The 115343-nt window shown below is 54.9% G+C and carries 97 protein-coding genes and 4 pseudogenes (1 of these 101 cut by a window edge); 71 read left to right on the plus strand and 30 right to left on the minus strand.

Features of this window, described 5'->3' with window-relative positions; all coding sequences use genetic code 11:
• The 11 genes from atpB to glmS all read left to right on the plus strand — a co-directional run.
• On the plus strand, positions 1 to 275 hold the 3' end of the coding sequence (gene atpB, locus RGW60_RS18890) for a F0F1 ATP synthase subunit A (protein ID WP_322206003.1). It extends 598 nt beyond the left edge of the window; only the last 275 of its 873 coding nucleotides appear in the window; its start codon lies beyond the left edge, outside the window; it ends in the stop codon at positions 273 to 275.
• A gap of 132 nt (positions 276 to 407) precedes the next feature.
• On the plus strand, positions 408 to 665 hold the full coding sequence (gene atpE / locus RGW60_RS18895; protein WP_002555987.1) for a F0F1 ATP synthase subunit C: 258 nt from the start codon (positions 408 to 410) through the stop codon (positions 663 to 665).
• Between the two features lie 57 nt (positions 666 to 722).
• Positions 723 to 1193, plus strand: coding sequence for a F0F1 ATP synthase subunit B (locus RGW60_RS18900; RefSeq protein WP_322206004.1), 471 nt, complete (start codon positions 723 to 725; stop codon positions 1191 to 1193).
• Between the two features lie 12 nt (positions 1194 to 1205).
• Entirely contained in the window at positions 1206 to 1742 is a 537-nt protein-coding gene (locus RGW60_RS18905) for a F0F1 ATP synthase subunit delta (protein ID WP_322206005.1), read from the plus strand.
• 21 nt (positions 1743 to 1763) lie between these two features.
• Positions 1764 to 3308 carry a F0F1 ATP synthase subunit alpha gene (atpA, locus tag RGW60_RS18910; RefSeq protein ID WP_322206006.1) on the plus strand — a complete coding sequence of 515 codons (1545 nt, stop codon included), beginning with the start codon at positions 1764 to 1766 and terminating at the stop codon, positions 3306 to 3308.
• 50 nt (positions 3309 to 3358) lie between these two features.
• Positions 3359 to 4219 carry a F0F1 ATP synthase subunit gamma gene (gene atpG, locus RGW60_RS18915; RefSeq protein ID WP_322206007.1) on the plus strand — a complete coding sequence of 287 codons (861 nt, stop codon included), beginning with the start codon at positions 3359 to 3361 and terminating at the stop codon, positions 4217 to 4219.
• Between the two features lie 28 nt (positions 4220 to 4247).
• Entirely contained in the window at positions 4248 to 5627 is a 1380-nt protein-coding gene (atpD, locus tag RGW60_RS18920) for a F0F1 ATP synthase subunit beta (RefSeq protein WP_322206008.1), read from the plus strand.
• Between the two features lie 46 nt (positions 5628 to 5673).
• Positions 5674 to 6099, plus strand: coding sequence for a F0F1 ATP synthase subunit epsilon (locus RGW60_RS18925; RefSeq protein WP_322166813.1), 426 nt, complete (start codon positions 5674 to 5676; stop codon positions 6097 to 6099).
• Between the two features lie 113 nt (positions 6100 to 6212).
• The gene (glmU, locus tag RGW60_RS18930; RefSeq protein WP_322206009.1) at positions 6213 to 7580 is read left to right on the plus strand and encodes a bifunctional UDP-N-acetylglucosamine diphosphorylase/glucosamine-1-phosphate N-acetyltransferase GlmU; all 1368 of its coding nucleotides are present in this window, start codon (positions 6213 to 6215) and stop codon (positions 7578 to 7580) included.
• A gap of 132 nt (positions 7581 to 7712) precedes the next feature.
• Positions 7713 to 8480 carry a DeoR family transcriptional regulator gene (locus tag RGW60_RS18935; RefSeq protein ID WP_322206010.1) on the plus strand — a complete coding sequence of 256 codons (768 nt, stop codon included), beginning with the start codon at positions 7713 to 7715 and terminating at the stop codon, positions 8478 to 8480.
• A gap of 9 nt (positions 8481 to 8489) precedes the next feature.
• Entirely contained in the window at positions 8490 to 10325 is a 1836-nt protein-coding gene (gene glmS, locus RGW60_RS18940) for a glutamine--fructose-6-phosphate transaminase (isomerizing) (RefSeq protein WP_322206011.1), read from the plus strand.
• Between the two features lie 1170 nt (positions 10326 to 11495).
• Here glmS and RGW60_RS18945 read toward each other — a convergent pair.
• Positions 11496 to 12230 carry an SDR family NAD(P)-dependent oxidoreductase gene (locus tag RGW60_RS18945; RefSeq protein WP_322206012.1) on the minus strand — a complete coding sequence of 245 codons (735 nt, stop codon included), beginning with the start codon at positions 12228 to 12230 and terminating at the stop codon, positions 11496 to 11498.
• Between the two features lie 531 nt (positions 12231 to 12761).
• Here RGW60_RS18945 and RGW60_RS18950 point away from each other — a divergent pair.
• The 3 genes from RGW60_RS18950 to RGW60_RS18960 all read left to right on the plus strand — a co-directional run bounded on the left by RGW60_RS18950 (position 12762) and on the right by RGW60_RS18960 (position 14983).
• Entirely contained in the window at positions 12762 to 13517 is a 756-nt protein-coding gene (locus tag RGW60_RS18950) for an SDR family oxidoreductase (protein WP_322206013.1), read from the plus strand.
• An 86-nt stretch (positions 13518 to 13603) separates the two neighbouring features.
• On the plus strand, positions 13604 to 14206 hold the full coding sequence (locus tag RGW60_RS18955; RefSeq protein ID WP_322206014.1) for an NADPH-dependent F420 reductase: 603 nt from the start codon (positions 13604 to 13606) through the stop codon (positions 14204 to 14206).
• Between the two features lie 36 nt (positions 14207 to 14242).
• Positions 14243 to 14983, plus strand: a complete 741-nt coding sequence (locus RGW60_RS18960) for an SDR family NAD(P)-dependent oxidoreductase (RefSeq protein WP_407074116.1) — start codon at positions 14243 to 14245, stop codon at positions 14981 to 14983.
• A 171-nt stretch (positions 14984 to 15154) separates the two neighbouring features.
• On the opposite strand, the pseudogene RGW60_RS18965 reads toward RGW60_RS18960, so the two are convergent.
• Positions 15155 to 16223: pseudogene (locus tag RGW60_RS18965) on the minus strand (catalase); the annotation flags it as partial.
• A gap of 309 nt (positions 16224 to 16532) precedes the next feature.
• On the opposite strand from RGW60_RS18965, the gene RGW60_RS18970 reads away from it, so the two are divergent.
• Complete coding sequence (locus RGW60_RS18970) at positions 16533 to 16811, plus strand: helix-turn-helix domain-containing protein (protein ID WP_322206016.1); 279 nt, start codon at positions 16533 to 16535, stop codon at positions 16809 to 16811.
• A gap of 57 nt (positions 16812 to 16868) precedes the next feature.
• A pseudogene (locus tag RGW60_RS18975) lies at positions 16869 to 17227 on the plus strand (TetR-like C-terminal domain-containing protein).
• 365 nt (positions 17228 to 17592) lie between these two features.
• On the opposite strand, the gene RGW60_RS18980 reads toward RGW60_RS18975, so the two are convergent.
• The gene (locus tag RGW60_RS18980) at positions 17593 to 18681 is read right to left on the minus strand and encodes an SDR family oxidoreductase (RefSeq protein ID WP_322206018.1); all 1089 of its coding nucleotides are present in this window, start codon (positions 18679 to 18681) and stop codon (positions 17593 to 17595) included.
• A 232-nt stretch (positions 18682 to 18913) separates the two neighbouring features.
• On the opposite strand from RGW60_RS18980, the gene RGW60_RS18985 reads away from it, so the two are divergent.
• Both RGW60_RS18985 and RGW60_RS23865 read left to right on the plus strand, forming a co-directional pair.
• Positions 18914 to 19108 (plus strand): hypothetical protein, encoded by a 195-nt coding sequence (locus tag RGW60_RS18985; RefSeq protein WP_322206019.1) that lies wholly within the window; start codon positions 18914 to 18916, stop codon positions 19106 to 19108.
• 38 nt (positions 19109 to 19146) lie between these two features.
• A complete protein-coding gene (locus RGW60_RS23865) occupies positions 19147 to 19410 on the plus strand; it encodes an SDR family NAD(P)-dependent oxidoreductase (RefSeq protein ID WP_369124722.1) in 264 nt (87 codons plus the stop codon).
• Here the strand turns inward: RGW60_RS23865 and RGW60_RS18990 are convergent.
• Positions 19407 to 20321 (minus strand): LysR family transcriptional regulator, encoded by a 915-nt coding sequence (locus RGW60_RS18990; protein WP_322206020.1) that lies wholly within the window; start codon positions 20319 to 20321, stop codon positions 19407 to 19409. The genes RGW60_RS23865 and RGW60_RS18990 overlap by 4 nt on opposite strands.
• Before the next feature lie 94 nt (positions 20322 to 20415).
• Between RGW60_RS18990 and RGW60_RS18995 the strand changes: the two genes are divergently transcribed.
• The 5 genes from RGW60_RS18995 to RGW60_RS19015 all read left to right on the plus strand — a co-directional run bounded on the left by RGW60_RS18995 (position 20416) and on the right by RGW60_RS19015 (position 23991).
• Complete coding sequence (locus RGW60_RS18995) at positions 20416 to 21078, plus strand: peroxiredoxin-like family protein (RefSeq protein WP_322206021.1); 663 nt, start codon at positions 20416 to 20418, stop codon at positions 21076 to 21078.
• A gap of 43 nt (positions 21079 to 21121) precedes the next feature.
• The gene (locus tag RGW60_RS19000) at positions 21122 to 21472 is read left to right on the plus strand and encodes a hypothetical protein (protein WP_322206022.1); all 351 of its coding nucleotides are present in this window, start codon (positions 21122 to 21124) and stop codon (positions 21470 to 21472) included.
• 53 nt (positions 21473 to 21525) lie between these two features.
• Positions 21526 to 22629: an NADH:flavin oxidoreductase/NADH oxidase gene (locus tag RGW60_RS19005; RefSeq protein WP_322206023.1), complete on the plus strand. Its 1104-nt coding sequence runs from the start codon at positions 21526 to 21528 to the stop codon at positions 22627 to 22629.
• Positions 22630 to 22701: 72 nt separating this feature from the next.
• A complete protein-coding gene (locus RGW60_RS19010; RefSeq protein WP_322206024.1) occupies positions 22702 to 23205 on the plus strand; it encodes a DUF1993 domain-containing protein in 504 nt (167 codons plus the stop codon).
• Positions 23206 to 23241: 36 nt separating this feature from the next.
• Positions 23242 to 23991, plus strand: coding sequence for an SDR family NAD(P)-dependent oxidoreductase (locus RGW60_RS19015; RefSeq protein WP_322206025.1), 750 nt, complete (start codon positions 23242 to 23244; stop codon positions 23989 to 23991).
• A gap of 86 nt (positions 23992 to 24077) precedes the next feature.
• Here RGW60_RS19015 and RGW60_RS19020 read toward each other — a convergent pair whose 3' ends face one another.
• Positions 24078 to 24341 (minus strand): DUF2798 domain-containing protein, encoded by a 264-nt coding sequence (locus RGW60_RS19020; RefSeq protein WP_322206026.1) that lies wholly within the window; start codon positions 24339 to 24341, stop codon positions 24078 to 24080.
• 58 nt (positions 24342 to 24399) lie between these two features.
• Positions 24400 to 25119, minus strand: a complete 720-nt coding sequence (locus RGW60_RS19025) for a cysteine hydrolase (protein ID WP_322206027.1) — start codon at positions 25117 to 25119, stop codon at positions 24400 to 24402.
• Positions 25120 to 25269: 150 nt separating this feature from the next.
• Between RGW60_RS19025 and RGW60_RS19030 the strand changes: the two genes are divergently transcribed.
• From RGW60_RS19030 to RGW60_RS19060, 6 genes are all read left to right on the plus strand, one after another.
• Positions 25270 to 26130, plus strand: coding sequence for an AraC family transcriptional regulator (locus RGW60_RS19030; RefSeq protein ID WP_322206028.1), 861 nt, complete (start codon positions 25270 to 25272; stop codon positions 26128 to 26130).
• Positions 26131 to 27279: 1149 nt separating this feature from the next.
• Positions 27280 to 27621 (plus strand): hypothetical protein, encoded by a 342-nt coding sequence (locus RGW60_RS19040; protein ID WP_322206029.1) that lies wholly within the window; start codon positions 27280 to 27282, stop codon positions 27619 to 27621.
• Between the two features lie 98 nt (positions 27622 to 27719).
• Positions 27720 to 28976: a TolC family protein gene (locus RGW60_RS19045; RefSeq protein WP_322206030.1), complete on the plus strand. Its 1257-nt coding sequence runs from the start codon at positions 27720 to 27722 to the stop codon at positions 28974 to 28976.
• Positions 28973 to 30457, plus strand: a complete 1485-nt coding sequence (locus RGW60_RS19050; RefSeq protein ID WP_322206031.1) for an efflux RND transporter periplasmic adaptor subunit — start codon at positions 28973 to 28975, stop codon at positions 30455 to 30457. The genes RGW60_RS19045 and RGW60_RS19050 overlap by 4 nt, the downstream gene beginning before the upstream one ends.
• Entirely contained in the window at positions 30454 to 33612 is a 3159-nt protein-coding gene (locus tag RGW60_RS19055; protein ID WP_322206032.1) for an efflux RND transporter permease subunit, read from the plus strand. Before RGW60_RS19050 ends, RGW60_RS19055 begins: the two co-directional genes overlap by 4 nt.
• Positions 33609 to 33743 (plus strand): hypothetical protein, encoded by a 135-nt coding sequence (locus RGW60_RS19060; RefSeq protein WP_322206033.1) that lies wholly within the window; start codon positions 33609 to 33611, stop codon positions 33741 to 33743. The genes RGW60_RS19055 and RGW60_RS19060 overlap by 4 nt, the downstream gene beginning before the upstream one ends.
• A gap of 74 nt (positions 33744 to 33817) precedes the next feature.
• On the opposite strand, the gene RGW60_RS19065 is transcribed toward RGW60_RS19060, so the two are convergent.
• Both RGW60_RS19065 and RGW60_RS19070 read right to left on the minus strand, forming a co-directional pair.
• The gene (locus RGW60_RS19065) at positions 33818 to 34480 is read right to left on the minus strand and encodes a DUF2931 family protein (protein ID WP_322206034.1); all 663 of its coding nucleotides are present in this window, start codon (positions 34478 to 34480) and stop codon (positions 33818 to 33820) included.
• A pseudogene (locus RGW60_RS19070) lies at positions 34477 to 35819 on the minus strand (phospholipase effector Tle1 domain-containing protein). The gene RGW60_RS19065 and the pseudogene RGW60_RS19070 overlap by 4 nt, the downstream one beginning before the upstream one ends.
• A gap of 579 nt (positions 35820 to 36398) precedes the next feature.
• Here RGW60_RS19070 and tssA point away from each other — a divergent pair.
• The 21 genes and pseudogenes from tssA to RGW60_RS19180 all read left to right on the plus strand — a co-directional run bounded on the left by tssA (position 36399) and on the right by RGW60_RS19180 (position 63950).
• On the plus strand, positions 36399 to 37949 hold the full coding sequence (tssA, locus tag RGW60_RS19080; protein ID WP_322206037.1) for a type VI secretion system protein TssA: 1551 nt from the start codon (positions 36399 to 36401) through the stop codon (positions 37947 to 37949).
• A gap of 33 nt (positions 37950 to 37982) precedes the next feature.
• On the plus strand, positions 37983 to 38489 hold the full coding sequence (gene tssB / locus RGW60_RS19085; RefSeq protein ID WP_322206038.1) for a type VI secretion system contractile sheath small subunit: 507 nt from the start codon (positions 37983 to 37985) through the stop codon (positions 38487 to 38489).
• 28 nt (positions 38490 to 38517) lie between these two features.
• On the plus strand, positions 38518 to 39993 hold the full coding sequence (tssC, locus tag RGW60_RS19090) for a type VI secretion system contractile sheath large subunit (protein ID WP_322206039.1): 1476 nt from the start codon (positions 38518 to 38520) through the stop codon (positions 39991 to 39993).
• A gap of 11 nt (positions 39994 to 40004) precedes the next feature.
• The gene (gene tssE / locus RGW60_RS19095) at positions 40005 to 40409 is read left to right on the plus strand and encodes a type VI secretion system baseplate subunit TssE (RefSeq protein WP_322206040.1); all 405 of its coding nucleotides are present in this window, start codon (positions 40005 to 40007) and stop codon (positions 40407 to 40409) included.
• Positions 40410 to 40516: 107 nt separating this feature from the next.
• The gene (tssF, locus tag RGW60_RS19100) at positions 40517 to 42298 is read left to right on the plus strand and encodes a type VI secretion system baseplate subunit TssF (protein ID WP_322206041.1); all 1782 of its coding nucleotides are present in this window, start codon (positions 40517 to 40519) and stop codon (positions 42296 to 42298) included.
• On the plus strand, positions 42262 to 43269 hold the full coding sequence (gene tssG / locus RGW60_RS19105) for a type VI secretion system baseplate subunit TssG (RefSeq protein WP_322206042.1): 1008 nt from the start codon (positions 42262 to 42264) through the stop codon (positions 43267 to 43269). Before tssF ends, tssG begins: the two co-directional genes overlap by 37 nt.
• Before the next feature lie 6 nt (positions 43270 to 43275).
• Positions 43276 to 45879, plus strand: coding sequence for a type VI secretion system ATPase TssH (tssH, locus tag RGW60_RS19110; RefSeq protein WP_322206972.1), 2604 nt, complete (start codon positions 43276 to 43278; stop codon positions 45877 to 45879).
• 10 nt (positions 45880 to 45889) lie between these two features.
• Positions 45890 to 47407, plus strand: coding sequence for a sigma 54-interacting transcriptional regulator (locus RGW60_RS19115; protein ID WP_322206043.1), 1518 nt, complete (start codon positions 45890 to 45892; stop codon positions 47405 to 47407).
• 67 nt (positions 47408 to 47474) lie between these two features.
• Positions 47475 to 47615 (plus strand): type VI secretion protein, encoded by a 141-nt coding sequence (locus tag RGW60_RS19120; protein WP_322206044.1) that lies wholly within the window; start codon positions 47475 to 47477, stop codon positions 47613 to 47615.
• Positions 47616 to 47633: 18 nt separating this feature from the next.
• Complete coding sequence (gene tagH / locus RGW60_RS19125; RefSeq protein WP_322206045.1) at positions 47634 to 48806, plus strand: type VI secretion system-associated FHA domain protein TagH; 1173 nt, start codon at positions 47634 to 47636, stop codon at positions 48804 to 48806.
• Positions 48807 to 48811: 5 nt separating this feature from the next.
• Positions 48812 to 49312: a type VI secretion system lipoprotein TssJ gene (gene tssJ, locus RGW60_RS19130; protein WP_322206046.1), complete on the plus strand. Its 501-nt coding sequence runs from the start codon at positions 48812 to 48814 to the stop codon at positions 49310 to 49312.
• A 2-nt stretch (positions 49313 to 49314) separates the two neighbouring features.
• Positions 49315 to 50646, plus strand: a complete 1332-nt coding sequence (gene tssK, locus RGW60_RS19135) for a type VI secretion system baseplate subunit TssK (protein ID WP_322206047.1) — start codon at positions 49315 to 49317, stop codon at positions 50644 to 50646.
• Between the two features lie 5 nt (positions 50647 to 50651).
• Positions 50652 to 51530 (plus strand): type IVB secretion system protein IcmH/DotU, encoded by an 879-nt coding sequence (icmH, locus tag RGW60_RS19140; RefSeq protein WP_407074103.1) that lies wholly within the window; start codon positions 50652 to 50654, stop codon positions 51528 to 51530.
• Positions 51530 to 55024, plus strand: a complete 3495-nt coding sequence (gene tssM, locus RGW60_RS19145) for a type VI secretion system membrane subunit TssM (RefSeq protein WP_322206049.1) — start codon at positions 51530 to 51532, stop codon at positions 55022 to 55024. The genes icmH and tssM overlap by 1 nt, the downstream gene beginning before the upstream one ends.
• Positions 55024 to 55740, plus strand: coding sequence for a PP2C family serine/threonine-protein phosphatase (locus tag RGW60_RS19150; protein WP_322206050.1), 717 nt, complete (start codon positions 55024 to 55026; stop codon positions 55738 to 55740). Before tssM ends, RGW60_RS19150 begins: the two co-directional genes overlap by 1 nt.
• A pseudogene (locus RGW60_RS19155) lies at positions 55734 to 56618 on the plus strand (serine/threonine-protein kinase); the annotation flags it as partial. The gene RGW60_RS19150 and the pseudogene RGW60_RS19155, both read left to right, overlap by 7 nt.
• Positions 56619 to 56730: 112 nt before the next feature.
• Positions 56731 to 58806, plus strand: coding sequence for a type VI secretion system tip protein TssI/VgrG (gene tssI, locus RGW60_RS19160; RefSeq protein WP_322206052.1), 2076 nt, complete (start codon positions 56731 to 56733; stop codon positions 58804 to 58806).
• The gene (locus RGW60_RS19165; protein ID WP_322206053.1) at positions 58803 to 59639 is read left to right on the plus strand and encodes a DUF4123 domain-containing protein; all 837 of its coding nucleotides are present in this window, start codon (positions 58803 to 58805) and stop codon (positions 59637 to 59639) included. Before tssI ends, RGW60_RS19165 begins: the two co-directional genes overlap by 4 nt.
• Before the next feature lie 435 nt (positions 59640 to 60074).
• Positions 60075 to 60863 carry a hypothetical protein gene (locus tag RGW60_RS19170; protein ID WP_322206054.1) on the plus strand — a complete coding sequence of 263 codons (789 nt, stop codon included), beginning with the start codon at positions 60075 to 60077 and terminating at the stop codon, positions 60861 to 60863.
• 10 nt (positions 60864 to 60873) lie between these two features.
• Positions 60874 to 61758, plus strand: a complete 885-nt coding sequence (locus RGW60_RS19175; RefSeq protein WP_322206055.1) for a hypothetical protein — start codon at positions 60874 to 60876, stop codon at positions 61756 to 61758.
• 11 nt (positions 61759 to 61769) lie between these two features.
• On the plus strand, positions 61770 to 63950 hold the full coding sequence (locus tag RGW60_RS19180; protein ID WP_322206056.1) for a lipase family protein: 2181 nt from the start codon (positions 61770 to 61772) through the stop codon (positions 63948 to 63950).
• A 794-nt stretch (positions 63951 to 64744) separates the two neighbouring features.
• On the opposite strand, the gene RGW60_RS19190 is transcribed toward RGW60_RS19180, so the two are convergent.
• From RGW60_RS19190 to RGW60_RS19215, 6 genes are all read right to left on the minus strand, one after another.
• Positions 64745 to 65053 carry a DUF6124 family protein gene (locus RGW60_RS19190; RefSeq protein WP_322206058.1) on the minus strand — a complete coding sequence of 103 codons (309 nt, stop codon included), beginning with the start codon at positions 65051 to 65053 and terminating at the stop codon, positions 64745 to 64747.
• Positions 65054 to 65490: 437 nt separating this feature from the next.
• A complete protein-coding gene (locus RGW60_RS19195) occupies positions 65491 to 67380 on the minus strand; it encodes an acyltransferase family protein (protein WP_322206059.1) in 1890 nt (629 codons plus the stop codon).
• Between the two features lie 45 nt (positions 67381 to 67425).
• Positions 67426 to 68727, minus strand: a complete 1302-nt coding sequence (locus RGW60_RS19200) for a hypothetical protein (RefSeq protein ID WP_322206060.1) — start codon at positions 68725 to 68727, stop codon at positions 67426 to 67428.
• 12 nt (positions 68728 to 68739) lie between these two features.
• A complete protein-coding gene (locus RGW60_RS19205; protein WP_322206061.1) occupies positions 68740 to 70050 on the minus strand; it encodes a hypothetical protein in 1311 nt (436 codons plus the stop codon).
• Between the two features lie 397 nt (positions 70051 to 70447).
• On the minus strand, positions 70448 to 72067 hold the full coding sequence (locus RGW60_RS19210) for a glucan biosynthesis protein D (protein WP_322206973.1): 1620 nt from the start codon (positions 72065 to 72067) through the stop codon (positions 70448 to 70450).
• A 274-nt stretch (positions 72068 to 72341) separates the two neighbouring features.
• Positions 72342 to 72731, minus strand: coding sequence for a hypothetical protein (locus RGW60_RS19215; protein ID WP_322206062.1), 390 nt, complete (start codon positions 72729 to 72731; stop codon positions 72342 to 72344).
• Between the two features lie 288 nt (positions 72732 to 73019).
• Here RGW60_RS19215 and RGW60_RS19220 point away from each other — a divergent pair, with 288 nt between their 5' ends.
• The 6 genes from RGW60_RS19220 (at position 73020) to cfaB (ending at position 81679) form a co-directional block, all read left to right on the plus strand.
• The gene (locus RGW60_RS19220) at positions 73020 to 74153 is read left to right on the plus strand and encodes an acyltransferase (protein ID WP_322206063.1); all 1134 of its coding nucleotides are present in this window, start codon (positions 73020 to 73022) and stop codon (positions 74151 to 74153) included.
• A 150-nt stretch (positions 74154 to 74303) separates the two neighbouring features.
• Positions 74304 to 76301 (plus strand): protease modulator HflK, encoded by a 1998-nt coding sequence (locus tag RGW60_RS19225; RefSeq protein ID WP_322206064.1) that lies wholly within the window; start codon positions 74304 to 74306, stop codon positions 76299 to 76301.
• Positions 76298 to 77329 carry a protease modulator HflC gene (locus RGW60_RS19230; protein WP_322206065.1) on the plus strand — a complete coding sequence of 344 codons (1032 nt, stop codon included), beginning with the start codon at positions 76298 to 76300 and terminating at the stop codon, positions 77327 to 77329. The genes RGW60_RS19225 and RGW60_RS19230 overlap by 4 nt, the downstream gene beginning before the upstream one ends.
• Entirely contained in the window at positions 77326 to 78384 is a 1059-nt protein-coding gene (locus RGW60_RS19235) for a protease modulator HflK (protein ID WP_322206066.1), read from the plus strand. Before RGW60_RS19230 ends, RGW60_RS19235 begins: the two co-directional genes overlap by 4 nt.
• Entirely contained in the window at positions 78381 to 80321 is a 1941-nt protein-coding gene (locus tag RGW60_RS19240; protein ID WP_322206067.1) for a heavy metal translocating P-type ATPase, read from the plus strand. The genes RGW60_RS19235 and RGW60_RS19240 overlap by 4 nt, the downstream gene beginning before the upstream one ends.
• Before the next feature lie 173 nt (positions 80322 to 80494).
• Entirely contained in the window at positions 80495 to 81679 is a 1185-nt protein-coding gene (gene cfaB / locus RGW60_RS19245) for a C17 cyclopropane fatty acid synthase CfaB (RefSeq protein ID WP_322206068.1), read from the plus strand.
• Positions 81680 to 81722: 43 nt separating this feature from the next.
• Here the strand turns inward: cfaB and cls are convergent, their stop codons facing one another.
• Complete coding sequence (cls, locus tag RGW60_RS19250) at positions 81723 to 83162, minus strand: cardiolipin synthase (RefSeq protein ID WP_322206069.1); 1440 nt, start codon at positions 83160 to 83162, stop codon at positions 81723 to 81725.
• 158 nt (positions 83163 to 83320) lie between these two features.
• Between cls and RGW60_RS19255 the strand changes: the two genes are divergently transcribed.
• Positions 83321 to 83842 (plus strand): DUF3617 domain-containing protein, encoded by a 522-nt coding sequence (locus RGW60_RS19255; protein ID WP_322206070.1) that lies wholly within the window; start codon positions 83321 to 83323, stop codon positions 83840 to 83842.
• Positions 83843 to 84013: 171 nt separating this feature from the next.
• Here RGW60_RS19255 and folE2 read toward each other — a convergent pair whose 3' ends face one another.
• The gene (gene folE2, locus RGW60_RS19260) at positions 84014 to 84910 is read right to left on the minus strand and encodes a GTP cyclohydrolase FolE2 (RefSeq protein ID WP_322206071.1); all 897 of its coding nucleotides are present in this window, start codon (positions 84908 to 84910) and stop codon (positions 84014 to 84016) included.
• Positions 84911 to 85012: 102 nt separating this feature from the next.
• Between folE2 and RGW60_RS19265 the strand changes: the two genes are divergently transcribed.
• Entirely contained in the window at positions 85013 to 86242 is a 1230-nt protein-coding gene (locus tag RGW60_RS19265; protein ID WP_322206072.1) for an N-acetylmuramoyl-L-alanine amidase, read from the plus strand.
• Positions 86243 to 86251: 9 nt separating this feature from the next.
• Here RGW60_RS19265 and RGW60_RS19270 read toward each other — a convergent pair whose 3' ends face one another.
• On the minus strand, positions 86252 to 86641 hold the full coding sequence (locus RGW60_RS19270; RefSeq protein ID WP_322206073.1) for a glutamine synthetase: 390 nt from the start codon (positions 86639 to 86641) through the stop codon (positions 86252 to 86254).
• A 103-nt stretch (positions 86642 to 86744) separates the two neighbouring features.
• On the opposite strand from RGW60_RS19270, the gene zigA reads away from it, so the two are divergent.
• On the plus strand, positions 86745 to 87953 hold the full coding sequence (zigA, locus tag RGW60_RS19275; protein WP_322206074.1) for a zinc metallochaperone GTPase ZigA: 1209 nt from the start codon (positions 86745 to 86747) through the stop codon (positions 87951 to 87953).
• Between the two features lie 19 nt (positions 87954 to 87972).
• Here the strand turns inward: zigA and RGW60_RS19280 are convergent, their stop codons facing one another.
• Positions 87973 to 88326, minus strand: a complete 354-nt coding sequence (locus RGW60_RS19280) for an NADH:ubiquinone oxidoreductase (protein ID WP_322206075.1) — start codon at positions 88324 to 88326, stop codon at positions 87973 to 87975.
• A gap of 39 nt (positions 88327 to 88365) precedes the next feature.
• On the opposite strand from RGW60_RS19280, the gene RGW60_RS19285 reads away from it, so the two are divergent.
• The gene (locus RGW60_RS19285; protein ID WP_322206076.1) at positions 88366 to 89328 is read left to right on the plus strand and encodes a CobW-like GTP-binding protein; all 963 of its coding nucleotides are present in this window, start codon (positions 88366 to 88368) and stop codon (positions 89326 to 89328) included.
• Between the two features lie 5 nt (positions 89329 to 89333).
• Here RGW60_RS19285 and RGW60_RS19290 read toward each other — a convergent pair whose 3' ends face one another.
• From RGW60_RS19290 to uvrD, 5 genes are all read right to left on the minus strand, one after another.
• Positions 89334 to 89726, minus strand: coding sequence for a DUF3301 domain-containing protein (locus RGW60_RS19290; RefSeq protein ID WP_322206077.1), 393 nt, complete (start codon positions 89724 to 89726; stop codon positions 89334 to 89336).
• 105 nt (positions 89727 to 89831) lie between these two features.
• Positions 89832 to 90317 (minus strand): acyl-CoA thioesterase, encoded by a 486-nt coding sequence (locus RGW60_RS19295; protein ID WP_322206078.1) that lies wholly within the window; start codon positions 90315 to 90317, stop codon positions 89832 to 89834.
• Between the two features lie 194 nt (positions 90318 to 90511).
• Positions 90512 to 90919 (minus strand): SMI1/KNR4 family protein, encoded by a 408-nt coding sequence (locus tag RGW60_RS19300; RefSeq protein WP_322206079.1) that lies wholly within the window; start codon positions 90917 to 90919, stop codon positions 90512 to 90514.
• A 159-nt stretch (positions 90920 to 91078) separates the two neighbouring features.
• Entirely contained in the window at positions 91079 to 91930 is an 852-nt protein-coding gene (locus tag RGW60_RS19305) for a Tim44 domain-containing protein (RefSeq protein WP_322206080.1), read from the minus strand.
• Between the two features lie 176 nt (positions 91931 to 92106).
• Entirely contained in the window at positions 92107 to 94290 is a 2184-nt protein-coding gene (gene uvrD, locus RGW60_RS19310) for a DNA helicase II (protein WP_322206081.1), read from the minus strand.
• A 247-nt stretch (positions 94291 to 94537) separates the two neighbouring features.
• Between uvrD and RGW60_RS19315 the strand changes: the two genes are divergently transcribed.
• The 4 genes from RGW60_RS19315 (at position 94538) to RGW60_RS23870 (ending at position 98906) form a co-directional block, all read left to right on the plus strand.
• Positions 94538 to 97075 carry a putative bifunctional diguanylate cyclase/phosphodiesterase gene (locus RGW60_RS19315; RefSeq protein ID WP_322206082.1) on the plus strand — a complete coding sequence of 846 codons (2538 nt, stop codon included), beginning with the start codon at positions 94538 to 94540 and terminating at the stop codon, positions 97073 to 97075.
• A gap of 106 nt (positions 97076 to 97181) precedes the next feature.
• Positions 97182 to 97484, plus strand: coding sequence for a DUF2845 domain-containing protein (locus RGW60_RS19320; protein WP_322206083.1), 303 nt, complete (start codon positions 97182 to 97184; stop codon positions 97482 to 97484).
• 166 nt (positions 97485 to 97650) lie between these two features.
• A complete protein-coding gene (hexR, locus tag RGW60_RS19325) occupies positions 97651 to 98517 on the plus strand; it encodes a transcriptional regulator HexR (RefSeq protein ID WP_322206084.1) in 867 nt (288 codons plus the stop codon).
• Between the two features lie 143 nt (positions 98518 to 98660).
• Positions 98661 to 98906: a PA3496 family putative envelope integrity protein gene (locus RGW60_RS23870; protein WP_369124715.1), complete on the plus strand. Its 246-nt coding sequence runs from the start codon at positions 98661 to 98663 to the stop codon at positions 98904 to 98906.
• Here the strand turns inward: RGW60_RS23870 and RGW60_RS19335 are convergent.
• Complete coding sequence (locus tag RGW60_RS19335; RefSeq protein WP_322206085.1) at positions 98845 to 99810, minus strand: LysR family transcriptional regulator; 966 nt, start codon at positions 99808 to 99810, stop codon at positions 98845 to 98847. The genes RGW60_RS23870 and RGW60_RS19335 overlap by 62 nt on opposite strands.
• A gap of 206 nt (positions 99811 to 100016) precedes the next feature.
• On the opposite strand from RGW60_RS19335, the gene RGW60_RS19340 reads away from it, so the two are divergent.
• Positions 100017 to 101432, plus strand: coding sequence for an acetyl-CoA carboxylase biotin carboxylase subunit (locus tag RGW60_RS19340; RefSeq protein ID WP_297837925.1), 1416 nt, complete (start codon positions 100017 to 100019; stop codon positions 101430 to 101432).
• Between the two features lie 102 nt (positions 101433 to 101534).
• Positions 101535 to 103343, plus strand: a complete 1809-nt coding sequence (gene oadA / locus RGW60_RS19345) for a sodium-extruding oxaloacetate decarboxylase subunit alpha (RefSeq protein WP_322206086.1) — start codon at positions 101535 to 101537, stop codon at positions 103341 to 103343.
• A 171-nt stretch (positions 103344 to 103514) separates the two neighbouring features.
• Here the strand turns inward: oadA and RGW60_RS19350 are convergent, their stop codons facing one another.
• Genes RGW60_RS19350 through RGW60_RS19360 form a run of 3 tightly spaced genes read right to left on the minus strand, consistent with a single transcriptional unit; the run spans position 103515 to position 105284 of the window.
• Entirely contained in the window at positions 103515 to 104189 is a 675-nt protein-coding gene (locus RGW60_RS19350) for a GNAT family protein (protein ID WP_322206087.1), read from the minus strand.
• A 15-nt stretch (positions 104190 to 104204) separates the two neighbouring features.
• Positions 104205 to 104651: a GNAT family N-acetyltransferase gene (locus RGW60_RS19355; protein WP_322206088.1), complete on the minus strand. Its 447-nt coding sequence runs from the start codon at positions 104649 to 104651 to the stop codon at positions 104205 to 104207.
• Positions 104652 to 104660: 9 nt separating this feature from the next.
• Positions 104661 to 105284, minus strand: a complete 624-nt coding sequence (locus tag RGW60_RS19360; RefSeq protein ID WP_322206089.1) for an FMN-binding negative transcriptional regulator — start codon at positions 105282 to 105284, stop codon at positions 104661 to 104663.
• An 88-nt stretch (positions 105285 to 105372) separates the two neighbouring features.
• Between RGW60_RS19360 and RGW60_RS19365 the strand changes: the two genes are divergently transcribed.
• Both RGW60_RS19365 and RGW60_RS19370 read left to right on the plus strand, forming a co-directional pair.
• Positions 105373 to 106899, plus strand: a complete 1527-nt coding sequence (locus RGW60_RS19365) for a PLP-dependent aminotransferase family protein (RefSeq protein ID WP_322206090.1) — start codon at positions 105373 to 105375, stop codon at positions 106897 to 106899.
• A gap of 44 nt (positions 106900 to 106943) precedes the next feature.
• A complete protein-coding gene (locus RGW60_RS19370) occupies positions 106944 to 108155 on the plus strand; it encodes a YeeE/YedE family protein (RefSeq protein ID WP_322206091.1) in 1212 nt (403 codons plus the stop codon).
• A gap of 104 nt (positions 108156 to 108259) precedes the next feature.
• Here the strand turns inward: RGW60_RS19370 and tkt are convergent, their stop codons facing one another.
• Positions 108260 to 110344: a transketolase gene (tkt, locus tag RGW60_RS19375; RefSeq protein ID WP_322206092.1), complete on the minus strand. Its 2085-nt coding sequence runs from the start codon at positions 110342 to 110344 to the stop codon at positions 108260 to 108262.
• Between tkt and RGW60_RS19380 the strand changes: the two genes are divergently transcribed.
• Together RGW60_RS19380 and RGW60_RS19385 are read left to right on the plus strand one after the other, a co-directional pair.
• On the plus strand, positions 110283 to 110420 hold the full coding sequence (locus RGW60_RS19380) for a hypothetical protein (RefSeq protein WP_322207008.1): 138 nt from the start codon (positions 110283 to 110285) through the stop codon (positions 110418 to 110420). The genes tkt and RGW60_RS19380 overlap by 62 nt on opposite strands.
• Before the next feature lie 92 nt (positions 110421 to 110512).
• The gene (locus tag RGW60_RS19385) at positions 110513 to 111400 is read left to right on the plus strand and encodes a bestrophin family protein (RefSeq protein ID WP_322206093.1); all 888 of its coding nucleotides are present in this window, start codon (positions 110513 to 110515) and stop codon (positions 111398 to 111400) included.
• A 65-nt stretch (positions 111401 to 111465) separates the two neighbouring features.
• Here RGW60_RS19385 and RGW60_RS19390 read toward each other — a convergent pair whose 3' ends face one another.
• Both RGW60_RS19390 and aspA read right to left on the minus strand, forming a co-directional pair.
• Positions 111466 to 112473 (minus strand): asparaginase, encoded by a 1008-nt coding sequence (locus RGW60_RS19390; RefSeq protein ID WP_322206094.1) that lies wholly within the window; start codon positions 112471 to 112473, stop codon positions 111466 to 111468.
• A gap of 236 nt (positions 112474 to 112709) precedes the next feature.
• Positions 112710 to 114134 carry an aspartate ammonia-lyase gene (aspA, locus tag RGW60_RS19395; protein ID WP_322206095.1) on the minus strand — a complete coding sequence of 475 codons (1425 nt, stop codon included), beginning with the start codon at positions 114132 to 114134 and terminating at the stop codon, positions 112710 to 112712.
• A 184-nt stretch (positions 114135 to 114318) separates the two neighbouring features.
• On the opposite strand from aspA, the gene RGW60_RS19400 reads away from it, so the two are divergent.
• A complete protein-coding gene (locus RGW60_RS19400) occupies positions 114319 to 115239 on the plus strand; it encodes a LysR substrate-binding domain-containing protein (protein WP_322206097.1) in 921 nt (306 codons plus the stop codon).
• Positions 115240 to 115343: the final 104 nt, after the last annotated feature.

Raw genomic sequence — 115343 nt, forward strand, 5'->3', positions numbered from 1 at the left:
TAATTCCGGTGAACTTCCTGCTTGAATTCGTGACGTTGATTGCCAAGCCTATTTCGTTGGCACTGCGTCTGTTTGGCAACATGTATGCCGGCGAGCTGGTGTTCATCCTGATCGCTGTCATGTTTGGCAGTGGCTTGCTCTGGCTGAGTGGTCTGGGCATCGTGCTGCAATGGGCGTGGGCTGTATTCCACATCCTGATCATCACCCTGCAAGCGTTCATCTTCATGATGCTTACCATTGTCTATTTGTCGATGGCTCACGAAGAAAACCATTAAGGCTCGCTAGAGCGACTTGATGACCCTCCGCTTCGGCGGCAGGGTGCCCGCAAGGGCTGATGTGAACAATTTTGTTTTACCGCTTTAAATCTAAAAAACCTAACCAATACGACGTAAAAGTCGGGAGGAAAGATGGAAACTGTAGTTGGTCTAACTGCTATCGCTGTTGCACTGTTGATCGGCCTGGGCGCACTGGGTACCGCAATTGGTTTTGGCCTGCTGGGCGGCAAGTTCCTGGAAGGCGCAGCGCGTCAGCCAGAAATGGTCCCGATGCTTCAGGTCAAAATGTTCATCGTTGCTGGTTTGCTCGATGCCGTGACCATGATCGGTGTTGGTATCGCTCTGTTCTTCACCTTTGCGAACCCCTTCGTTGGTCAACTCGCTGGCTAATCTCTCGAATTTTCGAGTGGATTGGTGTGATGGACAACGAACGAGCGAGGTGTTGGCGTGAACATTAATGCAACCCTGATTGGTCAGTCCGTTGCGTTCTTCATTTTTGTACTGTTTTGCATGAAGTTCGTGTGGCCTCCGGTCATCGCTGCTTTGCACGAACGTCAGAAGAAGATCGCGGATGGGCTGGACGCTGCTACACGAGCAACTCGCGACCTGGAGTTGGCCCAAGATAAAGTGGGTCATCAACTGCGTGAAGCGAAGGCTCAAGCAGCAGAAATCATTGAGCAAGCCAAGAAACGCGGTACTCAGATTGTCGAAGAAGCCCGTGAACAGGCTGTTATCGAAGCTGACCGTGTGAAGGCTCAGGCTCGGACCGAGATCGAACTGGAGCTGAACGGCGTCAAAGACGCGCTACGCGCCCAATTGGGTAGCCTGGCGGTCAACGGTGCTGAAAAGATCCTGGGTGCCACAATCGATCAAAACGCGCACGCGGAGCTGGTTAATAAACTGGCTGCTGAAATTTAAGCGAGGGCGATCATGGCAGAACTGACCACGTTGGCCCGACCTTACGCTAAGGCAGCCTTCGAGCATGCACAGGCCCACCAGCAACTGGCCAATTGGTCAGCCATGCTTGGCCTGGCTGCAGCTGTGTCGCAAAACGACACAATGCAGCGGATGCTCACGGCACCGCGACTGACGAGCGCAGACAAGGCCACCACTTTTATTGAAGTGTGTGGCGACAAGTTTGATGTCAAGGCACAGAATTTCATCCACGTCGTTGCTGAAAACGACCGTCTCCTGCTTCTACCGGAGATCGCCGAACTGTTTGACCTGTACAAGGCCGAGCAGGAAAAATCGGTCGATGTGGATGTCACCAGTGCTTTTGCATTGAACGAAGAACAGCAAGACAAACTCGCCAAGGTTCTCAGTGCACGGCTCGGCCGGGAAGTGCGCCTGCATGCTGCGGAGGATGCCTCTCTAATAGGTGGTGTCATCATCCGCGCCGGCGACCTGGTTATCGATGGCTCAGTTCGTGGCAAACTCGCGCAACTGGCCGAAGCATTGAAATCTTGAGTTTGAAGGGGCAGCAGAGCAATGCAGCAACTCAATCCTTCCGAAATAAGTGAAATTATCAAGGGTCGCATCGACAAGCTCGATGTAACCTCCCAAGCCCGTAACGAAGGCACAGTCGTCAGCGTATCTGACGGCATCGTGCGGATTCACGGTCTGGCCGACGTTATGTACGGCGAAATGATCGAGTTTCCGGGCGGCGTCTTTGGTATGGCGTTGAACCTTGAGCAAGACTCTGTGGGTGCCGTTGTATTGGGCGCTTACCAGATGCTGGCTGAAGGCATGAGCGCCAAGTGCACTGGCCGCATCCTCGAAGTTCCGGTTGGTCCGGAATTGCTGGGTCGTGTAGTCGATGCATTGGGTAACCCAGTTGACGGCAAAGGCCCTCTGAACAACGTCCTTACCGACGCTGTCGAGAAGGTTGCACCCGGCGTGATCTGGCGTAAGTCGGTAGACCAGCCTGTACAGACTGGCTACAAGGCTGTCGATGCCATGATCCCTGTCGGCCGTGGTCAGCGCGAGCTGATCATTGGTGACCGTCAGATCGGTAAAACCGCTCTGGCGATCGACGCGATCATCAATCAGAAAAACAGCGGCATCTTCTGCGTCTACGTAGCAATTGGTCAGAAACAATCGACCATCGCTAACGTGGTTCGCAAACTCGAAGAAAACGGCGCGTTGGCTAACACCATCGTCGTTGCTGCCAGTGCTTCCGAATCAGCTGCGTTGCAGTTCCTTGCTCCGTACTCCGGTTGCACCATGGGCGAATATTTCCGCGACCGCGGCGAAGACGCGCTGATCGTTTATGACGATCTGTCCAAGCAAGCAGTGGCTTACCGCCAGATTTCCCTGCTGCTGCGCCGTCCGCCAGGCCGTGAAGCCTACCCAGGCGATGTGTTCTATCTCCACTCCCGTCTTCTGGAGCGCGCATCGCGTGTTTCCGAAGCGTATGTAGAGAAGTTCACCAACGGTGCTGTGACTGGCAAGACCGGTTCATTGACCGCTCTGCCAATCATCGAAACTCAGGCTGGCGACGTTTCCGCGTTCGTTCCGACCAACGTGATTTCCATCACCGACGGTCAGATCTTCCTGGAATCGGCGATGTTCAACTCTGGCATCCGTCCAGCTGTGAACGCCGGTGTTTCCGTATCCCGTGTGGGTGGTGCTGCTCAGACCAAGATCGTCAAGAAGCTTTCCGGTGGTATCCGTACCGCTCTGGCTCAGTACCGTGAATTGGCGGCATTCGCCCAGTTCGCTTCTGACCTGGACGAAGCCACTCGCAAGCAGCTTGAGCATGGTCAGCGCGTTACCGAGCTGATGAAGCAAAAGCAATATGCGCCGATGTCTATCGCTGATATGTCGTTGTCCCTGTATGCCGCTGAACGTGGCTTCCTGGTGGACGTCGAGATTCCAAAAATCGGCAGCTTCGAGCAGGCTCTGATTGCTTACTTCAACCGCGATCACGCCGAATTGATGGCGAAGATCAACGTGAAGGGTGACTTCAATGACGAAATCGATGCAGGCCTTAAAGCCGGTATCGAAAAGTTCAAGGCCACCCAAACCTGGTAAGCCGCAGCGGGGGCCGAGAGGCTCCCGCTTGCTAACCTGATAGGTGTTACATGGCAGGCGCAAAAGAGATTCGCAGTAAGATTGCGAGCATCAAAAGCACGCAAAAGATCACCAGCGCCATGGAAAAAGTGGCGGTTAGCAAAATGCGCAAGGCTCAAATGCGTATGTCGGCTAGCCGTCCTTACGCGGAGCGCATCCGCCAGGTAATCGGACATCTGGCCAACGCCAACCCGGAATACCGCCACCCGTTCATGATTGATCGCGAAGTAAAGCGTGTCGGTTATGTCGTTGTGAGCAGTGACCGAGGTTTGTGCGGCGGCTTGAATACCAACCTGTTCAAGGCTTTGGTCAAGGACATGGCGGTAAACCGTGAAGACGGCGTAGAGATCGATCTGTGTGTGATCGGCAGCAAAGGCGCGACCTTTTTTCGCGTTTTTGGCGGTAATGTCGTCGCTGCGATCAGCCATCTGGGCGAAGAGCCATCGATCAATGACTTGATTGGTAGCGTCAAGGTGATGCTGGATGCCTATTTGGACGGTCGTATCGATCGTCTGTCCGTGGTGTCCAACAAGTTCATCAACACCATGACGCAGCAGCCTCAGGTGGAACAGTTGATTCCGCTGGTTGCGACCCCGGATAAAGAACTCAAGCACCACTGGGACTATCTTTACGAACCGGACGCCAAAGAGCTGCTTGACGGCTTGATGGTTCGCTACGTTGAGTCACAGGTCTACCAAGCGGTGGTCGAGAACAACGCAGCTGAACAAGCCGCGCGGATGATCGCAATGAAGAACGCTACTGATAACGCCGGTGATTTGATCAGCGATTTACAACTGATCTACAACAAGGCGCGTCAGGCTGCGATCACCCAAGAGATCTCGGAAATCGTCGGCGGCGCTGCCGCGGTTTAACGGTTCAAATATTCAGAGGATCCAGCTAATGAGTAGCGGACGTATCGTTCAAATCATCGGCGCCGTGATCGACGTGGAATTTCCACGCGAAAACGTACCGAGTATCTACAACGCGCTGTTGGTAAAAAGCGCGGCCGGGACCACCCTGGAAGTTCAGCAGCAGCTGGGCGACGGCGTGGTCCGTACTATTGCGATGGGCTCCACCGAGGGCTTGAAGCGCGGTCTGGAAGTCACGGACTCTGGCGCAGCCATCTCCGTACCGGTCGGTAAAGCGACCTTGGGCCGGATCATGGATGTTCTGGGTAACCCGATCGACGAATGTGGCCCGATCGAAACGGAAGAGCGTTGGGGCATTCATCGTCCTGCGCCTACTTTCGCTGAACAGGCAGGCGGTAACGACCTGCTAGAGACCGGCATCAAGGTTATCGACCTGGTATGCCCGTTCGCAAAAGGCGGTAAAGTCGGTCTGTTCGGTGGTGCCGGTGTAGGCAAAACCGTAAACATGATGGAACTGATCCGTAACATCGCCATCGAGCATAGCGGTTATTCCGTGTTCGCCGGTGTGGGTGAGCGTACCCGTGAGGGTAACGACTTCTACCACGAGATGAAGGACTCCAACGTTCTCGACAAAGTGGCATTGGTTTACGGTCAGATGAACGAGCCGCCGGGTAACCGTCTGCGTGTAGCACTGACTGGCCTGACCATGGCCGAGAAATTCCGTGACGAAGGTAACGACGTTCTGCTGTTCGTCGACAACATCTATCGTTACACACTGGCCGGTACTGAAGTATCCGCACTGCTGGGGCGTATGCCATCTGCAGTAGGTTACCAACCTACCCTGGCTGAAGAGATGGGTACTCTGCAAGAGCGCATCACTTCGACCAAAGCCGGTTCGATTACCTCGATTCAAGCTGTCTACGTACCTGCGGATGACTTGACCGACCCGTCGCCTGCGACCACGTTTGCCCACTTGGACGCTACCGTCGTACTGTCCCGTGACATCGCTTCGCTGGGTATCTACCCGGCGGTTGATCCGCTGGATTCGACTTCGCGCCAACTGGATCCGGATGTTGTAGGTCAGGATCACTACGACACCGCTCGCGGCGTACAGTACGTGCTGCAGCGTTATAAAGAATTGAAGGATATTATTGCGATTCTGGGTATGGACGAGCTGTCAGAAACTGACAAGCAGTTGGTATCCCGCGCACGTAAAATCCAGCGTTTCTTGTCGCAGCCGTTCTTCGTGGCTGAAGTCTTTACGGGTGCCTCGGGTAAATACGTTTCCCTGAAAGACACCATTACTGGCTTCAAAGGCATCCTCAACGGTGACTACGACCACTTGCCAGAACAAGCGTTCTACATGGTCGGCGGCATCGAAGAAGCGATCGAGAAAGCCAAAAAACTGTAATCCCGGTGCCCGGTAAAACGGGTGCTAATTAGGTTGAGGCAAGCAAATGGCTATGACAGTCCATTGCGATATCGTCAGCGCGGAAGGAGAAATTTTCTCCGGTCTGGTCGAGATGGTGATTGCGCACGGCAACCTGGGTGATATCGGTATCGCTCCAGGCCACGCGCCGCTGATCACTGATCTGAAGCCAGGTCCGATCCGCTTGATCAAGCTGGGCGGGGAAGCCGAGGTGTTTTACATCTCGGGCGGTTTCCTCGAAGTGCAGCCAAACATGGTCAAGGTTCTTGCCGACACTGTGCAACGTGCTGCCGACCTAGATGAAGCATCTGCTCAGAACGCTGTAAAAGCGGCTGAGAAGGCGCTAAATGAAAGAGGTGCAGATTTCGATTACGGCTCTGCGACCGCACGTCTGGCGGAGGCGACAGCTCAGCTGCGCACCGTTCAGCAAATTCGTAAAAAATATGGTGGTTAACCCCATCCGTTTTTTACGTGATTGAGAAAAAGGGTAGCCTCGGCTACCCTTTTTTCTTTTTTAAAATTCACCACCGGTCGCCCTCGCTGACCGCCTAGGATTGGTAGACAGCTATGTCACTTGATATCGTTATTCTCGCTGCGGGCCAAGGCACACGTATGTGTTCGGCCTTGCCCAAGGTTCTGCTTCCGGTGGCGGGTGACTCTATGCTCGGGCATGTTATCCACAGCGCGCGCCAACTTAATCCACAGCGTATCCACGTGGTGATTGGTCATGGTGCCGAACTGGTTCGCGAGCGTTTATCGGCAGATGACCTTAATTTCGTCTTGCAAGACAAGCAGCTTGGCACTGGCCACGCGGTAGCCCAAGCGCTGCCTGAGTTAACCGCTGATAACGTGCTCATTCTTTACGGCGACGTGCCGTTGATTGAGGTGGACACGCTGCGGCGCCTGTTGAAGAACGTCACCACCGAACAATTGAGTCTACTGACGGTGACGCTTGCTGACGCCACAGGTTATGGCCGGATCGTGCGAGATGAACAGCATCGAGTCGCTGCCATTGTGGAGCACAAGGATGCGACCGAGGCGCAGAAAGCGATTACCGAAGGCAACACCGGTATTCTCGCTGTGCCTGGCAAGCGGTTGGCGGACTGGCTGGGTAGGTTGTCCAACAACAACGCTCAGGGCGAGTATTACCTGACTGACGTAATCGCCTTGGCAGTGCAGGATGGGCTGGTGGTCGCCACCGAGCAGCCGCTGGATGCCATGGAGGTTCAGGGCGCCAATGACCGCAAGCAACTTGCCGAACTGGAGCGTCACTATCAGATACGTGAAGCCCGCCGTTTAATGGCGTTGGGTGTCACCCTGAGAGACCCGGCGCGTTTCGATGTACGTGGCGAAGTAAGCGCTGGCCGCGATGTACTGATTGACGTCAATGTGGTCCTTGAGGGCCGAGTGATCATCGAAGATAACGTCATCATTGGTCCCAATTGCATCATAAAAAACAGTACGTTGCGCAAGGGCTCAGTTGTTAAAGCCAACAGTCATATTGACGGTGCGGTGCTGGGCGAGGGAAGCGATGTAGGTCCTTTTGCTCGACTTCGCCCAGGCAGCGTCCTAGAGGCGCTGGCGCATGTGGGTAACTTTGTTGAATTGAAAAACGCCCACCTCGGAGAAGGCGCTAAAGTGGGCCATTTGACCTACCTGGGCGATGCAGAGGTGGGTGCGCGGACCAATATTGGGGCCGGCACCATTACCTGTAACTACGACGGGGTGAACAAACACAAAACCATCATTGGTGAAGACGTATTTATCGGTTCCAATAATTCGTTGGTGGCGCCTGTGGATATCTATTCGGGTGCCACTACGGCTGCTGGATCTACCCTCACTCAAAACGTCCCCGCCGACCATTTAGCCATTGGACGCGCCCGTCAGCGCAACATCGAAGGATGGAAGCGGCCGGCAAAAATCAAAAAAGACTGAAGTTATCCACAGACGAATCATTGCCACGATCTATTGGGGAAAAATCGACAACAGGCAGACATTAGCTTGACGAATTTTCGCTAATGGGTTTTGATTGCCTTCGTTATCTTTCGAAGCGAAATTTATCTCCCCATGTCGAAACGCAATACACCACAACGTCGCCACAATCTGCTTGCCTTGCTCAATGAGCAGGGCGACGTGAGTGTCGACGATATGGCAAAACGCTTTGATACCTCGGAAGTGACTATTCGTAAAGACCTCGCAGCGCTTGAAGGCGATGGATTGCTGCTGCGTCGCTACGGCGGCGCGATTGCGCTGCCGCACGAGTTAATGGCAGATAGCTGCCAGCCAGTCTCAAAGTACAAGCTAGCCATTGCACGAGCCGCTGTTGCAAGGATTCGAGAGCACGCACGCATTATTGTGGACAGTGGCAGCACGACCGCTACGTTGATTTCTGAGTTGGGCAGCCTGCCCGGGTTGGTGGTGATGACCAATTCGCTGCAGGTTGCCACCGCGCTGACTGAACTTGAGCGCGAGCCGGTGCTGCTGATGACTGGCGGCACATGGGATCCACATTCCGAATCGTTCCAAGGACGGGTCGCCGAAAAGGTGCTTCGCTCCTACGATTTTGATCAGTTATTCATTGGTGCTGATGGCATTGATTTGAATCGCGGCACGACAACATTCAACGAACTGCTGGGCTTAAGCCAGGTTATGGCTGAAGTTGCTCGTGAAGTCGTGGTGATGGTTGAAGCAGATAAAGCTGGTCGAAAAATTCCCAATCTGGAACTGCCGTGGAGCAGTATCCACACCCTAATTACCGATGATCGCTTGCCCACTGAGGCACGTGAACAGATTCAAGCCCGCGGCATAACCCTGATTTGTGCTGCTGTTTGCTAGGAGAGAACCATGTGTGGAATTGTCGGCGCTGTTGCTGAGCGTAATATCACAACCATTTTGCTCGAAGGCCTCAAGCGCCTGGAATACCGTGGCTACGACAGCGCTGGCGTGGCGCTTTTTACCAACGCGGGCAAGCTTGAACGCTGCCGTCGGCCGGGCAAGGTTGCTGAGCTTGAGCAAGCGCTCGCTGGCGAACCGTTGATTGGCCGTCTAGGTATTGCTCATACCCGTTGGGCAACCCATGGCGCGCCGTGCGAGCGTAATGCTCACCCGCACCTTTCTGCGGATGAACTGGCGGTCGTGCACAACGGCATCATCGAAAACCATGAAGAACTTCGGGACCGTCTCGAAGGCCTGGGATACGTCTTTACCTCGGACACCGACACCGAAGTCATCGTCCACCTCCTGCATCACAAATTTAAAGACTCAGGTGATTTGACCATTGCGTTGAAGGCCGCCGTCAAAGAGCTGCACGGCGCTTATGGTTTGGCTGTGATCAGCGCCAAGCAGCCAGATCGTTTGCTTGCTGCCCGCAGTGGCAGTCCTTTGGTCATCGGCCTGGGCCTGGGTGAAAACTTCCTCGCGTCGGACCAACTCGCGCTGCGGCAAGTTACTGACCGTTTCGTGTACCTGGAAGAAGGCGATATCGCTGAGATTCGTCGCGACAGCGTGCAGATCTGGACGGTTGCTGGTTTGCCGGTCGAGCGTGAAGTCGTCCAATACCATGAGGGCGCGGAAGCGGCCGACAAAGGTAAGTTCCGCCATTTCATGCTCAAGGAAATCCACGAACAACCGAAAGTAGTGCAGCGCACACTTGAAGGACGTTTGGGTCAACACCAAGTGTTGGTTCAAGCATTTGGACCACAGGCAGCCGAACTGTTTGCCAAGGTGCGTAACGTGCAGATCGTAGCGTGCGGTACCAGTTACCACGCAGGCATGGTGGCCCGATACTGGTTGGAAGCTTTGGCCGGGATCCCGTGTCAGGTCGAAGTTGCCAGCGAGTTCCGTTACCGCAAGGTCGTTGTGCAGCCCGACACGTTATTTGTCTCGATCTCACAATCGGGCGAGACCGCTGACACCCTCGCCGCTTTGCGCAACGCAAAAGAACTGGGTTTCCTCGCCAGCCTGGCTATCTGCAACGTCAGCATCAGCTCGCTGGTGCGTGAGTCGGACTTGACGCTCCTGACCCAGGCCGGCCCGGAAATAGGCGTCGCCTCCACCAAAGCCTTTACCACCCAGCTGGTTGCTTTGCTACTGCTGACCCTGGCCTTGGGGCAAGTAAAAGGCACGCTGGAAGAAGGCGTTGAAGCAGAATTGGTTGAAGAACTCCGTCGCCTTCCTATCCGTCTGGGCGAAGCGTTGGCCATGGACAGCACCGTCGAAAAAGTCGCCGAGCTGTTTGCCGAGAAGCATCACACCCTGTTTTTAGGGCGTGGCGCCATGTACCCGGTTGCCATGGAAGGATCGCTCAAGCTCAAAGAGATTTCCTATATCCACGCAGAAGCCTATCCAGCCGGTGAACTCAAACACGGTCCGTTGGCCTTGGTCGACAGCGACATGCCCGTCGTCACCGTGGCGCCGAACAACGAGCTGTTGGAAAAGCTCAAATCCAACTTGCAAGAAGTCCGCGCCCGCGGCGGCGAATTGATCGTCTTCGCTGACGAACATGCCGGCATGACCAACGGCGAAGGCACACACGTCATCGCCATGCCGCACATCATCGACACCCTGGCGCCTATTCTCTACACCGTCCCCCTGCAGTTGTTGTCGTATTACGTCGCGGTACTTAAGGGCACGGACGTGGACCAACCGCGTAACTTGGCGAAATCGGTGACGGTGGAGTGAGTTGTCCACATTTGGGGCTGTGTGGTCTTACGAAATAAAAACTGTCGCAACTAAATAAAAACTGTCGCTGGCGGCTTCCTTTCCTCGGGTCGGTTTGCCAGCGACAGCTCTCCTCAACGTGCCTCCTCGCTTCGGGCACGTATCAAGGTTTGAAAGCCCAATATGATCCTAGCGATTCAGCCGGAAGAATCAGTCCGTTCCTACGTGGAAAGAAATCTTTTCATTAATGGGAAACATTCTTCAGAGGATGCTTTTCGGAATTTTTCAAAAACCTGCCCCTCAACCTCCGACTCGCTGGAGATCAGTAATTTGCTGGGGGGGGGCGGGATGCCAGGGTTTCAATAGGATGCTTCACAGGCATACTGATTATCCGATGAGGGCAGTTTTCAAAAACATACAAGACATTTCCTACTCTGAGCGTGAATATCTATCGGGATCAACTTGTTTCGACTCAATCAGAATCGAATCAGGATTCTGTCCAGTTTGCGTTCAAGAAGATGTCAAAAGATTAGGGTTTTCATTCTGGCGACGAGCCCATTGTTCTGAGCTCAAAGTATGCGCTGAACACAACGTGGTGTTAGTGAAGCGTTGTCCGGCCTGTGGTCGTCGATTTTCCTATGGTGGGCATGCGCTTAATGTGCTTTGGAAGACTTGCGGAGGGACTAATATCACAGACTGCACCGCGACATTGAACACCGATCAGATTGAGCTTAAAAAATCGAAAATATATATGGAAATTCTGTCGTTTCCCCATCATATTTCCGAAGAAGCGGCCCTCAGTGTTTTAAATAAAAAGGTTCATCTAGACGACACCTATAAGTGCGAGGTCAACTACTTAGGATATCCGTTTCATGTTGGCTCCTCGCCAGGATCAGCAGCGGAAGTTAGACCGCCCTCGGTTAAGTGGTAGCTCTAGGCCAGCCAGCCAATTCAGCACCACCAGAGCGGCGGTCACAGGAAACACCCAGTTTCGGCCATATATAATTTAAGTCGCTAAACAACGATTTGTGCTTCCTAGCGCTATAGACCGGATCCATGCAGTGTTTACTATCGAAGCATTCTTTACCGCGACTTAGTGTAACGATTGCCTTTTATGACTGCCATACCCACCGCGAACGACAGGAAGCCTTGGCTAACTCTCTGCCTGAATCGCTCGCGTATAGGTTCCGCCTAGTACTGGGCAACACCGCCATCAACATCGAGTTCTATCCCGTTTACGTACAGGCTATCGTCAGAGGCGAGAAACACTGCGGCCTTACCAATATCATCAACGGTGCCAAGGCGCCCAAGCGGAATTGTTGCGATCAGGGCATTGCGTTGCTCGTCATTGACCAGTGCATCCAGCCCCGGCGTAGAGGTGTGACCAGGAGCAAGGACGTTTATCCGGATGCCCGTACCTTTCAAATCGAGGATCCAGCTACGCACGAGCGACCTAACCGCAGCCTTGGTTGACCCATAGACCGACATGCCGGGGGTGCCGACTGACCCACCGATTGATCCTGTCAAGATCACTGAACCTGCCTCCGACAAAAACGGCAGTGCCTTCTGAAGACCAAAAACTAGGCCTCGCACGTTGGTGTTGTAGAGTTTGTCGAAATGCGCTTCGGTGATTTCACCGAGCGGCATCGGCTCGAACATCCCAGCATTGAGCAACAAAACATCGATCTTGCCTGCCTGAGCTAAGACCGTAGCGTAGATCTGATCGATATCAGCCAGAACTGCCGAGTCTGCTCGTATTCCAACCGTATTTCCGCCAATTTCCGTGACTGCCAGATCGAGTGCAACCTGGTTTCGCCCAGTCACGAACACGCGCGCTCCTTCGCTAACAAAGTGTTTTGCAACTCCAAGGCCGATCCCGGAACTACCACCCGTGATGACAGCAACCTTTCCATTAAGCTTTCCCACGTTCCACCCCGCTGACCGTCCCGCCATTGCGTTGCTTGGCCTTAAAACATCATGCGGGCGAGTGCCATGATTTAGTAGCCGCAATGGATCAAACGGTATAGCCGTACGCGCGGAATACCACGCGTTGATTTGGCGTCATGTAACACGGCAGCGATTTCGCAACGCCTACATCGCCGGTATCGGACTGAATATCCTCAACTATTTCTACACACCAAAGTGCAATCTCTTGACCAGCTGCTTGCATTCGACCCGAGCAATTATTGGCATTCGGTTTGACCACCACTTTCTTCAGATTTGATCGGGATGCTTTGTTACGACGTTGGGCCCAGAGGAGCATCAAAACCGATTAAAGCATCACCGCGGACGAGAGATGGCTGGAGTGGACGCTGCTGCTAATGCATTCATACGGCGGGTGAATGACTCATAGACAGTTTTGCCCGCTACTCAGGCAATCGGCTTTGGCTGATGATCATTGCACATCGAGACCATGAGTCGCGGTCCCACTGAGCTCTGACTATCAAAGGACATATGATGAAAATCCCACAAGACGTAAAGATTGCCTTCATCACTGGCGCCAATCGCGGCATTGGCCTCGAGACTGCTAAGCAGCTCGGTAAGCTTGGCTATTACCCAGTAATCGGCGCACGCAGCGAAAGCGCAGGGAAAGACGCGGTGTCGCAGCTAAAAGCCGTGGGAATTGATGCAGGCTCTATTGTGTTCGACGTAACAGACGCGGTTTCCCGTCAGAATGCTTTCGATTACTTCACTCAGAACGCAGGGCGTCTGGATGTACTGATCAATAACGCGGGTGTTCATCTGGAAGGAGAACCCGCCGTCGAGCACCTGTTCAGCGCCTCGACAGTGCCGGAAAAAGTGCTACGCGAAACGATGGAGGCTAACTTCTTTGCTCCTGTCGCCCTCATTCAGAAGCTGCTACCGCTGCTGCGCGAATCGTCTGCCGGCCGGATCGTCAATCTGTCCAGCATCCTGGGTTCGCTAGCGTTAGCGGCGGATCCTGCATCGCCGATCTATGAAATGAAATCAGCGGCTTACGATACGTCCAAAACCGCCATCAACTCATACACCATTCAATTGGCCCATGAATTGCGCGGTAGCACCATCAAAGTCAACTCTGCGCACCCGGGTTGGGTACAGACAGCAATGGGCGGCAGCGCCGCACCCATGAGTATCGAAGAGGGAGCCAAAACCAGCGTGATGTTGGCAACACTGCCAGTCGATGGTCCAAATGGTGGCTTCTTCCACATGGGCGCTCCGCTTCCGTTCTAATGCGATCTGACTGGACGTAACCTCTTGGGGTCTACGTCCCGTCTACCGCTAAACCTACATCTACGCTTTGCGAGACAGAGGTTTCCATGAAATTTGGTTTCATTGGATCAGGCCGCGTGGCGCAAGCCGTTGCGAAATACTTGGTAGCAGCAGGCCATCAAGTACTCATGAGCAACAGTCGCGGCCCTGGCAGTTTGAGCGACATTATCCATCAACTAGGCCCTCACTCTAAAGCTGTTGAGGTTCAGGAAGCCGCGAAGTCCGACGTGGTATTTCTGGCAATCCCCTGGCTGAAAATCTCCGACACTTTAAAAACATTGCCTCATTGGGGCGGTCGCATCCTGGTTGACGCCACCAACGAATTTCTCGACTTCAACGACCTGGCCCTCAGGGCTGATCTGAAGGGGCGTGCATCGAGTGAGTATGTCGCCGATCTGGCTCCGGGCGCACTGGTGGTCAAGGCTATCAACAACCTGTTCTCCGCTCGGTTTGCCGAAGGTCCTTTGGTGGATAACGCACGCAGAATCACGTTTATTTCTGGGGATAGCGCCAAAGCGAAAGCTCAGATTGGCAGTCTTCTGGAATCGTTTGGATTCGCCGTCATCGACCTTGGGTCACTTCACGACGGGGGACGCATGCAACAAGCGAGCGGGCCTCTGGCGGGACTTGATCTACTGCAAGGCAATTAATTACTAAATGGCCATGGGAGTTCAGAATTGAAAAAGTTGTTGGCGGGAAAAGTTGCCTTAGTGACCGGCGGGTCTCGCGGTTTAGGTGCAGCCACGGCGAAGGCACTGGCTGAGCAAGGCGCAGATGTCGCTATCAGTTACGTATTCTCGGGTGAGCAGGCGCTGGAGGTCGTTGAAGCCATAGAAGCCCAAGGCGTACGCGGTGCTGCTTTTCAAGCTGATCAGGGCGACGTCACTGCTGCGCAGGAGCTTATTGATCAAGTCGTGGAGCGTTTCGGTCGAATCGACATTCTTATTAGTAACGCTTCCATTGATCAAATGGGGAAAGTAGACGATTCAAGTCGAAGCACCGAAGCCTTCGACCGGTTCTGGGCCGTAACTCTCACCGGTTTCATGGCCACCGTCCGGGCTGCATCCAGAGTGCTCAGTGACCAAGGTCGCATCATTATGATTGGCTCGAACCTAGGCACGCGGGTAGGTGTACCGGGCTTGTCGGACCTGGCTGCGGTCAAGGGCGCGATTGATGGATACTCACGAGGCGTCGCCCGAGATCTTGCGCCGAAGAACATAACTGTCAATGTCGTGCATGCGGGATTTATGGAGACTGACATCAATGCGGGCTCGCGGGATGCGTTGGCGCCGATCATTGCAACTTTGTGTTTTCCACGGTTCGGAAAACTTGAGGAGATAGTTGCCCCCATCCTGTTCCTTGCGAGTCCCGCCGCGTCATACATTACGGGCACCACGCTAGACGTGGATGGTGGGTACAACGCCTAGCCTCGTCGTAATCTAAAGTGCGGCTATTGAATCAATGGGCATGGGTAAAAGCCGGAGCTTCATTGACGATACGGTTCACCTTGGACACGGATCAGTGAAGGCCTTCGATGCAATAGTGAGAGGTGTTGTTGAAACCAGTCGGCCAGTACTCCTGGCCGACGGCATCCATCGTTAGCGCATCATACTTTCAATGGCGTGCGCAACGCCTGCGCCGTAGGCTGGATCAGCCATCGTGCAATGCGCTATATGCCTGGCGATAACCGTTTCTCTCGCGCCGTGGATAGCACGGGCCGTGTTTTCAAAAAGTACCTGCTGCTGAGCCGGACTCCGAAAGAGGTTTCCGGGTTGGGAGTAGTAGTACGCGTCGACCCGGTGATTCCAATGATCTGCGGCCCCCTCGATACTCAGAGGAGGTTCGCGATAGTCCGGCTGCTCAATCCACTCGCCCTTGGTGTTCGGTTCGTAAGGCGTAGAGCCGCCAGCATTTCCATCAACACGCATCGTTCCATCGCGATGGTAGCTATGCACTGGACACTTTGCGGCGTTGACCGGAATCTGTGCAAAGTTCACGCTCAGCCGATAACGCTGGGCATCGCCATAAGCGAACAATCGCCCCTGCAACATTTTGTCCGGGGAAAAGCTGACACCCGGAACCACATTTGCCGGATTGAAGGCTGACTGTTCGACTTCCGCGAAGTAATTTTCTACGTTTCGATTCAGTTCGAAATAACCAACTTCAATCAGGGGATAATCTTTTTTGGACCATACCTTCGTCAAGTCGAATGGATTCACATGGTAGGTGCCAGCGTCGTTCTCAGGCATGATTTGGACCAGAAGCGTCCAACGCGGAAAATCGCCGTTTTCGATACTTTCGTATAAGTCGCGGTGTGAACTTTCACGATCCTTCCCGATTAGGGTTTCGGCTTCCTGATCAGTCAGGTTCTCAATTCCCTGCTCAGTTCGAAAATGAAATTTCACCCAAAAGCGCTCGTGTGCATTATTGATGAAGCTAAAGGTTATGACTCCCGAAACCGTGCATGTGACGGAAAGTTCGTGGGATTCCTCGATCACTCATCACCACCGTCACTTGATGCAACGCTTCCGGCAATCCGGTCCAGAAATCCCAATTACTATCAGCGCTGCGCAAGCCTGTGCGCGGATCCCTTTTGATAGCATGATTTAAATCCGGAAACTTGATCGGATCACGCATGAAAAACACTGGCGTATTGCCGCTAGCCAATGGCAGCACAGAACTCGGAATTCTCGTGTACTGAGCAGTCCCGCAACGCTTCGCCTACTGCGGTTCCCAGGTAATGCGCCTAAGCATGCAACGATTGAGATTTCAGCGAATGAAGTCGATGCCGCTGGCGTCTATAAGACTCATGCCGCGACAGCCCCTGTTTTGTGGTCAAAAAAGCTGTGAACCGAGAGTGATATCAATCCGATACATTGCGTATCGTTACCTCAATGAGGACGTCAGAGTACGCCTTGTATCGTTCGTGATGTGAGACATCTAATGGATTCTTGTAATAAATAGGAGAAAGCATAAATGAGCGATCCGGTAGCCCCTGTTCCCCGCGGCGGACGCCCCCGAAGCGAGGTACTTCATCAGGCTATCCTCAAGGCCGCGCTTGATCTTGTTCTAGAGGTGGGTTTTCGCATTGTCAGCCTTGAAGCAATTGCCACTAAATCCGGCGTTGGGCGAGCGACGATTTATCGCAGATGGCCCAACAGGGCAGCCGTAGTGATGGAGGCGTTTGTCGGGCAGCTCGGTCCGGCCTCCTTCTTTCCAGAGGCGCAGAGCAATATGGAACGTTTAAGGTTGTAAATGCATGTCACAGCTACAGCATTCAGGGGACGGGTGGGGGCGTTGGTGCAGGCATTGATGGCTGAATCTCAATTCGATCCGGAGCTGGCGAAAGCATTGAGGGCAAATTGGATGCTACCGAGGCGGCGAATGGTTTTGATGTGCTGCAAGAGGCCATCAAGCAGGGGGAAGTACGTGCTGATATAGATGTAGAGGTAGCCATCGATAGTTTTTACGCGCCGATATACTACCGGTTACAACTACAGTCCGGGCCGATCTCCGATGACTTCGTTGACAAAGCCTTCTACCAGGCCACGGATGGGCACCGTCCAAGGCTCGTCATCGATCGCAAAAACATTTCTTCACTTGCGGCCAATACACCAGGGATGGAACGACCCACGGCGCGGAATTGCCCTGCCACAACCCTCAATGTCTAAACAACGCGTGGCGTTTCCGTTAGCGCTAAGCAAGGGAGGGTCATTCGTCGCATCTGCGGCGACAGTATATGGTTGTTCGCGCCGAAGCTGCTGAGCCAGCATCGGCGCGAACCTGTTCAGGTGTGATTTGAAGACAACGTAGGGTAAAGGTCCACGTTTGCCGGCTGAAGATGGTTGTATCATTGCATTGCCATGCCATGCCATGCATTCCATGCCGTCCAGAAGACGGCGTCACGGCCCACCTAGTCAATACGCAGGACAATGCTTGCGCCTGGTTAGCCATTTTCCTTGGCGTCATCAGCATTATTAATAGCTATTAAAAGTAAAGGGTCGTGGAAGGGCACCGCACGAAGTGGCGGAGCAATTCACGGCGCAATTCGAGCCTCCCGCAGCCTGGCGACCTGAAGTTTCAGGCTTTCATGCGAATCTATGCAGTCGTGAAACCCTGCCTGTCTGATCTTGATGGTACTTTGGACCATGTCGTATCTAATGTTTAACACAGCATCAAGGAACGGCCATGCGGCAACGTCAGTCCAGGGGGTGTCCTTGAGGCCATACTTTTTGATTATTTTCTGCCAAACAGGCGCCTTGTCTGCCATTTGCTCTGTTAACGACATCGGTTGTGGTTCAGCAACCGGCATGTCGAACAGCACTCCCAGCTCTGGCCACAGCTGACTCCAACGGAATTGGTCGCCGTTAATAACGTTGAAAACCTCACCGTTTGCGGTTTCCGCTGTCAGTGACCACAGGGTGGCTCGACCTAAAACGCCAGCGTCCGTGGACTGAGCCAATGCATTCCACGCTTGGTGGTTGCCAGGGAAACGCAGCGGGACGTTGAGTTCACGACAGATTGCGGCATAAACGGTTAGACCGTTAACCAGGTTCATTGGTGACCCTAAGCTTGGGCCAAAAATCCCGTCCGGCCGCAAGACCGTCCACGGTACGCTGTGCTCGAAGCCCCAGTTTTTTAAAAAATCTTCCTGGTCGTAATAAAACATCGGACCAAGGATTCTCAGATCGCTTTCTTTGGCTGGTGTTTTATAGGCCCCGAGGTGTGGGCCATAAGCTTTACCGCCGCCGAATAGCACAACATGCTGCAATTTGGCACCAATGGTCAGTAGCGCGTCTAGAGCATTTGCCAACATGTCAACGTTGGGCGCGACCGCATCCGCGTTATTACCCTTCTCGACATAAGCGCAATAAACCACATCCGTCACATCGATCAGGTCGCGAAAGGCTATCGCAATTGCAGGTTTATTCAGCAGGTCGACGCTGATGTGTGTCGGCGCAGGTCGCCCATCGATCAAATGTGTCGGCGCGGCTCGGCGACTGGCGGTAACAACGGGCCATGAAGCTGCCAATGCTGCATCCACGACGGCAGTGCCTGAGACGCCATAGCCGCCCAGCACGAGAATCTTGCGTTGATCGGTTGTAATTAGCGATGAATGACTCATTCGAATCTCCAGATAAAAGCAAACCAGGACTGAAAAGTGACTTCATTGAGTCTGATTCATCTGATGTCGGAGCACTACGCAGTGGGGATGGACAACTGTTATTCATCACAGGAATGAAATAGGCATTTTGAGGGAACCACCCAAGCAGCATTAGCCGCTGCGGGTTGACGCACCGTTACGTTGAGCGAAGGATCGTGGTGCATCATCACCTCTGTTCTCAAAAGGACTCATGATGAATTGCTTTCGAGATAAGAAGATTGCCTTTATCACCGGCGGTAACCGGGGCATTGGCCTTGAGACTGCGAAACAGCTCGGAATGCTGGGGTACTACCCAGTCATTGGAGCTTTAGATGAAATGGCCGGGCGCAGCGGCGTTGCCCAGCTGAAAGCAGACGGCATTGGAGCCTGTCATTTGCCTTTGACGTAACGGTTGCTTGCGACCGTCAAAAAGCCTATGACTTTATTCTGGACCAGGCTGGACGTGTAGCTGTACTGATTAACAACGCCGGTATCCACTTCGAAGGTGAACCTAGGATTGAACATATAAATAGCGCGTCGACGGTTCCAGAAAACGTACTGCGTAAAACCATGGAAGTTAATTTTTTCGCCCCTGTTGCACTAACTCAGAAGCTTCTGCCACAGCTGCACCAATCCAAAGCGGGTCGAATTGTTAATATGTCCAGTATTCTTGGCTCGCTTACGCTGGGGGCCCGTTCTAATGGCATCTAGGTCATGGTGTTTGTGTTAAACACGGGCCCGTCCAGTTCTTCAATAAGAAAGTCCGCGAACGCCCTGGCCGACGGCTTAGCAGCTCTACCTGCGGCAAAGACCGCATTGACGTCTATTGAACCCATGTCCCACTCAGTCAAAATCCTTACTAACGTGCCTTCTTCGATCTCTTTTATACACCCGGCGAGACTCATCGAAACGATCCCTAACCCGGCTACCGCAGCCACAGTTGAAACCTCGTTCACAGAAACTGACAACTTGCCGTCCACTCGCACAGAAAAGGCCGTTCCCTCATGCCGAAAAGCCCATACATGCCCTGTAATCGATGGACCGACAATAACGGAATGGGTGGCCAAATCGGCGGGCAGTTGAGGAATTCCGGCACGCTCCAGATAGCTCGGAGCTGCGGCTACGACGCGCGGTGTCGACCCTATGCGCTTCGCCAGAGCATTCGAATCCGGTAGAGGCCCAAAGCGCAACGCTACATCGACTCCTTCAGTCACCAAGTCCTGGCGCAGGTCATCCATCAACAACTCCACCTTCAATTCAGGATTGCGCTGAAGGAAAACGGGTAGACGCGGCACCACCGCTCGAATAGCAAAACTGGAAGACACTCCGACTCGCAGGATACCCCGTAATTCGTCCGAGCCACGTGCCGCCTGCTCGGCTTCATCCAGTGCAGCAAGAATCGGTTCAAGTCGCGCCATGAAATCTGAACCGGCCTCCGTCAGGCTGACGGCGCGGGTAGTGCGAATCAACAACGCCGCACCCACTTCCTTTTCAAGCTGGGAAATGATCCGCGAAACGGTGGGCTGGGGAATGTTCATTTCCCGCCCAGCGGCGGAAAAGCTGCCCTTGCGCGATACCCGCAGGAACAGACGAAGACCGAACAGATGATCATTCATAGCCATAGTGAATAACTGAAACTCAAATAAGACGTCTACTGGTGGGATATTGCATAGGACATAGTTGACTCATCCCAAGCCCAACGCAAGGAAATATCCCATGACTCTGCAATCGAAACTCGACGCACTGAAAGTTGAATTTGAAACCAAGATGGCACCCCCACATGTCGTCGAAGCGTTGCATCGCGCTGTGGCGGAACTGATTGCCAGCGGCGCTCCCGGCCGCGCTTTGAAAGCCGGTGATGTAGCCCCTGAATTTTCGATTCCGGATCCGGACGGCAAAATGATTTCTTCCAAGGAGCTGTTAGCAAAAGGCCCCTTGGTGCTGACGTTTTATCGCGGCGTGTGGTGCCCGTACTGCAACTTTGATTTGCAGGCCATGGAAGAAGCCCGCCAAGAGATCGAAGGCCTCGGCGCTACGCTGGTTGCCGTATCCCAACAAACTGCCGCTAACAGCCGCAAGTCACAGCGCGACAACAAACTCGGCTTCCCTATCCTTGGCGACAAGGGCGGCGAAGTGGCTGCTGCGTTCGGCGTGCGCTGGGACGTTCCGGAATATCTGCAAGCAATCCATAAAGCCGTCGGCGCCGACATCACTGTGTTCAACGGCGAAGACAGCTGGACTCTGCCGATGCCAGCCCGCTACGTGATTGGCCAGGACGGCATCATCCAGTACGCCGAAGTCAACGCCGATTACACCCAGCGCCCAGAGCCTTCGGAAGTGTTTCCGACCCTGAAACGTATGCGCACTATCGCCAGCTGATAAGCGTTGGTCCACCACCCTATTAAAGAAGGTGAAACTGATCATGAGTACCAGCAACCAGACAGGTCCGGCTTTTCTTTCCGAACTTGCGGGCAATGTAGTGCTGACAGCCTCGATTCTCGCGGCACCCTCGACCGGACCGGTCAAGGCTCGCGAGATCATCCTAAATCTTGGCTCGATGTACGCATCGCGCAATCCACCGGCCATGGCGGTCGTGGGTAACAAGACCTTTGTTCAATACGACGCCACCCTTCATACCGGTGAATCCATCAATGCCATCACCGTGCTGACGCGCGACGACAGCAACGAGGTAATGGAAATCAACATCGGCTATTCGCCCATGCTGGCGGTTCAAGCGCTGGCCCAAAATTACGCCGCAGCTTTCGGCCAGTAACCCTTTGTGGCGGCCCAGTTGTGCCGCCACGCTTCTTATTTTGGAGGTCAGACATGTCAGCCTTATTCGAATCTTTCAAGCTCAAGAGCGTGACCCTGCGCAATCGGATTGTCGTTACGCCGATGTGCCAGTACTCCTCCATCGACGGCATCGCCAATGAGTGGCATTACAGCCACTACGCATCATTGGCGCGTGGTGGCGCAGGATTGGTGGTTGTTGAAGCTACCTCAGTTTCTCCAGAAGGGCGCATTACCCCTGGCTGTGCTGGTCTCTGGAATGACGAACAGGCGCAAGCACTACTGCCGATTGTTAGTTCAATCAAGTCCGCTGGCTCCATCGCGGGCATTCAGATTGGACATGCCGGTCGCAAGGCCAGCGCGAATCGCCCATGGGAAGGCGACGATCACATTGCTGTGACTGACTCACGAGGATGGGAGACTTTATCAGCATCCGCCATTGCGCTCGGAGGCGGTCTGCCAAAAGTGCCCAAAGCTATGACCATCACTGAAATAGAGCGCGTCAAGGCGGACTTTGTCTCGGCAACGATCAGGGCACGTGATGCTGGTTTCGAATGGTTGGAGTTGCATTTCGCCCACGGCTACCTGGCGATGGGTTTCCTCTCCACGCACTCCAACCAGCGCACCGATCAATACGGCGGCAGCTTCGAGAATCGCAGCCGTTTCATCATTGAAACGTTAGCTGCGGTCCGTGAAGTCTGGCCACAAGAACTGCCATTAGTGGTGCGTCTTGGCGTCATTGAATATGACGGCCGTGATGAGGAAACGCTGCTGGAATCCATCGAGCTGGCGAAAATCTTGAAGACCATGGGCGTTGATCTGCTTGACGTCAGCATGGGCTTTTCCACAGCAACTCCTGATGTACCGTGGGGCACCCCTGCATTCCTCGCACCCATAGCGCAGCGCTTTCGCAACGAAACCGGTTTGCCCGTGACGACCTCTTGGGGCGTGGATACGCCAGAGCTGGCTGACCAAGCTGTTGCACAAAATCAACTGGATTTGGTAAGCCTTGGCCGCGCAATGCTCAGCAACCCGCACTGGCCATACCACGCAGCCCGCAAACTAGGTGTCGACAAGGCCTCATGGACTCTGCCTGCACAGTACGCACATTGGCTGGAACGCTACGCCGTAGGCGCCTGATATCCCACCTTTGAGGGCATCCCGGCTGGATGCCCTCAACACAACGACTGAGAGATACAGATGGCATTCTCTATGTACGACCTGTCTGTGCCCGTGCTGTTGCGGCATCTCAACATACTGGCTGGCTATCTAGACTTGGCGAAGTGGTATGCCGAAGAAAACGGCATAGAGGAGTCTGTTCTCGTTCAGGCCAGATTAGCCCCCAACATGATGTCGCTTGCTGGCCAGGTGCAGCGTGCAAGCGACAATGCCAAGTCTGGAATCGGTCGTCTCGCAGGAATTCAACCACCGTTCTTTCCCGATACCGAGCGCACGCTCGCAGAGCTGATGCTGCGTATTGAGCACACCGAGACTTTTTTGGACGCAATCGTACCGGAGCAACTTGCCGGGAGTGAATCACGGCCAGTCGACCTTCGATTTCGCAGTGTCAATGGCGTCTTGCGCGGTGACACGTATCTGCTGTCGGTATTGCTTCCGAATTTCTTTTTTCACGTCACTACTGCCCACAACATCCTTAGACACAACGGGATGGCCATCGGCAAGAAAGACTATTTTGGCGCGCTGGCCTATCTCTAGGTCTATCCCTGACACCTGCAATACTGGAGACCCATCATGGGAAGATTCGATGGAAAAATCGCGCTGATTACTGGTGCTAGCTCAGGCATCGGATTGGCGACAGCACAACTGCTGGTAAACGAAGGTGCTTTCGTGTTTATAACCGGCCGCCGTCAACTGGCACTCGATGAGGCGGTTCAATTGATTGGTAGCAATGCAAGGGGTATTCAAGGCGACATCGGTAACCTTGATGACCTCGAGCGACTGTTTCAAATAATTGGTGAGGATAAAGGTCGATTGGACATGGTATTTGCCAACGCTGCAGTTCAGGCCAGCGCACCACTGGGTTTGATCGAGCTAGCGCAGTACAACCACATTTTCGACACCAACGTACGCGGCACCCTTTTGACTGTCCAAGGTGCATTGCCCTTATTATCCGATGGCGCATCCATTGTATTGACCGCGTCAGTCGCGGCATCCAAAGGCAACCCTGCAAGAAGCGTCTACGGCGCATCCAAAGCCGCTATTCGCTCGTTCGCACGTTCGTGGGCCAACGATTTGAAACCCCGCGCCATCCGGGTAAATGCGCTCAGCCCTGGCCCTACCGACACGGGAGCTTTCAAGGCACCAGGAATGGATCTGGAGCAAGTCGCTCAGATCAAATCCCGCATGGCGGCTGCCATCCCTCTGGGTCGGCTTGCTAGAGTGGAAGAAATAGCAAAGGCAGCAGTCTTCCTGCTTTCAGAAGACAGCAGCTTCGTTACTGGCTCTGAGCTATTTGTAGACGGAGGTATGCTGCAAATCTAGCGTTACAACGTCCGAGGCCGCACGCTGTGATTTGCTATGCACGTCGGCCTCGACTTGACCTTAGAGAGGCTTCAGCAAGGAAGGTATCAATCAAGATCGCTCGTTAGGGAAACTGGAGAAGGTTCTTCTTGCACGAAAAATGACGTTAGCCATTTTATCAGTGGCGTCGCAAGCAGCACGAATGGAACGATGGTCAACCATGCAATCGACCAGTTTTTTGACTCGTAGGAAAGGAAATCCCCAAGTGAGAGATCCGCTGGGCTCGCTATCGTCGTAGCTATAGCGCTGGTTATTGCAGACTGGATCACCGCAGAAGTCTGCTGACGAAATCGCCCGTTGAGCTTTGGCATTTTCTATCCTCACAGTCAGCTGCGTCGCAGCATTGCGACCAGCCGACTCGTACCGACTCTATTTGGCTTGGAGAAATTCGACGGTTTGCGCTGTAGTCCAAAGACCATTGGCGATGTAGCGATAATTGATCAGCGCTGCCAAGTAACCATCACCTTCTGGAGTCGTTGGACCAGCGGTAGCATCACGAACCACGATCACTTCAAAACCAAGCTCAAGCAACTCACGCAAGTGCGACTCGACGCAGAGATTCGCGGCCATGCCGGCCAGAATAATCTGCGACACGCCATGCTTGCGCAGTTGAAGTGCCAAGTCATTTGTTTCTGGACCGTATACTTTATGTGGTGAGGCAATGATGGTTTTGCCGTCAAGAATGTACTGCTTATACTCGGGCATGAAATCAGCGCCAGAGTTTTCGAAGCCATCTAGATTCGTAGGACCCGTACGATCAAACATTCCAATACTGTGCATTACCTTTTCAAGCGGTCCGCCGAAATGCCATTCATGGTCGCACGGGTAGTAATAGTGAGGCGAGACCGCCACTGTGATCCCTGCACCCTTGGCCGCAGCGAACAGTTGACCGATGTGCTTAACGGTATCGTGCTCAACGATGCTCTTACCAAAAACGTCCCAGCTCACACCCTCAGGACTGAGAAAATCGACCTGAGGGTCAATGACAACTAGGGCGGCCCGAGAAAGGTCAAGCTTCATGCCTGTAGATGGTAGTGCAGGGTTTGCTGGATCTACATAATGTTCGAGGCGTGTTGTGTCGTTGCTCATGACAATAACTCCGATCGTAGATAAGAAGTCTGCTCTGTGCCATGGCGCCCCTGCGGGCTAATCATTACCATCGGCGAGAACTTCATCCTATCTCTACGCTTGATTCTGTTTTGTCTGCGCGTACAGAGTCTTTATCTGGTTGTCCCTATCATGGATATTCTGTCCGAGTTCTTCGAACGCACGAACCTTCAAGGCCGGCTATTTTTCTCCGGACGAGTTGATGGCACGCTGGTCCTTGATAAACCGCCTGGTATGGCATTTATCCACGTGGTCAGCCATGGCGGGATCGACATGGTGCAGCCTGGAGTGCCGAAGATATCGATCACCGAGCCTAGTATTTTGTTTTGTCCGAGCAGTTGCCAATATCAGCTACGTTCGAGTTCAGTTGGCGGCGCCGATTTGATCTGTGCCTCATTCCAGTTTGGGCGCAACACCCTCAAAACATTCCCGCTTGGCCTAAAGGAAACGCTAGTCTTCCCATTCAAGGATTTAGCTAATCTCAACCCCGTAATCAGTACGCTCCTTTACGAGTTTCACGAAGCCGCTCCAGGTAAAATTAAGGCGCTCAACCTGCTTCTCGAATATATTTTTGTTGTGATAGTTCGACGTGCCGTTAGCTCCGGAAAGATATCCAGCGGTTTGCTTTATGCGCTACAGGATGGCCGATTGGGCTCAGTATTTAACAGCGTTCATCTGGAGCCCGACGCGCTCTGGAGCGTAGAGAACCTTGCGGGGCTGGCGAACATGTCACGATCCAAGTTTTCGGCATACTTCACTAAAATCATGGGTATCTCACCAATGGGCTACGTCACGGCCTGGCGGATGAAAGTGGCCCAAGACATGCTTCGTGACGGGGTACAGATCAAGGTCATCGCTGTGTCGGTTGGTTATAGCTCGCAGGCGTCTTTTTCAAAAGGTTTTTTAAATGTGATTGGCTGCCCACCAGCAGAATGGTTGAAACGCGATGCCAACGCAGAAGAATCGTTGGTGACAGCACACGTGCATCGCTGAACCCTCTGATCAATTTCAGCGGAGCGAGGAATGCTTGATAACACCATGACGGACAAAGACAGCTCCGACCCTCCGTCACGACGTGCTGCTACAGCTGATCCTGCTTCTAACTACCAAGGTTCGCAGGCGCCCGGGCGCCACACCTTTCTGTTGCTTTGGAGTGATTTTCAGTAGGGATTGAGACGGTTTGGGCCAGCGGCAACGGGTCGTCTTCTGCCGGTCATGATCAAGAAACGTGCTGGTTGAATCCGGCCCGGGTCCGTCCGGTGAAGTCATCACCAAGCAGGTTAGATGTTCGCTTCTGGCTAGAGTTTGCCTGAGCTGACAGCTGCAACCGGCCAGGAGAGGCCGATTGTTGCTGCCAGTTCCGGGCTGTTAGAGCATCCACATTGAAACTGAAGGCTTAGCCTTATGCCAAGGGATAACATGCGTGCATCAGGCACCTGTTTAGTTGTGAGAGCTACGATTAGCATCATCAATAGCGCAACTCTCCAATTTCAATGATCAAAATGTACGTTTTCATGAGAGATCTCACAATTGCTCTGTCCATCTTGGCGCTACGGGCAAACACACCTTACTCATACCTCAAGGATCCTGAAAAACCGAAGTATACAAATGGCGCCGTGGTTGAGCTGCCGTACCCACGAACGGACGTTCGCGTCATGACCAAGGCCGCAACCGCGAGATTTATATGGTGCAACTGGCCGCCCTCTTGGCTGCGGCTCGCTAACGAACTTAACCTAAAAAGCGCCAAACCCATTTGGACAAGATTGCCGCCCTCTTGTTTTAGCTGGTAATTCGGCGGCTAGCGTCATCGATTCCTACCGCTTTGCCAGTTGATGGGAGTTTGGCAGCTCATTGATGCGCATGATGCGCAGGCCTAGGAGGTTCACGCCGTCTTATGGAGAAAATGCGACATTCAACGCGTCTTTCAAAAGAGACAGTCTTTATTAGCTAGAGTCTCGACCGCTCCTGCCATTTACCGCACCAGAGACAGTCTTTATTGTTTTTTTGGCTACGCCACAGGCTGTGATTTCTTTGGGGCGGTGGAGACAGACTTTATTGTCTAAGATCATGTGTGGTGATAGCCAATAAAGGAGTCTTAATGGTGAATTGTAACGGTCATTCGCACCGTCTACACTCCAGCCCATGAAACGCTATCTGCGGTTTTGCCTCATCTTCCTGATTAGTTTGGCGCTTCCCCTTAGTGGGATGGCGGGTGTTCAGGCATCGACTGAACCATGCCCGATGAAAACCATAGGCATGGCGATGATGGATGGTATGGGGCAGGACTGCTGCCATGACATGAAAAGTCCCACAGATTCTGGTAAACCCTGCAAGCCAGGCCAGGAATGCAAAACCGGCGGCATGCTGCAAGTGTCGATCATCAAGCCTCCTCTCACCTTGTCCAGCCCTCTCGTTGTGTCCTTCTCCAGCCATTTTCTGCTAGTACAAACCTCTTCAGGGGTATGGCGCCCGCCCCGTACTTGATTCCTGTACCTCACTGAGCCTCATTCCGCGTAAGCGGGATGGCATATCTGCGCGCATGTTTATGAAGCGCGCGGCGGATCATCACAGGAATCGTGAATATGAACTCCAAGTGCTATTGCACCGGTTGGCCCCTCGTGGCCGGCCTGGCGGCAAGCGTGCTGGCATTGCCGAGCCTCGCGGGCGCATTGACACTCGATGAAGCGTTGCGGCTGGCCGAAAACAATGCGCCGTCGTTGACCGCGCAAGACGCCAAAATTCAAGCAGCCACAAGCGCGGCCATTCCCGCCGGTGAACTGCCAGATCCCAAGCTGCTGCTGGGCGTGCAGAACTACCCCATTGGTGGTCCCGACAGATGGAGCATTGACCGAGACTTCATGACCATGCAAATGGTCGGGATCAGGCAGGAGATGCCCAGCAGAGACAAGCGCAAAGCACGTATCGAGGTTGCGGATGCGGCCGTTGATCGAGCTTCCGCTGAGCGTCGAGTGACGCGTCTGAACGTCCGCCAATCCACGGCGTTAGCCTGGATCAGTAGCTACTCGGTTGAGCGTAAAGATGCGTTGTTCCAGGACTTCTACAAAGAAAACCGTCTTCTGACCGATACCGTCAGATCTCAGATTGCAGGCGGCCGCGCCCAGCCGGCCGATGCGGTGACACCCAAACAGGAGGCCGCTCAACTGGCGGAGCAGCAGGATGATTTGGCTCTCCAACGTGCACAGGCCCGAGCTGCCCTCAAGCGCTGGATTGGTCCTGCCGCCAACGACAAACCCGTGGGCAGCTGGCCTGATTTGCCCATCGAAACCTCTGGTTACTCCCATAAGCTGCAACATCACCCCGAATTGGCGGCGTTTGTGCCAATGACCCGTGAAGCACAAGCCAAGATCCGTGAAGCTGAGGCGGAAAAGCAATCTGACTGGAGCTGGGAACTCAACTATCAGCATCGAGGCCAACAGTTTGGTGACATGGTCAGCGTCCAGTTTTCATGGGATCTCCAGCTGTTTCCGGACTCTCGACAGAACCCCAAGATTGCGGCCAAGTACGCCGAACTCAACCAGCTTGAGGCTGAGCGCGAAGCCGCGTCACGCGAGCATACCCAGCAACTGGAGGATGAGCTGGCCGACTACGAGCGCCTCAATCGTGCAGTCAGCCGTAATCAGGAAAGCTTGTTGCCGCTGGCTAAAGAAAAGGTCGAACTCACCATGGCCAGCTACCGCTCCGGCAAGGGTGATTTGAACTCGGTTATGGCCGCCCGACGCCAACTCATCGAAACCCGTTTCAAGCAGATTGACGTCGAAGAGCAACGTGCTCTGACCAAAGCTCGCCTGTATTTCTCTTATGGGGAGTCCGCTCGATGATTTTTAAAGTATGGAAAGGGCTTTCAGTCGTTGGCATCTCGATTGCCTTGGGTGTTGCCGGTGGTTACTGGTTAGCTCAACCGCGAATGAGCGGAGCAACGGGTGTCGTGCCGGATCAGGAGCCCAAAGCCTCTGCCGATCAAAAAGTTCTGTATTGGTATGACCCCATGTACCCACAACAGAAATTCGATAAGCCGGGTAAGTCACCCTTTATGGACATGCAGATGATCCCTCGATACGCAAATACCAAGGGGGACAGCGCTGCCATTCGAATTGATCCAAGTCTGACTCAGAACCTGGGTGTACGACTGGCTAGCGTCAGTCGAGGCGTGTTTGCCTCGACACTGAACGTGGTAGGTGTGCTGGCCTTCAATGAACGAGACGTTGCAGTCATTCAGGCCCGTACGGCGGGGTTTGTCGAGCGCGTGTATGCCCATGCACCTGGTGATGTGCTGAAAGCAAATGCCGTCTTGGCAGATATCTTGGTGCCGGAGTGGGCAGCTGCTCAGGAGGAATTTCTCGCCCTCAAGCGTAGTGGCGATGCTGGCTTGCTGACAGCGGCCCGCCAGCGATTGCGGCTCACCGGAATGCCACCTACGTTAATTGCTCAAGTTGAGCGCAGTGGCAAAGTTCAACCTAACCTGACTCTGACCAGCCCTATTGGTGGCGTGCTTCAAGAGCTGAGTGTGCGTGAAGGTATGACGGTGGCCGCAGGCGAGACGCTGGCTCGTGTTAATGGTTTGAGCGTTGTATGGCTGGCCGTGGCTGTACCAGAGTCGGAAGCTGGATCAATCGTCGTAGGGCAAGCAGCCGAAGCGCGTTTGTCCGCGTTCCCTGGAGTTGTGCTCAAGGGCGTGGTCAGTGCGATTCTTCCTGAAGCCAGTTCGGACAGTCGCACACTTCGCGTTCGCGTTGAGTTACCCAATCCGGATGGCCGACTCAGACCAGGTTTGACCGCAGAGGTAAGCCTCAATCGTTCGACGGAGCAAAGTGTTTTGTGGGTACCGAGCGAGGCCGTCATTCGTACCGGTCGACGTGCGTTGGTCATGCTCGCTGAAGACGCTGGCCGCTATCGTCCGGTGGAGGTGCAGTTAGGCCAGGATTACGACGGCAAGACGGCGATATTGAAAGGCTTGGAAGAGGGGCAGAAAGTGGTGACCTCTGGCCAGTTCCTGCTCGATTCGGAGGCCAGTCTCAAGGGCGTTGTCGCAAGCTCACTGGAAGTTACGCCATCTACTGTAACCGCCGTCGCTATGCATGAGGCCGATGGTCAGATCGTTGAGATCAACGACAAAGAAGTCACGCTCGCCCATGGTCCCTTCAAGACATTGGGGATGCCAGGCATGACGATGACTTTCCCTCTCGCCACTCCAGTTCTGATGAAGGGCCTAAAAACGGGCGACAAGGTTAGGATCGCTGTCAGCCAGACGGATGATGGTCTGCGCGTTGAGCGGCTGGAACGCTCTGGGAGCCAGCCATGATTGCGGGTCTTATTCGCTGGTCGGTGGCCAACCGCTTCCTGGTCCTGCTGGCCACGCTGTTCGTCACTGCCTGGGGCGTCTGGTCGGTTCAGAGCACCCCCATTGATGCACTGCCGGACCTCTCCGATGTCCAGGTAATCATCCGCACCCCCTACGCGGGGCAAGCGCCGCAAATTGTCGAGAATCAGGTGACCTATCCGCTGGCGACCACCATGCTCTCAGTACCGGGAGCCAAAACCGTACGCGGTTACTCCTTCTTCGGCGACAGCTTCGTTTACGTGCTGTTCGAAGACGGTACCGATTTGTATTGGGCTCGCTCACGCGTACTGGAGTATCTGAGCCAGGTACAAAGCCGCTTGCCAGCTACGGCCAAACCGGCCTTGGGACCAGATGCCACCGGGGTGGGCTGGATCTATCAATACGCCCTAGTAGATCGCACCGGTGGACATGATCTGGCGCAGCTGCGCGCACTTCAGGACTGGTTTCTCAAGTTCGAGCTCAAGACCCTGCCGAACGTGGCAGAAGTAGCCACTGTCGGCGGCATGGTCAAGCAATACCAGGTGCAGCTCGATCCGCTCAAGCTGGCCAGCCTGGGTATCACGCAGTCTGAGGTGACCAAGGCGATTGGCAACGCAAATCAGGAAACCGGCGGTGCTGTGCTGGAACTGGCGGAGACCGAGTTCATCGTGCGCGCTTCCGGTTACCTGAAGACACTGAATGACTTTCGGGCGATCCCGCTAAAACTCGGGGCTGGTGGCGTGCCAGTGACTCTTGGCGATGTGGCCACAATTCAACTGGGGCCGGAGATGCGTCGTGGTATTAGCGAACTCGACGGCGAAGGTGAAACGGTTGGTGGCGTGGTGATTCTGCGCAGCGGCAAGAATGCTCGTGAAACCCTTGCGGCGGTCAAGACCAAACTCGACGAGCTCAAAGGCAGTCTGCCGGCCGGGGTAGAAATCGTCACCACCTACGACCGCAGCAAGTTGATTGATCGTGCCGTGGAAAACCTCAGCCACAAGCTGATCGAGGAGTTCATTGTCGTCGCGTTGGTCTGCGGGATATTTCTGTGGCATCTGCGCTCGTCACTGGTAGCCATTATCTCGCTGCCAGTTGGGGTGCTGATTGCCTTCATCGTCATGCGTCACCAAGGAATTAACGCCAACATCATGTCCTTGGGAGGGATTGCCATTGCCATTGGTGCCATGGTCGACGCCGCGGTGGTGATGATCGAAAACGCCCATAAGCAGATCGAGGCCTGGCATGCGGCCCATCCCGACGAGGAGCTTAAGGGCGAACATCGCTGGCATGTGATTACCGAAGCTGCGGTTGAGGTAGGGCCGGCGCTGTTCTTCTGCCTGTTGATCATCACCCTGTCGTTCATTCCGGTGTTCACCTTGGAGGCGCAGGAGGGCCGCTTGTTTGGCCCCCTCGCTTTCACCAAGACCTACGCCATGGCGGCGGCGGCCGGACTGTCGGTGACTCTGGTACCGGTGTTGATGGGCTACTGGATTCGTGGACGAATTCCCAATGAGCAACAGAACCCACTAAACCGTTGGTTGATCAGGATCTATCAACCGGCCCTGGACGCGGTGCTGCGTCGGCCCAAAATCACCTTGTTGGTTGCGCTACTGGTCTTTCTCAGTACGCTTTGGCCGATCTCTCGCTTGGGTGGCGAGTTTCTCCCTGCGCTGGACGAGGGTGACCTGCTCTACATGCCTTCGGCCTTGCCGGGGTTGTCGGCGCAGAAGGCGGCGCAGCTGCTGCAACAGACCGACCGCCTGATCAAAACCGTGCCCGAAGTCGAACACGTTTTCGGTAAGGCGGGTCGCGCCGAAACCGCCACCGATCCGGCACCGCTGGAGATGTTCGAGACCACCATCCAGTTCAAGCCGCGGGAGCAGTGGCGCCCAGGGATGACCCAGGAAAAGCTCGTGGAGGAGCTGGACCGAGTGGTACGTGTCCCAGGCTTGACCAACATCTGGATACCACCGATTCGTAACCGCATCGACATGCTGGCTACCGGAATCAAAAGCCCGATTGGTGTGAAGGTCGCCGGTACCAACCTGACGGAGATCGATGCCGTCACCCAAGCCGTCGAACGTGTGGCCAAGGACGTGCCAGGTGTCAGTTCAGCGTTGGCCGAACGACTGACCGGTGGCCGTTATATTGACGTAGATATCGATCGTAAAGCTGCGGCCCGCTATGGGCTGAATATTGCCGATGTGCAGTCGATCGTGGCCGGCGCAATCGGCGGTGAAAACGTCGGGGAGACGATTGAAGGGCTGGCTCGTTTTCCGATCAACGTCCGTTACCCTCGCGAGTGGCGTGACTCGCTCGGTGCCCTGGAGCAGTTGCCGATCTACACACCTTTGGGTAGCCAGATCACCCTTGGTACCGTGGCGAAGATAAAGGTCAGCGATGGCCCGCCCATGCTTAAGAGTGAGAACGCTCGACCTTCAGGCTGGGTGTATATCGACGTGCGTGGCCGGGACATTGCCTCGGTAGTCGCCGATCTACGCCGGATGGTCAGTGAGCAAGTGAAGTTGCAACCTGGGATGAGCCTGAGTTACTCAGGACAGTTCGAGTTTCTCGAAAGGGCTAACGCACGACTCAAACTGGTGGTACCTGCCACGCTGTTGATCATCTTCGTGCTGCTCTACCTGACGTTCGCTCGCTTTGATGAAGCGTTGCTGATCATGGCCACTCTGCCATTCGCACTGACTGGAGGGGCCTGGTTCCTCTATCTATTGGGATTCAACCTGTCGGTCGCCACGGGTGTCGGCTTTATCGCCTTGGCCGGTGTTTCTGCCGAATTTGGCGTGATCATGCTGCTCTACCTGAAGAACGCCTGGGCTGAGCGTGAAAACCTTGGCGACAGCACTGAGCGCGGGCTGGTGGCTGCGATTCGTGAAGGCGCTGTGCAGCGCGTTCGGCCCAAAGCCATGACCGTGGCCGTCATCATTGCAGGCCTCTTACCTATCTTGTTGGGCAGCGGTACTGGTAGCGAAGTAATGAGCCGCATTGCAGCGCCCATGGTCGGCGGCATGGTCACGGCACCCTTACTTTCTCTGTTTGTCATCCCGGCAGCCTATCGCCTGATGCGCCGTCGGCATCTCAGTGCTAAACCCACTAATCCTCAAGGAAGCGTTGTATGAAACTGACCCTCGTTGCAGTTGCAAGTACCGTGATTGTTTTGTCTGCACCTGCGTCCGTTCGCGTAACTGTCAGCAGACCCGTATTCAACTACAGCTTCAAAGTTATTACCTTCGTTAAGCCACAGGTGTGAGGCCATTTCCATAGCGCCTTCATGTGATGCGCCTTGAGACGTAGAGTAAAGATGCTTTTGTGGGTGGGGTAGGATCACCAACTGCCATACGGAATGCCGAAGCGTTCGATGTATTGCTTCGAGTCCTTGGTTTGTTGGAAGTAGTGCCCGTTTGATTTGCCCAGATCCGGGCCTAAGGGTTCTATCCCCACTTGGGCGCGGTTGAAGGCGACTCGGCGTAAACACTCATCCCACACCCACACTTGCACGATACCGCCGGGTGCAAGCCCCAGGGTCAGGCTGGGGTGCCAGGATGCTGGGCGGTCAGGGTATTTGGCACAGCGTCGAGCGATGGAGTAGCGCATCAGTTGACGGGCTTCTTCCGGGATCTCTATCCAGCCCTGATAGGTTTGAGGCTCGACCGAGGATTGCCAGCGCACAAAGACCCGTTTCGGGAGATCGGCACCGGTGACAAAACTCCCGTTTCCACCGGTATCCGCCCATCCGTGGGCATATTCGATGCCGTCGTTCCGAAAAGCTCCGATGCCGATAGCCCCGCCGCCTCTGCGTGGAAAGAATCGGTTATTGATATCCACTACCGCGCTCATCTCGACCCAACCCGTCATATAGTACGGCGCGGAGAATCGCAGATCCCACCATGGGTGATGGGGGTCATTAACGCCGGACAACGGGTCGGCGGCCTGGCATCCTGCAATCATTGCTAGACCCAATAATATCCACAGCTTTTTGATCTTCATCGTTGGCCCTTGATTACGTGAGGGTGTTGGATGCGTATGCCGTTTTCCGTCGGTGCATTAAAGTAAAAAAGCTTTAGGCCCTCCCCATGTCGCTTAGTCACTGGGTTGTTCCAATGGGCGGAGGTATGGATATAGCGCAGCTTTAACTGAGCTTCTTCGGCAGGTGTGGTGCTGTAATCACCGGCCACAAAGCGGTCGCACAGCGATTGGAGGTCTTGAGGGAGCTTGTAGTCAGCACGCTGCTCATCGATATCGGTAAAACGTACCTTCTTTTGTTTCGCCAGGGTGTACATCACCCGCAAATACACACGCGACAACTCTCCGCGTACTGTTCGCTTGAGTTGTAGGCCCGCAAACACTCTTTTTTCCCGGGGTGCCTGTCGATCCTGCGGGTCAATCGCTAACTCCATAGAGGGCGGAGTAATAATTTCCAGCATCTCGGCGGGCCAGCCTTTAGCGATCATGTGCAGTTTGGCTTGCAGCGCGTCCTGGTAAATGGAGGTGGTTTTTACGTCACAGTTTTCCGCGACCGTCAGCGCCTGCATGGGAGTGATCAGCACGCATTCGTCCGCCTCGGCGCGATAACCTCCTCCAACGTCCGAGTGAACACCGGGCACGATAATTTCAGGATGATCGGGGCCGATTTTATTAAGGGCAAAATTGTCTCGGCACTCGTCGCGAGCCACTAATTGCACCACGTATCTGAAGTCTGACGAGGGCAATGCAATGTTCAATCCGGGAGTAACTGAACTGCTGATATTGAGTAAGTTACTCAACCCACCCGTAGCTGCCACGGTATCGAACAGGCCGATAAAACCGATGCGGATATCTTTTTTGTATTGGCCAATGAATTCCGGGCTGAATGCAATTTTTTGGTTATTGAGTGCAGCGTCTAAGGGACCGTTGCGAACTTTGGCGACTTCTGTGGCAAAGTGCCTGGCCGCTGCGGCGCCTCGACTAAAACCGAAGACATCAAACATGATGTGGGTGATTTCGTGGTTGGTATCTTGCTTAAATCATTCCCATAACTGCTGTCAGCATCCGCCATATACGGTTTGCAACTGGTCTCGAGGTCTTGCGGCTGAATCGGGTGATGCGCGCCACACATAATGCCCATCGCGGTGTTGCTGGCGTTATTGCAGGTGCCGTCGAAGAACACACCGATGGTCAAGAAGACCGGCACCTTGCTGTCCCGCTCGCGTTTTTTCTGCTCCGCCACCCTGCGGTAGAGCGCCTCTTGGCGTGCTTCCCTCTGCGCAATTGCGGCCAGGGCGGGTTTTTGCATCTCCTCCCGGGCGGCGAGTTGCTGAGGGGTTTTTTCTTTTGGTCGATTCGCCAGACATACCCGGCAGGAATTGGGGTCGTGTTTTTCCACAAACGGTACTCCTGAATAACTTCGCGAATATTAGTCGTTTTACATTGACAACTATTTGCGCACCCCTCCCTTAGAGCAAAACGAACAATGCTTTTATAGGGAGTTAATATTTATTGCTGCAGTAGCCGCAATAACAAATATGGGGCAATCGTTGTACAGATACATATGCACTAATAATTGGGTTGCAGAAAAATACGGCGGTTTGGAGCATTTAACAAGCCTCTTTTAGCTTTTCAAACTGCTCTAGCTTCCGATGTTTTTGCAGGATATCTCCTACAGACAACAGCGACTTTCATGTTCTGGAAGACTCCGTACGAAGTTTCGTCGTTTTCATCAGAGCAGGCCGACATTAGAAGGTAATAAATCCTACAGACTTATAAGTTGCACAATTTTAAGATCGGCCCAACGTCCGAGGAGCCCGACTATGACGTACGACAAATGCAATCGGTTTAAAGCAACTTTCATGAACCATCCTGATACAACCCCGCCAAGTATCGATGCACTTCAGTATGGTTATGCCTGCTCAAACGGTCGCTACCTCGGATGAGCTACTCAAGCGCACGCTCCGCCCATTACCTTGTTGTGGCTAAAACGCCAATCGCCCAAGACAACTTCTGCGGCGAGGACATTCGTTTTTCCAACGAATATGAAGCGCTGGAGCTTGAACTGAACAAAGCTCAGTCCATGGAAGAGGGCATTAAGGTCGACTGGCAGAAGGTGCTTGACCTGAGCGAAGCGATTTTGCAAACCCAGTCCAAAGACCTGCGTGTAGGGGCGTGGTTGGTGTGGGCGTTGTACCAGAAAGAATCATTTGCCGGTTTGATGGCTGGCGTTGGCATGCTCTGTCATCTCTGCCAGCACCATTGGCAAGCGGTGCATCCGCTTAAGGTGCGTACCCGCGCGGCAGCATTCAGTTGGCTGTTGCCGCGTATGGACCAAGTGTTGGTGGAGAGCGTTCCGATCAAGGAGCAATTGCCCTTGTTCCAGCTGCTGCTGGAACGCCTTCATGGGCTGGAAACATTGTTGACGCTGCATTTGGCGGGTGACGCGCCTTTGATGTTGCCGCTGTGTCGGCGCCTGAAGCTGATGATTGATCGCGCCGTGAATAATTTGCCCGGCCCCGTGGAATCGACCGTTGCGCAGATCAAACAGGCGGCCAGCCAACTCTTTGCACCGGGTTCACCAGTCGACAACGAGAAAGAAGCGCAAAAAGCCCTGCGTGGTCAGCAGGAGAATGCCCGCACATTGTGTACCTGGTGGTTGCGCCAGAAAGCCACCGACATACGCGCTTTGCGCCTCAACCGGACATTGCTATGGCTACCGATTGACACGCTTCCCGAACGTAATGCTGAGCACGTCACCGCGCTGCGCGGGCCACCGGCGGACAAATTAAAAAGCTATCAAGACCGCTTTTCTCAAGGGGCGTTTGCCGATTTGCTGGTGGACCTTGAGGCAAGCATTTCCGCTTCGCCATTCTGGTTCGATGGTCAGCGTATGGCCTGGGAGTGTCAGCAAGGACTTAACGCTGACCTCGCCATGCGAGAAGTAGAAGTGCAGTTCTCGCTGTTCTTGCAGCGCCTGCCCACAGTGGTTGAACTGAAGTTTCATGACGGCGTGCCCTTCGCCGATGCCGAGACACGCAGCTGGATCAGTGCCCACGTTTTAGTGCATTTCCAAGCTGCGAGTTCGCCGATGACTGTGCAAACCGACTATCAGCAGGCGGTCTGGGAAGAGGCATACGAAGACGCGTTGCCCATTTTGCGAAGGGATGGGCTCAAACCTGCCGTGCAACTCCTCAAGCAGGGATTGCAGGCCGCCCAAGGAGGGCGAGTACGGTTTTTCTGGCAACTGAGCCTTGCTCGCCTTTGTCATCAAGCCAAGAAATACGAATTGGCCAAAGCCCAGCTTGAAACCCTCGATCAACAATTATTGAGCTCCGGACTTGCGGCCTGGGAGCCGGACCTCGCACTGCAAGTTTTGCATCTGTTGTACCGCTGCTGCGAGTTGTTGCCGCAGAACGCCGTCGTGCGCGAGCGCAAGGACGACATCTTTCAACGGCTGTGTCACCTCGATATCGAAGTCGCACTGCCCTAGGCCTTCGGGTCATCACTGTAGAGGAGAAAAGTCATGGCCAAAGAAGGCTCCATAGCCCCTAAGGAACGCATCAACGTCACGTTCAAACCCGCGACCGGTAACTCGCAGGAACAGGTTGAGCTGCCGCTCAAGTTGATGGTGTTGGGGGATTTCACCCATCAAGCGGATGAACGAAAGGTTGAAGACCGCAAGCCGATCAGCATCGACAAGAACAGCTTCGACGATGTGCTGAGCAAACAAAAACTCAACATGACACTGAGCGTACCGAACCGTCTTCAGGAGGAGGGTGGTTCAGATGAGTTGGCGATCAAACTTGGTTTCGAATCCATGAAGGATTTCAACCCGGCCAGCCTGATTGATCAGATTCCAGAGCTGAAAAAGTTGATGGAGTTGCGCAATGCGTTGGTCGCTCTCAAAGGGCCATTAGGTAATGCGCCAGCGTTTCGCAAAGCGATTGAAAGCGTCCTTAGCGACGATGAATCACGCAGCCGAGTGCTGAGCGAACTTGAGATGAACGCAGCCGCAAAGCCCGACGCTTGAGCCTTTATCCGCATAGGAAGCCCACATTATGAGCACCAAAGCATCGCAGCAAAACACCACCGAAACAGCGGAGAGCGGCATTCTCGACCGCATTATTGCCGAGACCAAACTGACGCCTAACGACGAGGCTTACAGCATCGCCAAGCGGGGTGTGTCGGCGTTCATTGAAGAGTTGTTAAAGCCGCAAAACAATGGCGAGCCGGTCAAGAAAGCCATGGTTGATCGCATGATCGCCGAGATCGATGCCAAGCTCAGCCTTCAAATGGATGAGATTCTTCACCATGCCGAGTTCCAGGCATTAGAGGCGTCGTGGCGCGGGCTGAAACTGCTGGTGGACCGCACCGACTTCCGCGAAAACAACAAGATCGAGATCTTAAACGTCTCCAAGCAAGACCTGCTGGATGACTTCGAAGATTCGCCGGAGATCAATCAATCCGGCCTCTATAAGCATGTTTACACGGCTGAATACGGTCAGTTTGGTGGCGAGCCAGTGGGCGCAATTATTGCCAATTACTTCTTCTCGCCCAGCTCGCCAGACGTCAAGACCATGCAATATGTCGCCAGCATTGCGTGCATGGCGCATGCCCCCTTTATTGCCGCAGCCGGGCCGCAATTTTTTGGACTGGAAAGTTTCACCGGTTTACCGGACCTGAAAGACCTCAAAGACCAATTCTCAGGCCCGCACTACACCAAATGGCAAAGCTTCCGCGTGCAGGAAGACGCACGCTATGTCGCCTTGACCGTACCGCGGTTCTTGCTGCGTAACCCCTATGACCCCGAGGAAAATCCGGTCAAGAGCTTTGTCTACAAAGAGAATGTAGCCAACAGCCACGAGCATTATCTGTGGGGTAATACCGCCTACGCCTTCGCCACCAAACTCACCGACAGCTTCGCTAAATTTCGCTGGTGCCCGAACATTATTGGCCCACAAAGCGGCGGCGCCGTGGAAGATCTGCCGTTGCATCACTTCCAGAGCATGGGTGAAATCGAGACCAAAATTCCGACTGAAGTACTGGTGTCGGATCGCCGCGAATATGAGTTGGCCGAGGAAGGTTTTATCTCCCTGACCATGCGCAAGGGCAGCGATAACGCAGCGTTCTTCTCCGCCAGTTCGGTGCAAAAACCGAAGTTTTTCGGCATCAGTGAGGAAGATAAAACTTCTGAACTCAACTTCAAGTTGGGCACACAACTGCCATACATGTTCATCATCAATCGCCTGGCGCACTACATCAAAGTGCTGCAGCGCGAGCAGCTGGGCTCTTGGAAAGAACGCACGGACCTTGAGCAAGAGCTGAACAAATGGATTCGTCAGTACGTTGCTGATCAGGAAAACCCAAGCGCGGACGTTCGGGGTCGCCGCCCACTGCGCGCAGCCCAAGTCACCGTCACTGATGTTGAAGGTGAGCCTGGTTGGTACCGAGTGGGCCTGAACGTGCGCCCGCACTTTAAATACATGGGTGCTGATTTCACCCTGTCGCTGGTCGGCAAGCTGGAAAAAGAGTGAGCAGATAACTCATGACGGCATACGGCAGTCTTTTCGAACGCCTTGGTGGAACTCCTGCCTCGCGAAGCAAAAACCTCGAGGAAGCCGCCCGGGATTCGGTGACTGCCCACCTGTCCAAAATGCTCAGCACCCGTGCGGGCAGTGTACTAGCGCTGCCCGACTACGGGATGCCAGACCTGAACAATATGACGCTGAGTCTTCACGATGCGTTGACTCAGGGAGCAACAGACATCAAGCGCTTCATTGAGGCGTATGAGCCGCGTCTTACCAAGGTTGAACTCATCTCAACGCCTAATGAGAGTAACCAGCTGAACCTTGCGTTCTCCATCGAAGGCCAACTGGAAGTTGACGGTGTTAAGTCATCGGTCTTGTTGTCCGCCCGATTGAGTAACGGCGGAAAAATCACAGTTAAGTAGCGACGCTCTATTTCATATACCAGCGTGTTCCACGTGGAACTTTCCAGCGGAGCACGCCGAACGCTACATCTCATTCACACAGCATTCGTGCAGGAAGCTCATCGCCCGTGTCTTTTAACCAGTACTACCAAAGCGAATTGAACGCGCTACGCCAGTTGGGCGGTGTTTTCGCTGAGCGTAATCCGGCGTTGGCGCATTTTTTGGGGCAGGGTGGAAGCGACCCCGACGTGGAGCGTTTGCTTGAAGGCTTTGCCTTTCTGACTGGGCGCTTGAGGGAGAAGCTTGACGATGATCTGCCCGAGCTTACTCATTCCTTGATGTACCTGTTGTGGCCGAACTACATGCGTCCGCTGCCGTCGTTCAGCATGTTGCAGTTCGAAGCTCTTGCGCAAGCCGGCCCGACCGTAATCGCCGCTCGCGGTACAGACGTAAAAAGTGAGCCGGTTGAGGGGGAGATTTGCAGTTTCCGGACATGTTATGCCACAGAGGTTCAGGCGCTAAATCTGGCTGCATTGAGCTATTCCGAAAAGGGCGAAGGCGCTCTTTTAACGCTGCGTTTGGAAATTCCAGGTGACGGCCATCTGGGTGACTTGAAGCTGCGCCGCCTTCGGCTGCATTTTGCGGGTGACCGATACATTAGCCAGACGCTCTATCTGAGTTTGCTGCGCCATTTGGAAAAAGTTGAAGTGCACCTATTGGGCGCTGGCACTGAGCATGTGAACACTCTGCGCCGCAGCGACCGCTTCCTAACCCTACCCTCCAACTGCCTCCAGCCCGTGGGTTTTGCCGAAGACGAATCATTGATTCCTTACCCGCTGAACACCTTCCGTGGTTACCGCTACCTCCAGGAGTACTTCGCGTTTCAAGAGAAGTTTCTGTTCGTTGATATCTCCGGCTTAGACGCTCTACAAAGCTTTTCGGAAGATATCCTCAAGGGTGCTAAGGGTATCGAGTTGCATTTCTCTATCAGCAAAAACGGCATGGAGCGCCAGCGCCCGACGGTAGACAACGTGAAGCTGTACTGCACGCCCATCGTCAACCTGTTCAAGCACGATGCGTCTCCGATCCGTCTTGAAGGAAAAGAAGACGAGTATCTGCTTCTGCCCCATCAAGAGGGTCGAGGTCACTGCGGCGTGTTTTCCGTCGACGGGGTGGGCGGGAACGAGATGGGCGGGACATTTAAGAGCTTTGTGCCGTTCGAGTCTTTCGAGCATGACTCCAGCTTCGATGACGGCAATCACGCCCCACATTACAGCGTTCGGCAGCGGCCCTCCCACGCTCATGAAGGCGTGGACACTTACCTGAGTTTTGGCAACCAAAACATCGAGCGTTTTTCGACGGTGTCCGTGGATCTGACCTGTACCAATCAAAACCTTCCGCGCCGGCTCAAGGTTGGCGATATTTCCAGCAGCAAAGAAACCCAGGAAGCGCTGACCTTCCGCAACATCCTCGTGCCCACGTCCAGTTACGCCCCACCATTGAACCGCGACTTCCTGTGGAAGCTGATCAGCAACATGTCGCTGAATTATGTGTCGCTGGCCAACGTCAATGCGCTGAAGGTCATTCTCGAAACCTACGACTTGCCGCGCTACTACGACCAGAAGGCTCGCAACGTCAGCAAAACCCTGCTCGACGGTTTGAAGTCCATCAGCCATCAGCACGTCGATCGGTTGCATCGCGGGTTGCCCGTTCGTGGCTTACGCACTGAGCTGTTGATTGACCCAAGGAGCTATGTCGGCGAAGGCGATTTGTTCCTGTTCGCCTCGGTTCTCAACGAGTTCTTTGCGCTCTACGCCAGCCTCAATTCGTACCACGAACTACATGTGCAAAGCACACAGGGGGAGGTGTACCAATGGGCACCACGTATGGGCCTGCAACCTTTGCTGTAAGCAGGTTGAGCCGAGCTATACGCGAATTCTCGATCTTCCAGGCCGTACCTCAGGTCATGGACCAGTTACGCCTATCCAATACAGCGATGAGTGAAGAACAACTTTACGATCTGGTGGAGTTTCAGGCGAATCCGAGCTTTGGTTTCCCGAGCAGCGATATTGATTGCGTGGAGTTCTTCGACGAGGGAGGGCGTTCTCGCGCACGGCTGCGTCTGAACTTGATCAGCCTGGTTGGAGCCGGATCGCCGCTGCCGGCTTTTTACGGCGAGCAGGCGCTGGAATACGGCGGAAAGGGCGAGTCGACCCGTGATTTTCTCGACCTGTTTCATCACCGGTTACAACGCCTGCTGCTGCCCACTTGGCGCAAGTATCGCTATCACGCCCGTTTCGAGCGCGGCGCGGTGGACCCGTTTTCGGCGCACCTCTTCGCGCTGATCGGACTTGGGGACAAGGCGATACGCGAGACCAACGAGCTGAACTGGAAACGCCTATTGCCCTATTTGGGCTTGCTCAGCCTGCGAGCCCACTCGGCCGCGTTGATCGAGTCCGTACTGCGTTACTACTTCAAGCACGCCGAGTTGACCATCGAGCAATGCATCGAGCGTTCGGTACGGATTCTTGAGGAGCAACGTAACCGGCTAGGTATGGCGAACAGTCGCTTGGGCGAAGACTTGGTGCTGGGCGAATACGTGCGTGATCGCAGCAGTAAATTTCGCGTGCACATCCGGGAACTGGATTGGCAGCGCTTCCTCGATTTCCTGCCTACGGGAGTGGGTTATCAACCGCTCTGCGCGCTGGTGCGTTTTACCCTGCGCGACCCCCTCGATTACGACATTCGCCTGGTGCTTCGCCATGAAGAAATTCGTGAGCTGCGCCTCGACGAACATAACGCCTGCCGCCTCGGCTGGACCAGTTGGCTTGGACGCGAATATGCCGACGGCATCGTCACCCTCGGCAGCAAAACTCATTAAGGACGACTGATTATGATCAACGTAGACCTGCAACAACTTATTCAGGCCCTGGACGCCGAAACCCGTCGCGAACTGGAAGGCTCGGCCGAGCGTTGCGTCGCCCGGGGCGGCAGCAAGATTCTGATTGAAGACCTGCTGCTGGCCCTCTTGGAGCGGCCCCAAGGCTTATTAAGCCGAGCCTTGCTGGACGCGCAAGTCGATGCCGGTGAACTGGCTGCTGCGTTGCAGCCGCGAGATGAACAGAGCGCTTCGCGCAATCCGGTGTTCGCACCCGAACTGGTGCAATGGCTGCAAGACGCACTGCTGGTTGCCACGCTTGAGCTTGGACAAAGTCATGTGGGGCAGGCGGCGTTGATTCTGGCGTTGCTGCGCAACCCGATGCGCTATGCCGGCAGCCGCTACCAACCGATTATGGCCAAATTGAACGCCGACCGTCTGCGTGATTTCGCATTGTCTGAACAGGCAGAGCCGGCGGCGGGGAAACCCGCTGTTCCCGGTGAATCGTTGCTGGCCAGGTTCACTCACAACCTCACCCAGCAGGCCCGCGAAGGCAAGCTTGATCCGGTGCTATGCCGCGATGATGCGATCCGCCAGATGATCGATATTCTCGCCCGACGGCGTAAAAATAATCCCATCGTGGTCGGCGAGGCGGGCGTCGGCAAAACTGCCATCGTTGAAGGGTTGGCGTTGCGCATTGCCCGGGGCGAGGTGCCCCACTCCCTAAAAGGTGTTGAGCTGCTGTCTTTGGACATGGGATTGTTGCAGGCGGGCGCCAGCGTCAAGGGTGAGTTCGAACGGCGACTTAAGGGCGTGATTGACGAAGTCAAAGCCTCGCTTAAGCCCATTACGTTATTCATCGATGAGGCCCACACCCTCATTGGCGCTGGCGGTCAGGCCGGTGGTTCCGATGCCGCCAACTTATTGAAGCCAGCGCTGGCGCGTGGTGAGTTGCGCACCATTGCAGCGACGACGTGGGCTGAATATAAAAAGTACTTTGAAAAAGACCCGGCACTGGCGCGACGTTTCCAGCCAGTGCGGTTGCATGAGCCGACGGTCACCGAAGCCATCACAATATTGCGTGGATTGGCGCCTATTTATGAAAAGAGTCACGGCATCTATCTGCGTGACGATGCCGTTGTGGCGGCCGCTGAGTTATCAGCGCGTTATCTCTCGGGCCGCCTGTTGCCGGACAAGGCAGTGGACGTACTCGATACCGCCTGTGCCCGCGTGCGCATTAGCTTGGCGGCACCGCCTGAGCGCCTGGAAAAACTGCGCAGCGAGCTGGCCGAAGGTGGGCGTCAGTGCCATGCAATGCGACGGGATGCCGAGGCTGGATTAAGCATTGATCAAGATGCGTTAAGCGCATTGGAGGGCCGCCTCGAAGACGCTGAGCGAGAGCAGCACACCGTAGAGCAATCGTGGGACGAACAACGAAAACTCGCTGAACGCCTGCTTGAGCTGCGCCAGCAATTGGCCCTCGCTCGCGGTGACGAAAGCGATTCAGGTGAAGACAACTCGCATGAACTCAAGGCGCTTGAAACCGAGTTGCACAATGTTCATAGCGCCTTGAGCGCTGCCCATGAGATCGAGCGGTTGGTGAGTTTCGAAGTGTGCCCGCGTCAAGTGGCCGAGGTCATCAGCGCTTGGACCGGCGTGCCACTGGCGCAGTTAGCCCGAGAACACAACACCCGCGTCAGCACCTTTGCCAGCGACCTGCGGTTGCGTATTCGGGGCCAAGACCAAGCGGTGAGTGCGCTGGATCGCTCAATGCGCGCCACCGCTGCCGGACTGAACAAACCTGATGCTCCGGTCGGAGTGTTTTTGCTGGTGGGCCCAAGCGGCGTTGGCAAAACCGAAACCGCGTTAGTGCTGGCGGATTTGTTGTACGGCGGTGAGCGGTTCATTACCACCATCAACATGTCCGAGTTTCAGGAAAAACACACCGTTTCTCGCCTGATTGGTTCGCCGCCAGGTTATGTAGGTTATGGCGAAGGCGGCATGTTGACTGAAGCCGTGCGGCAGAAACCCTATTCAGTGGTGCTGCTCGACGAAGTCGAAAAAGCCGACCCCGATGTGCTGAATCTCTTCTACCAGATCTTCGACAAAGGCATCGCCAATGACGGCGAAGGGCGCGAAATCGACTTCCGCAATACGCTCATTCTGATGACATCCAACCTCGCCAGTGATCGCATCCAAGCGCTGTGTCGCGATGGTGATCGTCCGACCGCCGAAGCGTTGGAAGAGAGTATCCGCCCGGTGCTCAGCCAGCATTTCAAGCCAGCGTTGCTGGCGCGCATGCGGGTGGTGCCGTACTACCCAGTCAGCGGCCCGGTACTGCGCGAGCTGATCGAGATCAAATTGCAGCGCCTGGGTGAACGGCTGGCCCGTCGCCAACTGGGCTTCAGCCACTCTCAAATATTGGTCGATCTATTGGCTGAGCGCTGCACTCAAAGTGACAGCGGAGCGCGACTTATCGATCACTTGCTGGACTCGCACCTATTGCCGCTGATTGCGGATCGCCTGCTCGATGCGATGGCCACTGGAGCAACACTCAAAAGCGTCCACGCCACTCTAGACACGCATGATGCCGTCGCGTGTGAGTTCGCATGAGGTGGTCGTGATGTTTTCAGGGGTGCCCGAACCACTGCGCTACGCCCATGACTTGTTAGCGCAGTTCGCGCGCCTTTCCAGCGCCATGGACGCAGCGACGTTGCTCGGCGATTTCGTGCGTGCGTCGGTCGAGCTCAGTGCGTGCGAAATCAGTCAGCTGTACCTGCTGGACGCCACCCACACCAGCCTCGTGTTAAATGCCGAATACTGGCAAGGGCTTTTGCAGCCGCGTGCGGCGGCCAGCCTGCCAACGGACTATGACGGCGAGCAATTGCTGCAGTATGCGCTGTGTCAGAACAAGGTGGTCAGCCTGTGCAATTTGAGCGCCAGCCTGCAAGAGACGACGTTTCTCCCGGCCGGACGGCGCCCTTGGCAATCATTGCTGTGTGTGCCCCTGCTCGATCAACACAACGCCGTCAGCGGTTTGTTGGTGTGCGCCAGCCGCGAGCATCGCGAACTTCAGGGTTTTGCTGACTCGCTGGGGCAGTTCGGTTCGTTCGTGCTCGGACAACTAAGGCTGTTACAGCGTTCGCGCCGGGCTTCAGAAATATCCTCGACTTCGGTCAGTGCCGTGCCGATTGCCAGTGGCTACGGACTGATCGGTAAAAGCCCGGCCATGCGCGAAACCAGTCGCTTGATCGGCAAGGTGCTGAATAACCCCTATACCGTGCTTCTCAGGGGCGAAACGGGCACCGGTAAAGAGGTGATCGCTCGGGCTATTCATGAAAACGGCCCGCGTCGATCCAAGGGGTTCATCGTTCAAAACTGTGCCGCGCTTCCAGATAGCCTGTTGGAAAGTGAGCTGTTCGGCTATCGCAAAGGAGCTTTCACCGGTGCCGACCGTGATCGTGTCGGCCTGTTCGATGCTGCGGATGGTGGAACGCTGTTGCTCGATGAGATCGGCGACATGCCACTGTTGCTACAAGCCAAGTTGTTGCGTGTATTGCAGGAGGGCGAGATTCGCCCGTTAGGCTCCAACGACACCCACAAAATCGACGTCCGCATCATCGCCGCCACTCACCGCGACCTTGCCGCACTGGTCGCCGCTGGGCGTTTTCGCGAAGACCTGTATTACCGCCTGGCGCAATTCCCGATCGAACTGCCTGCCCTGCGTGACCGGGGCGGCGATGCGTTGGACCTGGCGCGTCACTTTGCCGATCAAGCCTGCACGTTTCTAAAACGCGAACCGGTGAGTTGGTCCGATGGAGCCCTGGACCAGCTCTGCCAATACGCTTTCCCCGGCAATGTTCGCGAGCTCAAGGCGCTGGTCGAACGGGCGATTTTGCTGTGTGACGGCGACCAACTATTACCCGAGCATTTTGCGCTGCGCCGCGATCTGGAACCCAGCGACAGCAGCTTGAATCTGCGCGCGCGTCTGGAGCAGATCGAACGAGGCTTATTGCTCGATTGCCTGAGAAAAACCGGTGGCAATCAAACTGTGGCTGCCCGCCAGCTTGGGTTGGCGCGCCGCACGCTGCTGTACCGGATGGAACGCCTGAATATTCGCCCCGCCGACGTTCGGACCTGAACGACCTATGTCGACCTCACTTAACCCTTTCTTTGCAGCACCGCCTGCACACCTTGGAGACCTACCGATGTTCGTTCGTCAATGGCCAGCAATCGTGCTGACGCTGCTCGTTTCATGCTGCCTCGGCGGCTGTAGCGGCAACTACAAATTCAGTGACGACACCTATCGTCCCCTCGGTGACCCACAGGTGGTCAACCGCGGCAAATGACCGCAAGGAGTGCAGCAAATGCAATTGGTTCTGGAAATAGTGAACACCGAACAGGCTGCGCCTTCGCAGCAATTACGCTGCGTGTTTGAACCCAGGGGCGGCGCGATTGGCCGCCTGGAGTACTCCGACTGGGTGATCGTCGACCACGGCAGCCAAGTATCCCGCCAACATGCGCAGATCAGCTTTAACGGTAGCCACTTTTTACTGCGGGATATCAGCACTAATGGCGTGCGCCTGAAAGCCACCGGCGAGCGCTTGGTTAAAGAAAGCAATGTACGCATCGAAGACGGCGCTGTGTACGTCATCGGCCCCTTCGACATTCGGGCACAGGTGATACGCAAAAGCGCTGAGTCCAACGCAGCGAGCGCTCAATCGGTCGTACCCCGCAATTCGCTGATCATCCCAGAGGATGTCAATTTCGGCCTGTCGCCCATGGCTGCCACGCAACAGCCGTCAGCTATCGACACGCCGACTCCCGAACCCCAACAATGTGCCGATTACGCGCCGATTCAGCGTGAGCATTTGATCGTGCCGACGCTGATACCGCCGACGCCAGAGCCGGACGCAGCCCCAGCACCGGCACCGTTACCCGATCCAAACGAAATGTTCTGGCAGCGTTTCGCCGAAGCGCTAGGCCTGAGCGTGGATGACCTCGACCAACCAAGTCGCGAAGTGTTGGCTGTTGAAACAGCTCGCCTGTTTAAGCTCAGCATTGGCAATTTGCAGCAAAGCCTGCGCACGCGCACTGAGTTGAAAAATGAACTGCGCCTGGCACTGACCACTGGGCAATACACGCAACGCAATCCGATCAAGCATGCGGCCACCGCCAGCGATGCAGTGAAAGGGTTGTTGCTCGACCCGCAGTTACGAACCCATGCCGAGCGCTCAATCGTCCGCTCGTTCAATGACCTGCAAGCCCATCAAGTGGCCATGCTCAGCGCCAGCCGAGCCGCCTTGCGCAGCACCCTGGAGCACTTTGCGCCGCAGCACTTGGCTTTGCGTTTCGAGCGCGACGGTCACCAGCCTTTGTTTTCCACCGACGGCGGTTTGTGGCGCGCTTATGGGCGTTATCACCACGCGCTGGGCCAAGACGACGACTGGAGCGAACGCCTGTTGGCGCGAGACTTCGCCCAGGCCTACGAAGAACAGGTTCGTCTGATCGACAGCCTTCACACCGACCCACAAGGATGACGCGCATGTCCTGCTTTCACGCTCACTGTTTCAAATACCTGTCAGTTTTTGCGGCCCTGTTGCTGTTGGCTGGCTGTTCGACGCTGTCGCCGTACTCCACGCTGACCAAGCTGGATTTGACGCTGGCCGCCAGCGACCAGCTCAACCCAGACCTGCATGGACGGCCCTCACCCATTGTCGTGCGCTTGATCGAGCTGAAAAATCCCGTGGCCTTCGAAAATGCGGACTTCTTCAGCCTGTACGAGCGACCGAAAGAAACCCTGGCGCCGGACCTTGTGACCAGCGAAGAGCTAGAGCTACGGCCGGGTGAAAGCCTGGACCTCAAGCTCAGCGTCGACAGCGGCAGCCGATACGTCGGTGTCCTTGCCGCCTATCGCGATCTGCCGGAAACCAAGTGGCGTTACGTGGTTCAGCTGACGCCCGTGGAACGCACCCACGCAACATTGCGCCTGGATCAAGCCGGCATCCACAACGCCTTGGCCTACCTCGACAAAGCAGGAGATTGACCATGAACGCTCATAAAGTCATTTGGCGCGAAGGCATGCTCCTGCGCCCGCAGCACTTTCAGCACAACGACCGCTACTACGATTACCAAATGAAAACCCGCACGCAGTTGCTAGGCCGCTACATGTGGGGTTTTTTGGATCAGGGGATTGAGGCTGATCCGTTAAAACAAGGCAAGATTGTGGTCAGTCAGGCCACCGGCATTTTGCCTGACGGCAGCCTGTTCAATCTGGAAGGTCGCGTTGAGCCATTGATGATCCAGGTGCCGCCTAACATCGGCAAAGCACCGGTCTACCTGGCGCTGCCGTTGGTGACCGGTAATCACATCGAAGCCCGGGCAGACGAAGACAAAGACGTACTGGCGCGCTACTCCATGTACGACGCCGAAATCTCTAATTCGAATGCCGGGGAGGGTATTGCCAGCCAAGTGCAATGCGGCCGTCCGGATTTTCGCTTGCTGATCGGTGAGCAGCAAAGCGATCAGATCTTCGTGAAGCTTCAGCTGTGCGAAATTCTTGATTGCACGGCAGACGGCGGCGTGACGCTTAACGGTGATTTCGCCCCAACGGTCATTCACGCCAAGGCCTCGACCTACCTGACCAAGTGCCTCAACGAAGCCATCGCCCTGGTGGATACCCGTTGTGCCGCATTGGCCGAGCGGCTCAGCGCCAGCGGCAAGGCTGGCGGTTCCGAAGTCGGCGACTTTATGCTGATGCAAATGATGAACCGCACGCAGCTGATTTTGCAGCATTACGAAAACCTGCAACACGTGCACCCCGAGGAGCTGTACCGCACGCTGCTGGAGGTCGTGGGCGAGTTATCGACGTTTGCCACGGCAGATCGGCGTACGCCACCGAATCTTAAATATAAGCACAGCGATCTAAGCCAAAGCTTTGAAACGCTGATAAACATTTTCAAACATTTGATGACCTTGGTGCTGGAAGAACATGCGACGCCGCTGGCCCTCATACCTCACGATTATGGGGTTCAAGTCGCCATCGTCGCCGATCAATCGCATTTCGAGACGTCGTCCTTCGTATTGGTGGCGGGTGCGCAATGCAGCACTGAGGAGCTGCGTAAACGCCTACTCGCGCAACTCAAAGTCGGAACCGTGGAAACCATTCGTGGCTTGGTCAATCACCACATGCCCGGCTTCAGTGTTCGGCCGCTTCCAGTTGCACCACGTCAGATCGCCTTCCATGCCGACAAGGCCTATTTCACCTTGGATCTAAGCGTCGAGGAGTTGGCGAAGCTCAGCAAATCAGGTGGGTTTGCATTCCATGTGCCTACTGATATTCCGGCCCTTGAACTGAAATTTTGGGCGATAAAAAAATGAATGAAATAACCCGTGAAACAGGTCATGTAGCAGATCAAGCAACTTTTGTTGCGCCCCGAGCTGGTGGCGAAGTGGGTGCGAGTGCAGTGACCGACAAAGAGCGCCCCGAATTAGAATCCGTTGCTTTAGATGCCAGACAAACCTTCAGTGCCAGTGTTAACCCGTTAGTGGCCGCTGCCTCTGCGATGTTGTCCAAGCTCGTCGAGATTAAGTACACAAAGAGAATTGATGATCCGGAAAGCCTAAAGAAAGAATGGGAGCGAGAACTGGGCTCCTTCCACCCGCGAGCGTTGAGCCTCAATGCCGAAAGCCATCTGCTAGATCAGGCGTCCTACGTGTTGTGTACCGCCCTCGATGAAGCCGCGGTAAGAACCCAGCTGCCGGCAGTTGAGGGGGCTACGAAGAAAAACGATTGGTCGGCAACAAGCCTGCTGTATCGGATGCATAAGGAAACGTTCGGCGGTGAAAAATTCTTTGTCTTGCTCAGCGCCCTTAGAAGTAACCCAGTCAAGAATCTGGACTTGCTGGAGCTGATGTACCTCTGCTTGGCGCTGGAGTTTCAAGGCAAATATCACTCTGCGGATAAACAAGGAGAGGCTGAGCTCAACGACATTCGTGACGGACTTTATCGAACTATTCGCCACCTGCGTGGGGATGCACCGCGCGAACTATCGCCCCACTGGCTCGGCCTCAAGGATCAACGCCGCAATCTTGTACGCATTGTGCCGTGGTGGTTGGTAGTGCTTTTCACGTTGGTGTGTCTGACGGTCATGTATTCCGGGTTTGCCTGGGTGCTTAACGAGCAACGCGAGACCGTTCTTGAACCTTACCGTCAGCTTGATTCGGCAGTGATCCAACCGTGGTTGCAAGACAGGGATGCATGATGAAAATTTTCTTTAAAAAACTGGCGACGTTTCTAGGGAAAACCTGGGTTTGGACGCTATTGTTTGTATTGTTGGCTGCATTAGCAGTTTGGTTTTTAGGGCCGCTGCTGGCGGTCGATGATCACAAGTTCTGGGAAGACGCGAACTCTCGCTTGCTGAGCATCAGTGTGTTGTTTCTGGCGTGGGGCCTGTTTATTGTTTATGACAGCTGGCGCAGCACTCAACGTAAAAACGTCGAAGAAAAAAGCGCCGACGGTGCAGGGGGTTTATTAAAAACACTGCAAATGGAGGAAGACGAAAAGCGCCTGCGCAAGTTGTTTAAAAAAGCCGTTCGAACATTGAAAACCGCTAGCCTGTATCGCGGAAAAAGCGAGCGCTGGCGAAGCGAGTTGCCTTGGTATTTGGTGATCGGTCCCAAGAGCAGCGGTAAGAGCAGTTTGTTGAAACACTCAGGACTTGATTTTCCGCTCAACAACATCAGCAATGAGATCGGTAGCGAATCCGCCGTCGCGAATTTTTGCGAATGGTATTTCGGTGAGCATGGTGTGCTAATCGACACCGCTGCGCGCTATCTCACGCACAACCCTGGAACGGTCGAAAGCCATTCGTGGATAACGCTCCTCGGTTTGCTCCGAGCGCGTCGCCGCAATCGACCACTCAACGGTCTCATCATCACAGTGCCGATGGAGTTGCTAGAGAAGGATGCAGAAGGTTTGATGTCGCTTGCCAATTCGGTTCGCGAGCGATTGAAAGATATCCGCAAGCAACTGCGTGTGGATCTTCCTGTCTATTTGGTCATCAGCAAGGCTGACCAGGTCCAGGGTTTTGAAGCGTTTTTCGAACATCTAAGCAGGGAAGAAAGTGACCAGGTGCTGGGTGCCAGTTTCGCCAAGGGGCAGAGCGGCAATGATCGTGAAGTCATCCGCCATGAATTTGAAGAACTGCTTCGACGCCTGAACAGCCAAGTGATCACGCGTATGCAGCAAGAGCAAAGCTTGCCCCGGCGTGCTCTGGTTTTTGATTTTCCGCATAAGTTGGGAAAGATTGGCCAAGGTTTAACCAGTTTTGTTGCGCAAGCGTTCGGCGGAAATCGTTACGAGCGGGCTGGTCAACTTCGCGGTTTCTACCTGACCAGTGCGCCGCAGACCGGCGCCCAGACTGACACCTACAAAAAGGCCGCTGGAATGCCGGCATTCACCGGCTCCGCCCGCTTCATCAACCACCTGTTTAGCCGAGTGATCTTTCCTGAAGCCGAACTCGCCGGGCTCAACAAGCGTGAGCGCCGCCGAATCCACTGGGGTCAGCGTGCGCTGTACGTAACATCATTCGCAGCACTCGGCCTATTCGGCCTGCTTTGGGCGCTTGGGTTCTCCGCCAACCACAGCCGCCTTGAACAACTGCGTGAGTTCGCACAAAACCTCACCAAACAACATCTCGAATTGGCCCCGCAAGACGACGCCATGGCGGCGCTTCAGGTGTTGGACACCGGCTACGCGGCAAGCCGCGTATTCCCGGCGCTGAGCGATGTACAACTTCACGAACGCAGCGGGCTTTATCAGGGTGAACTTAGTCATCCGGTGCTGGATGATGCTTACCAGCGCCAACTAAAAACACAACTGCTGCCCCGCGTAGCCCGTACCCTCGAAGCGCAAGTGCGCGCCAACATGAACGATCGCGAGCGGCTCTTGGGTAGCCTGCGCGCTTACCTGATGCTCAACCTTACCGAGCGCCGGGATTCGTCGTGGCTCAAAGACTGGGTCGCCACCGATTGGTCGATGCGCTACATGGGCAAAACTCAGGTCCAGAACGGCTTGGGCGAACACCTCAGTCGTTTGCTAGCCCACGGATTTACCTACCCGCTTAACGATGCATTGGTGGCTCAGGCACGTCAGGTTCTAAAAGCGGAATCCCAAGCCGCTGTGGTCTATCGATCACTGCGAGAACAAGCCCAAAGCTTGCCAGAATACCGTGTCAGCCAACATATAGGTCCGCAGGGCGCAGTATTTCGCGGCACCGACTATCTGATTCCGGGCTTCTACACCCAGCGCGGTTATCAACAGTTCTTCACCACCCAAGGCGCGACTCTGGTGAACGACATCCTGCGCGATAACTGGGTGCTGGGCGAAAGCGCTGGCATCAGCGGCATGGACTTGCGCCGTTTGATGGTCGAGTTGGAGCAGCTGTATTTCCGCGACTACGCCAACCATTGGGGCGAAGCCATCGGCCAGATAAACCTGCAACCCTTCGGCAGTGCGGGCGAGGGCGCCAGCCAGCTTGCCGGGCTGATCGCCGCCAATTCGCCCCTGCTGCAACTGCTGGTCGAAGTCCGGGATAACACCCGCTTCCCTGATCTCACCGAAGGTGTCGAGCAACTGGCCGATACGGCCGGTGAAGCGGGCGGCAAACTCGGCGCACTGGGTAAAGTCGCCGCTGCGGCCGCCGGAAAAGCTCAGGGCGCACTCGCCAAGAGCCTGCCGGACACGGCGAAGAAAACCATGCAACGCCGTTTCGAGCCTTTGCACCAACTGCTTGACGCCAACAACGGCCCGGCACCCGAGCTGATGCCGACATTACAGGCGCTTAACGATTTGCAACTGCAAGTCGCCACGCTGGCGCGTTCCAGCCAGCCGGATCAGGCAGCTTACGAAATGGCCAAGCTGCGCATGAACGGCCAGCGTGATGCGCTGAACAGCTTGCGCGGAGCAACCAGCCGCTTGCCGCGTCCCATCAGCGGTTGGCTGGACGTGTTGGCCGAGGACACCTGGATGCTGGTCCTCGGTGATGCCTACCAATACCTGAATCAGCGTTATCAGAGCGAGCTTCACGAGTTCTATAGCAAAGCCCTGCATCAGCGTTACCCGTTCAACGCCCACAGCACCAGCGACGTCGCCATCAGCGACTTCCGTGAGTTCTTCAAAGCGCAGGGGGTTGCCGACCGTTTCTTCGACAACTACATGCGGCCCTTCGTCAGCGGCACGCCGGGTAACTACCGCTTGCGCAGCATCGACGGCCGTAGCCTGCCCATGTCGCGGTTGTACCTGGCGCAAATGGGCCACGTGCAGGTCATTCGCCAAAGCTTCTTCGCCCACGACCCGAACGAGCCGCAGGTGCAATTCAAACTTGAGCCCTACACCCTGGACCCGACCGTGAGCCGCGCCGAATTCCGCTTCGGCAACCAGCAACTGGAATACCGCCACGGCCCCATCGTGCCGATGTCCTTCACCTGGCCAACCGATGCCGAAGACGGGCGCACGAGCCTGGTGCTGGAAAAAATGGTCGGACGTGCCATCGGCATCGAGAAAAACACCGGGCCGTGGTCGTTGTTCCGCCTGCTCGACCTGATGCAGACCGAGTACCTGAAAGGCCGCGATGTGATGGTCCTCAAAGCCGACGTCGGTGGCCTGCGCGCCAATTACCTGTTGCTCGCCCAGCGCTCACCTAACCCGTTCGATGTGGCTGCCCTGCGCAGCTTCCGTCTGCCGGCGCAACTTTGATGAGTCAGGTAAACCCTTGGCGCAGCGTGGCCCGCACCCATGTTGGCAAGGTTCGGACGCGCAACGAAGACGCTTTCCTGGACTGTCCACAGCGCGGTCTGTGGGTGGTCGCCGATGGCATGGGCGGTCATCAGTGCGGCGACATCGCCAGCCAATTGATCGTCACCCACCTCGCCGAACTGCCCCAAGCGGCCAGCTTCGACGAGGGTGTGATTGCCGTGCGCCAGTGCTTGCACTGGCTCAACCGGCGCATGAGCCATGAACTGACCGTTAGCCCGGCGCGCAAAGACAAAATCATGGGCAGCACCGTCGTCGCGCTGCTGATCGACGGCAAACGCGGCGCCTGTGTCTGGGCGGGCGACAGCCGCTGCTATCTGCTGCGCGACAACCACCTACATCAACTGACCCGCGATCACTCGGTGTTTGAGCAATTGATCAACGAGCAAAAGATGAGTCCCGCCCAAGCCCGCCGGCAACCCAACTCCCAAGCCCTGACCCGCGCCATTGGTGCCAGTGATCAGCTCCAGTTGCAAATAGTGGAATTGGAGGTGCGACCGGACGATGTGTTTTTGCTGTGCAGTGACGGCTTTTATGAAGGGCTCGACAACGAGGTGCTGCTTAGAACCTTGGGCCTTGAGTCGATGCACAGCCTGTTCAATGACATATTAGGTGGCGCCGCCCGGGATAACTTGACTGCCATAGTGATTAGCCAATGACCGACGCCTTGCCGCCTTTACCCGACGTGCTGGCTGGCCGTTATCGCATCGAGCGTTTGCTGGGTGCGGGTGGCATGGGCTTGGTGTATCGGGCGCGGGATTTGTTGCGTGAGCAGATGGGCGCTCCCGACGCGGGCATTGCAGTCAAAATCCTCAGTGACGTGTTCGCACAATCGCCGGATGCGGACTTGCTGCTGTATAGCGAATTTGCGCTGACTCAACACCTACGCCACCCCGGTGTGGTGCAAGTGTTTGATTTCAATATCGACACCGCCACCCAGCGCGCATTCATCACTATGGAGTTGATGCGTGGTCTGCCTCTGGATCGACTGCTCTGCGAACGGCCATTGGGCGTACCTTGGATTGAGTTACGGGGTATCGCCATTGAATTGCTTGATGCGTTGGCACATGCCCATGGGAGAGGGGTTCTCCACGGCGACCTCAAACCCAGCAACGTCATGTTGACCGAAGACGGTCTGCGTCTGTTCGATTTCGGGCTCGGACAGACGTTGCACGGTGTGCTACCAGGATTACCCAAACTGCGTCGTAACGATCTCAACGCCTGGACGCCTTCCTACGCGGCGCCCGAATTGCTGGAAGGCGGGCCTCTTTCAACCAACACCGACATTTACGCCGTCGCCTGTGTGCTGTTCGAGCTTGCAAGCGGCAAACATCCTTTTCAGCGATTGACCGCGGTTGAAGCCCGGGAAAAGAAACTAAATCGTCGACTGCAATGCCCCACGCACTTGCCGAAAGGCTGTTGGCCGGCGTTGAAAACTGCCTTGGCATTTAAGCCAAAAAAACGCTCGATTAAGACTAGTGAATTGCGGGATATCTTCCTTCAAGCAGCACCAGCAAGGTCTTGGCGCTGGTTCTGATGGGTGCTAATGGATTTCAGGAAATTTCCTACATTGCGCATTGACTTGGATGGCATTTTTCTGGGGCGACATCGTTCACAGTCAGTCCTTACGTTGAAACAAGGAGTGACGAATGTCCCATCCGGCCAGTACCACAAAAATCACCCTGAGCATCAAGGGGGAACAAGAAAGTAACCTGTTGGTGCTCTCGTTCCAGGGTGAAGAAGCGATTAGTCGTCTTTATGAAATCACCATCGAAATCGTCACTGAGCGGCAACCGAGAGAATTTGAAAACCTACTGCATAAAGAAGCTTTTCTGTCTTTTGGCGAAGACGGTGAAGGTCTGCATGGCCATATTTACTCGATCAAAAAAGGCCGTACCGGTACTCGACTAACGTCCTACACGCTGGTGCTGACCCCCTATCTGTTCTACCTGCAACATTCCAGTCACCGGCGTATTTTCCAGAACCAGACCACCACTCAAATCATCACCCAAGTGCTCAAAGAGAACGGGATGTTCAGCGGTTTGCATGTTGAGTTCAAGACCGGCGCCTTACCTATGGCTGAGCGTGAGTCCTGTGTTCAATATGACGAAACGGATTTGCACTTTATTCAAAGGTTGTGTGAAGAGGACGGCCGTTGGTTCTACTTCGAGCACGCGCCAGATGGCCATCGCCTGATATTCGGCGATGACGAAGCTCTCTTTCACAATAAGCCGACATTGGTGCTCCCCCACGTACCTATTAACGGAATGGTGCCTGAGGGACCGGCCATCAATGACTTCGGGTTGCGTGTAATCGCTCGGACCAGCGAAATTATCAGCCGCGACTATGACTTTCAGAAGTCCCACGTTCAACTGGAAGCCATCAAAGATTCCAGCCTCGTCCCACATATGCAGGACTACGTTTACCCCGGCAATTTCACCGATGAGTCGGGTGGGCGCGAGCGCATAAAGCGACTGCTGGAACGCCATAGAACCGACTACCAATTAGCCGAAGGTGCGACCGACCAGCCGCTTTTGCGCAGTGGTTCTGTACTGCAAGTCGAGGGCCATTCTGACCCTGACTGGAACGCACTCTGGGTATTGATCTCCGTGAAACACGAGGCCTACCAGCCGCAAGTGTTGGAAGAATTCAATGCTGGCATGCTTGCTGAAAGCAACGGGATTGCACAGGGGTACCGCAATACGTTCACCGCCATTCCAGAGAAAACCCAGTTTCGGCCTCCTTTGAGGCACGGTATTTCGAAGATTCACGGCAGCCATACGGCAAAGGTTACCGGGCCTGCTGGCGAGGAAATTTACTGCGATAAATATGGACGAGTGCGCGTCAAATTCCACTGGGACCGAGCTGAACAGAACGACGAAACCACCAGTTGCTGGGTGCGTGTGTCTAGCAGTTGGGCGGGCCAGGGTTATGGAGCAGTCACCATCCCTCGGGTAGGCATGGAAGCGATCATTACGTTTCTAGAAGGCGATCCGGCCAAGCCAATGATCACCGGATGCGTCACCAATAATCAGAATCCAACGCCTTACCCTCTGCCTGAGCACAAAACCAAGAGCGTTTTCCGATCCAGAAGCACGCTCGCGAGCACTGGCTACAACGAACTGCACCTTGAAGATAAAAGCGGCAAAGAACTGATCTACCTCCGCGCGCAGCGGGACATGGAACAGAACATCCAAAATGACAGCCGCATTGAGGTCGGCAACGAACGCCTGGAAACCATCACGGGCAAAAGCACCTCGGTGCTCAAAGCCGCCGAAGACCGCACCACAACTGGCGAGCGATCCGTCCAACTGTTAGCGGGCGATAACCTGAACGTCGCGACCAGCAGTCATACCAAGGTCGGCCAAGTGCTGGTGGTTGAAGCGGGCACAGAAATTCACCTCAAATCCAGCGGCAACGTCGTTATCGATGCGGGCATCAGCCTGTCGATAAAAGCAGGGGGCGTCCACTTCGTTGTCAGCGCCGCAGGTATCTACTCCAGCGTACCCATTCTGCTGGGCGGCGCGCCCGTTCCGGGCACTCCGGCGAGTCCACTGACTCCTGACGCCGTTGCCGCATTGATCGCGCCTCCCGATTTGCCACCTGTTATGTCCTACGCCCAACAGGCAATCTTGATTCGCAGCAACGTCTTTGGCGACGATGTTTGTCCTCTATGCGAGGCCTGTCGAGAAGGCCTTTGCATGCTTGAAGGAGCTACCGCATGACTATTCAGCCCAACTCATGGATGGCCGAACAATCCCGCCTCGCCCGCTCGACCTACCTGATCCTTAACTCAGACGGTGAACAGGAAACCCGCCAAGCGTTTTTGGCGGTGGAACAGACGCCGGAGTACATCAGCGTCTACGCCCAAACCCCCATCAGCGATATGGTGACCGGTCCGCTGATTCTCAAAATCAGCAGCCCCATGCGGCCATTGCTTACCTCACTGTTCGAAACCCCCGAGCGCAACTGGGGTTGGCTGGTCAGCTGCAAAGGCGACCAGTTGGCGGCGATGGCCAATCATTGGCGCGCACGCATCATCATCGGCCAGCGCCCCGAGCAATCGCTGTACAGATTTCACGACAACCGAGTGCTGGCGCGGGCGTTGAATCATCTAAACCCCGAAGCGCTGCCTGAATACCTCGGGTCCATAGCCAGTGTTCTTTATTGGAATGGGCAGGAGTGGGCGGTGGGGGAGAATCCCAGTCCCGGTGTTTATCCCGTGCCGGTAAATCCAGCTTGGTTGTCTGTTCCAGTACCGGCGGCACAATCGCGGGCGATTTTGCATGCGAACGTAGCTCAATATTTGCTCTCAGAGCATGCTGAAGCCATTAGCGAACTCGATGAAAATATCAATGTGGGCCAATGGATAACTGAGCAATTAGATCTGGCAGATGACTGGAATTGGACCACTTCAAATCAGTTGGCCTTCCTGATTAGCCAGCGGCTCAAAGAGGAAAAAGGGGCCGTGATTCAAAGTTGGTTGCCTAAGAATGATGAAGCGCCAGAAGTTCATTTTGAACGGCTATACAATGAAGCCAAGTATTGGGCGAGCTGATCCTAATGATTATCTAATGGTAAAGACTATCGACGTGACGACCAATCGTTCACGAATGAAAAATTATTTTGTTCAAGTAATAAACGGCACAAATTTGAAAAAAATTAATTGGGTAGTAATGAGTGCGGCATTTCTAATGTGTACGGGATGTGCTTGGTTTGGAAACCGAATTGTCCCGCACTCCTGTATGTACGGCGGAACGCAAATTGATCTGATGGCGATACTATATCCACCTGCAATAATTAGTACATATGGTTTAAGTATTCCGTTTGGATTAATAGACTTGCCCGCCACATTTGTGATGGACACGTTAACCATTGGAGATGTCTCAGGCGTTGCTTGCCCTCCGTGGTCAAAGTTTTAAATTATAGTTGAGGCAAAGGAATAGCTATTGAGAACCTGGCGAGAACTGACTTAGAAAAAGAGGGATAGAAAATGTTTACCGAAAGGGACCGTTACAAAGGTTTGAGATACCTCACGCTTGGTATTTTTGTAATGCTTGCAGCTAGTTGCAAAACCTCTGCACCCGAAAGTTTCAAATTGAAAACAGCCATGCCAGCCAACTTCAGGCTTAACGCATTGGCCAGTTATGCTCCGGCGACCGGCGAAACCTGTACGGCCAAGCGCCGTACACCTACTCGGTTTCCGTTCAAGAGCGAATTGCAGGAAGCGGCCCACACTGTAGAGTTTGATATCCCTTTAGCCAAGATCGCGGATAGCTGCCCGTTGGTGCTGAAAAATATCAAGTTAGATATACGGGGCCAATATGGGCCGGATCGGGAAGATGGCGATAGTGATTTCGCTTGGCTGTCGTTCCTTGATTCGCCTGCTGATAATACTACCGATGACCCTGGTTTGATCGACAAACTATTTAACGGACAATGCCAATGGTTGTTTCGCACTATGGGGCCTAATCGTTATCTTGCGAAAATATTGAGATGCCGTGCTGAAGCTGAAAACGGCCAAGTTCTACTCCGCGCCGCCGGCGGAACTTTTCAGCGTGACCGGCTAGCCAGAAAAATAATTGATATAAGCTTTAATATTGCACGCGAAGAAGAGCCTTATTTTGAAAAATCCTGGTTAAAAACTCCACTCGGTTGGAAGGCATGCACCGGTCGGTGGGGATCCAAAAACGAAGAGTATTGCACTACCCCGCCTCATTTTATGGAATTTAAAATGCCTGATGGTAAGGCTTGCTTCATTTATCCAAGCTGCGCTGAATAGAAGAATATATATGCGTCTAAATGATAACGGAGAAGCGTTTAGTGAAAAAAATATTTCCTTCCCATGGATCGCACTGCAGTTAAATTTTCCAATGATGGTTAATACTTGGTGCCATAATTGGTATAGCCACATTAATATCAATTGTGCGCTCTTTATAATATCGGTCGGAGCCATGATTGGTTGTTCAGCTAAGCCTGTCGATACCTTCAAGTTACAGACCGCTATGCCTGCTAACTTTGAACTTCAGGCATTGGCCAGTTACGCACCAGCGAGCGGCGAGACCTGTACGGTCAAGCGCGGTACACCTACTCGGTTTCCGTTCAAGAGCGAATTGCAGGAAGCGGCCCACACTGTAGAGTTTGATATCCCTTTAGCCAAGATCGCGGATAGCTGCTCGTTGGTACTGAAAAGTATAAAGTTGGATATAAAAGGACGCTATGGCCCACGTTGGACAAATATTGGTATTGACAGCGCTTGGCTAACTATTCTCGACCGCGAAACTGGCACTCCGCCCTTATTGGGTAAAAGCGGCCAGCTGTTTAATGGGCAATGTCAATGGTTGTTTCGCACTATGGGGCCTAATCGTTATCTTGCAAAAATATTGAAATGCCGTGCTGAAGATAAAAAGGGTGAAGTACTTCCGCGTCTTGCTGGTGGGATATTGAAGCGTGGCCAGTTAGCTGGCGAAACCGTAAATATCGCCTTTAGGATTGTGGAGGAGGAGTTGCCTTACATGGGTGATACTTGGGTTAAATTCGCTAATGGGTGGAAGCGATGTATGGGAAAAGGGCTTGATGATGCTTATGCGTTTTGTCGCGGAAACAATACAGATTTTAAATCCTTCAGGATGCCGGATGGCCGCGATTGTTCCATATATCCAAGTTGCACTGAATAGCGGGCGCGGATATGGATTTTAATAATGAGGTGAAAAAAATGTTCAATCAGAAAGCACTAGCGTGTCCATTACGTGCTCAATGGTTTAGTTTTCGTATGGTAGATGAGTCCGGTGAAGGCAAGGTTTACGGAGGTCTCAAATTCTGGATCGTAGATAATATGGGACAGCGATACGAAGGGATACTTGATGCCGACGGTTTTGCTAAAAATAATGAATGCTACCGAGGTCCGGTACTTCTATATTTCAATGATGCCTATCATGGAGTAAGAGATTATTACACAGCACTCATGGAAAGAGACAATTACCCCCTGCCGGTTACAGAACTTCAGGTACGTGCGGAAGAATCTTTTTTTATTCATCAGGGGGGCATTCGTACTGAACACAATCCAGCGAAACTAGACGCCGATATTTTTTATCAGGTTGACGTCCGGGATTTAGTCGAGCACACGGCGCACCTGCCCCCGGTAGTAAAACGTTTTTATCCCCCTCGCAGGTCTGTCTTTAAGGCGATGAGCGGTTTGGGAATTGGGCCCGAACTGGAGGATATGTATGGCGTAGAGCTTCTACCCAATAAGCATACGGTGTTGGAGGTCCGCCCATTGCGTGCATTGCGACCTATGCTGTCTACCGACAACGAGTTCTGCGCGTTAAATCTTTATCAATTGGCGTTGGTGGCCACAATTACCTACAACGATTTTGGACAAGAACCGCGACAACGTCCGATTGATCACGTGAAGTTTCCCCTAAATCCAAGCTTTGGTAATTTATTTGCCGAAACGCTGGCTGGCTATCAAGAAGTTGGGCGTATGAAGCCGGAGCAGCCCACCCCGTTTTATCCAGTATACGAGGATGTTCCTTACTCAAAACGCTTTGAGATTCTTCCTTTTGATCCCGCGTTGTATGAGCAAAATCGGCCTGACAGGGGAGAAGAGCAGGAGCACCCGGCAAACATAAATTTTTTCGATGATTCAAATAACGAAGACGGCACAGACACTCAAGCGTTCATCAGCCACCATGATGAAATTGTGTTAATTACCGTTCGTGGCACTCAGGAGGGTGCAGATTTTTTCCGAGATGGCGATGCTCTTCAAGTGCCATTCGTTGGAGGTCAAGGAAAGGCGCACCAAGGATTTCACAGCGCTTATCTTGCCATCCATGATTTTGTATTGATTTATCTGTCCAAGTTTTACACTGGTCAGAAAATCATTATTTGCGGTCACAGCTTAGGCGGCGCTATAACGACTTTATTGGCAGAGGCGCTACGTCGTAATGAACAAGGATACGACGTTCTCCTCTATACATATGGTTCCCCACGCGCGGGTGATTCCACGTTTGTCGAAGGCGCCTCCAAACTAGTCCACCACCGCATAGTCAATAATAATGACCCTGTGCCCAGCGTACCCTCGCCGTGGATGGATGCGAATTGGAAGGTATGGGTGCCGGGTGTTGTAGTGGGGGCAAGCAACCCTTATGGTTGGTTACTGTTCTACGCGGGAACGGCCAACTTAAAGGGGGACGAGTACAGACATCATGGAAAACAACAGCATTTTATGCCTGTGAAATTCAACGGCCGTGAAGAATCTTCTATCCTCTGGGACCCCGGATGCGAATCTATTGAAGGTGCGGCAATATGTAAACTTGCTAATAAGTTATATGCAAACGGCAAGAATGATATGCCAGACAGGGCTGCATTCATTACGCAGATCGTTAACCATAATGATCATTATATGGTTCCAAGCTACGTGCCTTTTGCTTGGGCGACTTTTCGTCGCTGGCAACAAACGCTTGAAGCTAATCAGACAATAGTTACTGACAGAGAATATCGCCTTATTGAAAAGGCACTTGAGCAACAGGATCGCGAAATTAGTCGGGAGGAGGCGCGCGCCCCACGCGCGGTGAATTTACGTAGTCGTGAAGATGGGCCAAGTAACCTGTTAAGTCAGCTTATTTCAGAAAGACACCGTTTGAATTTGACCCGCGCTCGGCTAAGTAAACTGAATGCAACCAGACTTAATCCGATTGATGTTTATGGGAGCGCGGTTTTATCACCCACGTTTGAAGCAGGACTAGAACGTTGGAAGGCTCATAAAGAGAACACGGCCGAGGTGCAGTTGGCGGCTATTCCGTCAGAGCCGGACGATGTGTACATTGCAGGCGTTTATCAGGATAGGGACGCTGACTCATTTACTTAATGACTTTTGATTTTTAAGAAGTCGCTCCTGCGTATACCCGTTCGCTCCTTAAAGTCGGCGAGCTCAACTGGGCAGATTAGCGGTTCAAAGATTTTGCTGCAAACAGCCTGGATGAAAACACGCCGAAGGCTTCGATTATCGGATGGTGACCGGGATTTGAATAAATCATCCGATTTATCGCAGCCTTCGGCAGCTCCTACAGACTAGTGGAGTCGGAGAACGTTGGTTTGCCGTATTATTTGAATTGGTTATATAAGTCGTAAGGCAGGAGGATTGTGTCGACTGCGGCGTCGACGGGTAAGGAATAAACAAATGCCACGGGGCAGATTATCGACATCCAGCATATGTAATGTGAGGGGTCATACCCACTCGCAAAACCTCCCGTAAGAAATTCGTAGCTGCCTTGAAGGCTTTTAAAAAAATAGGCGTGAGGATCGTCGTATTGTGCTCTGCCTGCTAATGTCCCGCATCCGTTTGTAGAGAGTAATAAAAACAACATTAGTGTCGTTTTTACAATGTGGTTTGCTTTTTTGAAGATGTTGGTCATTTCGACATCCCTTGTGTTGCTGAAAGTATCGAAAGCATATTCAGCAAATAAAACTCAGTCTGTAGTCCGGCGTGTTAATTGCTGTAGGAAAGTTCCGATAGTCATCGTCAGGGTGCACGGGAGTTATAGGGCTAAGTGTGAGTTGTTGGTTAGCCAGACACAGCTTTAACGTGAAGGCGAATCCATTCTTGAATGAATTCGCTCCCACAGAATTGCTGCGTTGTGTTTGTCGCCCAAGGTTTCGGAGTTAGCTCTGGACAGCCGACTTCGGCCGATCAGCAGCCAATGCGGACTCCAGCAATTCCTGCGCGGTTTCTACCAGATACACGACAGCCAATACCAACTTACGGTTAGGGGCGTCGAGTTTTTCGGCGGATTCGTAGGCGGCGGCGGCGCAGTCGAGGATTTCGCAAGCGGTGGTCAGGGCTTCTTCGGCGCTGACGTATTCGCGGACGTGGAACAGTCTGTCGGGTAGGTTTTGTTGGGTGGTTCGGGAGGGGCGCGGGGCGACGCGGTTGCGTTTTGGGCGGGGTGGATCGGGGGTGATTTTTGTCATCTGATACATCTCCAGTGTTTAGTGGAGCTGCCAGACATTGCGACTAAACAATGGGTGGCAGCTGTGCACAGGTTAGTCGACCGGAACACTGGAGACCCGGCGCACCCGAGGGTGCCCTGCGCACAGCCACCATAAAGCTCAGGCGATAAAAAAGCGCCTGGCTAAAAGTGACGCTTGTGCGCCAGTGTGTGGGCGGGCGACTAAACCCGGCCGCTGATTTTGCAGCGACCCACGAAGGTTAGCGTCGGCCCCGAGCAAGCGCAACCGCCAGACTATGCCTTCAGGCGTTTCCGGGTGAATAAGTCTCTGTCCTACGCGGCTAAAGGATTTGTCTTACCGTACTCTGGTGACCCTAATTCCGAGCACAAAAAAGCCCGCTCAGATCATTCAATCTGGGCGGGCTTAGGTGGCGAGGGATGCCAGCGGTGTGTCAGATCTCAATTCAGTTTCTCAATCTCCGGCATCACAAAATTCTTAACGATATAAATCGAGCCCTTTTCACTCAGGTGCCCGGAGTCGATTTGCAGCAGTGAGTTGTCTCCCTGCAGCCGCACCAGGCAAGAGTCTGCGACGCATAATTTGTCGATCAGCGAGACGAAGTCGACGGCGTTGTGGTCGATGGAGCTTTGGGTGGCGCGGTCGGCGATCATGACGCTGCGGTCGAGGGCGGCGTCGGTGATGTGGGAGTCGTTGGCGCCCCAGTGGCGGTTGGCGATAACGCTGGGCAGGGACGGGCTCCATTGCGGCAGCGGGCCCATGAGGACCACGTGTTTGACGCCGTAGCTTTTGAGCCGTGCGGCGATTAGGTCCCAGTGGGTTTTGTCGTGTTCGTCTTTTTGCGCGATGACCACGATGTCGGGTTTGTCGGCCTTGATGCTTTCCAGTGCGGTTCTGTTGGAGTAGTTGCAGGTGATGCGCGGCGGTGTTTGCAGGCCGGTGTCATCGGTCAGGCTCGGTTTGCACGCGGCCGAGGTGACTTGGTAGAACGGCGTTTCTTTGGGCAGCAGGGTTCGTAGTCCCAGCGACAGTGCTTGAGCGTGGGAATCGCCCCACAGGAAGACGCCGCCTTCGCCGTGTTTTTGCGTGCAGGACGGGTCAATCGCTTTTTGTCCGCGCTGGGTGAAGGCGGAGAACGCGTCGCACTTGAGCCAGTAGGTTTCGTAGAGGTTGTTTTGCCGGTCGGCGTAGTCCTGAACGAAGCGTGCCTTGTCCGAGATACTGATGGCGCGTAACGGTGTAACAGCGCCTTGGGTCGCTTTGACCGCCGCGCCTGCGGCGAATACCAGCACGATCAAGCTGCCGACGGTTGCGAACTTCCAGGGGCGTTCTGGCTTTTTCGCTGTTGAGCTTTTTTCGATAAGCGTAAACGAAGCCAGGCCCAAGGCGAATGAGGTGGCGATTCCGAGCAGCGCACTACGGGTGTCGTTCAAGTACCCGGCGTAGCTCATGAACACCACCACCGGCCAGTGCCACAGATACAGGGAGTAGGAAAGCTTACCGGTCCATTGTGAGAAGGGGTTGTTGGTCATGAGCGAATCTTGCCGCGCCGAGACGATCACCAATAAGGTGCCCATCACCGGCAGCAGCGCCAGGTAACCCGGCCACACGTCTTTTTCGGACAACACGAAAAAGCTCACCAGCATCAGGCCTACACCCAATGCTTCCAAGGCCCGTTGCGGCAGGCCTTTGAGTTTGATCGGGAACAAACAGGCAACGCCACCCGCCAATAATTCCCAGGCGCGGGCGGGCAGTAAATAGAACGCCGGCTCCGGCCATTTGAACGACACGTACACGCAAGCGAGAAAGCCCAGAATGCTCCCGGCCAAGACGATCCAGCGCAGCACATTCAACGTGACTAGCCTGCTCAGCAACAGCAGGACAATCGGGTAGATCATGTAAAACTGCCACTCCACCGAAAGGGACCAGGTGTGCAGCAGCCATTTTTCGTGGGCGCTAGCGGCGAAGTAACCCGCTTCAGACCAGTACACGAAGTTGGAAAAGAACCCCAGGCTACTGGCGACGTGTTTGCCCAGTTCGCTGTATTCCAGGGGCAGCAGGTAGAACCAACCGAATGCCAGCAATGCAAAGCACATCGCCGCCAGTGCGGGGATAATTCGCCGGGCGCGAGATGTGTAGAAGGTGATCAGGCCGAAGCTGTTTTTCTGCAAACCCCGGAAAATGATGCCGGTGATCAGGTAGCCGGAAATCACGAAAAAAATATCAACGCCCGCATAGCCGCCGGGCAGCCAAGCCGGGTTGAAGTGGAACAGGATGACGGCGATCACCGCGATCGCGCGTAGTCCATTGATGTCTTTTCGAAAGTCCATGGCGATTCGGTTCCAGAAACGGGCTGCAAGCTCAGCAAGTGATACTCAGCGTTCAACCATCCCGTCGGGGGCGTTCAGGCTGATGATTTTCGGAAAGTTGGTCAGGGTCACGGAGGCAGCACAGCGCTCGCCGTTGCAGGTCCACGATGAATCTGTGTCGATCTGCCCTTTGGTTGCGTGCGCGGTGTCGATGAGTTGCAGCTTGCCGGTAAGTTTGGCCTTGCTGACTACGTGTTGTTCTTGAGCTCGACCGCCCGCCCAGGCGACCACGATGTGGTCTGCACCTTTGTTGAAATACAGCAGGTATACGTCGTTGACCATGGTGCTGGGGCCAGGGTCATAGGTGTAATCGCGAACGAAGGGGCTGATGGCCTTGAGCACTTCGTAGCCGGGTTTGGGGTCCAGATTGTGTTCGAGCAGACCGAAGTTGTGTTCCTGATCGGTCTTGTCCAAGCCATCGTTGGCCAGGTCGTACCACCACATGCCCTTTAGGCTCGGGATGGTCCGGGCCAGAAAAAATGTCCGCGCTATGTAGGATGCAACCGTTTCTGGGGTGTTGCCGCAATCGCCGGTGTGGGTCGGCCAACTGACTTCGGTCAGGTAGATCGGAATTTCTTTACCGGCTTTTTCGTTCACATGCCGGACGTAATCGCGTACCCAGTTGGTCCAGGCTTCCGGAGTGTTTTGCCCCTTGCCAGCGCAGTGCACGTAGGGGTGAATCGACAGGCCATCGATTTGGTCCAATATTCCGGCATCGATCAGCCGGTCGGCGAAACCAAAGTTCATTCCTTCAGGTGTTACGGAGCCCGCGAGGATTTTCGCGTTAGGATCGTTCTTGCGAATCAGCGGTACCGTTTCTTTGACCAGGGTGGCGTAGTCGGTGGAAAGTTTCGGATCTTTGGGGCCTTCTAGATCCCACTCGTTCCAGATCTCCCAGTAATCGACTTTGCCCTGCAACTGGCGGGTCACGTAGTCGACGTATTTCAGATAAGCCTTTTTGATCTCTGGCGTGCGTGGCTTGAGGTTGCCGTGGAAGAGGGTGCTGTAATCTAAAATCGTCAATGTCGTCAGTTTTTTTGCTTTGGCGGTGGTCAGGTAGGTGCGCCATGGCGGCACGATGCGATATTGGTTGGGCGACGGTTCGGCCGTTGACCAATACGCATCGTCCTTGAGGGCCGTGATGCCCGCATTCGAGACCATTTGCAGGGCTTTCACCGGAGACGCTTCGTAGTTCATCAAATGTGTGCCCACGCCAACGATAAACGCATCGGCGGCTTGGGACGCGGCGCAGAACAGGGTCATGGAAAGGAGCAACCCATAGGCGGATATGTTGGTTTTCAATCGCATATCAATACGCTCTCATCGCAGTTCCGGAAGCTCGGAAAGTTCACCCAAACCGTGGGCTTTAGTCGTCACAGTGCTGGTAGCGGCTGAGCTGTAAAGCACTCGCCCGATGGCCACGCCCATAAACAGGTTGGAGAGGGTGATCTCGAACATGTCAGTGGTCCAACTGGTCAGGCAGATGCAGATGCTGATAGCGAGTAGGGCGTTGTCCAGACGTGAAGTTTTATCGCGCAGCATAAAAAACAATGGAATTTGCATGGCATACAGCGCGAGGCCGACAAAGCCAAACGTTGCCCAGAGATACATGGCGCTGCTGTCCGATCCGGTCAATATTTGTGCGCCGGGCACCGGGAATAACACTTGGCTGCTGCCGAACATGCCCAGACCCGCGCCGGTCAAACTCCAGCCTTGCCAATACAAGTACTGGGCAACGTGTGGCCAGGTGTTGATCAGGCGGTCGTAAAGCGAGGTCAGGGAACGGTCGCCGCTGGTGATGTTGTTGGGATCGAAATCAAAAGCCACGCCAATGATGGGCAGCAGGAACCCAATCGCAACTAAACCGACAAACAGGGTGGCGCTGGTCCAGCGTAAGCGGCTTAACGCCATGACCCCCAGCGTCAGGGCGAAGGCCGCGGCCGGTGCTTTACTAGTAGTCAGCACGATGGCGTAAAAACCCACGGCGGCGATGATGCAGAACAGAATGCGCGAGCGGGTAAACATCGCCAGATAAAGACTGAAGATCGCAATCACGATCGACAGCGCGTTGGATACCCGAGTAAAACCCGCGAGCCGGTCAAACTCATCGTCAGCCCAAGCGGTGTTGCCCACCAGCTCAGTGTTACCCACCAGGTAGCTGTAACCTTTCCACGGGACCGTGGTGTATTTGTCCAGTAACAGCCCTATTAAAGACAGAATCAGGCACACGCCAATTACCCAGCCCAATAGTCGTTTGCGATGGAGTATGTGTTCGCTGCACACCGCGCCGAACAGCAACGGGCTGAAGCCGAACAGGCTGAAGGCAACGTTGGTAAAGCTGGCGCCGTGCAGCATGGCCAGTGCGCAGGATACCAATAGCATTAGCAAGCCCACCCAGAGCACGCGGGAGGCTTTGTAGGTCAGCAACTGAGCCGCGAACAGTATCAGGCAGGCAATTTTTGGCAGGTACAGCAGTGGCGAAATACCCACTTGGTCGAAGTAATAGCGCATCGCACCGGCCAATGTTTCAGACACGATCAGGCTGATGGCGACCCAAATAATCAAGGTGGATTTGTTGAATGTCAGAATCGACGGACGTTCAGTAGGGCCGAGAGCGGGTGTCGACATCATGGTGGTTTGCCCTCTCAGGAGCTTAGAAAAATAATGGCGTGACGTGAGGCTAAGCGGTGCGGTAGATAAAAACGCAGGCATAGCTACCGCCCATCGAAAGGCCGGAGTGGGGCGTTCGACTGGTTAAAGCGGGCGTTATTGCGCAGCGGATAGCGGTATATCAACGTCACTTTAAAGCGCTGTCAAATCAATTCGTCAAATTTTTAGCGGTTGCTGTTTTTCCAAGTACCAGATGCAAACTAAGTAATTGATATACATCGATAGATAAAAAATTGACGCGATTTAAATGTACGTTATTAAACGCTTAATTGGGTGCTTCTATGACTCATTTAATTTACAGATCTGTAAAAACGGCTGACGCTTAACGTGCGTCAGCCGTTCAACCCCATAACGCTAATCAGTTATAGCGGCGTTTATCAGGGGCCGGCGGGAAATACTGGTAGAGCCAGGTTTCGCTTAGGGTTCTGTCGTGGGTCCGAATGAACAGGCGTAATTCGACAGGGGCCACCGAGTCGCTGTTGGGGTACCAATCAAACGTCACTCGATAGCCCTTGATGTCTGGAATTACCAACACGTTGAAGTCTTTCACTTCACCGCCCGACACGGTAACCACCGGTTCGATGCGGGTGCCTTCGGGCAATCGGTCCAGGCCACCCCCGGTGAAATCGACCGCAAATCGGCGCGCCCAGACTTCCGGGTAATGCTCGCCCGGCGCCCAGCCTTCGATGAAACCGCCCATCCCGGATCGGGTGGCACGCACCTGTGCCAGTGGCGTGCTGACCGGGGGCAGGGCGCTCCAGTAGAGTTTGTAGCCAAAGTTAAGGGACGAACCCGCCGTCACAGGGGCTTTGGGCGTCCAGAACGCGACGATGTTATCCAGGGTTTCCCCCGTGGTCGGGATTTCCAGCAGGTCGATCGAACCCTCGCCCCACGGGGTAGTGGGCTCGACCCACAGGCTTGGTCGTTGGTTGTACCAATCGACGGTGTCCTGATAGCTGGAAAACTCGTGATCGGTCTGTACCAGGCCAAATCCCTTGGGGTCTTTATCGGCGAATGCGTTGAATTGCAACGTTGCGGGGTTGTTCAGCGGTCGGCAGATCCACTCACCGTTGCCGCGCCACATGGCCAGGCGGTCAGAGTCGTGGATCTCGGGGTGAAGAGTGTCGCACATGTGCCGTTCGTGAGTGCCGCAACTGAACATGCTGGTCATGGCCGCAATGCCCAATTGCTCGATGTCTTTGCGGGCGTTGATGTGGGCGTCGATGGCCATGACCACTTGGTTGGCCTGACAGTCGATATCGAAACGGTAAGCGCCGGTCGCGCTGGGGGAGTCGAGCAAGGCGTACACAACGAATCGAGTACTGTCCTTGGTCGGCGTCTCAAGCCAGAACCTGGTGAAATTGGGAAATTCTTCCTTGCGTTTGGCGTAGGTGTCGATGGCCAAGCCACGGGCGGATAGGCCGTATTGCCCAGAGCTGTCCACGGCGCGGAAGTAGCTGGCGCCGAGAAACGACAGAATGTCATGGGTCGCGATTTCCGGAGCCTTGAACAACTTGAACCCGGCGAAGCCCAAGTCACCCTTGAGCTGGGATTTATCGACGCCGCTTTTGTCGTAGTTGAACATTTGCGGCCGGAAGTGAACCTCCCGCGACTCATTGGTCTGGGGATCGACGCTGTACATGCGGATCGGCTGTTTGAAGCCCATGCCGACATGGAAAAACTGCACGTCCAGTTGACCTTTGTTGTCGCCCCACAAAGAGTGCGCCGGGTCGTATTGGATGGCATTGAATTGTTGGGGCGTCATCGTCCCCAGGGTCGGCGGCAATTGTTCATTGGTGTCAACGAACGGCGTGCTGGCCAGTTGTTTGGCGGTGGTTTGCAGGATTGTGAAATCGAAATGCTCGACGTCGCCATCAGCCGTGGCTGCGAAGGCCCGCGCTGCAAGCAGTCCCGTTGCGGGTAAGCCTGTGTAGGCCGCGAGAGCAAGTGATGCTTTCAGAAGATTCCTGCGATTCATAACGATGGAGCCTCTAGGGAATGCTGTGACGCCCTGCACTTGTGCGTGCAGACGCATACAACTACCCCAACTAGATAACAAAGTGGACAACCTGTTCGCTACCGGGGGTAAAAAAATAGTAGAGGTGTATAAAAAAGAAGGGGTAGGAACCGATTTTTTGCAGCGAGCTGGTTCGCAGTGCATCGCGAGGCCACCCGCGATGCTGACTGGCCAATTAAAAGTGCTCGGTGAAACCTTACGGCAGCCCCGTATTGTCAGCTGAAGTGGGGTAGCGTCAACCGCCGGAACCTTTTTGCGGCGAGGGGTCACAGAGGTACGTAGTCGATGGGAATTTGGCGTCTGAATTGAAATTGATACGCGCGCCTCTGACAGTCACAGCACGTGCGTCGGCTTTGATAAACAGCGTTTGGCCGCTTTTAAAGGTAAGCCGGTGGATTTGTTTATCGTGCTCGTGGCTTATTTCATGACGGACTAGATCCAGTAAATTGCTTAACCCTAAAAACGATCCAGGCTCATTAATGGTCAGACAGCTTGTGTTACCGGTGTCTGAAGTACATTTGGGGATACGGAAATCCCAATGTTTTTTCATATTGGAGGCCGTCGTATATCGGATGAGCTGAAGAATATAATCATTGGAACTTGTTACGGCAAGTCGCTTATTCATTGAATTTGTAACCGTAGCTTAGAGCCAGGATTCAACTTCTTTAAGTAACGGCTTTTAAATACATAGGAGATTTCCGATTTTATTGTAAGACGCGCCACATATATAAAATTGACGTCATTTTTCTACGTATTCTAAAAGCAGTAAAATATAAATCTATTTATCTCCCTCTACTTTGCACTCAATGATGGACTGCTCTAGGATTTCTCCGACCTATGGCCGTCAGGCTCAAATACAGCCCACTCAGTAGTTCCACTAAACGGAAAATTCATTAAAAGAAGGAACGCCCTTATGGCCCAAGACAAACGATTTCATGCACTTGATAGTTTCAGGGGCGTGTGTGCCCTCGCCGTTGTTGTTTACCATCTGCACCTTGTGGGCAGCATCACCGAGCTTCAATTTTTCAGTAACGCAGACCTGTTCGTCGAGTTTTTCTTTGTCCTGAGCGGTTTTGTCATCACCCACGCCTATGGCTCAGGCGCCCGTATCGATTTTCGAAAATTTTTTATATTGAGAACTTTTCGACTACTTCCATTACATCTGTTTATGTTGGGTGTGTTCATAGTATTCGAATTTCTAAAGCTTCTGGCGTCGCATAAAGGTTTTACGTTCAACAAAGAACCGTTTACCGGGCAGTATTCATTATCGCAAGTTCTGCCCAATTTTTTCCTGATACAGGCGTGGACTCCGCTAACGGAAAACCTATCCTTTAATTATCCCTCCTGGAGTATCAGTATTGAATACTACATGTACATGATATTTGCCGCGGTTGCGTTTTTTGGCGCGGGCTATAAAAAATTTGTCTGGTGCGCCCTCTCCGTGGGCGCTTTCGTACTGCTATATAACAATGCCGGTGTCTTGACTGAATTTGCTTATAAAGGGCTGTCGTGTTTTTTTGCGGGGGCGTTGTCGTACAGTGCGTTTGATCTGATAAAAGAACGGGTTCGAATCAACTATTGGATGTATTCACTTCTTGAAGTTGTTTCGCTGTGCCTGATTGTCGTGACCCTCAATTCGGACCTGACTCAGAAAACCATCGTCTGCAGCCTTTTATTTTGCTGGACAGTCACGTTATTTGCCTTTGACGCGGGCGTGATATCGAAGCTGCTAAAAACCAGAATGTTCAGCTTTCTCGGCCGCCTCTCTTACTCGATCTACCTCACGCATGTCGTTGTACTCAGCGGCCTGATTCTGGTTTTTTTGGTCTTGGAGAAAAAGACCGGGTTAACGTTGGCGCCGATGATGGGGGATGTCAGGTACATTGATTCCGGCAGTATCCTGGTCAATAACCTGTTGGTGGCCTTGATACTCCTTTGCGTTATCGCGATTTCATACGTGACCTATACGGTCATTGAGGTTAACGGTCAGAAAGTGGGCCGTTATCTGATAACCGCAAGGTTGAAAAAAGTACCCGCCACTGTTTAGCGCTTTTAAAACAGGCTCAGTTCGTCCTTAGGAGCAACGCTGTAAGATTCGAAATATTTTGAACAAAAATTTCACGCCCTTTGTTATATCATAACGCTAGCTGGGCCGAGCCCATGTGCGTCTCCATTATGAGTAAGGTCTGGGGTGTCAATGCGGGTTGATCTGGATGGTGAAAGCGTGGGGCTTGATAGCTTGCCGCGCTTTCAAAGGGCTGCGTTCCATGCCCTTCGGTTGCAGCGGTTTGGTTACGGGTTGGCGGCATTGGGCTTATTCAGCTTCGTACTGGCTATGTTCGCGATGCTTTTTTCGCCTGCCACGCTCTGGTCTGCGGTTCTGATTAATAACGCTGCCGCGTTGTGGGTGTTGGTGGCTGGTTTGCAGTCTGCGTATTGGATCGCCCGTTGGCGTGCACAAACGCTGGCTGCTGCAAACCTTTCATCGGTGATCGAACCGTTGCCGATTGACGCACAGTCCAATCCAGAAGAACCCGCCGGATGGTATGAGCGCCTGTCGAGTCGCATCAACGGCAGCAGCGTATCGCTTCTGGCGCAGGTGGGGCTGCCGACGATATGGTTGGGCGGTTGGGCGTTGCTGGCTATTTTGACGGTGAAATGGACCTGGAACCTGAGCCTCGTCGGATCAAGTGTCGGCCCCATTGGCAATATCGTCGGCACCGTTGCACTTTTGATCGCTTTCGGATTACTGGTGCTGGAACGCCAATTGGCCCACGAATTACCGGCTGAGTGGCCTGAAGCGGCACAACTGGCGCAACTGACTCGAGTCGCTATTGCCTGCTTGTTGCTCAGTGCAATATGCCTGTTTTTTTCCACGCCTTCCCGCATCTGGCCTGCCCGACTTGCCGTATTGACCGGTCTACTGCCTGTTCTGGTAGCGTTTGAACTATTGCTCCGCGGGGTCATGTCGCTGTTCAGCCCGCGCAACGAGCGGATTGAGCCGAGACTCTTGGCCAGTAGTTTTGTCGCCGGCCTGCTGCGTTGGCCGCCGCAGCCTTTGTTGGCGCTTGAGAACGAACTGCACAACCGTTTCGGCATCGATCTGCGCCAGATATGGGCATTTACCTACATGCGGCGGGCCTTTTTGCCGGTGCTGGCGGTGGTATTGGGGCTGGGCTGGTTGCTAAGTGGTGTACATGAAATTCCGATGCAGGGGCGAGGTATTTACGAGCGTTTCGGCAAGCCAGTGCAAGTTTTCGGTCCGGGCTTACACACCGGTTTGCCATGGCCTTTTGGGCGCGTGTTGGCGGTAGAAAACGGCGTTGTGCATGAGTTGGCGACCAGCGTTTCGGAGTCAAACGCGGTCGAGCAGGTTCTTGAGCCTGCCGAAGGCCCGGCGCCACTTAGTGCTAATCGTCTGTGGGACGCCAGCCATATCAACGAGAAGTCCCAAGTCATCGCTAGTAGCGCAGGCGACAAGCCTGCCTCCCAAAAGCAGAGCTTTCAAATCGTCAATATGGACGTGCGGTTTGTCTATCGAATCGGCTTGACCGATCAGGCCGCAATGGCTGCGACTTACAACAGTGCTGACGTTCCAACGCTGATTCGTAGCACCGCGAGCCGGATATTGGTCCACGATTTTGCGTCGCGGACGTTGGATGAACTGCTCGGCGAGCAAAGGGCCGCACTGTCTTCGGACATCGGTGACGCTGTGCAAGCGGACCTGAAGAAGCTCGACAGTGGCGTAGAAATTTTAGCGACAGTCGTCGAGTCAATTCATCCACCCGCGGGGGCTGCTAACGCCTACCATGCGGTGCAAGCGGCGCAGATCGGCGCTCAAGCGTTAATTTCTCGGGAGCGGGGCGCAGCCAGCGAGCAATCGAACTTGGCCGAACTGAACGCCAGTTTAGCGAAAGACAACGCCTCTGCGGCGGCGCGTGAGGTTCTGGCCACGGCTCAAGGCGCAGACCTTCGCTTCAGCGCCGAGCGTCATGCTTATGACCAGGCTGGCAAAGCGTTTTTACTGGAGCAGTACCTGACGCAGCTAAGCCATGGTTTGGCCCACGCCAAATTACTGATCCTTGATCACCGGCTCGGCGGCGACACCGCCCCGACCATCGATTTGCGTACTTTCACGTTACCGGCAGACCCATCGGCGCCGAGTAAAGCCGCCCATTCAGGAGTCGTCCCTTGAGTCTGTTTCATTCACACGATCATCACGATCACTCGGACGATGACCACGGTCACGCCGGACATCACCACGGCCATCAGCATGGCGATACGTCCACTCCTGCGGCTTTCCCTTGGCGCCGAACCGCGCTCGCCGTTTTACTAATTGCCTTTGCAGTAGCGGCGGCTAGCCTGGTGCAAGTGCGTTCGGGCGAAGCGACGGTGATTACCCGCTTCGGCAATCCTTCTCGCGTACTTCTTAATCCGGGCTTGAACTGGCGTTGGCCAGCACCGTTCGAGGCCACGATTCCGGTTGATCTGCGGTTGCGCACTACATCCAGCGGTCTGCAAGACGTGGGTACACGTGATGGCCTGAGGATTGTCGTGCAAGCCTACGTCGCCTGGCAGGTGCAGGACGATCCAGACAATGTGCAGCGCTTCATGCGCGCCGTACAGAATCAGCCAGATGAAGCAGCGCGGCAAATCCGTACCTTTGTTGGTTCGGCGCTGGAAACCACGGCGGCCAGTTTTGACCTGTCCAGCTTGATCAATACCGATGCCAATCAAGTAAAAATCACTGAGTTTGAAACTCAGCTGCGCCACCAAATCGAACAGCAATTGCTCTCCACCTATGGCGTGCGCGTCTTACAGGTCGGCGTCGAGCGTCTGACCTTGCCGTCGGTGACGCTGAACGCAACCGTGGACCGCATGCGCGCCGAACGTGAAACTATCGCGACTGAACGTACGGCTGTAGGTAAACGCGAGGCGGCGCAGATCCGGTCGGCGGCGGAGCGTGATGCACGTATCGTAGAAGCCGACGCGACGGTCAAAGCAGCGGATATCGAAGCGCAATCGCGGGTAGAGGCTGCACAAATTTATGGCAAGGCCTATGCCGGATCGCCTCAGCTTTATAACTTGCTGCGGTCCCTGGATACATTGGGCACGATGGTTACGCCTGGGACTAAACTGATTCTGCGCACTGACGCAGCTCCGTTCCGCGTATTGGTTGACGGACCGCCAACGCTGGACGGTAAAAGCGGATCGCAACCATGAGTGAAGTCGTCACTGAGCGGCCTCCGGTCAATAGTCCTTGGTTGCAGGCGAGCCGTTTGGCTTTTCTCGGTTTGTACGGCGTGACCTTGCTGGCTGCACTGGGGTGGGCGTTGTCCAACGTTCGCCAGATTGATCCGCAGAACCGTGCAGTAGTTCTGCGTCTCGGAGCACTGGAGCGTATTCAAAGCGCCGGTTTACTCACCGCGTGGCCGCAACCGTTCGAACAAGTCGTGTTATTGCCGTCGGCGGATCGAGTGATTGAGCGTCGAGTCGAAACATTGCTGCGCTCAAAGCCTGCCTTGGACGCTGACCGAATCTCAAGCTTCGCTGCGCCAATGAGCGATGCGTTGGCGGGCTCAGGGTATTTGCTGACCGGCGATGCTGGCGTGGTGCAGCTCGATGTGACGGTGTACTACAAAGTCACCGACCCGTATGCCTTTGTCCTGCAGGGCGAACATGTTTTGCCTGCGCTGGACCGTCTGGTCAATCGCAGCACGGTGGCGCTCACCGCCGCGCGAGATCTGGACACAATCTTAGTGGCACGTCCAGAGATGGTCAGCCCGGACAGCAAGTCTGCCGAACGTCGTGAGCGCCTGCGCGGCGATCTGGTCCGAGGCATCAATCAGCGCCTGGCGGAGTTAGCGGCCACAGGCTTAGGAATAGGTATCGAAATCGCTCGAGTGGACGTGCAGTCAAGCCTGCCGGCTTCGGCTGTGAATGCATTTAACGCAGTGCTGACCGCCAGCCAACTCGCGGATCAGGCGGTGGCTAATGCCCGCACCGAAGCGGAAAAACTCACGCAAACTGCCACACAGCAAGCCGACCGCACCGTGCAAGTGGCGCATGCCCAAGCGTCTGAGCGCTTGGCTAAAGCCCAGGCGGATACGGCGACGGTGACTAGTTTGGCGCAGTCGGTTCGTGACAAAAGTGATCCAGGACTGTTGATGCGGATCTATCGCGAGCGCGTGCCAAAAATTCTTGGCCAGGCCGGTTCCGTGACCACGGTCGACCCCCATGACGATTCCCACCTGATTATTCAGGGAGCAGAAAAATGAGTGCCCACGCTGCGACGACTGAACCTGAGTCAACCCAAGCCCCGGTCAGCATGCTCAGCAATGCCGAGCAACGAAGTGCGGCTCGGCAATTGACCTTGGCGATGCTCGCTTTGGGTTTGTTGGGGCTGGGGCTTGCCTGGAGATTTTTCGTACCGGGGCAGACGGGTGTTAGTCAGCTGCTGCTGGGCGCTGCGTCTTTACTGGTCGCGGTGCCAGTGGTCAGCGCTGGTTGGCACAGCCTGCGTTACCCCAGCCTGCATGGCATCACCGATCAACTGATTGCGCTGGCGATGCTTGGCGCATGGGCCACCGGCGATTTAATGACCGCCGCTTTATTGCCGATCATCATGATCTTTGGCCATGTGCTGGAAGAGCGTAGCGTCATCGGTTCCCAGGAAGCCATTCAAGCCTTGGGACGGTTGACCCGAAGCCATGCGCGCCTGATAGAAGCGGATGGCACGGTGCGCGAGGTAGATAACTCGGTGCTGGTTGCGGGTGATTTAGTGGAAGTTCGCGCCGGTGACCGGGTGCCAGCCGACGGCGTGGTGCGCTCTGGACAAGCGAGCCTCGATACGGCCCCGATTACCGGTGAGTCGGTGCCACTGGAAGCGCGAGTTGGCATCGAAGTCTTCGGCGGCGCGATCAATCTCGATGGCCTGTTGCGCATCGAAGTGACGCGCATCGGCAACGAATCGACCTTGGGCAAAGTCATTGCCCTGATGCAAAGCGCCGAACGCTCCAAGCCGCCGATTACTCGACTGCTGGAACGCTACGCGGGAAGCTACATGGTGCTGGTGTTGATGATTGCGGCGGTGACTTGGTTTATCACCAATGATGCACAAGCGATGCTGGCGGTGCTAGTTGCGGCCTGTCCATGCGCGCTGGTGTTATCGGCGCCTGCGACGGCCATTGCCGGAATCGCGGTGGCGGCACGTCACGGTATTTTGATTCGCAGTTCGGCGTTTCTCGAAGAGCTGGCTGACTTGACGTCATTGGTCGTCGATAAAACGGGGACATTGACCTACGGCACCCTTAGGCTGCAATCGATTCAAACGGTGTTGACGCAGCAGGCTACATTGTTGCCGCTGGCGGCGAGCCTCGGTTCGGCCAGCAGTCATCCTGTAAGCCGCGCATTAGCTGGCTTGGTGGAAAAAGATCAATTATTGGTACTCACCGACATTCATGAGCGACAAGGGCTTGGCGTTGTCGCTAAAACCGAACACGGCCTTGCGGCGCTCGGGCGCCCGGAGTTGTTTGAACAACTGGATATCAGCACCTCGCCGGTCCCGAATCACGATGGCCCGATTGCAGGGATTGCAGTAGATGGTGTGTTCCTGGCTTGGCTGTTACTGGCTGACAGCCTAAAGCCCGAGGCACGACAGGCGCTTGCTGAGTTACGTCAGTTGGGGTTGGGCCGTCAATTGCTGCTAACCGGTGACCGCCAAAGTGTGGCCGACAGCCTGGCGCTTGAGGTCGGTATCAGCGACATCGAAGCCCAGGCGCTGCCCGAAGACAAGCTCAACCGGGTGATGGGCGAAATCAGCAGCGGCTTTCGGCCAATGGTGGTGGGCGACGGCATCAATGACTCGTTGGCGCTAAAAGCTGGAGTGGTGGGCGTGGCTATGGGGGCGGGTGGTGCAGATATCGCACTGGCCTCAGCAGACATCGTTTTGATCGGCAGCGACCTCCGTCGATTGGGCACCTGTGTGCGATTAAGCCGCCAGTGCCGTCGGACATTGCATGTCAATGTGATCATCGGTTTAGGATGGACCTTGGCCATTGTCGCGATGGCAGCTTTCGGTCTTCTTGGCGCTGCTGGTGCGATGATCGCAGCGTTGCTGCACAACCTCAGCACGTTGCTGGTCCTCGGAAATGCTGGCCGCTTGCTACGTTTTCAGGAGCCGCTACTAAAGTTGGAGACTAAGCCAGAGGCCTGACAGCATGGGCCTCTTACTAAGAATGTTGTGCTAGACAGATCTGTTAAGTATAAAAATTTGCTTGAGCTTTTTAGAACTCCGTTACAAATTAGCAGTCATTCTTGGTGGGGGTGTTCCATCGCCGGCTGTTTGGACTACCCTTTTCCTGAGTTTCTGGATAGAGGGTTTACTCAATGCTCGCGCAACTTCCAACAGCCTTGCAGAATCTTCATCTGCCGCTACGGCTGAAACTGTGGGATGGCCATGAACTTGATCTAGGCCCGATGCCCAGTGTCACCATCGTGGTGAAAGACCCGCAACTGGTGTCTCAATTCACGCATCCTAGCCTTGATTTACTGGGTAGTGCCTTCGTTGAGGGCCGGTTGGAGCTTGAAGGGTCCATTAGCGAAGTAGTGCGTGTCTGCGACGAGCTGACCCAGGCATTGGTTGATGATGACAGTCCTTATTTGCCGGTTCGCTCTGAACATGACAAAGCTACCGACGCCGCTTCGATCTCTTACCATTACGACCTTTCCAACGAGTTCTACCAGCTCTGGCTTGATCAGGAGATGGTCTATTCGTGCGCGTATTTCAAGACCGGCAAAGAAACTCTGGAGCAAGCGCAGCAGGACAAGTTTCATCACTTGTGTCGTAAGCTCCGGTTGCAGCCGGGGGAATATTTATTGGACGTAGGCTGTGGCTGGGGCGGATTAGCGAGGTTTGCTGCCCGCGAATACGGTGTGAAAGTGTTCGGTATTACCTTGAGCCAGGAGCAATTGGCGTTAGCTCAGGAGCGAGTGTTGGCAGAAGGCTTGGAAAATCAGGTTGAGTTGGTGTTGCTTGATTACCGTGATCTGCCGCAAGACGGCCGCTTCGACAAAGTCGTCAGCGTGGGTATGTTCGAGCACGTGGGTCACGCGAATTTGGAGCTGTACGCAAAGCGTCTGTTCGGTGCTGTCCGTGAAGGTGGATTGGTGATGAACCATGGCATCACGGCCAAGCACACCGACGGTCGTCCAGTAGGGAGGGGGGCGGGTGAGTTCATTGAACGCTACGTTTTTCCTAACGGTGAGTTGCCCCATGTGTCGATGATCAGTGCGTTTATCAGCGAGACGGGTTTGGAGATCGTTGACGTTGAAAGCCTGCGGCTGCATTACGCACGGACTCTCGAACACTGGAGCGAGCGGCTTGAAGCGCGGCTCGATGAGGCGTCGGAAATGGTGCCGGAGCAGACCCTGCGCATTTGGCGCCTTTACTTGGCGGGCTGTGCGTATGCGTTTGCACGGGGCTGGATTAACCTTCATCAGATACTGGCGGTTAAACCGTTTGCCCATGGCGGCCACGGCCTGCCCTGGACCCGAGAAGATATTTACGTATAAGAGCAGCAACGGGGTCTTTGGACCCCGTTTCGCGTTTTACCGTTTAGAGAATCGGTGAGACCAGGCGCGCAACACGCATACCGAGTTGCTGAAAGCGGTGGGTTTCTTTGCTTTCTTCGAGTGCGATTTCCCGGGCCAGAGCGAAGTCGGCGTTGAGCATGACCTCAACCTGGCTAGCAAAATCGCTGTCAACGGTTAGCAGCATCAATTCAAAATTAAGCCTGAACGAACGGTTGTCCATGTTGGCGCTGCCGATGGCGCTGATTTCACTGTCAACCAACACCACCTTTTGATGCATAAATCCCGGTTCATAGCGGAAGATGCGCACGCCCGCGCGTACCGCTTCGAAGGCAAACAGGCTAGAGGCGGCATAGACGACGTAGTGATCGGGACGTGACGGTAGCAATATTCGCACATCTACCCCACGCAGGACCGCCAATCGCAGCGCCGCGAATACGGCTTCATCGGGAATGAAATAAGGGCTGGTTATCCACACGCGTGTTTGAGCCGCGTAAATGGCTTCAACAAAAAACAATGAACAGGTTTCCTGTGCGTCCGCCGGACCGCTGGCCAGTAACTGGCATAGCACGCCATCTTCGGGGTAGGTCTCAGGCAGGATCAGCTGGGGTAACTGGCGGGTAGCCCAGAACCAATCTTCAGCAAACGATTCCTGTAAACATGTCACCACCGGACCGACAATCGAAACATGGGTGTCGCGCCACGGGGACAGCGGCGGTTGTTTGCCTAAGTATTCGTCTCCGACGTTATGACCTCCGACGAAGCCGCGTGCGCCGTCCACCACTACAATTTTGCGGTGATTACGGAAGTTGATCTGGAAGCGGTTTAGCCAACCGCTGCGAGTAGCAAACGCTTTGATTTGTACACCGCCATTGCGCAGTGTTTCGCTGTAGCTTGCGGGCAGTGAGTGGCTGCCTACGCGGTCATAAAGAACGTAAATGGCGACCCCTTCCGCTGCCTTTTCCAGCAGCAGCGTTTGCAGGCGTCGACCAAGGTCGTCGTCGTGGATGATAAAAAATTGAATCAATACCGCTTTTTTGGCGCCGCGTATAGCGTCGAAAATAGCTGTGAAGGTTGCTTCACCGTTGATCAGTAACGCCACTTCATTATTTGCCAGGCAAGGCATTCGTCCCAGCCGTGGCATAGCCCGCAACGAGGCATATGCCCCTGAGCGCCTCGCCGTTACGGCTTCTTCAATCCATGGCCGCCAGTTTAGAGTGCCAATGGCTGTACGCATTTCCCGGTTGGCTTGACGCCGCGCTTTGATATAGCCGTCGAACGTGCTGCGCCCGAACACCAAATAGGGAATGAGGGTGACGTAGGGAATGAAAATAAGTGGCATGGCCCATGCGATAGAACCTTGCGCAGTGCGTACAGTCAGCAGTGCGTGGATGGCAGCGATGAGGCCGAGCAAATGGGTGAAACCGATCAAATAGCCGACGAAAGACGGAATGTAAAAATCCATGCGTAACCCTGATCCTGTTTTTTTTAAGTCTCTAACAGACCACAGCACGTGGTGATTGTCGCGATTTTATTCTGGTTGCAACTGGCAGGCGCTTGCATCGTCTAACACTCATTGTCAGGCTGGCGCTTAACCGGTCGCTTTCATTGAGGAATTTGCAGATGAATAAATGTTTTTTGGTTTTGCTGTTTTGCCTGGGTTCGCCGCTGGCTCAGGCTCAGATGCTGCAACCGGGATTGTGGGAGCTGACCACCAGCAATATGCAGGTGGATGGGCAGCCATTACCCGATCTGCAATTGATGTTGAATCAACTGAAAAGCCTGGCGCCGGATCAACAAGCGATGATGGAACAGGCGTTGCAGAAGCACGGTGTGAACCTTGCCGGTAAAGGCGCGCAGGTTTGCTTGACTCAAGACCAAGTCAAGTCGGACAACATCCCGCTGACAGACCCGAAGTCTGGTTGCAATCAGCAGATCACCGATCGAAACGGCAAGACTTGGAAATTTCGCTTTAACTGCCCTAAAGCTCAAGGCACTGGTGTGGCGACATTCCAGAGCGACCGTGAATTCAGCACCTCCGTTGTCGGGACGTTCAACGCTACCGGTGTGCAACAAAATGGCAGTATGGACACCAAGGCCGTCTGGCTTGGGCCTCAATGCGGGGTGATTAAGCCGAGGACTTGAGGTTGGGACGATGCCTTGCGCCAGTTTTGAGTGCTCGCAGCGGTTAACGACGTAATTTACGCCTTAGATGTGATCACCGCCGCCCGTATAGAACCAAGGCAACGCGCACGGGGGAAATCATCAGCCCAAGGTGGAAGCGGGCGCGCTTGGGCGGTGACTCCCTGAGAAGCGCTATGCGGTATTCCGCTGCCAACTGCTCTTGGCAACAGCGTCGTGAGCATGAAGACTTTCAGCATGACTTACCTTCAAATTAAACGCTGTTACGGCGGGGGCTTTTTTCAGCGCTAGCGTAAGTCTTCGCGCCGCATCCTCACAAAACATCAGGTTCTGGCCATTTGCCAACGCAAAGGCTTGTTCGTCGACGCGTTTAACTGCAGTTTGCACGGCAGTGCCAAGAGCGGCTTCTACTCGATCTATAAGTTCCCCCAGCGCAAACTCACTGGTAGATGGCTCTAGGTTCACACGCATAAGAGCACTGCTGCGCTGGCTATGCGGCGTGGCGACGATGCCTTGTGAGGTTCCGAGCCACGACAACAATTCAGCATGATCCAGCGGCTTATCGGAGAAGTCAGCGACGAATTGCTGCTGAATCAACTGTCTGGCCAAAGCCGCTGAACATGGGCATGTTGAGGAATAACTGATTTCAAACTCAAGTTCCACGTGGAACACATGATTTTCTATACGGGCACAAATTTCGAATGGGTAAGATTTCCAACCCGAAAGCGCACTGATTAGCGCCGGTCGTTGAATCAGCAGTTCAGTCCTGATACGTATGAACGCACTGTTTGATAGCCCTTTATGTGAATGCAAAAAATGCATCAACAGCCGATGCAGCAGCGCTGGAGTAAGTTCTTCGTTTTCTAGAGTATCGAGTGCGAGATAAAGCCGTGACATATGTATGCCGCGTGTTTGATGAGCATCAAGACTCACCCCGGCATCAGCTTTGGCGCTAAGGCGTTGGCCTTTTAATTTGATAGGCAGCGCAATGCCGCACATGCCCACCCAGTCTAGTGGAAAGGCTTGATCCAGAGCTTGCGCGGCAATATCCGGCATGGTCAACGCGTTCATTAAAGGTCCGCCGTCACAAAAAAAGTCATGTTATATTATAACGGTTAACTCAACGATGCCTTTTTGAGCCTGGATGCTCTCCCTATTTCTACGGTAGACCCCATGCTCCGACGTAAAATGTTGCTCAACCTACTAGTGGCCAGTGCGGCCTTGGCGTTACCGTTGAGTGCATCTGCTGCTCAAATTCGTAATGCACGCTTATGGCGAACAGGCGACAAACTTCGCTTGGTGTTCGATCTCAGTGGTCCAGTCAGGTATAAGACCTTCACCTTGAGCGCGCCGGAGCGTCTTATCATCGACCTTAGGGGTGCGCAACTGACCGGGGACTTTAGCCAATTGGCGCTGACGGATACCCCCATTAGATCAATTCGTTCAGGGCATTTTGGTCAAGGCGACACGCGCATCGTGTTGGATCTGAATACTCCGGTCCAGCTAAGTAGTTTTTTGCTAGGCCCGGAGGGTTCGCAGGGTCACCGGCTGGTGTTGGACCTTGGCAGCGCCGTCCACGTCCCTCTCCAGATAGCGGCTGTGGGCGCAATTACGCCGCCCGAACAGCCGTCGCCACTGCGAGGCAAGGGCCATCTTAAGCGCAACATCATAGTGGTGGTCGATCCGGGTCATGGTGGAAAAGACCCGGGAGCCGTTGGCTCTAAAGGCCAACGAGAAAAAGACGTTGTGCTGTCCATCGCTCAATTGCTCGCCAAGCGCCTAAAGCGCGAGAAAGGGTTTGATGTGCACCTGGTGCGCAACGACGACTTCTTCGTACCGCTGCGTAAGCGGGTAGAGATTGCTCACAAATTCAATGCTGACATGTTCATTTCAGTGCATGCCGACGCTGCGCCACGACTCACTGCATCGGGCGCCTCGGTGTATGCGCTTTCAGAAGGCGGTGCCACCTCTGCCACAGCGCGTTTTATGGCCCAGCGCGAAAACGGCGCCGATCTGATCGGTGCAAGGAGTCTGCTTGACCTCAAAGACAAAGACCCGATGCTGGCCGGGGTCATTCTCGACATGTCGATGAACGCAACGATCGCCGCCAGTCTGCAACTGGGGCGCACGGTGCTTGGCAGTTTGGCTGACATCACATCGTTGCACCAGAAGCGCGTGGAACAGGCAGGTTTCGCAGTGCTCAAATCGCCGGATGTACCCTCGATTCTAGTCGAAACCGGCTTCATCTCTAACGTCCGCGATAGTCAGAGATTAGTCACGGCGCGCCATCAACAGGCAGTCGCCAATGGCCTTTTTGAGGGATTACAGCGCTATTTCAAACATAATCCGCCCATTGACTCTTACATGGCGTGGCAACAAGCACACAAGCAAGGGGAGGTATGAGATCGGGCGTTATCGGCAACCGCCCATGCGATTGCAAGTGAATTTGCTGCGTTTACCGTCAGAGCTGGAGACCCGGGTGATGGTCGTCCAGCCTACGCGCTGGCTGTAACCAATCCAGGTGTCGCCGTTGGACGCCAAACCGGTGAAGAACGTCAGCATGCCGTATCGACTATTGGTTTGTGCCCACAGGCGATTGCCCTGGACTTCAAATCCGCGGACGTAGGACGTCGAACCCGCCGTCGCGACGCTGTAGTGATTGCCAAGCGCATCGCTGCACGCGATCAGATTCGCGCTCTGGGAGCACCGGGTCGTTTGCGACTGCATCTGGGTCGGGGCAGCATGGGACGGGGCACTTACTAGCAGCATGACGGTCATCAAAGTAATTAAAAGGTGATTCATCCACGCGGCCTTTGTTTAACAGATTAACAATTCTGTATTGTTATACTATAACATTCGTCAGCCGGCGCTCGCTTGGTGGCTTGTGCCCGATGAGGAATATCTGATGCCCAACCGTTTACCCGTTACCGTACTCTCTGGATTTCTAGGCGCCGGTAAAAGTACATTGCTCAATTACATTTTGCGCAATCGCGAGAATCTCAAAGTCGCTGTAATCGTCAACGACATGAGTGAAATCAATATCGATGGCGGTGAGGTTCAACGCGATGTCAGCTTGAATCGCGCAGAAGAAAAACTGATTGAGATGAGTAACGGTTGCATCTGCTGCACCTTACGCGAAGATCTGCTTGAGGAGGTCAGTCGGTTGGCGCAGGACGGTCGTTTTGATTACCTGTTGATAGAATCCACCGGAATCTCTGAGCCACTGCCGGTGGCAGAAACGTTCACCTTTCGCGATGAGCAAGGTAAAAGCCTGGCCGACATGGCGCGGTTGGACACCATGGTGACGGTGGTAGACGGCATGAATTTTCTTCTCGATTACCAGGCATCTGAAAGCCTGGCGACCCGTGGCGAGACCTTGGGCGAAGATGATGAGCGCTCGATTACTGATTTGCTGATTGAGCAGGTCGAATTCGCCGACGTGATTTTGATCAGCAAGATTGACCTGATCAGCAGCAGCGAACGCCAGGAGTTGATCGCGATTCTGCATCGACTCAACGCTCAAGCAGAGGTTATCCCTATGGTCATGGGCGAAATTCCGTTAAAAAAAATCCTCAACACCGGGCGGTTCGATTTCGAGCGGGCTTCACTTGCGCCGGGTTGGCTTAAGGAAATGCGCGGCGAGCACATACCGGAAACTGAAGAATACGGCATCGCCTCGACTGTTTACCGCGCACGTCGGCCGTTTCATCCTCAGCGTTTTTACGACTTCATTGACCGTGAATGGATCAACGGAAAATTGCTGCGCTCCAAAGGCTTTTTCTGGCTCGCGAGCAAACACCAGGAAGCCGGGAGCTGGTCGCAAGCCGGCGGGTTGATGCGCCATGGTTTTGCCGGGCGCTGGTGGCGGTTTGTGCCAAAACAACAATGGCCGCAGGATCAGGAGAGTGAGGCGACGATCATGCAAAACTGGGTCGAAAAAACCGGTGATTGCCGTCAGGAGTTAGTATTTATCGGACAGCACATCAACTTTGCCAGGCTCGTAAACGAATTGGACAGCTGCTTGCTGACCGATGCGGAGATGGCTCTGGGTGCCGAGCAATGGCGTCTGTTTACCGACCCTTTCGGCCCATGGCATGAAGAGGATGCCGCTTGAGGGTGATAGCACCAGCGGGTTACGGCGTTAGCCACTGCCCCTGACTTTGCCCTTCACAAAAAGGCTTGAGGTAGTGCGCATCAGTGGCCACGCCGTAATAGTGAATATTTTGGCGATAGGGCATATTGGCGACTTGAGCATTGCTGCATACGCCGAAGGCGCCAGCGGGGCATTGTTCGACAAAGGCGACGTTGACTTTCTGCCCGGCAAATTGCGGTTGGCAAAAGCCGTCGTGAAACATCTTCATCGGAATGGTGCGGTTCTCTTGGCAAACTTTGACGTCGAGCCGTTCGGCTTGGGTGTGAACCACGCAGGCTTCAGCCCACGCCTTACTCGTCATCAGTAATAGTGTCGCCATCCAGATCACGCGCATCGTTTACCCCGTATCTTCACTCTAAAGAAATCGGCCATCATGTTGCAGAACATCCCAACCCACGTCATCGCCGGTCCTTTAGGCGCAGGCAAAACGAGCCTCATCAAACAGTTACTGGAGCAAAAACCGGCCGGTGAGCGTTGGGCGATCTTGATCAATGAGTTCGGTCAGATCGGCTTGGATGCTGCGCTGTTGACCACGGCCGCCGATGGTATCGCACTTGGCGAGGTCGCTGGCGGTTGCCTGTGTTGTGTTAACGGCGCACCTTTTCAAATCGGCTTGGGTCGTTTGCTAAAGAAGTCGCGACCGGACCGACTGTTGATTGAGCCTTCAGGGCTGGGGCATCCGGCGCAGTTAATGGAACAACTGCGTGAGCCGCCGTGGGAAGGCGTATTGGCGCTTCAACCTGGCGTGATGGTGCTCGATGCTGCCGCCATGGCGGCGGGTCAGCCTTTGCCGGATACCCAGCGAGCGGCGTTGGACGGCGCGGGTGTGCTGGTCATGAATAAATCCGCAGGTTTGGGTTCAAGGGAACGCGACACATTGGCGGGCCTGTTGCCCCACGGGCGGTTGTTCTGGACGGATCAAGGCGTCCTGCCGCTGGCTAATTTGCCCGGTGTCGATGCACACGCTTACGGGGCTGCGGGTAACTTCACCGCACCCAAAGGGTTAGCACAACTTCCGGCTGTATGGACTGACCCGCGTCAGCCTATTTGCCTGAGCCAAGGTCAGCCAGAAGGTTGGAGCATTGGTTGGCGTTGGCACCCAAGCCAACAGTTTGAATTGATGCAAGTGCAGCAGTGGCTTAATAGTCAGGCATGGCGGCGAGCCAAGCTGGTTGTCCACAGCAACGCAGGTTGGTTATCGGGAAATGCACTGGACGGCGCTGCAGTCCACTGGCAAAACAGCGAATGGCGTCGAGACTCGCGCCTGGAGCTGATTTTCAATGATCCTCAGGACGAGGCGGCGCTGCAAGCGGGGCTGGCTGGCTGCCTTATCTAGCCGCGTTACAACTTGCGCTTTATGTGGTTTTCACGCCATTCGCTCATTTCAATCACGATGGCGCTTGGCGGTGGGGTTTTGATCTCAAAAGGATAGGGCGCCAGCTCAATTTGCGCGGTATGTGCGCCGAACATCGTAATCGTGCCGGGGTGACGCTGCTCGCCAGTCACGGTGAATTCAAAGTTATACACACGAGCCAGACGCTTTCGGCCATTTGCGTCGCGTGCAAACGTGAGACGCCGCAATGCCACGTTTCCATCCAACAATTCGATGTCAAGTTTGGCGCAGTGCTGCTTGACTCGCGCCAACGCGCGCTCACGCAAACCATGGGAATGCCAGAGCCACGCGGCGCAGGTTGCCAACACCATCAAGACAAAAAGGTTACCCAGCGTCAGCATGAAAGTGTGCTCCACCAAAGGACGCCCAGCTTAACTGGGTCTGACGATTTTCGGCCATACCGCTCGACTTAAATTTCGTTCAATCGGATTCCCGTTCATCTACTGTTAAGGCGCTTCTTCCTTAATTTCCTGATAACGAATTTCAAGCTCTTGACGCAGTTGACGTCGTTGTTTGGCCTGAACGTAGCGGCGCTTGTCTTCGCTGTTGGCAGGTTCAAGTGGTGGCACCTTGGTCGGTTTACGTTGATCGTCGACCGCTACCATGGTGAAGAAGCAGCTGTTGGTGTGCCGAACCGAACGTTCACGGATGTTTTCGGTGACAACTTTGATTCCGACTTCCATCGAGGTATTGCCGGTGTAGTTGACCGACGCCAAGAAGGTCACCAGTTCGCCCACGTGAATAGGCTCACGAAAAATGACCTGATCCACCGACAAGGTCACTACATAACGCCCGGCGTAACGGCTGGCGCAGGCGTAAGCGACTTCATCGAGGTATTTAAGCAGTGTGCCCCCGTGGACGTTACCGGAAAAATTGGCCATGTCCGGGGTCATCAATACAGTCATCGACAGTTGGGCGTTTCCGGGTTCCATAGCGTACTCACGGATGGGGTGTTTCAGAAGTGCGCCTGATGGTGGCGCTCACGTTCTTAAGTCATGTGTATACAGCACTACTCTGGACGGCGGCGAGGTGGCCGCCGTCACGTAAGTTTGCGTATAAATTTCTACTGAGTTACACCCAGCCGATGCCGTCCTGGCATTGCGCCGCAACGGCATTCTGATGTGGTTCAGCTTTCCAGCCAAACGTCCCGGGCCCAGTGCCAGACTGACTCCCAGCTTTCTTCAGTGACCAGCTCTTCATCAGCGGACCACTGCACCACGGTGCCGTCCTCTTCCACGCAATAATAATCGTCGCCGTCCTGACAAATCGGGATCAACTCGCGGGGAACGCCAATGTCCCAAGCGGTTGCGCATACTTCTGGCAGATAGGTGTGCGACTGCGGATCCATAACGGTGACCGGTTCCAGGCTGCCATAAACTACGTCGCTTACCGTCAGCAAAAATTCCTTGAAAACGAAAGGAATATTGATAAACAGCTGTTCTTCGATTTCTACCAGAACATCGTCGTCAGGCAATTCGAGGGGCACCGGTACCCGTTCGTTCTTTTCACGCAGCTCTTCAATGACTTCTTCCACGACCTGGATCCTCTAAACTGTTGGCGCGGGTTATACAGTAGCGCAAAGCATTTCTCAAAATAACTACCCGAACGGATAACACGAAACCCCGGCCAAAGACCGGGGTTTCGTATTTCCTAGGATCGCTATTTGCGGCGGCTATACAAGTATGGACGCGGATTAGCCGTTTTGGCGGATACCAGCCACTAGCCATGGCTGGTTGTCGCCTTGCGGACGCTCCATGTTCCAGCTTTCGCTAAAGACTTCACCTTGATCGAATCGCGAAGTCTTGGACAGACCGGAGAAGGTCAGTGTCGCAACAGTTTTATCAGAGCGATCATCCAGTCCATCGAGTTGCACAGTCAGGTTGTCGATGTAGGTCGACTGGAAGCCGTCGCCCAGGTTGGCACGTTCCTGTTTCAGGAACTGCAACATCTGTGGCGTAACGAACTCCGCAATCTTGTCCATCTCGTTGGCGTCCCAGTGCTGTTGCAGCGACTGGAAGTGGCCGCGAGCGGCTTCTAGGAAGCGTGATTCGTTGAACCAAGCGGGCGCGTGGATCACTGGAGCGGGCGCAGCACTTGCAGACGATCCGCCGAACATCGGAGCCTGGGCCGGTTGCTCGATGGTTTCACGCTGAAACGGCGTTTGACCTGCTGCGGCCATGTCTGGTTGCTTGCGACGACGCGCGGCGATGAACCGGAAAATCACGAAACCGATGATGGCCATGATCAGGATGTCGAAAAACTGCATTCCGTGGAAACCGCCGCCCATGAACATTGAGGCCAGCAGGCCACCTGCTGCAAGGCCGGCCAACGGACCCAGCCAGCGCGACGCGCCGCCTGCGGGACGGGCAGCGGCGGCTGCACCTGCAGCACCCGGTGCGGCAGATGGAGAGGAGGAAGGCGCTTGACGCATTTGATGGCTTGGCGCGGAACCGAAAGACTTGCCGCCACCGAAGCGCGCGTTGGCGTCGAGGCTCATTGTGAGCCCGATGCACAACACCATTACGATGCTTAGAAAACGTTGCATAAGGGATTCCCATTTGTGGATTGCACGCGCGCCATGTTGCACATGAGCCATGACGATAGCTAGCGACTAAATGTTTCGGGCTTTTACCTTGACTTGGTGACGTCCGATTCTATCAAGTCTGTAAGACATTTTTCCGGGTGGGGGCTTTCAGGATCGCCCAGGACTTCTGCCAGATCTCAAATCGCTTCAAGTTTCGCATAACCCATCATCAACCATTTACTGCCCTCTTCGAAATTCACTTGGACTCGAGCCTGAGCCCCCGCGCCTTCGAAGTTCAGAATCACGCCTTCGCCGAACACCGAATGCTGCACTCGCTGACCCAGACTAAACGCAGTGTCTGGAATGCCGGTGCCATTGAAAAGGCTGCTGGTGCCCATCTTTTGCACGCCGCCGAACGGTCGGCTGACGCTGTTGGACAACCGTACTTCCTGAATCAACGTCGGCGGGATCTCGCGAACGAAGCGCGACACTTTGTTGTAGGTTTCGGTGCCATACAAACGACGGGTTTCCGCGTAGGTCATCACTAACTGCTGCATGGCGCGAGTGATGCCGACGTAAGCCAGCCGGCGTTCTTCTTCCAGCCGGCCAGGTTCTTCCAGGCTCATCTTGTGCGGGAATAGGCCTTCTTCCATGCCCACCAGGAACACGTAAGGAAACTCCAGGCCCTTGGCGCTGTGCAAGGTCATCAGTTGCACGCTGTCTTCGTGTTCTTCCGCTTGGGTATCACCCGCTTCCAACGACGCATGGCCGAGGAAAGCCGCCAGCGGCGACAGGTCGGCGTCTTCTTCAGCATTTTCGAAGTTGCGTGCGGCGCTGACCAATTCCTCAAGGTTTTCCACCCGAGCCTGGCCTTTTTCGCCTTTCTCTTCCTTGTGGTAGTTGATCAGTCCAGATTGCTCGATCACCGTTTGAGTCATGAGGTGCAACGGCATCTCCATGACTTTCGCGGCCAGATTTTCTATCAGTTCCACGAACCCACCCAGCGCCCCGGCTGCGCGACCGGTAAGGCCCTTGTTGGCGATCAGTTGGCGCATGGCCTCCCACATCGACACATCAGCGTGGCGAGCATGCTCACGAATGGCTTCGACGGTTTTTTCGCCGATACCCCGTGCCGGAACGTTGATCACCCGCTCAAGCGCAGCATCATTGCCGCGTCCGTCGAGCAAGCGCAGGTACGCCATGGCGTTCTTGATTTCGGCACGCTCAAAGAAGCGCTGGCCGCCATAGATTCGGTAAGGGATTCGTTCGCGCAGCAACGCCTCTTCAAGCACTCGCGATTGGGCATTGGAGCGGTAAAGAATGGCGATGTCGCTGCGCATCAGGCCGGTCTTCAGGGCGCTTTCGATGGTTTCGACCACGTAGCGCGCTTCGTCGTGCTCGTTGAACGCGGCGTACAGATTAATCAGCTCGCCGTCGCCACCGTCAGTCCATAGCTCTTTGCCCAAGCGCCCGCTGTTGTTGACAATCAACGCGTTGGCCGCTTTCAGGATGCTCGCGGTGGAACGGTAGTTCTGTTCCAAACGGATGGTTTCGGTGTCAGGAAAATCTGACGAGTACTCGTGGATGTTTTCAATTTTGGCGCCGCGCCAGCCGTAAATCGACTGATCATCGTCGCCAACTACCATCAAGCTGTCGCCACCCTGGGCCAACAATCGCAGCCAGGCGTACTGCACGGCGTTGGTGTCTTGGAATTCGTCGACCAACACATGGCGGAAACGACGTTGGTAATGGGCTAGCAGGCCAGGATTATCTCGCCACAAGTCCAGGGCTCGCAGCAGCAGCTCGGAGAAGTCAATGACCCCGGCGCGCTGGCAGGCGACTTCATAGGCTTCATAAATAGCCTTCATGGTGGTCAGAAAAAGATCACCCACAGCCTGAATATGTTTCGGACGCAGGCCTTCGTCTTTCTGTCCGTTGATGAACCATTGCGCTTGGCGGACCGGCCAGCGTTGTTCATCCAGGCCCATCTCGCGCATCACGCGTTTGACCAGCCGTTGCTGGTCATCACTGTCGAGAATCTGGAAGTTCTGGTTTAAACCTGCTTCTTGCCAATGCGCCCGCAACAAGCGGTGCGCCAAGCCGTGGAAAGTACCAACCCACATGCCCGCCGGACTAATGTCCATCAGTTGCTCGATGCGGTGACGCATCTCGGCAGCGGCTTTGTTGGTGAACGTCACCGACAAAATCGAGTGGGATGAGGCTTGCTCCACTTGGATCAGCCAAGCGATTCGGTGCACCAGCACACGGGTTTTACCGGAACCAGCGCCGGCAATGACTAACTGACGACCCACGGAGGCCGCTACGGCCTGACGTTGGGCATCGTTGAGGGAGTTCAGCAGAAGGGAGAGATCATCGCGCATCGGCGCATTCTAGGGTGCTGGGCTATGTCGGGCAAACCAAGCTTTGCATTAGCCGATAAAAGCGATGCCGGAGATGACCGGTTGGTCAGGCCTGGAAGCGGGCTGGGCCGTGCCTGAGCCGTGTGTAATAGGGTGTTCAAACCAAGCAGCGCATGGATTATATGATCATCGACAGTTTGGTGTAGAGGGCGCCTTGTGTATGCTCCGTTCATGTTTAAGGCTCAAACCATTAATAAGAACACCGCCTATGACTTCTAGCATCAGCTCGTCGGGTGCCGCTGTTGCGACCTGGCGAGTGATTCGCGAGCGATTTGCGCTACAGATTGCCGTTGATCGCACGCGTTTGCTCTATCAGGGGTCGCTATTGCCGACCCTATTTATGTTGCTCAACGGTTTGGTCTGCAGCGGGTTGTTGTGGAGTCCCAAGCGTTATCTGATGATCAGCATTTGGCTGGGTTGGCTGACGACGTTAGTGGGCTTGCGCGTCATCCAGGTTGCCGCGTTTAACGCTGCGTCGCCACTGCGTCAGGCGCAGCCGATCTGGCGCAGAATGTTCCTGTTGGGAACCTCGATCAGCGGCCTGACACTGGCTAGCACTACCCTCGCTCTGACGCCCGCTGACAGTTTCTTGCAGCAAGCTTGGGTATTCGGCTTGATTGGCGCGGCGACATTGTCGGCCAGTGTCGCCTATGCCGTCAGTATGTCTGCGTTCCTGACCTTTACTCTGTCATGCATGGTGCCGTCGATCGCCTATCTGTTTTTGTGGGGCGACGTGCAACTGCGCGGCTGGGCATGGCTCGGTCTGATTTTGCTGGTGGCAATAATTGTGGTGGCGGTGCAGATCAACCGCTTGGTCCGTCGAGGCTTGCTGAGGCGATTCCAGAATCAGGCTTTGATCGAGCGTTTGCAGCAAGCCCATTCTCAGAGCGAGCAGCTTAATCAAGAATTGGCGTATGAAATCGAGCAGAGGCGCAGAGCTGAAGGGGCACTACGTGAGGCTCAGGCCGAGCTCGAAGCAAGAGTCGCTCAGCGCAGCCTCGAACTGTGCGTGGCCAATGAGGCCCTGAGCAATAGTGAGGTTAGCGCCAGCAAGCACCTTGAAGAACACCGCCGCTTAGCGGCCACCGTTTTCGAGGCCGCCAGCGAAGGCATTGTAATCCTCAACCCGGATTACATTATCGTCACCGCCAACCAGGCTTTTAGCCGGGTTACCGGCTACCTGCCGGAAGACATTTTGGGCCATAACGTCACCGAGCTGGCATGCAGTCGGGATGCAAAACGTCACTTTTCAGCGATACATCAGTCGTTGGGACACACCGATAGCTGGCAAGGCGAACTGGCCGAAACCCGAAAAAGTGGTGAGTTATATCCACAGTGGCTCCAACTCAATGTGGTACGCGACACTCGCGGAAAGGTCAGTCACATCGTGGGGTTTTTCGCCGACCTGTCGGCGCGGCGTGAATCCGAGGAGCGTATGCGCTACCTCAGTCATTACGACGAACTGACAGGTCTGGCCAATCGTTCGCTGTTCAAAGAGCGCCTGCGCGAAGCTAACCTGCGCATGCGCCAAGGGGGCAGGGGGCTGGCGCTGCTGCACATCGATTTGGACCGCTTCAAGCTGCTCAATGACAGCTTGGGTCATGAGGTTGCCGACCAACTATTGCGTCAAGTTGCCCGGCGCTTGAGCAGCGCTATGCCCGAGGCCGACACCATTGCGCGATTGTCGGGCGATGAATTTGCCGTGCTATTCGATGCTTATGGCAATTTATCCAGTCTGGCGCGGGTGACCAGCCGACTATTGGCTAAGCTGCGCATGCCGCTGACGGTTGATGGGCAAGAGTTAGTGATCAGCGCTTCTGTTGGAATTAGTTTGTTGCCTGATTCTGCCAGGGAGATTTCGGCACTTGTCAGTCAAGCGAACATGGCCATGCAACACGCCAAACACTTGGGCGGTGATAATTTCCAGTTCTACACTGACAGCTTGCAGGCCAGCACCTTGGAGCGTTTGCAGCTAGAGAATCAGTTGCGCAAAGCCATTGATGAAAAACAGCTTCAGGTGTTCTATCAACCCAAACTCTGTCTCGCGACGGGCCGTCTGAACGCCGCTGAGGCATTGGTGCGCTGGCGGCACCCTACGCTTGGCATGGTGCCGCCGGCGGACTTCATCGGGCTGGCTGAAGAGACCGGACTGATCGGACCGATTGGCGAGTTCGTCTTGCGCCAGGCCTGCCGGCAAGCATGCGAATGGCAGCGGCAGGGGTTTGAGCCGATTCGGGTATCGGTCAACCTTTCGGTCCATCAATTGCGTCAGGGCAAATTGGTCAGCCTGGTTCGCCAGGTATTGGAAGAGACGGGGCTTGCGCCGCAATACCTTGAGCTGGAACTGACAGAAAGCCAGCTCCTTGACAGCGTCGAGCACATTATCGCGACCTTTCATCAGCTAAAAGGTCTGGGCGTAAAACTGGCCATTGACGACTTCGGCACCGGTTATTCGTCATTGAGCTACTTGAAGCGTTTCCCGGTGGATTACGTGAAAATCGACCAAACGTTTATCCGAGGTCTGGGCGAAGGCACCCAAGACGCCGCGATTACCCACGCCATCATTGCGATGGCCCACAGCCTGGATTTGAAAGTCGTCGCTGAAGGCGTGGAAAACCGAGAGCAGCTGGCGTTTCTCAAGGCTCATGGGTGTGATGAAGTGCAGGGCTATTTGATTAGTCGGCCAGTGGAAGCCAATGCTGTAGGGCAGTTACTGCGTGAGTATTTGCCTGATACGTGGATGTGAGCACCGACTCAAAGAGCGAAGTTGTGCGCGAGGCGGCTGATGCGGTGTGTCAGTTATGCGTCTTCGCCAACAAGTTGGCTACAGGGGGATTGAGGGGAAAGGTTGGGTGAAATTGAATATATGGATGATCGGTGTAGCGCTGATGTTGGCTGCAAGCGGCAACGACCAAGCATCGATGCGCTGTGCAAGCGGCTTGATTGATGAGGGCGACACTATCAGCGCCGTAGTCAGTAGGTGCGGGCAGCCTGCCAATCGCCGGGTTTCGGCGCCTGCAGTGAATGCCGATGGTGTCCAGGCTTACAAATCAGTGACCGTCGAGGACTGGGTGTATGGGCCAGCCAATGGTTTGTATCAATACCTGCGCTTCATTGACGGGAAGTTAGTAAGCATTCGCAGTGCCCGGAAATAAGAAGAAGGTTTGTCTTTGAGGGGGCATCGGATATTTCTTATTTTGAGTGCATCATTTTCGACATATCTTGCGCCCCGGCTCGTTTAGCTGTGCGGCCCGCAGGTCATGTAGTATAACTACAAGAAAGCTACATCCCGGCCCAGCCGTCATCATTGAGTCCTCCCCTTTGAATCTGTTGCAACACATCGGCCAGTCACGCCATTTGCTACGCAAGTCGGAACTTAAGGTTGCCGACCATGTGCTGCTTGACCCTGCAGCCGTGATGCACAGCTCCATGGCTGACCTTGCGCACAGCGTTGGCATCAGTGAGCCAACCATTGTGCGTTTCTGTCGTGCCATTGGTTGCACCGGATTCCAAGACCTGAAGCTCAAACTGGCGCAGAGCCTGGCCGCAGGTGCCAGCTTCGGTCAGTTCGCCATTCATGAAGACGATTCGGTTGCCGATTACAGTCTGAAAATTTTCGACACCACGCTGCACACGCTGATGGAGGTGCGGGAAAATCTCGACCCTCATGCGTTGCAGTCGGCGGTGACGGCCATGGCGTTGGCGCAGCGGGTCGAGTTTTATGGCTTCGGCGCTTCTGGCGCCGTGGCGGCGGACGCTCAGCACAAATTTTTTCGACTGTTACTGACCGCTGCCGCCTATTCCGATCCGCACATGCAGGCCATGTCAGCCGTGACGCTCAAACCAACCGACGTCGCGATTTGTATTTCCCAGTCGGGCCGCTCCAAGGATTTGCTGATCACCGCTAATCTTGTCCGCGAAAGCGGTGCCACGTTGATCACCTTGTGTCCAAGCCAAACGCCGCTGGCAGAGTTGGCCACTATCAACCTGGCCATCGACGTTCATGAAGACACTGAAATTTATACGCCGTTAACCTCTCGAATTGCGCACTTAGTCGTCATTGATGTACTGGCGATGGGTGTTGCCATGGCCCGAGGACCGAGTTTGGTTAACCACCTGAAAAGCGTTAAACGCAGCCTGCGTAGCCTCCGCTTATCACCAAAATCAATCAAAAACCTCGACGACTGAAGGACCGCTTTCGCGAATGAATCTAATGCGTTAATGGCAGAAACACCGTCAAAAATCATTCATCACTCTGTCATCTGATCGCCGCGTAATCGTCATTGCCCGCGTTCATGCTCAAGCTCCCGCAACGTAATGGGAGACAGGACATGCCTCGGCACTACGATGAAGCACAGCAGCACGCCATCACCGCGACCGCTGTACACACCTCGAAAAACACCCGTCGACAGCAAGAAGATCAGCGCCGGATGGAGTTCCGACGCGCCATCGAAAGCTATTCCGAGCAGCGACAGTTGGCCCAGGAGCTTTCTGATTATTTCGACGTGGGCCCAGTCACAAGTGTGTGGCAGCAGAGCGCGGTAGATTCCCGTCGAAACGTTCAACAAGTCGGCTGATTTGCACGCGTTCGGCGCGGATGAACGCAAGGAAGGCATGTGCAACCGGCGACAGCGGCTTGTCTTTGGCTTGCACCACGCACCAGCTGCGGTAAAGCGGCAACTCGGCCACCGGCAGCTCGCGCAGCATGCCAGTGGCCAGTTCCAGGCTTAGTGCGTGGCGTGTCAGCATCGCCAGCCCCAGCCCCGCCACCACGCTTTCACGCTGAGCTTCGTTCGAAGCGACTTCCAGCGTATGACTAAAATGAACGCGCTTTTCTTTGAAGTATTCCTCACACGCTTTGCGTGTGCCTGAGCCGGGTTCACGGATCACCAGTGGGTACGGTTCCAAGTCCTTGAGCGTCAGCGTTTGAATAGTGCACAACGGATGGTCCGGCGGCGCCACAGCGACGATCGGATTGTTGAGAAAGGGCATGAATTCCAGGCCCATGTCCTGCGGCACCATCGACATCACTACCAAGTCATCCCGGTTGTCCGACAACCTCCTGATAGCCTGCGCCCGATTGACCACCGTCAAGTTAAACATGACGTCTGGATATTGCCGTTTGAACGCGGCGAACAGATGCGGGACAAAATACTTGGCGCTGGATTCGATGGCTAATTTGAGCTGGCCCTGCAACGAACCCTGCATATCCGTCAGTTGCATATCGAGGTTTTCCAGCCGCCCAAAAATGTCGCGACTGGCAGTCTTGAGTGCTTCCGCAGCCTCCGTCAGATAGAGCTTTTTACCTACGTATTCAAACAGGGGCTGGCCGATAAGCTCCTCAAGTTGACGAATCTGTAGGCTAACGGCTGGTTGAGTGAGCGCCATTTCTTCAGCCGCCCGGCTATAGGATTTCAGATCGCACACTTCATTAAAAATACGAAGTTGACGTAATGTTATACGCATCAATGACTTACGCATATTTTTCACCTTTTATAAACGTCGATTAAAACGACTATAAGGTTTTACTTATATACACCCCAACTTTTACTGATTTTTATTAATCTTGCTTACGGCTTAGGGTAGCTCTCGTAATGCGACTGCATCGCAGTAAGCGGGTCATACGCCGAACGGCCTAGCCGGTTCGTCTGTTCTAACGGTCGAGGCTTATCTGTCGAGGAATGCCAGTGATAACAAAAATTCTGATCGCTAACCGCGGTGAAATTGCTGTCCGGATCGTGCGTGCTTGCGCCGAGATGGGCATTCGCTCGGTTGCGGTCTATTCCGACGCCGACCGTCATGCGCTGCACGTCAAACGCGCTGACGAAGCCCATAGCATCGGCGCTGAACCGCTCGCGGGCTATTTGAACCCGCGAAAGCTGGTGAATTTGGCTGTGGAAACCGGTTGTGATGCGTTACATCCCGGTTATGGTTTTCTTTCGGAAAACGCTGAACTGGCGGATATCTGCGTCGAGCGTGGAATCAAATTCATTGGTCCTTCAGCTGAAGTCATTCGCCGCATGGGTGACAAAACCGAAGCGCGGCGGAGCATGATCAAGGCCGGCGTACCGGTGACGCCGGGCACCGAAGGCAACGTTGCAGACATCGCTGAAGCATTAGTCGAAGGCGAACGCCTCGGTTATCCGGTCATGCTAAAGGCAACCTCCGGCGGTGGCGGTCGCGGCATTCGTCGTTGCAACAGCCCTGAGGAATTAGAGCAGGCGTTTCCACGGGTAATCTCGGAGGCCACTAAAGCTTTTGGTTCGGCGGAAGTCTTTCTCGAAAAATGTATCGTCAATCCCAAGCACATTGAAGCCCAGATACTGGGCGACAGTTTCGGCAACGTTGTTCATCTGTTCGAGCGAGATTGCTCGATTCAGCGCCGTAATCAAAAGTTGATTGAAATCGCTCCCAGCCCCCAGCTGACCCCTGAACAGCGCGCTTACATCGGCGACCTGTCAGTGCGCGCGGCCAAGGCGGTAGGCTACGAGAACGCCGGCACCGTGGAGTTCTTGCTCGCCGAGGGCGAGGTGTACTTCATGGAGATGAACACTCGGGTGCAGGTGGAACACACCATCACCGAAGAAATTACCGGCATCGACATTGTTCGTGAACAGATTCGCATAGCCTCCGGCTTGCCACTTTCAGTCAAGCAAGAAGACATCATTCACCGTGGTTTCGCCTTGCAATTTCGGATCAACGCCGAAGACCCTAAAAACAACTTCCTGCCGAGCTTCGGCAAGATCACCCGTTATTACGCACCCGGCGGCCCTGGTGTGCGCACCGACACGGCGATCTACACCGGCTACACCATTCCGCCGTTCTACGACTCGATGTGCCTGAAGCTGATCGTCTGGGCGTTGACCTGGGAAGAGGCGATGGACCGAGGCCTGCGCGCACTGGACGACATGCGCCTGCAAGGGGTCAAGACCACGGCGGCGTACTACCAGGAGATTTTGCGTAATCCGGAATTCCGTAGCGGCCAGTTCAACACCAGCTTCGTTGAAGCCCATCCGGAACTGACCAACTACTCGATCAAGCGCAAACCCGAAGAGTTGGCCTTGGCCATCGCCGCCGCCATTGCCGCCCACGCAGGCCTATGAATAAGTTAGTGAATAGCTTCAAGCGCCAAGCTGCAGGCAAAAGCCAATCACGCTTTTTCTTGTCGCTTGAAACTTGCAGCTTGTCGCTACAGGAGCTTTCGAATGTCTAAAAAAATCTTTGTCACCGACACCATCCTGCGTGACGCTCATCAGTCGCTGTTGGCTACGCGCATGCGCACTGAAGACATGCTGCCAATCTGTGAAAAGCTCGACAAGGTTGGCTATTGGTCGCTGGAAGTCTGGGGCGGCGCGACCTTCGATGCCTGCATACGGTTTCTGAAAGAAGACCCGTGGGAGCGCCTGCGCCAGTTGCGTGCGGCGTTGCCTAACACGCGTTTGCAAATGCTGTTGCGCGGCCAGAACCTGTTGGGCTATCGGCACTACAGTGATGACGTGGTGCGTGCTTTCGTGGCCAAGGCTGCAGTCAACGGCATCGACGTGTTCCGTATTTTCGATGCGATGAACGACGTTAGAAATCTGCGCGTGTCGATTGAAGCGGTCAAAGCGGCTGGCAAACATGCTCAGGGCACGCTCGCGTACACCACCAGTCCAGTGCACACCATCGACGCATTTGTGGCGCAGGCTAAACAGATGGAAGCCATGGGTTGCGACTCGGTAGCGATCAAGGACATGGCTGGCCTGTTGACGCCGTATGCCACTGGCGAACTGGTCCGGGCGCTGAAGGCTGAGCAATCGCTGCCGGTGTTCATCCATTCCCATGATACGGCTGGCCTGGCCGCGATGTGTCAGCTTAAAGCGATTGAAAACGGCGCCGATCACATTGATACCGCCATTTCTAGCTTCGCCTGGGGCACGAGCCATCCTGGGACTGAATCGATGGTGGCTGCGCTCAAGGGCAGCGAATTCGATACCGGTTTGAATTTGGAGTTGCTGCAGGAAATTGGTCTGTACTTCTACGCAGTGCGTAAAAAATACCACCAGTTCGAGAGCGAATTCACCGCTGTCGACACCCGTGTGCAGGTCAACCAAGTGCCGGGTGGGATGATTTCAAACTTGGCTAATCAGCTTAAAGAGCAGGGTGCGCTAAACCGCATGGCCGAAGTGATGGCCGAAATTCCTCGGGTCCGTAAAGACCTCGGCTACCCACCGTTGGTAACCCCGACTTCTCAGATCGTCGGTACTCAGGCGTTTTTTAACGTGCTGGCCGGTGAGCGCTACAAAACCATCACCAACGAAGTGAAGCTGTACCTGCAAGGTGGTTACGGTAAAGCGCCGGGCATTGTGGACGAAAAGCTGCGTCGTCAGGCCATTGGTAATGAAGAACTCATCGACGTTCGCCCAGCGGATTTGCTCAAGCCGGAAATGGTCAAGCTGCGGGCGGAAATCGGTTCGGTGGCCACGTCTGAAGAAGATGTGTTGACCTATGCGATGTTCCCGGACATCGGGCGCAAATTCCTCGAAGAGCGCGCAGCGGGTACGTTAAAACCCGAAGAGTTGTTGCCGATCCCCGAAGCGGGCGGCGTCAGTAAAACCGGCGGAGAGGGTGTACCGACTGAGTTCGTGATCGACGTACACGGTGAAAGCTACCGCGTCGATATCACCGGTGTCGGCGTCAAAGCCGGCGGCAAACGCCACTTCTATCTGACAATCGATGGCATGCCGGAAGAGGTGGTTTTCGAACCGCTGAACGAGTTTGTGGGTGGCGGCATCGGCAAACGGGCGCAAGCCACTGCGCCAGGCCATGTGAGCACCACCATGCCGGGCAACATCGTCGATGTATTGGTCAAAGAAGGCGCTGTGGTCAAAGTCGGTCAGGCCTTGCTGATCACTGAAGCAATGAAGATGGAGACCGAAGTACAGGCTCCCATCGCGGGCAAAGTCACAGCAATCCATGTCGCCAAAGGTGATCGCGTCAACCCTGGCGAAATTCTGGTGGAAATCGAGGGCTGATTCGATACCCGCTTAACTGTTTACTCTGGGGGGAGCACTTGTGGCTCCCCTTTTTTTATGCGCAATGGTGAGTGCTTCCCTGTAGAGCCAACGTGTTGGCGAAGCGATTTACCTGATAAACCGCTGTATACGCATCGCCCACACGTTGGCTCCTTCAGATATGTGCGGATTTTATAGGGCTCGGAAGCTTTCCAGTATTCGAATCTGTTGCCCGTCCTTGAAGTTATCCACAGCCAACCACCCTTCAAACACCTGCTGCAACGTTGGCCATTGCGTGTCGATTATCGAATACCACGTGGTGTCCCGATTGACCCCTTTAACCACCATGTGCTGACGGAACGTGCCTTCGAAGGTAAAGCCGAAGCGTTCAGCGGCGCGTTTGGAGCGTTGGTTGCTGTCGTTACACTTCCATTCCAGACGTCGATTACCCAACACAAAAGATTCTTTGGCCAGCAGGTAAATGACCTCGGAGCCCTTGGCGGTGCGCTGCATGGCGCCGCCAAACATCACGTGACCAATTTCGATGCGGCCATGATCAGGGACGATCGACATCAGGCTCAGGCAGCCATCCACGACGCCGGTCTCGCGGTCTATCACGGCGTAAAACCAGGGGTCGTTCCCGGCTGCGAGGCGACTCAACCAAGCATCAAAATCAACGCGTTGATTGAACGGACCATAGGGCAAATAATCCCAAAGCTTCGGGTCAGAGTTCGGGCCCTGTAAGGCGACCCACAAACCGTCGCCATGACGCGCAACGTCCAGCTTCTCAAGACGTATCAAGCGTCCTTCGATAGGTTTGGCATTGGGCAGTTTGGCCGGTTGCCAGTGCAGTTCAGTGGTCGGCATGAGCAAATTCCAGGGCTAGAGCGGTTTACGAAATTGAATGAAACCGGGGCGTTCGGCGATGCGTTCATACAGCTGAATGGCGGTGGCATTGGTTTCGTGGGTCAGCCAATGAACCTTGTCGCAGTTATTTTCACTGGCCGTGGCGTAAACATATTCGATCAACTGCCTACCAACCCCGGAACCGCGCTGTTCCGGAATTACCAACAGATCTTGCAGGTAACAGGCGTTCTTAATGCTCCAGTTAGAGCGATGGTAGATGAAGTGAACCATGCCAACCGCTTTGTCACCGCTCCAGGCGAGGGCAGCGTTAGTGGGTTCGCTCCGGTCTAGAACCCGCTGCCAGGTGACGTCACTGACGCTGTCGGGCAGTTCAGTCTTATAGAAGGTCAAATAGGTTTTCCACAGCGCACGCCATGCGGCGTGGTCTTCCTGCGTGACGGGACGAATCTGTATCTCGGTCATCAATGGCTCCTAGCGCATCAGTCGGGCGAGTTCATTGTCATTGGGCACGGCACTGGCGGCGAGGCCGTCACGGACACCCGCAATATCCGCAGCGTTGCGGTTCTGGTTGAGCTTGCGCTTTCCTTCGAGCCGGCTGATTGGCACGACAAACCCGACGATGGCGCTGAGCATTTTGTCGATGTACGCCTTTGGCGCGTCCTCCACGGCCCAAGGCGTGGCGCGTCCGGCTTCATGCTTGTCGGTCAAAGTGCTGACCAGATCAAGCAGTCGACTCGCGTCGTGAAACACTTCGGGCGTGCCATAAGCGTGAATCACCAAAAAATTCCAGGTCGGCACCACTTGGCCATGTTCGGCCTTGCTCGGATAGAACGATGGGCTGACGTAAGCATCCGGGCCGGTAAAAATCAGCAGGGCTTCGGCGCCGCTCTCCAGCTCCTTCCACTGTGGATTGGCTTTGGCCAAATGCCCGTGCAGGGTGCCATTCGGGCCTTGGTCGGGGTTGAGCAACAACGGCACATGGTTGGCCAGCAATCCCAGCGCGCCGTGGGTAACTAGAACGGCCAAGCGCGTGCTTTCAATCTGCTGGTGAATGATTGCGAGGTCGTCTTCTTTAAACGCGCTGGGTAGGTACATGAGTTTTTCCTTGGCTGACGGTTAAATCTTAGGCAGGCTATTGGTTGGTTGTAAGAGCCATTAACGATCAATTTCGTAGGGCCAATTCATGACGTTCAGCACCTCTTCTTTTCCATTCGATGCTGCCGGTATCGAACTTGATCGCAGCCGCGGATTGAGCCGCCAGCTTTATCAAACCCTACGCCAACGGATTCTCGACGGCAGTTTGAGCAGCGGCACGCGATTGCCAGCCAGCCGTGATCTGGCAGCGTCGTTATCGATTTCCCGAAACAGCGTCATGCGCGCCTACGACCAGCTTTATGCAGAGGGTTTTACCGAGGGGCGCATTGGCGACGGCACTTACGTCGCGCAACTGCCCTCACCGTCGTTCGCAACAAAGAAATCAATTAAGTTATCCACAAAAGTGTCCACAGGGTTACCCACAGCGTTATCCACAGTTTCGACGACCCATCAAATTATCCACAGCACAGCACTTAATTTGCTTCAGCAACACCATTTGCCCCTGCCACGAGGTGATGTCCCACGGGCGTTTCGGGTAGGCGTGCCGGCCTTTGACCTATTTCCATTCGGAGTTTGGGCCAAGTTACACGCTGCTTTTTGGCGCAAGCCGGACTTGGGGCGATTGGGTTATGGAGAGCCAGCGGGGGACTGGCGCTTGCGCGAACTGATCTCGGCCTATTTGCGCAGTTCCCGAGGTTTGCATTGCAGCCCTGGGCAAATAGTAATCACCAGCGGCGCGCAGCAAGCGATTAGCCTTTGTGCACAACTGTTGGTGGAGGTGGGCGACACGGTGGCGGTGGAAAATCCAGGTTATCGCGCTGCGGCCCACGCATTCGCCATCGCCGGGGCGCAGTTGCACGGCATCGGTGTGGACAACGAAGGCATGCGTTGCTCCGAGCTGCTGCATAGCGACTGCACGCTGGCTTACGTTACACCTTCGCATCAATACCCTACGGGCGTGACCATGAGTCTGGCGCGGCGTCTTGAAATTCTTGCCTGGGCTGAGCGGACTCAAGGCTGGATTGTCGAGGACGATTACGACGGCGAGTACCGTTACAGTGGCGCACCGTTGGCACCCTTGGCGGCGCTGGATCAGAGCGGACGGGTGTTGTACGTCGGCACCTTTGGCAAAATCGCTTTTCCGGCCCTGCGCCTGGGCTACCTGGTGCTGCCGCTGGGGTTGGTCGAAGCGTTCAGTCAGCGCCGTGCCGTGGACATGCGTCACTCGGAAGTCGGTACCCAAGCGGTCATGGCTGAATTCATCGCTGCCGGGCATTTTCAGCGACACATCCGCCGCATGCGCCGTGCTGCGCTGAGTCGCCGCGATGCGCTGTTGGCGGGCTGGCCACAAGAGGTCAGCGGCTGTGGCGCAATGCCAAAAGTCGTTGCTGGACTCCACGTCGCGGTGCCGGTCGCCACGCTGGCCCGTGAGCGAGAGTTGATAGACAAGGCTGCAAGCGTCGGCGTTGAAATCAATCCGTTGAGCGATTACTGGTTGCCCACGTCCGCTGGTGCTCTGGACAACCGGGCAGGCATGGTCCTGGGTTTTGCCGCCGTGTCTGAGCCAAGCATTCACCAGGCGCTAGCTAAGCTGCGCCAAGTTTGGGTGGATTAAGCGTTTATACTCGGCGCCATTGCCATCATTCACCGAGATCCGTTATGAGTCTTCCTCTTTCTGCGACGACTGCACGCAAGCCCGCCGCGCCGTTAATCGCTTTTGTTTTGTTGTTATTGGGCGCTGTGTTTTTGCAAAACAGCGTGGGTCCGCGCCAGATGTCGTTGCTGGTAGTCGGCGCGGTGTTGGGTCTAACTCTGTACCACGCTGCGTTTGGTTTCACCTCGGCGTGGCGGGTGTTTATCAGTGATCGCCGAGGCGCCGGTTTGCGCGCGCAGATGGTGATGCTGGCGGTAGCGGTGGTGCTGTTCTTCCCCGCGCTGGGCGCGGGCAGTTTGTTTGGTCAGCCAGTAGTCGGTCTAGTGGCGCCTGCCGGTATTTCCGTGGTATTCGGGGCGTTCATTTTCGGGATTGGCATGCAACTGGGTGGCGGGTGTGCATCGGGCACCTTGTTCACCGCCGGTGGCGGTAATGCGCGGATGCTAGTGACGCTGCTGTTTTTCATTGTCGGTTCGTTGATCGCTACGCAACACGTGGATTGGTGGTTTTCACTGCCGTCGTTTCCGGCGATTTCCATCGTTAAAAGCTTCGGGGTTTATCCCGCGTTGGTGATGAGCCTGGCGCTGTTCGCGATTATTGCGGCGGTGACCGTGCGCCTGGAAAAGCGCCGTCATGGTCAGCTTGAGGAAGGCGTCACCAGCGAGCACATCGGCCTGCGCCGTTTTCTGCGCGGGCCTTGGCCATTGGTATGGGGCGCGATCGGTTTGGCATTGCTCAACTTCGCGACCTTGGCACTCGCCGGTCGGCCATGGGGAATCACCTCGGCTTTCGCGTTGTGGGGCGCCAAAGTCGCCAGTGGTCTAGGCGTGGACGTTGGCAGTTGGGTGTTTTGGCAACTCCCGGGCAACGCCAAAGCCTTGGCTGCGCCGGTATGGGAAGACGTCACCAGTGTCATGGACATCGGCATTATGCTGGGTGCGCTGTTGGCAGCAGGGCTGGCCGGACGTTTCGCCCCCAACCTGAAAATCCCCGCCCGCTCATTGATCGCGGCAGTCATCGGCGGTCTGTTGTTGGGTTACGGCTCTCGCCTGGCCTACGGCTGCAACATCGGCGCCTACTTCAGCGGCATCGCCTCCGGCAGCTTGCACGGCTGGGTGTGGCTGGTGGCGGCGTTTATTGGGAATGGCGTCGGGGTGAAATTGCGGCCGTATTTCTTTGTCGGTGAGCGTCCGCAGGTGGCGTTGAGTGGGTGCTGAATAGGAACGGTAACTGCAGCGATTGTTTAGACAAAAAATGCAATTATTCTGGCTAAAGAATGAATTTAGCGCAGAAATAATTGCATTTATCTCTCGCCCGCAGGCTATTTCTCTAGCTGCGCCTTCGCCACCTTCACAATATTCTCCACGGTGAAGCCAAACTTGGCTTGCAACTTCTCAATAGGAGCCGAGGCACCGAAAGTGTTCATGACGATTTTTGCCCCGGTGTTGCCGACGTAGCGGTCCCAGCCCACAGGGCCTGCTTGTTCGACCACCACTCTGGCGGTGACGCTGGGTGGGAAAACGCTATCGCGGTAGGCCTGGTCCTGATCTTCGAACAATTCCCAGCTGGGCATTGAAACTACCCGCGCCGCAATACCTTCCGATTTGAGCTTCTCGTAAGCTTGAACGGTCATGCCCACTTCGCTGCCGGTGGCGATGAGGATGACAGTGGGCTGACCACTGTCGACATCTCCCAGCACGTAGGCGCCGCGAGCGGTGCCCTCAGCAGAGGCATAAATCGAGCGGTCCAGCGTCGGCAGGGGTTGGCGCGAGAGCACGATGCATGAAGGTCGACTGGTTTGCGCCAAGGCAACTTTCCAGGCCTGAACGGTTTCATTGGCATCGCCGGGACGTAACGTCAGCAGGCCCGGTGTCGAGCGCAGTTGGGTCAGTTGTTCAATGGGCTGATGGGTCGGACCGTCTTCGCCTACACCAATGGAGTCGTGGGTAAACACGAAAATCACCGGCAACTCCATGATGGATGCCAGGCGAATCGGCGGTTTCATGTAGTCGCTGAAAACCAGGAACGTCGAGGTGTAAGGGCGGATATACGACAGCGCCATGCCATTGGCAATGGAGCCCATGGCGTGTTCGCGAATGCCGAAGTGCAGGTTGCGTCCGCCATAGTTTTCGGCCGAGTAGCTGTCTGCGCCGTCAAACGTCAAGTTGGTCTTGGTAGAGGGCGACAAGTCGGCAGAGCCCCCCATCAGCCATGGAATTTTCGTAGCAAAGGCATTGAGAACCTTGCCGCCGGATGCGCGTGAGGCGATGCCCTTTGCGTCAGTTTCGAATTCTTCCAGCGCATCCTGCCAATCATCCGGCATCTCGCCGGCGCGCATCCGCCGCAATTGATCGGCCAATGTCGGGTCGCTTTTGCTGAGGTTGTCCAGGGTTTTTTCCCACGCTTCGTATTCCTCGCTGTTGCGCTCAATCAGGGAGTCACGTAAGCAATGCTGAGCCTCTTCGGGCACCAGAAAGCTGGAGTTTTCGTCCCAGCCGTAGAATTTTTTGGTCAGCCGAATTTCTTCCACGCCCAGGGGTTCGCCGTGGGCCGCAGCGGTGTTGTGTTTATGGGGTGCGCCGTAACCAATCACGCTGTCGACCACGATCAATGTGGGAGCGTCTTGGTTGTGCTTGAACGTTTCAAGGGCTTTGGCCAGCGCTACGGCATCGTTGGCGTCGGTAACGTGCAAGGTGTTCCAGCCGTAGCCTTTGAAGCGGGTCTGTACGTCTTCGTTGAACGACAGCTCGGTGTGGCCTTCGATGGTGATGGTGTTGTTGTCGTAGATCCAGCACAGGTTAGCGAGCTTGAGATGTCCGGCCATCGACGCCGCTTCTGAGCTCACGCCTTCCATCATGTCGCCATCGCCGCACACCACGTAAACGCTGTAATCAAACAGCTTTGCGTCGGGACGGTTGAAGCGCGTGCCCAGCCAGCGTTCAGCCATGGCCATGCCCACGCTGTTGGCACACCCTTGGCCAAGCGGGCCGGTGGTGGTTTCGACGCCTGTGGTCATGCGGTATTCCGGGTGACCGGGAGTTTTGGAGTCCATCTGGCGGAACTGTTTGATGTCGTCCAGGCTGACGGCCGGTTTGCCGGAAGGTTTGCCGTGCTCGTCGATTTCGATCACGCCCGCCAAGTGCAGAAGTGAATACAGCAGCATCGACGCGTGGCCGACCGACAGGACAAAACGGTCACGATTCGGCCAATCGGGGTGTTCGGGGTGATAACGCAAAAACTGATTCCAGACCGTGTACCCTACCGGCGCCAGGGCCATCGGAGTTCCAGGGTGGCCGGAGTTGGCTTTTTGTACGGCGTCCATGGCAAGCGTGCGAATGGTGTTAATGCACAGTTGGTCGCGCGTGGTGCGCTGTTCGATGGAGGAAGATGTTGAAGACGAGCCCATTGAATTTACCCTCGGTGACGTGCTGCTGAACATCCAGATAGGTGTTGAGCACGAAAAAGGCGAGTTTGTTCCATGAAATTTCAGAGCCGTCAGTGCCGAACCATTTGAGCAAAAAGCATTCGAACCCCAGGGGACAGCGCTCGTGTTGTCGTCGAACGAGGTAATCTCTTGCAGCAGGCAATCGTTGAGAAGTATCGATTTTTGGTCCGAACCCTGACTTATGTGGGTTGGTCGCTGGTTTGGCTGTTGGTCTGGGATGTCATCGTCACCGTCGACTTCATGCTTTACCTGGAGCGCAAGGTCACCTTGCCCTCGCTGCCACTGACGCTGCTGGGTTCTGCGCTAGTGGTGCTGACCAGCTTTCGCAATTCCAGCGCCTACAATCGTTGGTGGGAAGCCCGAACGTTATGGGGCGGTCTGGTTAATAACTCCCGCAGTTTCGCTCGGCAAGTGCTGACGTTGATTGATGACGATGGGGACATCAACCCGGTCAAAGCCGTGCTGCTCCGGCGGCATGTGGCTTACGTAAAATGCCTGTCGGCGCACTTGAAAGGCGAAAGCTGCGGCACGGAAGTGCAGGCGCTAATTTCCCCCGAGGAGTTCGATCGCCGCCTCGACACCAATAACTTTCCCAATGATCTGATCAATGCTTGCGCCGCACTACTGGCCAAAGAGTTTAAGTCCGGTCGCCTGGACAGCATTCGGCTGGCGCGTATTGAATCCACGCTGGTGGAAATTTCCAATTGTCAGGGCGGCATGGAGCGCATAGCCAACACACCGTTACCTTATCCATACGTAGCCTTCCCAAGGCTGTTCATCACCCTGTTTTGTTTGATCGTGCCTATAGGCCTGGTGGAAACCCTGGGTTGGTTCACGCCGCTGGCTTCCACGGTGGTGGGCTTCATGCTGCTGGCGATTGAGAAGATTGGAACTGACCTGCAAAGCCCCTTTCTCGCCAGCGAGCATGAAATTCAGATGACAGCGTTATGCACAAATATCGAGCGCAACTTGGACTCAATGCTGCGCAATGCGCGGGTTGATAGGGGGGGCGCGTGACCACAACTAACACACTCTTTCTGAAACTTGCGTGTTCCTTACCCGTTGGAGGCGAATAGGGACCATTAGGCACCCAGTTCGCCACACACATCCAGTTCAACCAACCGCCGTACTTCTGCGACCCCTAGCCCCGCACCCAGCAACGCATGCAGTTTGCCGAAAGCTGTTTCGCGGGTCATGCCGCCACCCGACAGAACGCCGACACCGCGCAGACGGCTGCCCGCTTCGTAAATCTCCAGCTCGACCCCGCCTTCCTGGCATTGGGTGATCGCTACCACGCAGATGCCGCGTAGATAAGCATTTTGCAGGCTGGCGAGAAATTCCGGGTTGTCGCTTGGACCGGTGCCGCTGCCAAAGCATTCGAGGATCAGTGCCTGGATGCCGCTGTCGAGTAGCGCGTCCAGATGCTGCGCGTTTATCCCTGGAAACAGCGGCAGCACGCCGACGTTGGCTACAGCTTTTGGTTGGCGATAATCCAGCGCTTTGGGCAGAGGCTGCGCGGACTTGCCACCCCGGTTGCGTTGCAACTCAGCAAATGGATGTCTCCCAAAGCTGCGAATCTTCGCGCAACGAGTCGGCGCCAGCAGCTCACCGTGGAAATATAACTGCACGCCGGACTTTATGCCCCTACCAAGGGCCAGCAGGGCGCCATTGAGGTTTTCCCAAGCATCGCTGTCTTCAACACCCGCCGGTAACATTGAGCCGGTGAATAGTACTGGCGCACTCAATCCAATCAGTTGGAAACACATCGCTGCCGCGCTGTAGGCCAAGGTATCTGTGCCGTGCAAGATCAGGACGGCATCGCAATTGTCGACGTTCACAGCTTCAATCACCGCTTCACGCAGACGCTGCCAATAAACGGGATTCATGTTGGCGCTGTCGATCAGTGGCTGCAATTCGCGAAACCTCCAGTTGGGCACCTGAAGATGGGGCTGCGCGGCCAGTTGCCCGGTCATCCTCGACTCGAATCCCGATGCCGGAGCTAACCCATTAGCGCTGGCCTGCATACCAATAGTGCCTCCGGTATAGAGCACCATGACCTGCCGAGCGGGTGACTGAGTGTCGCAATTCATTGGGTTCTCTCTGGATGCATAGAAGTCGCGGCATGGGCCAACACGTTGGCTCCGGCAGTGCTGGAATTGGCGCGATTTCGTAAGGTATGGCTTGTTCGGCGAAAAGTAAAAACAAGCAGGCGAAAAAAAGGGTCTGGAGAATGATCTTCAGACCCTCAAAAGGTGAGGAGTGTCTAGTCCCTCGACCTGGTGAACCTGGTGAACCTGGTGAACCTGGTGCGACGGGCCATTAAATGTCAGGCCTTTAATGGCACCAGTCGCGGGGCGATCATGTTTTCCGGGCGCAATATGTCGGCGAGCATGACGTCATCGAGCAAGCCTTCTTCGCGAACCAGCTCCAGCACACCACGGCCGCTTTCCAGCGCGATGCGGGCGATACGGGTTGCGTTTTCATAACCAATGTAGGGGTTCAAGGCGGTCACGAGGCCAATCGAGTGTTCCACCAATTCACGGCATCGCGCTTCGTTGGCTGTGATGCCGACGATGCAGTGCTCGCGCAGCATGTCCATGGCGCGTTGCAGCAAGCGAATGGTGTCGAAAATTTTGTAAGCGATCAGCGGTTCCATCACGTTCAATTGCAACTGGCCGCCTTCTGCTGCCATGGTTAGCGACAGGTCGTTGCCAATGATTTCAAAAGCCACTTGGTTAACCGCTTCCGGGATCACCGGGTTGACCTTGCCGGGCATGATCGAGCTGCCCGGCTGACGCGCTGGCAGGTTGATTTCGTTGATCCCGGTGCGTGGTCCGCTGGACAGCAAGCGCAAATCGTTACAAATCTTGGACAGCTTTACCGCAGTGCGCTTGAGCATCCCGGAAAACAGCACAAAGGCGCCCATGTCGGATGTGGCTTCAATCAAGTCGGCAGCCGGCACCAGTGGTTGGCCGCTGATGATTGCCAGGCGATCAACCGCCAATTGCTGGTAACGCGGGTCGGCGTTGATGCCGGTGCCAATGGCGGTGCCACCCAGGTTTACTTCGGTCAGCAGTTCCGGAGCCAAGGTGCGCAACCGATTCAGGTCTTCATTCAGGGTTGTCGCAAAGGCGCGAAATTCCTGGCCTAGAGTCATCGGCACTGCGTCCTGCAACTGGGTCCGGCCCATTTTCAGAACGTGGTTGAATTCTTTGCCTTTGGCCGCGAACGCCTGGATCAAGCTATCGAGGCTGGCGAGGAGTGAGTCGTGACCCAGCAACAGACCCAGGCGAATCGCCGTTGGGTAAGCATCGTTGGTCGACTGAGCCATGTTCACGTCATTGTTTGGGTGCAGGAACTGGTACTCGCCCTTGCTGTGGCCCATGGCCTCCAGCGCGATGTTGGCGATAACTTCGTTGGCATTCATGTTGGTTGAAGTGCCAGCGCCGCCTTGAATCATGTCCACCACGAACTGGTCGTGGAAATCGCCCCGAACCAACCGCGCGCAGGCTTCGCTGATGGCTGCGTGCTTAGCCGAATTCAAGTGGCCCAGCTCGTGGTTTGCGTCAGCGGCGGCTTGCTTGACCATGGCCAGCGCCACAACCAGCTTCGGGTAGTGCGAAATCGGCACGCCGGACAGGTGAAAGTTATTCACCGCCCGTAGCGTCTGTATGCCGAAGTAGGCATCAGCCGGTACTTCGAGAACGCCAAGCAGGTCTTTTTCGGTGCGCGATGATGCGGCGGAGGACATGATAGAGATAGTCTCGAAAGAGGCACGAAGAGTGCCGGAACGCTGCTGATGCTAGGCTTGTAGGCAATCCCGAGCAAATGCTGTTAAGCGCTGCCCTATGCGTAAACGGCATAATGTTCGCGTGACGTTAAGATCACAAATAGCGTACGTAGACGCATGTATGCGTTTTTTGGCAGGAGACACCATGAATCTTGAGAGCAAATGGCTAGAGGACTTTAGTGCCTTGGCCGCGACTCGCAGTTTTTCCCAGGCGGCCCAACGCCGCTTTGTGACCCAGCCCGCCTTCAGTCGCCGAATTCGAAGCCTTGAATCAGCCTTGGGCCTAACGTTAGTCAATCGCTCGCGCACGCCCATAGAACTCACGGCTGCCGGGCAACTGTTTCTGGTGACAGCCCGCACGGTTGTTGAACAACTCGGCGAAGTGTTGCGCCATTTGCATCATCTGGAAGGCGGCCAGGGCGAGGTCATGCAGGTCGCCGCTGCGCACTCCCTGGCATTGGGCTTCTTTCCGCGCTGGATCGCTCAGTTGCGTAACGAAGGTTTAAACATTGCTACACGGTTAGTGGCGACTAACGTTGGCGAAGCGGTGCATGCCTTGCGCGAGGGCGGCTGCGATCTGATGCTGGCGTTCTATGACCCAGACGCCGCGTTGCAGATGGATAATGAGATTTTTCCATCGCTGCATTTGGGCCACACCGAAATGCTACCGGTGTGCGCTGCGAATGCCGATGGCCAGCCGATGTTCGACCTGGAAGGCGATGCCAGCGTGCCGTTACTCGCCTACAGCGCCGGGGCGTTTCTCGGCCGCTCGGTAAATTTGTTGCTACGTCAGCGTAGCGTGCGTTTTACCACGGTCTACGAGACGGCCATGGCGGACAGCTTGAAAGGTATGGCGTTGGAAGGGCTGGGCATTGCCTGGGTGCCAGAATTGAGTGTCCATGCTGAGCTGGCGCGGGGTGAGCTAGTGGTCTGCGGTGGCGCCCAATGGCATGTACCGCTGGAAATCCGTCTGTACCGCTGCGCGTTGGTGCGTAAGGCCAATGTGCGTTTGTTGTGGCGCAAGCTGGAGACCGCGGCACAACTCGAATCGCCACGCGGCAGTTAACTCACTAACAGTGCAATGGCATAGGCGCGTTTCCTACACGTTAAATTTGCGGAGACGACTTTCCCTGGTGCAAGTGTCTGAATGTATTTAGATGATCCAGGCTG

This window comes from Pseudomonas sp. AB6, from assembly GCF_034314105.1.
Classification (GTDB): Bacteria; Pseudomonadota; Gammaproteobacteria; order Pseudomonadales; family Pseudomonadaceae; genus Aquipseudomonas.

Bases quoted from the DNA above. Each gene is read 5' to 3' on its own strand.
- tssA (WP_322206037.1), top strand. From the start codon at position 36,399: ATGAGCTACTCAAGCGCACGCTCCGCCCATTACCTTGTTGTGGCTAAA.
- RGW60_RS19265 (WP_322206072.1), top strand. From the start codon at position 85,013: ATGCTCCGACGTAAAATGTTGCTCAACCTACTAGTGGCCAGTGCGGCC.
- tssJ (WP_322206046.1), top strand. From the start codon at position 48,812: ATGTCCTGCTTTCACGCTCACTGTTTCAAATACCTGTCAGTTTTTGCG.
- aspA (WP_322206095.1), bottom strand. From the start codon at position 114,134: ATGTCCTCCGCCGCATCATCGCGCACCGAAAAAGACCTGCTTGGCGTT.
- RGW60_RS19360 (WP_322206089.1), bottom strand. From the start codon at position 105,284: ATGTACCTACCCAGCGCGTTTAAAGAAGACGACCTCGCAATCATTCAC.
- RGW60_RS19030 (WP_322206028.1), top strand. From the start codon at position 25,270: ATGGATATTCTGTCCGAGTTCTTCGAACGCACGAACCTTCAAGGCCGG.
- tssB (WP_322206038.1), top strand. From the start codon at position 37,983: ATGGCCAAAGAAGGCTCCATAGCCCCTAAGGAACGCATCAACGTCACG.
- cfaB (WP_322206068.1), top strand. From the start codon at position 80,495: ATGCTCGCGCAACTTCCAACAGCCTTGCAGAATCTTCATCTGCCGCTA.
- atpA (WP_322206006.1), top strand. From the start codon at position 1,764: ATGCAGCAACTCAATCCTTCCGAAATAAGTGAAATTATCAAGGGTCGC.
- folE2 (WP_322206071.1), bottom strand. From the start codon at position 84,910: ATGAACGCGTTGACCATGCCGGATATTGCCGCGCAAGCTCTGGATCAA.
- RGW60_RS19015 (WP_322206025.1), top strand. From the start codon at position 23,242: ATGGGAAGATTCGATGGAAAAATCGCGCTGATTACTGGTGCTAGCTCA.
- RGW60_RS19220 (WP_322206063.1), top strand. From the start codon at position 73,020: ATGGCCCAAGACAAACGATTTCATGCACTTGATAGTTTCAGGGGCGTG.
- RGW60_RS19270 (WP_322206073.1), bottom strand. From the start codon at position 86,641: ATGAATCACCTTTTAATTACTTTGATGACCGTCATGCTGCTAGTAAGT.
- RGW60_RS19390 (WP_322206094.1), bottom strand. From the start codon at position 112,473: ATGAATTGCGACACTCAGTCACCCGCTCGGCAGGTCATGGTGCTCTAT.
- cls (WP_322206069.1), bottom strand. From the start codon at position 83,162: ATGGATTTTTACATTCCGTCTTTCGTCGGCTATTTGATCGGTTTCACC.
- RGW60_RS18995 (WP_322206021.1), top strand. From the start codon at position 20,416: ATGACTCTGCAATCGAAACTCGACGCACTGAAAGTTGAATTTGAAACC.
- RGW60_RS19290 (WP_322206077.1), bottom strand. From the start codon at position 89,726: ATGCTGACGCTGGGTAACCTTTTTGTCTTGATGGTGTTGGCAACCTGC.
- RGW60_RS19215 (WP_322206062.1), bottom strand. From the start codon at position 72,731: ATGAATAAGCGACTTGCCGTAACAAGTTCCAATGATTATATTCTTCAG.
- RGW60_RS19170 (WP_322206054.1), top strand. From the start codon at position 60,075: ATGTTTACCGAAAGGGACCGTTACAAAGGTTTGAGATACCTCACGCTT.
- uvrD (WP_322206081.1), bottom strand. From the start codon at position 94,290: ATGCGCGATGATCTCTCCCTTCTGCTGAACTCCCTCAACGATGCCCAA.
- RGW60_RS19205 (WP_322206061.1), bottom strand. From the start codon at position 70,050: ATGATGTCGACACCCGCTCTCGGCCCTACTGAACGTCCGTCGATTCTG.
- tssC (WP_322206039.1), top strand. From the start codon at position 38,518: ATGAGCACCAAAGCATCGCAGCAAAACACCACCGAAACAGCGGAGAGC.
- RGW60_RS19045 (WP_322206030.1), top strand. From the start codon at position 27,720: ATGAACTCCAAGTGCTATTGCACCGGTTGGCCCCTCGTGGCCGGCCTG.
- RGW60_RS18905 (WP_322206005.1), top strand. From the start codon at position 1,206: ATGGCAGAACTGACCACGTTGGCCCGACCTTACGCTAAGGCAGCCTTC.
- atpG (WP_322206007.1), top strand. From the start codon at position 3,359: ATGGCAGGCGCAAAAGAGATTCGCAGTAAGATTGCGAGCATCAAAAGC.
- RGW60_RS18925 (WP_322166813.1), top strand. From the start codon at position 5,674: ATGGCTATGACAGTCCATTGCGATATCGTCAGCGCGGAAGGAGAAATT.
- RGW60_RS19055 (WP_322206032.1), top strand. From the start codon at position 30,454: ATGATTGCGGGTCTTATTCGCTGGTCGGTGGCCAACCGCTTCCTGGTC.
- RGW60_RS19365 (WP_322206090.1), top strand. From the start codon at position 105,373: ATGACGTTCAGCACCTCTTCTTTTCCATTCGATGCTGCCGGTATCGAA.
- tkt (WP_322206092.1), bottom strand. From the start codon at position 110,344: ATGGGCTCGTCTTCAACATCTTCCTCCATCGAACAGCGCACCACGCGC.
- RGW60_RS19040 (WP_322206029.1), top strand. From the start codon at position 27,280: ATGAAACGCTATCTGCGGTTTTGCCTCATCTTCCTGATTAGTTTGGCG.
- RGW60_RS19225 (WP_322206064.1), top strand. From the start codon at position 74,304: ATGCGGGTTGATCTGGATGGTGAAAGCGTGGGGCTTGATAGCTTGCCG.
- RGW60_RS19285 (WP_322206076.1), top strand. From the start codon at position 88,366: ATGTTGCAGAACATCCCAACCCACGTCATCGCCGGTCCTTTAGGCGCA.
- glmS (WP_322206011.1), top strand. From the start codon at position 8,490: ATGTGTGGAATTGTCGGCGCTGTTGCTGAGCGTAATATCACAACCATT.
- RGW60_RS18955 (WP_322206014.1), top strand. From the start codon at position 13,604: ATGAAATTTGGTTTCATTGGATCAGGCCGCGTGGCGCAAGCCGTTGCG.
- RGW60_RS18950 (WP_322206013.1), top strand. From the start codon at position 12,762: ATGAAAATCCCACAAGACGTAAAGATTGCCTTCATCACTGGCGCCAAT.
- RGW60_RS19065 (WP_322206034.1), bottom strand. From the start codon at position 34,480: ATGAAGATCAAAAAGCTGTGGATATTATTGGGTCTAGCAATGATTGCA.
- tssI (WP_322206052.1), top strand. From the start codon at position 56,731: ATGTCCCATCCGGCCAGTACCACAAAAATCACCCTGAGCATCAAGGGG.
- RGW60_RS19195 (WP_322206059.1), bottom strand. From the start codon at position 67,380: ATGGACTTTCGAAAAGACATCAATGGACTACGCGCGATCGCGGTGATC.
- RGW60_RS19060 (WP_322206033.1), top strand. From the start codon at position 33,609: ATGAAACTGACCCTCGTTGCAGTTGCAAGTACCGTGATTGTTTTGTCT.
- RGW60_RS19295 (WP_322206078.1), bottom strand. From the start codon at position 90,317: ATGGAACCCGGAAACGCCCAACTGTCGATGACTGTATTGATGACCCCG.
- tssK (WP_322206047.1), top strand. From the start codon at position 49,315: ATGAACGCTCATAAAGTCATTTGGCGCGAAGGCATGCTCCTGCGCCCG.
- RGW60_RS19020 (WP_322206026.1), bottom strand. From the start codon at position 24,341: ATGCCAAAGCTCAACGGGCGATTTCGTCAGCAGACTTCTGCGGTGATC.
- RGW60_RS19050 (WP_322206031.1), top strand. From the start codon at position 28,973: ATGATTTTTAAAGTATGGAAAGGGCTTTCAGTCGTTGGCATCTCGATT.
- RGW60_RS18985 (WP_322206019.1), top strand. From the start codon at position 18,914: ATGAATTGCTTTCGAGATAAGAAGATTGCCTTTATCACCGGCGGTAAC.
- RGW60_RS18970 (WP_322206016.1), top strand. From the start codon at position 16,533: ATGAGCGATCCGGTAGCCCCTGTTCCCCGCGGCGGACGCCCCCGAAGC.
- RGW60_RS23870 (WP_369124715.1), top strand. From the start codon at position 98,661: ATGCCTCGGCACTACGATGAAGCACAGCAGCACGCCATCACCGCGACC.
- RGW60_RS19370 (WP_322206091.1), top strand. From the start codon at position 106,944: ATGAGTCTTCCTCTTTCTGCGACGACTGCACGCAAGCCCGCCGCGCCG.
- RGW60_RS19210 (WP_322206973.1), bottom strand. From the start codon at position 72,067: ATGAATCGCAGGAATCTTCTGAAAGCATCACTTGCTCTCGCGGCCTAC.
- tssM (WP_322206049.1), top strand. From the start codon at position 51,530: ATGAAAATTTTCTTTAAAAAACTGGCGACGTTTCTAGGGAAAACCTGG.
- RGW60_RS19115 (WP_322206043.1), top strand. From the start codon at position 45,890: ATGTTTTCAGGGGTGCCCGAACCACTGCGCTACGCCCATGACTTGTTA.
- RGW60_RS18990 (WP_322206020.1), bottom strand. From the start codon at position 20,321: ATGGCTATGAATGATCATCTGTTCGGTCTTCGTCTGTTCCTGCGGGTA.
- RGW60_RS18980 (WP_322206018.1), bottom strand. From the start codon at position 18,681: ATGAGTCATTCATCGCTAATTACAACCGATCAACGCAAGATTCTCGTG.
- RGW60_RS19025 (WP_322206027.1), bottom strand. From the start codon at position 25,119: ATGAGCAACGACACAACACGCCTCGAACATTATGTAGATCCAGCAAAC.
- RGW60_RS19350 (WP_322206087.1), bottom strand. From the start codon at position 104,189: ATGCCGACCACTGAACTGCACTGGCAACCGGCCAAACTGCCCAATGCC.
- RGW60_RS19000 (WP_322206022.1), top strand. From the start codon at position 21,122: ATGAGTACCAGCAACCAGACAGGTCCGGCTTTTCTTTCCGAACTTGCG.
- RGW60_RS19200 (WP_322206060.1), bottom strand. From the start codon at position 68,727: ATGCGATTGAAAACCAACATATCCGCCTATGGGTTGCTCCTTTCCATG.
- RGW60_RS19240 (WP_322206067.1), top strand. From the start codon at position 78,381: ATGAGTGCCCACGCTGCGACGACTGAACCTGAGTCAACCCAAGCCCCG.
- RGW60_RS19315 (WP_322206082.1), top strand. From the start codon at position 94,538: ATGACTTCTAGCATCAGCTCGTCGGGTGCCGCTGTTGCGACCTGGCGA.
- RGW60_RS19400 (WP_322206097.1), top strand. From the start codon at position 114,319: ATGAATCTTGAGAGCAAATGGCTAGAGGACTTTAGTGCCTTGGCCGCG.
- RGW60_RS19165 (WP_322206053.1), top strand. From the start codon at position 58,803: ATGACTATTCAGCCCAACTCATGGATGGCCGAACAATCCCGCCTCGCC.
- zigA (WP_322206074.1), top strand. From the start codon at position 86,745: ATGCCCAACCGTTTACCCGTTACCGTACTCTCTGGATTTCTAGGCGCC.
- RGW60_RS19380 (WP_322207008.1), top strand. From the start codon at position 110,283: ATGCACAGTTGGTCGCGCGTGGTGCGCTGTTCGATGGAGGAAGATGTT.
- RGW60_RS19280 (WP_322206075.1), bottom strand. From the start codon at position 88,326: ATGCGCGTGATCTGGATGGCGACACTATTACTGATGACGAGTAAGGCG.
- oadA (WP_322206086.1), top strand. From the start codon at position 101,535: ATGTCTAAAAAAATCTTTGTCACCGACACCATCCTGCGTGACGCTCAT.
- RGW60_RS19235 (WP_322206066.1), top strand. From the start codon at position 77,326: ATGAGTGAAGTCGTCACTGAGCGGCCTCCGGTCAATAGTCCTTGGTTG.
- RGW60_RS19305 (WP_322206080.1), bottom strand. From the start codon at position 91,930: ATGCAACGTTTTCTAAGCATCGTAATGGTGTTGTGCATCGGGCTCACA.
- tssE (WP_322206040.1), top strand. From the start codon at position 40,005: ATGACGGCATACGGCAGTCTTTTCGAACGCCTTGGTGGAACTCCTGCC.
- RGW60_RS19150 (WP_322206050.1), top strand. From the start codon at position 55,024: ATGAGTCAGGTAAACCCTTGGCGCAGCGTGGCCCGCACCCATGTTGGC.
- RGW60_RS19120 (WP_322206044.1), top strand. From the start codon at position 47,475: ATGTTCGTTCGTCAATGGCCAGCAATCGTGCTGACGCTGCTCGTTTCA.
- RGW60_RS19005 (WP_322206023.1), top strand. From the start codon at position 21,526: ATGTCAGCCTTATTCGAATCTTTCAAGCTCAAGAGCGTGACCCTGCGC.
- tagH (WP_322206045.1), top strand. From the start codon at position 47,634: ATGCAATTGGTTCTGGAAATAGTGAACACCGAACAGGCTGCGCCTTCG.
- tssG (WP_322206042.1), top strand. From the start codon at position 42,262: ATGGGCACCACGTATGGGCCTGCAACCTTTGCTGTAAGCAGGTTGAGC.
- RGW60_RS18935 (WP_322206010.1), top strand. From the start codon at position 7,713: ATGTCGAAACGCAATACACCACAACGTCGCCACAATCTGCTTGCCTTG.
- RGW60_RS19190 (WP_322206058.1), bottom strand. From the start codon at position 65,053: ATGACAAAAATCACCCCCGATCCACCCCGCCCAAAACGCAACCGCGTC.
- RGW60_RS19010 (WP_322206024.1), top strand. From the start codon at position 22,702: ATGTACGACCTGTCTGTGCCCGTGCTGTTGCGGCATCTCAACATACTG.
- RGW60_RS19175 (WP_322206055.1), top strand. From the start codon at position 60,874: ATGCGTCTAAATGATAACGGAGAAGCGTTTAGTGAAAAAAATATTTCC.
- atpD (WP_322206008.1), top strand. From the start codon at position 4,248: ATGAGTAGCGGACGTATCGTTCAAATCATCGGCGCCGTGATCGACGTG.
- RGW60_RS19355 (WP_322206088.1), bottom strand. From the start codon at position 104,651: ATGACCGAGATACAGATTCGTCCCGTCACGCAGGAAGACCACGCCGCA.
- RGW60_RS19335 (WP_322206085.1), bottom strand. From the start codon at position 99,810: ATGCGTAAGTCATTGATGCGTATAACATTACGTCAACTTCGTATTTTT.
- glmU (WP_322206009.1), top strand. From the start codon at position 6,213: ATGTCACTTGATATCGTTATTCTCGCTGCGGGCCAAGGCACACGTATG.
- RGW60_RS19180 (WP_322206056.1), top strand. From the start codon at position 61,770: ATGGATTTTAATAATGAGGTGAAAAAAATGTTCAATCAGAAAGCACTA.
- atpE (WP_002555987.1), top strand. From the start codon at position 408: ATGGAAACTGTAGTTGGTCTAACTGCTATCGCTGTTGCACTGTTGATC.
- RGW60_RS19255 (WP_322206070.1), top strand. From the start codon at position 83,321: ATGAATAAATGTTTTTTGGTTTTGCTGTTTTGCCTGGGTTCGCCGCTG.